The organism is Cellvibrio chitinivorans (assembly GCF_035117775.1).
Classification (GTDB): Bacteria; Pseudomonadota; Gammaproteobacteria; order Pseudomonadales; family Cellvibrionaceae; genus Cellvibrio; species Cellvibrio chitinivorans.
On sequence record NZ_JAYKKN010000004.1, the window covers coordinates 288358 to 403700 of the forward strand.

Here is a 115343-nt window from a genome sequence, read left to right on the forward strand (position 1 = left end):
TCTGCAACGCCTGCGTTTTCACCCGCATATTGCGTTATTTGGGATGCTGCATTGATTTGAATAGATGCCGATATCATTAACCTTCACCTTGCAATAGCTCGGTACGCATATAAGCCGAGCGGCCTTCGGCATGATCGATATGATTCAACAACAAAACCCGCAACTTTTCACAGGCCTCGCTGTAAGCGGGAATCACGCGCTGATAAAGTTGTTGCAACTGGTTTTTGACTTCTTGCAATTCAGGGCTAACCGTTTCCATTTGCGCCAGTGTTTGCAGACAGCCGCGAATACTCAGGTCTATTCCGCCCACGGCATCCCAATCCTGGGCTTTAAGAGCAGCGGCCAATTGCTGCCCCAAAGCACTCATTTCTGTGAGCAAACGACTATCCTGCACGCTTGGCATTAACACCATCCCAACCTTCGCGGATCACACCTAACAGCTGAACCACTTCATCCAAACCTTCCAGCGACAAACTCACACTCACATCGGACAAACGATAAATGCAGTAGTCGTACAAGCGTGATAAGCCCTGCACTACTTCGCCGCCGTTGTCATAGTCGAGCGCACCATTAAGCCCATTCAAAATGTTCATGCATTTTTCCAACGAACGGCCTTTTTCCTGAAAGCGCTTTGCTTCTATGTGGCCGCGTGTGCGTGCGAGTTCATCGAGCAAACCATCAAACAACACCAGCACCAATTCATAAGGCGATGCTGATGCTGCTTTTGCTTCCAGATCTACCGAGCGGTAGCTGTCATAACATTCATGTGAGAGATAGGGATCGTTCATTAAAACATTCCGTAAGTTTGTTCCATTGAATTCATGATTTGCATCATGTTGGTGTACTGCTTCAAATAGCGGTTGTAATAGTTGTCGTACTGCTTCTGGATATTGTCGAATTGGTCATCAACGCGGCCGATCATAGTGTTCAAACTTTCTTTGCGCGCTTTCATCAAGGCGTTAGGGCCAGTGGTATAAATCGCCACATTTTTTTCCAACGTATCGAGCAGTGCATTTTTTTCATTGAACAATTTATCGAGCGCTTCCGGGTTAGCGGCAATCGCTTTTTCAAAACGGGTTGCATCCAAAGTTAAATTGCCACTGCGGTCAGCGCTAATTCCCAAACTCATTAAATTGGTACCGCCAAATTCGGTACGCAATACTTTGTTCAACATGCTTTCAATTGAGCGAATACTTGAATCGCCAGCAAGTGCACCCCGCGTTGTACTTTCACTACCACTGCCAGTCAGGTTATCGAACGTGCTGAGCAAGGTATTAATCGCAGTAATAAAACTTTGCACATTGGCTTTGGTTGCCGCTTCATCGCGCCCGATAGTGACCGACAAAGGTGCTTCACCTGCCGTGTGCGTTTTAGTAAACGTCATGCTGACGCCGTCGATAATATCGGCGAAGGTATTGCTGTCATTGGTTAACAGCATGCCGGTCTCACCACCTAAACGCACTTGTGCATCTTTAGCAGCGCTGAGTTCAGTTGGATTATTTATCGCAGTATCAAACGCACCTGCGACAACACCAGTGGTAGATAAACTGATCGCATTACTCGCACCGGTTTTTTCACTGGCCAATACCAGCGACACATTGCCGCCACTGCGCACCAGCGTTGCATTTACACCGCTGTTATCACTCGCCGCATTAATCGCCGCCGCCAGTTCTGCAAGTGAATTACCCGCGGTGCCATCTGTGTCGATGCTGCTTAAATCGATGCTAAAACTATTGGCGCCCTGACCGATCACCAAATTGCCGCTGGTGGGAATATCGCCATCGGTCAAACCATTCAGCGCAACCTGATGCGCACTCGCCAACTGCTCAACAAAAAATTGGTAATTACCGGCAACAGCTTTGGTGTCCACAGTCGCACTGGCATAACCCGCAGTAGCAAAAGTAGCGGTATTGGTCAGCACACTTTTATCGACACCTTTCAGGTTTTTAATCGATGTACTAAACGTTTTGAGCGCAGTATCCAGTGAAGTCACTGCCTTCAACTGCGCCTCGTAATTCGCCTGGTTGCGATTCGCCTTGGTCAGCGCCGACTGCACCTCGTAACTGGCCAACTGGGTCGCCATCTGTTTGACGTAATCTGAATCTATCGCCATTGCAATTCTCCTCCCGAGGGGTTTAGCAACATAAATGCCAACACTTAACGCATTGATTTAAAAGGATTTAATAGAAAACAAAGATGAAAAAATACTTCCGCATTAGCAGGCGGAACCACAAAAGGGGAAAAGCCCTTTCCGCACAGACGGAGCCTTAGGAGTAAAAGGCGACGGAAAGGGGATATTGTTTAAGTAGGTGAGGGAAAATCGGCAGAAGATGCAGGCGCAACTAGAAACTTAACGCCTGAACAGCTAGAGTTGTACCAACTATTAACACAACCACTATTAAACATGAGTCTTAACTGACCGCAGGATGAATGTCATGCCCAGAACAACCAGCGTATCTATAGGCTCGCCACTGGACGAGTTTGTCGGAAAATTAATTGCATCAGGGCGCTACGGCTCAACCAGCGAAGTAGTGCGCTCTGCCCTTCGGTTACTTGAGCAACAAGAAAATCAATTAGCTGCACTTAAAAGCGCAATTGAAGCAGGTGAGCAAAGTGGTGAAAGCGATTTATCGCTCAGAGACATAGCCGCGCGCGTAAAACAACAGCACCATGTATAAACTTTCCAATCTTGCGGTAGAAGATTTCACCGCTATTTATGAATACACACTGCTAAATTTTGGCGCTATTCAAGCGGATTCTTACACAGAAGGTATGGAAACCTGTTTTCAACTACTGTCCACCAATCCACTAATGGACTACGAATACTCCGCCATTGCAACAGGCATTCGCCGCCATGACCATCAACGACATGCTATTTTTTACCGCCAGCGCATAAGTGATATTTTTATCATCCGCATACTCCACCAACAGATGGAGCCGATGAAGCATTTTTTTGACCTTGGTTAGTTAATATTTTCCAATACTATTCACCTTCAGCTTTGCTCTTCCATTTAGTTGCCAATCTTGCAGCAGCAAAAACACAAATTACAACCACAAGAAAATGCGGCAACATCAAAAATAAATTGCCTACTGGCGTAGGAGAACGGATAGATAGTAAAAATAGCTCTGCATAGGCAACAAGCGTTTCAGCGATAACAAAACCTGCAGCAATCCACTTCCAATTTAGCGATGAAAATTTCACTAAAATAAAAACCGCCGCGAATGACAACAAACCTATCCCGAACAAATTGACGATTACTAAATCCCACAAGAATAGGACTAATGCAGCAAGCGAATTTTGCAGCGCCCACTCAGCTAATCCTTTCGGCATTGCTATAGCAGCAGTAAACCCAATGGCGTAGGTTGCCACCATAAAAACAGCCACCCCGAGTATCGCGCCTGCAAGAACGCTTTTTATGTTAAGCACCATAAGCAATCACTTCCTTTGCATTTTTTAAAACTGATAACCAATAATTCCCCTGACACCTGACTCTTGGTCATCGTAAAAACGTGAATCCACATCGCGTTCACCTGAATAAACGCTAGCGCCAAATATCCATGATTTATTATGAAAGCCAGCAGTGTAGTAACTGTAATTAACCGCACCACCAATATACTCATCTTCCGATGAGTAACTCACTGTACCAACCGAAAAACCTAATGAGTGATGGCGGTTAACAATCTGCCGTTCGACACCCACTGAATAACCCACTTTCCCACCACCACTTTCGATATACCCCAACAACCCCAAGCTGCCATAAAACTTATAAAGGTCAGTATTAACTGAATACTTAACTCCCAACCAACCTCCATAGGGCTGCCCCAATCCCAACCCCCATTGAGAATCTGCAACGGCAGGAAAACTTGAGAGCATGACAAGAGCGGAAAGCAAAACACGTTTTTTCATGATAATCCTTGAAGTAGCAAATTGAATTCTTGTATCCGGTAACACCGAGCTGGGGAATATAAAGTGCAGAAAATAAAATAGGAAGCTACGCCCCGTCAAAATCATTATCAGAGGCTACACGGATGAAAAGGGAATCAGGAAAAACTAACTCAGTTAGTAATAACGCGCAGAATACACCGGCGACGATTGAGCACTGCCGATAATTTGATTGAGGATGTCGTTGTGCATGGCGAGTAATTTGCCGTTGCGCTCGTTAATGGTTTTGGTGTCTTGCACTAGTTGCTCAAGATCATCCCAATACTGAATTAACTGCGCGCGATTCGGCAGAGGGCAGCGCGATAAAAGATATTTCATCGCACCAGGTGTTGCCGCAGCCAAACCAAACGCGGCGAGAATTTTGCTGCGGCGTTCGGCGCGGGTGCGGATAAATTCTACCAGCACCGAAATTTGTTGATTAAGCACTTCAATTTGCGCGCTGTTGCGCACCAGCAGCTGCTCATACAGCGATTGCATCAACCGCTGTAAACCTGTGTAGTCGGCGCAATCCAGTTCTATATCGCGCCCGACAAGTTGTAACAGCTGCTCACTGCGGTTCATACATCAGTGCCACGGTGGTAAGCGAGGATACTGTGCGCGAGCACTTTTACATCGCTGCTTAAATCGCCATTGGCCAGCGCCTTTTTAATTTTAGCCACCTGTTCCAGATCGATTTCCGGCAATGCGCGCATAGCTTCTTGCAGCTGCTCCAAACGCGGCTCAGGTTTTGAGCCTGCAGCAGCGACTTTTTCGGTGCTTGCTGCAGCATTAGTTGCATCAGTTTTTGCGCTGCTTGCTTCGCTAGGAGCGCTGTAACCGGATTTGATGTTTCTGCTGATTTCCATAATGGAGTCCTGCACTGTGTTTGTTGCGGGTCATTTACCCAAAAATAACCCTGTTATTGCCTAAGAGCGACCGTCTTGTGCAATAACTTAAATTTTTTATCAAAATAAAATCCCTCCCCCCGCCTCCCTTTTTAAAAGGGAGGAGCTTACTCCCCCCTCTTTGAAAAAGAGGGGTTGGGGGAGATTTTTCTAATCAATTCCTCCCTTTGTAAAAGGGAGGCTGGGAGGGATTTCAATCAGCTAGCTTAGATTGCGCCACCAGCTTTGGCTGGCTAGGCCATCCTGAATCTTCTGCTCTTGCTGATTCAGCAGCTGCTGCCATTCACTCATCTTTGCATCCATCACATGGGCGACGATTTTTTCGCTGCGCATGGCATTCATCAGTTCCAACTGGATGCGCGCAAGGCTTTCCTCGGCCACGGCCAACTCCTTGCGCTGTAACTCCACCATTTTCAACAAAGTGCCTTTGTATTGCTGCTGATTGTCGCGCTGCAAAGGCGTGGTCATGGGCACGGTAAAACTGCACAGGCGCGTGAGACCGGTGATGTTATTGCGATAGCGCTGGCAGAGATTCTGCTGATAAGTCACTCGCCCGAGCATTTGCTGCACGCGCGTGGCGCGCAAACTAGCCAGACGTGCAAGGGTATTCAGCTGCTCTTTCATAGTCGCGATACCTGTTCTTTATGTGCGGCTCGATTAACGAATAAGCGAGCGCAATTCATTGATCGTCTGCACCAGTGGTGCGCCCTGACTAACTTCTTGCCGCAGGAAACGCTCAATCGCAGGAGCCAATTGCACTGACTGATCGGTTTTTTGATCCATGCCCGGCGTATAGCCGCCAAGCGGGATAAGTTCTTTGATTTTTTCGTAAGTGCTGTAGAACTCCTTCAACTGGCGCGCGGCCTGCTGATGGGGTTTGTCGGTCACTTGGGTCATACAGCGGCTGACTGAGGAGGCGATGTCAATTGCGGGATAATGACCAACATCGGCCAAGCGGCGCGATAAGACTATATGGCCATCCAGAATCGCGCGCGCGCAGTCCACAATCGGGTCCTGCTGATCATCGCCTTCGGCTAATACGGTGTAGAGCGCGCTCAAGCTGCCGCGCTCGCTTTCGCCATTGCCCGCGCTTTCCACCAGCTCCGGCAACATGCCAAACACCGAGGGCGGATAGCCTTTGGTAGCAGGTGGCTCACCCAATGCCAGCGCGATTTCACGCTGTGCCATAGCGTAGCGCGTGAGCGAATCCACCAGCAGTAAAACGTCTTTGCCTTGATCGCGAAAATAGGCGGCGATGCTGTGGCACAGCTCGGTCGCTTTCATACGCATCAGCGGCGATTCATTAGCTGGCGCGACCACAACGACGGCTTTGCGCAAGCCCTCTTCGCCCAGCGAGTGGAGAATAAATTCCTGCACTTCGCGCCCGCGTTCACCGATCAGCCCTACCACCACAACATCAGCGGTGGTCTGGCGAGTGATCATGCCCAGCAGCACACTTTTGCCTACGCCGCTACCGGCAAACAGGCCAACACGTTGACCTTTACCGAGCGTAAGCATGGAGTTGATGGCGCGCACCCCCACATCCAAGGGTGCAGATACGGGGCGGCGTTTAAGCGGGTTTACTTTGGGCAATTCCATCGGCAGCGGATCGCGCCCGCCGAGTTTGCCCAGGTCATCGAGCGGCTCGCCCAAGCCGTTGAGTACACGGCCAAGCCAGGAATCATCGATATGTAGACTAGTGTCGTCTTCGGCGGGAAATACGCGCGAACCCGCAGCTAAACCGAGCGGCTTTTTAAACGGCATCAAGTAGGTAGTGTCGCGATTAAACCCCACGACTTGTGCTTCCAACATACTGCCATCGCCCTGCTCGACAAAACAGCGCTGGCCGGTCATGCGGTTGCAACCGTGGCTTTCCAGCAACAGGCCAGACACGCGCACCAAACGGCCACTCACGCGCGCCAATTGAATGCGATCAAGCGAGCGCAAGGCTTCGTCGATTTTGAAATCGTCCAAGGCAGAGATGTTGGCGGGCGAGCTCATGCTTAACCCTCAGCCAGATGCATGTGTTCAGCGAGCGTATCGATACAGGCATCCAGACGCTGCTGGCAGCCTATATCCACCTCGGTTTGCGCGGTCACAATCCGGCATTCACCCAGCGCGAGTTTGTCATCGGCGACCAAACGCCAACTGGCAGCGCGGCCGGGCGCCAAGTCTTTAATACGGCTGTACTCTTCAGGATTGAGCTGGATATGCACATCGCTCTGCTCGGCCGGCATGGAAGCCAAGGCTTCTTCCGCCAAATTCAATAACTGGGTCGGGTGCAACGTGAGTTCACAGCGAATTACCTGCTGCGCAACCTTCTTCACCAGTTGCAGCAATTCACGGCGACGCTTGCGCTCAAAATCTTCCATAAACTCTTGCAGCTGCTTGCTGATCTCATCGAGTGGTTCGCTCGCGGCTTCAAACACTTGGCGGCCTTCTTCACGCCCCTCCTCGCGTCCACGTGCAATACCTTCATTGCGGCCTGCCGCATAACCTTCGCGCTGGCCTTCTTCCTGACCTTGCACCAAGCCCTGCTGGTAACCTTTTTCCGAGCCTTCCTGAAAACCATCGGCGATGGCGCGTTGCAGTGCAGCTGGGTCAGCATCCCAGTGATCGCCCGCCATGCTGTTTTGATTAAAACTGGCGCGCGGCGGGAAGCGATAAGGACGCCAACCCTTGCCTGCGCCTTTTAGAATTTTTGCCGTCATAGTCTGTTCCCCTTAACCCCTTATTCCACGGTCTGTTCACGGAACAGCTGTAGCTGGATTTCACCGTTGGCGGCCATATCGCGCACTATGCCCATAATTTCTTTGCGCACTTGCTCCACACGGCTCATAGGCACAGGGCCTTGGCGGCGATTGATGGATTCCATCTGCTGCGCCTGACGTTTAGGCATAGCAGCTTGAATCGCTTTACCCAGTGCTGGCTCGGCACCTTTAAGCGCCACCACCCACTCTTCCAGCGGGATTGCCTCCAGCAGCTGCGCCAACACCTCGGTGCTTTGGCGCGAGAGGATAAAGAAGTCGTACATCTCGTCTTCGATCTTGCCGACCAGATCTTTGTTGTGCGAACGCAACAGCTCGAACATCTGGTTACGGTCGCCTTTGTAGCGATTCATGATGTCCGCCGCCTGCTTGACGCCACGCACACGCGAGCCTTGGGTCGATAACACCGACAGGCTGCGGTCGATCAATTCTTCCAACTCGGCAATCACATCGCTGTTCACTTCATTCAAGTTGGCGATGCGATAGAGCAGCTCGTCCTGAGAGCCAGCAGGCATACATTCGAGCACTTCGCTCGCCATCGACGGCGGCAAAAAGGCGAGGAATACCGCCTGCATTTGCGCATGCTCTTTGGCGATAAGCGCAGCAAATTGCTTGGGGTCGATCCATTCCATTTTGGCCATCTTGGCGCGGATTTCTTCACCGTAGATGCTATCCAGCAAGTTGCGGGTGATGTCGCTGCCGAGCGCCTTGCCGAGCATGCTCGACAGATAACCGCGCGAGGCACCCTTGATGCTGCTCTGCTCTTTGTAGTCCTCAAAGAAGCGGCCAATGACATCGCTCACCATGGGCTGCTTCACATTGCTCAAGCGTGCCATTGCCTGACTGACGCTGACGATCTCCTCGCGCGAAAAATGGCGCAACACACCCGCCGAGGCGCTATCGCCCATGCTTAACAGGAGGATCGCCGCCTGCTCAATGGCGCTCATATTGCGCAGATTGGAGCGGGGTTGAATCCCATTCGCGGCAGCTGCGGCTGCATCAGTTGGCTGGATTGATGGTTCTTTCATTTCGGCCTATCCACTGTTTAAGGACTTCGGAAACACGTTCAGGGTCGTTTTTCGCCAGCATTTGCAGGTGTTCTACCTGCATTTCCAAGCCTGAGCCGGGTGCGGGCAAAGTGATTTCAGTCAGCGGGCTAAACTCGCCCAATACACGCGGAGCGGGCTGACCAAAGGTATGAGGTTCACTGCGCTCGGGTTGCGGTGATGGCAGAGTATCGGCGGGCATCAGAATCTGATTGTTGGAGCGGATCAGATCGCGCAGCGCCGGGCGCACCACCATAAAAATCAGCAGCAGACTGACCAGACCAAACAAACCCATCTTGGCCAAGTCGTAGACTTGCGTGCTCTCCCACCAAGGCAGCGGTGCCATTGGCTCGGGTGGCGCGGTAAACGGGAACACGCTCAGAGTGAGTAAATCGCCACGTTTTTCATCAAACCCCACCGCGCTTTTCACCATAGTTTCCAGCTCGGCGCGCGCTTCCGGTGTCCAACCACCTTCCGGCGCTGTCGCGGCATTAATCACCACCGCCACACTTTGGCGGCGCAGAGAGAAAGGTGCGTGTTTAACGTGAGTAACGGATTGGTCGTATTCCATCTGGCGATTGGATTCTTTTCGCAGCGAAGTGGCCGCTTTGTTTTCCGTAGCCGATTCCGCCGTTATTTCACCTTCGGCGCCATCCGCAGGTGGATTTTCCTGTTCGGCAGGCGGCACGGGGCGATTGCTTAAAGAGCCGGGAACGCCGAGCGCAAGTTGATCGAGCACACTTTCATCGCGCGTGATTTCGGAGCGCAGGCGTGGATTGTCGCCATAGGATTGCAAAGTCTCTTCGCGCTGACTGAAGTCAACATCGGCCGCCACGCTAATGCGGTAATTGCCCGCACCCAAGACCGGCGCCAGTACTTCTTCCACATTGCTGACAGCTTTGGTTTGGTAGTCGCTCACCAGATCCCAGCTTTGGCTGGGGCCAGCGGCTTCATTTAAACCCCGCGATAGCAACATGCCGTGCTGATCCACCACGCTCACATCCGTTGCCGCCAACTGCGGCACACTGCTGGAAACCAGATTCACAATCGCACTCACCTGCTCCGATTTGAGTTTGTAACCGGGTGCGACTTGCAACATCACCGAGGCTTTGGCCGGATCGCGTTTGCTCACCACAAAAGAGGAGTTTTCTTGCAGGGCAAGATGTACACGCGCCATCTCTACGCCTTTCATGGTCATGATGCTGCGTGCCAGCTCGCCCTCCATACTGCGTTTTAAGCGAACATCCTGCACAAACTGACTGGTGCCAAGCGGCTCCTCTTTATCAAACAATTCATAGCCAGCGGGCTTCTCTGCTTGAATGCCTTTGGCGCTTAACAGCATACGCGCGCGCGCCAATTGGTCTTCACGCACCAGCACCTGACCGGTTTGCGGGTGCAGGTTGTAGGCGATGGCTTCGGTGTCCAGCACCTGCATCACATCGGCCGCGGAATAGCTTTCGCCCGCGCCATATAAAGGGCGGAAGGAACCCTGATCGCGCCACAGATAAAACACCACACCCACCGCCACCAGCGCGGCTATACCGGCAAGAGCGATGAGCGAGTAGCGCGGTTCCCATTTTAGGCCGCCAGCGGAGAGTTTATTTTTTAACAGTTGAACCATGTTGATTACTCGTGGTTAGGCGCCCGATTACACCGGCATGCGCATCACTTCTTCAAAGGCACCGGTCACTTTATTGCGAACTTGCATCAGTGCAGAAAAGGCCACACTCGCCTTTTGGCTTTCTACCATTGCACCTACCAAGTCATCGCTAGCACCGGCATCGACTGCCGCCTGCATAGCGCTGGCTTTGTGCTGCTGACCATCCACCGCTTTGATCACATCGACAAAGGCGGCGCTCATGCTGCCACTGCTGTCGCTGGAATCCAGTGGATTGGCTGCTATCGCCGGGCCTTCGGCGACCTGTTTCATCTGGTCAATACGCCCCAGCAATTCCTGTTGAACTTGCACAATTGAACTCATGGTGTCGCTCCCGAGTGACAAAAATCTGATGAAAATTCGCGCTTAAAAAGTGATTTGCACACCCTGCTCGCGCATGGCGGTAAGGCGATAGCGCAGCGCGCGTGGGGTCATGCCTAGGCTTTCTGCGGCCTTGGTTTTGTGGCCACCAAAACGGCGAATGGTGTCGATCACATGCTGGTATTCAGCCCATTTGCCGCTGGCACGCAAGGCAGCCTTGCCGCTCATTTCGCCGTTCATTTCGCTATTAATCGGCGCATTTAGCTGCACAATTTCGCTAGTACCCGCACTTAAACCCAAATCCTGTGGCTGGATAAACAAGCCATTGCGCAGCACCAAGGCGCGTTGCAGCATATTTTCCAATTCACGCACATTGCCCGGCCAGTTGTGGGCGATAAGCGCATCGCACGCAGATTGAGTTAACAGATCATCGCGCTGTTCATGAGGCGCGTGTTTGCGGATCAGGCGCTGCGCCAGTGGCAGTACATCATCTTTACGCTCGCGCAGTGGGCTGATGTGCAGCGGCAGAACATCCAGACGGAACATCAAATCCGAACGGAAACGCCCCTCAGCCACTTCCACCTGCAAATCGCGGTTAGTCGCAGCGATGATGCGAACATTGAGCGGGATTTCTTTGTGGCCGCCCAAGCGCTCGACTTTCTGCTCTTGCAGCACACGCAGCAGCTTGGCTTGCAGGCCGAGTGGCAACTCACCGATTTCATCCAGCAGCAGAGTGCCGCCGTTGGCGAGTTCAAACTTGCCCGCTTGGGAGGCAGTAGCGCCGGTAAAAGCGCCCTTTTCATGACCGAATAACAAGGATTCAAGCATCTGCTCGGGAATCGCCGCGCAGTTGACTGCAATAAAAGGCGCATCCTCAGCATTAGCCGAGCGATGCGCAAAACGGTGAATGTAGCGCGCCATCATCTCTTTACCGGTTCCGGTTTCACCGGTAATCAGAATGGGCGCAGTCGCCATAGCCACGCGCTGCGCCATCGCCAACAGGCGGCGACCGGCGCGTGAGCGGGTGACAAAAATCTCTTCCGCTGCCAGCGCTGACTCCAGACGCTGCAACAACATATCTAATTGCGATGCACTAAAGGGCGCCAGCAAGTAATCCACACAGCCCATTTCCAAGAGTGCGGCGGCTTTTTCCTGATCGGCATATTCAACAACGGGGACGATACTCAGTTGTGGAGCATCGGCAATCAACGCACCTACGCGCGCAAACAAACCCGCACCGGGGAAACTGCTGACATACACAAACACCATACTGGCGCTGGCAATTAAAGAAGCACTCAACTCGCCAAAACCGGTGCAATGGATTAGCTGGCAACCATTAAGCTCCAGGCTCTCATTAAGAAGATGGCCGGTTGATTCGCCGGAAAAGTCATCCTGCGGGCGACCAATAATGATGACCTTACGCGCCGCACGGCGATTGCTCGCGGGCTGGCGGTCGGCAAACAAGCGCTCATCCGCAAAGCGGTCGCGACTCTGTACCGGGCTGAGCTTCATTGCTGCGTTTGTGGAGATCACCGTTAGTCACCCTTCCTATATATGCTTTAGGTTTTGGCTATGAATTTTTGCGATTCAATTAAGTTTTACGTATTTATGGTCGTCTTTCATTTTTATCTGGCCTGTTCATTTAAGAACCGACCGTGACGCAAGACCACAAAAACTGTGAACCACTTCATGTCCACGAACATTAACAACTCCCCCTCAAACCACTAAATCAATTGAGATCAAATAAGCTCAAACGGCCTGAAACCCGCTCAAAAACAGCTTTTGATATTTATTGATTTAATTTCCCGCCCAGCGCCCTCCTATACTCGCCCAAGTGACGGACATCACACTCCTTTGTTGATGCAGTTGTGGATAGTCCATTTCTCATACAACCCAAAAACCTTAAACACCATGACGCCGAATGCCATGAAGACCAGCGCAAAAGTGCTTCACAAGGTAGCGCCCGATCAGTTCGTTCGGTTAAAGCCGCACAAGCTGGGGCGCCACTATCACAAGATTCCGCAGTTCATCCACGAGATCTTTACCAAGCATCCGCGGGTGATTGGCGACTATTTTTTGCGCAACTACCGCATCAATCTGGAATTGATTCGGGTGCAGGTGCATGAACAGCGCAATCAGGATGCCGAGTGCATTTATCGCTCAGCGCTGGGCAAGGTCGGTTTTGCGATGGAGCGCAGTCTGCTGGGTGAAGTGTTGGAGTGTTACTACGGCGGCGTAGGTGTGCCCGGGCAAGACAACCCGCCGGTGAGCATTTCCGAACAGCGGATGCGCAGCCGTTTGGGCATTGATGTGGCGCAAATCTTCGCGCGTGCGCTGCTCGGCGGCGATACCTTTGGCGATCTGCAACCCTGGGAAAACGCCTACGAGGAAACCCAGTGGGAGTACATCGCTGAATTCCAGTACCACAGCCATATCACCAACAAGCAATCGTCCCTCTTTATATATCTGGATACCCAACTGGTAGATGAGCTGACCAGCCGCATGATTAATCCAGTGCCGGTCCCGACCTCTCTCAACCCAATCAACCAGATCATCCACCTGCCGGTAAAACTCGACTGCGTGATCGCCGCTATCCAAATGCCACTCTCACAAGTGTTGGCGTTACAAGTTGGCGACATAGTGATGATGCGTATGCGCGAGCGCTGCGATGTGGAAATCAATCAGGAAAAACTCTTTCGCGGCAGCGTGTTTGAAGACGATGGCGCCCTCTTTTTAACCTCTTTGGAGAGTGTAAAAACATCATGAACAACCAATTCATTGACAGCGATTTAGACAATCTGATGAATTCCGGCGAGCTCGGCCTGCCACCTATGCCGGAAGCTGCGCCCTTAAATACCGGTTTTGATGTGCCGCCTGCCCCGCAAGCACCGCAGCAGGACTTGAGCTTCTTCGGCAAGATTCCAGTGAATGTGACGCTGGAAGTTGCCTCAACTGAAATCCCGCTCAAAGAATTGATGGAAGTGGATACCAGCAGCGTGATCATGCTGGACAAGCTCGCGGGCGAAGCGCTCGACGTTAAGGTGAACGGCGCGTTCTTTGCCAAAGCCGAAGTCGTGGTGATGAACGGCAACTACGGCCTGCGCATTCTGGAACTGAGCGGCAACGGTCTGAACGGATTGGCACCATGATTCGCATCAGTCACATCATCAGCTTACTAGCGCTACTGCTGTTGCCATCGCTGTCGTGGGCGGCGGGCGGGGATCTCACCCTGCTCAATATCAACGACACCGAAAACGGTCGGGAGATGAGCGTCAAACTGCAAATTCTGGTGTTGATGACACTGCTGGGTTTGCTGCCTGCGATGTTGATGATGATGACCTGTTTCACCCGCTTTATTATCGTGCTGGCGATTTTCCGCCAAGCGATTGGTTTACAACAAAGCCCGCCTAACCCAGTTTTGATTGGCATCGCCCTGTGTTTGACCTTGTTGGTGATGCGCCCCGTAGGCAACGAAATTTACACCAAAGCCTATCAACCCTATGAAGCAGATCAAATCACTCTGCAACAGGGGCTGACCGAAGGCAAAAATATCCTCAGCCAATTTATGCTCGCGCAAACCAGCAGCAGCGCGCTCGATACCATGATCGAAATCGCTGGCGAGGAGCGCCCCAACGATTTAAAAGATCTGGATTTTTTAGTCCTGCTGCCCGCCTTTGTATTAAGCGAATTAAAAACCGCTTTTCAAATCGGCTTTATGATTTTTGTTCCCTTTTTGGTGATCGATTTAATTGTCGCCAGTGTCTTGATGGCAATGGGCATGATGATGCTCTCGCCCATGATGATCTCCCTGCCCTTTAAATTAATGGTGTTTGTATTAGTCGATGGCTGGACATTATTAGTCGGCACACTTACGACCAGCATACAACCCTTTTAGAGCCAGGTCGTTTTAGCGCGGCTATCCTCAGCAATCACTAACCTTCAGCCATCACTAACGACAACGAAAAAACATCACGAGTAAACAAACATGATGACGCCCGAAGCTGCTACCACCATTATCGCCAACGCGGTTTACATTACCGGCTTGGTGGTGTGCGTATTGATTGTGCCCAGTTTGATCGGCGGTTTGATCGTGAGTGTTTTTCAAGCGGCAACCCAAATTAACGAACAGATGCTGAGCTTTTTACCTCGTCTGCTAATTACGCTCGGCATGTTGTTATTTTCCGGCAATTGGATTCTGCAAACCCTGCGCGATTTGTTTATAGAAATTTTCCAGCAAGCGGGAACCATCATCGGTTAGCGCCGATAGCACTGCTATGAGCAACGCACCGCTGTTTGAACTCAGCCAATTACTGCGCGACGCGCAAGCTTATTGGTGGCCGTTTTGCCGTTTGCTTGCACTGCTGAGCATGGCACCGCTGTTTAATCACAAAAGTGTATCAACTCGCGTACGTGTGCTCCTCGCACTGGTATTAACACTCGCGCTGGGGAAAATATTGCCCGTCCCGCCAGCGATAGAACCGCTCTCGCTCAAAGGCGTTATGACTACCTTTGAGCAAATTATTTTTGGCGTAATATTGGGACTGATGCTGCAACTGGTTTTCACCATTTTTATGCTGGTGGGCGAGATTATCTCCGGCCAGATGGGTATGAGCATGGCGCGCTACAATGACCCAACTAATGGCGTTTCCTCTTCATCGATTGTTTACCAGCTGTATTTTATTTTGCTGGTGTTTTTATTTTTCTCCATCGATTGCCATTTATTAATTATCAGCGTTTTCTACCAGAGTTTTGTGCACTGGCCGGTGGGCGGCGGCTTGCATTATTTAGGGGTTGAAGCCTTTTTACGTGGCATTACCTGGATGTTTTCCGCCGCTGTATTAATCAGCTTGCCAATTGTATTTTGTATGTCGCTGGTGCAATTCAGTTTTGGTTTGCTCAACCGAATTTCACCGGCGATGAATTTATTTTCACTGGGTTTTCCTATCACTATTCTGGTGGGATTACTCTGTATTTACCTGACCCTACCCAATATGCCGCAAAGCTACCTGCATTTAACGCGAGAGCTGCTGGACACCATTGGCGTAGTGCTGCGCGGAGTCTAAAACATGGCCGACGACAGCAGCAGTCAGGATAAAACAGAAGAAGCCTCCGCCCATAAACTCAAAAAGAGTAAGGACGAAGGTCAGGTTGCGCGTTCCAAAGATTTGGCGACCACCATTTCATTACTTGCAACGCTGCTAGTACTGAAATACAGCATAGGGTTTTATTCCGAAACCCTGCGCGAGAGTTTTGCACTTTCCTATGTAAACTTTCACGAAACCAATATTCGCCTGACCGATATTCAACTGCTGCTCACGCACAATATTATTTTGTTTATTAAAGTGTTGTTGCCGTTACTGATCACGCCACTACTTGTTATCAGCTTGTCACTTATGCCCGGTGGCTGGGTATTTGCCAGCAAAAATTTTATGCCGCAGTTCAGCCGCATGAACCCGATTAAAGGTTTGGGCAAAATTGTCTCCGCCCAAAACTGGGCAGAGCTCGCCAAGTCTATACTCAAAGTCAGCGTGCTTCTGGGCGCAGCTTGGTGGTTAGTGATTGAAGCCAGCGCACATCTAATTGAATTGCAGCGTGGCGATCTGTCCGGTGCCATCGGCAGCGCTTTTGGTCTGTTGTTTAACACTACCCTTGCTCTGCTGGTGGTGTTTATTGTGTTTTCATTTATCGACATTCCGCTGCAACGTTTTTTCTTTTTGAAAAAAATGCGCATGAGTAAGCAAGAAGTAAAAGAAGAGCACAAAAATCAAGAAGGCCGCCCGGAAGTTAAAGCGCGCATCAAACAATTGCAGCGGCAAATGTTGCAGCGCCAAATCAATAAAGTCATCAAAGATGCTGATGTCGTTATCGTCAACCCCGAGCACTTTGCCGTCGCGCTTAAATACGACTTGAAAAAAGCCAAAGCGCCCTACGTGCTGGCAAAAGGTGTAGATGAAATGGCGCTCTACATTAAAAAACTCGCCGCCGGTCACAAGCTTGAAGTAGTCGAGCTGCCGCCACTTGCACGTGCGATTTACCACACCACACGCATCAACCAACAAATTCCCGCGCCGCTTTACACCGCAGTTGCACACGTACTGACGTACATTTTGCACCTGCGCGCCTATCGCCAAGGCCGCCGCAACAAACCTATTTTGCCTAGCAATCTTCCTATTCCCGCCAGCATGGCCAACAGGACTTAATCATGAATCCACTTCAACAATTCGGATCTACCTTCCGCAGTGGCCGCATTGGCATTCCGCTGCTGATATTGTCGATACTGGCAATGATTATTCTGCCGCTGCCACCGCTGCTGTTGGATATTTTATTTACTTTTAATATCGCCACCGCGATTCTGATTTTGCTCACCAGCGTATCGGCCAAAAGCCCGCTGGATTTTTCACTCTTCCCAACGATAATTTTGATTTCTACCTTGATGCGTTTGTGTTTGAACGTAGCCTCAACCCGCGTGGTGTTATTGGATGGTCACGAAGGTACAGATGCAGCCGGTAAAGTGATTGAAGCCTTTGGTGAAGTGGTTATCGGTGGCAACTTTATTGTGGGCATGGTGGTGTTCATGATTTTGATGATCGTGAACTTTATTGTTATCACCAAGGGCGGTGAACGTATTTCAGAGGTGACCGCGCGCTTTACCTTGGATGCATTGCCCGGCAAACAAATGGCAATCGATGCCGACTTAAACGCGGGTTTAATTACTCAGGAAGATGCAAAAAAACGCCGCCAACAAGTATCCAAAGAAGCCGACTTTTACGGCGCGATGGATGGTGCATCCAAATTTGTACGCGGCGATGCCATCGCCGGTATTTTGATTCTATTAATCAACCTGTTTGGTGGTTTTGCCATCGGCATGTTTATGTACGATTTGAGCGCGGGTCAGGCATTCCAACAATACGCCCTGCTTGCAATTGGTGATGGCTTGGTTGCACAAATTCCTGCGCTGCTACTCTCCACTGCTGCTGCAATTATCGTTACGCGCATTAATGAATCTTCGGAAATTACCGAGCAAGTTGGGCGTCAATTACTGGCATCACCCAGCACACTCTACACAGTGGCCGGAATTTTATTTTTACTCGGCGCAATTCCCGGCATGCCACATCTGGCATTTTTTACCTTTGCAGGATTGGTGGGATTTATCGCTTGGCGAATATCACAAAATCCGCAACCAGCGGATGCATTGGATGAAGCCGAAGCCATCACCAATGCAATGACGCAGGAGCAAAATCAAAACCTCGCGTGGGACGATATCCCCGCGGTGGAAACCCTTTCGATTTCACTCGGTTACAAATTGGTAGGATTGGTGAATCAGGCCGCCGGTGCACCACTCACCCAACGTGTGCGCGGCGTGCGCCAGACACTCTCGGAAAACCTCGGCTTTTTATTACCGGAAGTACACATCCGCGATAGCCTGCGTTTAAAAGCAGCGCAATATTTTATTTACATCAACGGCGAAAAAATTGACGGCGCTGAAATTCATGCTGACAGATTGATGGCCATTCCATCGCCCGAACTCTACGGCGAAGTCGATGGTATTTTGGGCACCGACCCGGCCTATCGCATGCCAGTAGTGTGGATTCTGCCCGCAGAAAAATCGCGCGCGTTAAATTTGGGTTATCAAGTAATTGATTGCGCGAGTGTCATCGCCACTCACTTAAATAAAGTGATTCGCACCAATTTGCCCGAAGTGTTTAAACACGATGATGTTGATCATTTGTTGCAACGTTTAAATCAGCAAGCGCCGAAGCTCGCCGATGCGTTAAAACATCAATTAACGCTCATGCAACAACATCGCGTGTATCGCCAATTGCTGCAAGAAGAAGTGTCGCTGCGCGATATCGTCAGCATCGCCACCGCGCTGGTAGAAAGCAGTGAAAGTACTAAAGACCCTGTCTTGCTCGCCGCCGATGTGCGCTTTGCCCTGCGCCGCAATATTGTCACCAGCATTGCCGGAGACCGCACCGAGCTTTCAGTTTTTGTACTGGATAATAATTTGGAGAATACGCTTCTCAGTGCCTTGAGCATCGCCAAACAAGCAGGCCCGGTGAGTTTGGATAATATTCCGGTAGAGCCGAATCTACTTAACCAATTACAAACCACTATGCCAGTGGTAAAAGAAAAACTGCGCAAAGAAGGTCATCCACCGATTCTCGCGGTAATGCCGCAACTGCGCCCGCTGCTCGCCCGCTATGCGCGCGTATTCAGCCCAGGGCTGCATGTATTATCGCAAAATGAAATTCCGGAAAAAGTCGGCGTGAATATTTTGGGGAGTTTGGGATAAGTTTTTCTATCGCTGCTGATCAATCCGTGGAGATCAATCTTTGGCGATCAATCCACATCATCAACTTCACCGCGCAGGATGCGCATTTTTTCCACCATCAAGGTAAATTCTGCCGATGGCTGCGCCAGTATAAAACCGGCTTCGAAATAGCCGGTTTTAATATTAGTGCCTGTCCACATACAGGTCAGGCTTAAATCAAACTGCAGAGTTTCCGTTTCATTGATACGCATGCGCATGCGAACCTTCACATCAGCGCCAACTTCGTATTCGGTATCACTCAATATTTTAAGGCCGTTCTCCGACACATCACCCACATAGCCAATCAGCGCACCTGTTTCAGGGTTGCTGACTTTTACACGAAAAATGGAGCGAAACTGCAAGCGGCTTTGGATACGCATAATTATTAGACTCAATGAAAAATGTGCCAGATCAGATAGGCGACACATTTTATTGATAACTTAAATCCTCAATTCAAATCCAAATTGGAAATATATGGATTCATAAAATATAGTTATTTGGCATATTTCTGTGGACGCTTGACCTGAGCATCCGCCGAAGACTACAGCTGGATTACTGGAGAAACGACGGAATGAGTGCTCATAGTGACATCCTTGAGTTAAAGAAACGTATTGCGACATCCATCATCGGCCAGCAAACGGTTATCGACCAGATGGTGCTGGGGTTACTGGCTAATGGCCATGTGCTGATGGAAAGCTTGCCCGGCCTTGCAAAAACCCGCGCGGTTAAAAGCCTCGCTAAAAATCTCGATGCGCAAATGCGCCGCATCCAATTCACTCCCGACCTACTCCCCTCCGACATTACCGGCACTGAAGTTCTGCATCAGGATAAGGGCGAGAATATCTTCCGTTTTGAGCCAGGCCCTTTGTTCGGCAACATTGTGCTCGCCGACGAAATCAACCGCGCCCCCGCCAAGGTACAAGCTGCTTTGTTAGAGGCGATGGAAGAGCGGCAAGTAACGGTTGCCGGTAAAACCCATGCGCTGCCACCTCTGTTTATGGTGATGGCGACGCAAAACCCGATTGAACAGGAAGGCACCTACCCGCTACCAGAAGCGCAAACCGACCGGTTTTTGCTGAAGATTTTGGTGGATTACCCGGATGCAGAAAGTGAATGCGGCGTTTTGGCGCTTGTTCGTGGTGAAGAAGCCAAGGCCGCTGCTGCGAGCCAATCCTCTACAACCCCTCCCACAACACATGCACCTTCAACACAAGCGCCCGACACTATCGCTCTGGATTCAGTATTCAGCGCGCGGCAGGAAATTAGCCAAATAAAAGTGGCCGATTCAGTCGCGCGTTACATCGTCGATATCATCAACGCTACTCGCTATCCCAAAAAGTACGATGACCAACTCGCCACTTGGGTGCAGCTTGGCTCCAGCCCGCGCGGTGGCATTGGCCTTGACCATGCAGCGCGTGCTCATGCGTGGCTTGCCGGACGCGATTTTGTCTCGCCCGACGATGTGCGCGCGGTGGTGCATCCGGTGCTGCGCCATAGGCTGATGCTGTCTTATGACGCCAATGCCGATGGCATTTCTGCCGATCAGGTGCTGGATAAGTTATTACAACTGGTCGCCGTTCCGGCCTGAGGTGAGCATGAGCTTCACTGTCCCGCCGGCCGATGGCAGCATTTTTGTCTCACTCAATCACTTGGTGCGTTTGGAGCATCGCGCGCAGGGTCTGAGTTTTTTGCCGCATCAATCGCGGCGCAGCGTTTTGGCGGGCAAACACAGCTCACGCATGCGTGGCCGCGGCCTCGATTTTGAAGAGATTCGCGCCTATGTTCCGGGTGATGATTTGCGCACGGTCGACTGGAAAGTCACCCTGCGCACCGGCCGCCCGCAAGTGCGCGCCTACACCGAAGAGCGCGACCGGCCGATGCTGGTGATTGTCGATCAGTCCATGTCGATGTATTTCGGCTCTATACGCGCGATGAAATCGGTCATCGCCGCTGAACTTGCCGCGCTAATTGCGTGGTCAGTTGTGGGCGCCAGCGACCGTATTGGCGCTATCGTTTTTGATGACACCAATATCACCCGCATGCGTCCGCAGCGCAGCCGCAACCATGTTCACGCTATTCTCGGCGCCATCGCCAAGGCCAACGCCACACTGCAAGCGGAAACTGACATCAGTATTAATCCGCATCAACTCGATAAGTCACTGGAAACCGCGCTGGCGCTTAACACCCATGACCATATGATCTGCGTGATCAGCGATTTTGCCGGAGCCAATGAACGCACCCGCCAGCTGTTGCGCGAACTGACCGCCAAAAATGATGTGATTGCGGCGATGGTTTTTGACCCTACTGCGCTGGATGTGAAATCCGGCGGGCATATAGTCGTGACCGGCGGCGACTTGCAAATTGAAATCGATATGGGCGAACACTCGCGGATGCGCAGCTCGCTCCACGAACATTTTCAGGAGCGTCAGGAAGCCATTCACGACATGCTAAAACGCAGCGGTGTACCACTGATGATGTTTGACACCGCGCGCGATAGCGCCGACCAGTTGCGGCAAATGCTCGGGCGCCCGCTCGCTGCACCTGACCACAACCGGCATCAACAACAGCGCGCGCAACTTGCATCCAGCGGAGGCAATCATGGCTGAGCTTGTTGACAGCACTGCACCCAGTCTGGACGCACTCAAAGAACTACCGCTCCCGCCGGTCGTCCCCTATACACCGCAAACTATCGGCTGGGTGATTCTTGCAGCAGTGGTGATTGTGCTTATCTGCTGGAACCTCTGGCGCAATTATCAGTATCGCCTTGCTAATCGCTACCGAGTGGAAGCTCTGGCCGAGCTGGATCAAATCGAACAGGCGCTTGGCTCCCACCCCTCTGCCGCCGCGCAGTTACCAACGCTGATAAAACGCGTCGCCCTAACTGCTGCACCGCGCGCCGACATAGCCGCACTTAGCGGTGATGCTTGGCTGCAATGGTTGGATGCGAGCCTGCCGCAAGCCGGGTTTCTGGATGCGCCAGGCAAACTGATTCCGGCCTTGGCTTACAGCAGCCCCGCCAATTCCCAAATAGCCAACCCCAAGGAACTGCACGCGCTACTGGCGCTCACTCGCCGCTGGATTAGGGAACATCATGTTTGAGTTTGAGTATATTTGGGCTTTCATTCTGCTGCCCTTACCGCTGCTGGTGTGGTGGTTGTTTCCGCCTCATCGCGAGCGCACCCAAGCCGTGCGCGTGCCTTTCTTTGAGCAGGCAGCGGAAGTTACCGGCATCAAACCGCAACAGGGCGCGGTGGAACATCGAGCCAATTGGGCGCAGCGTTTATTAGCGCCAATCTGCTGGATTTTATGCATTGCCGCCTTGGCGCGGCCGCAATGGGTGCAGCCGCCGGTCGAACATTTTGAAGCTGCACGGGACTTGCTGTTGGCGATTGATTTATCCCAGTCGATGGAAGCGCGCGATTACAACCTGAACGGCGAACAAGTTGATCGCCTCACCGCAGTCAAAAGCGTGGTGGATGATTTTATCCAGCGCCGCACTACTGACCGCATCGGTCTGATTGTGTTTGGCCAAGCTGCATTTCCGCAAGCGCCGCTCACACTGGACCATGAAACCGTGCGCCTGTTATTGGCCGAAACTCGCATCGGCATGGCGGGGCCACAAACCGCGATTGGCGATGCCATAGGCGTTGCTATCAAAATGACCGAACGTGCAAAAACACAGGAAAAGGTGCTGGTATTGCTGACCGATGGCAATGACACCGCCAGCCGTTTACCACCTGAACGCGCAGCGGAAATCGCCAAAGACAACCAGATCACCATTCACACCATTGGCATTGGCGATGTGAATGCCGAGGGCGAAAACAAAGTGGATTTGGATGCGCTGCAACAAATCGCCGCCGCCACTGGCGGGCGCAGTTTCCGCGCCGAAAACCAAAGCGAGCTGGAGCAGATTTACACCACTATCGATGGCATCACGCCCGATAAGGCAAAACATTTGGAATACCGCGCGCGCATCGATCTGTTTTGGGTTCCGCTCGCAGCCTATGCGTGCCTGCTCGCGTTTTATCACCTGATCGCCCTGCTCTTCGCTAGCTTACGGCGCTCCAAATCTGGAGCAGGAGCCGAGGCATCGCGCCCACATATGGATTCAGGGGGCAACTAAAATGGATATTTCTGCCTTTCACTTTTTGCGCCCTTGGTGGTTACTGCTGATTCCGCTGGCCATCGCATTGCAATGGCTGTGGCAGCATCAATCCAACCCCACGGCCAAATGGGGCAAGTTGATTGCACCACATTTATTAAATGCACTTTTGGTGGGTGAAAAGTCCAATTTTCGTATCAAACCCATTCATTTGATTTCGGTATCACTCATCCTCACTGGCATCGCCATCGCTGGCCCCAGCTGGAAAAAAGAGCAGCCGCCCTACTCGCAAAATAAAGCGCCGATGATTATCGCCATCGACCTTTCGCGCTCGATGGATGCGACTGATATTTCCCCTACCCGTTTGGAACGCGTTAAACAAAAAGTCAGCGACCTCGCCAAATTGCGCCCCGGTGCGCGAACTGGTTTGGTGGTCTACGCAGGCACAGCGCATATGGTTGTGCCGCCCTCGGAAGATCCGGAAATTTTGCAAATTTTTCTGGATGCACTCGCAACCGATTTAATGCCCGTCGCCGGTAAAAATGCAGCAGCGGCGTTGAAGGAAGCTGAAAACCTATTGGGCAAAGAAGATGCGCCCGGCACCGTATTATTTTTTACCGATGGTTTTGATAGCACACAGATTCCCGCCTTCCTCGCAACGTCAAAGCAAAACACTCAGCAGATTTTAATTTTGGCGGCCGGCACAGCCCAAGGCGGGCCACTGCGTAACCCCAATGGCGAAGTTGCTGTCGATGCCGACGGCAGACCAATCACCGGTAGCTTTGATAGTAAAAGTCTCAAACAAGTATCAAGCGAAGCGAACATCCCCCTCGCCAGCCTGACGCTGGATGACGACGATATGCACTGGGTACAAAATCGCGCGCAAACCCATATGCAGCAAATAGAAGCGCAAAACAAAGCGCTGCGCTGGAAAGAATCCGGTTACTGGTTGTGCATTCCTATCGCCCTGCTCGCCTCACTCTGGTTCCGTCGCGGCTGGGTGGTGCGCTGGTGCGTGGGCTGGATTTTTATCGCCAGCCTCGCGCTTCCAACGCCAGCGCAGGCAGCGACTTTCTCCAAACAAAGCCTGTCACTACAAAGCTTGATCGATTTATTTATGACGCCCGATCAGCAGGGTCGCTGGCATTTTGCACACGGCGATTATCTCAAGGCCGCAGAACATTTTAACGATCCACTCTGGAAAGGTTTGGCCTACAGCAATGGCGGAAAATATCAGGAAGCGCTGGGCGAATTTGCACGGCTGGATTCCGCGCGCGGCTATTTTGAAATGGGCAATTGTTATGCGCGCCTGCGCCATTATCCCGAAGCAGTTAAAGCGTTTAATCTCGCGCTAAAAACCCAACCGGATTTTCCAGAAGCAGAAGCCAATCGTGAGTTAGTAAAAGCACTTATTAAAAAGAAAAAAGATGACGAAACCGAAGAAGCTCCCGACCTTGACCCCGACGAAATCAAATTCGATAACAAAGAAAATAAAGGACAAGAAAAACAAATGGATGCCAAGCAATTACGCAAACAAAATGCAGAAATGTGGATGCGCAATTTAAAAACATCGCCCGCGGATTTTTTGCGCATGAAGTTCAGCCAACAAGCTGATGCAGCGCCAGTTGCAATGCCTCCGCAAGAGGAACCAATTCATCAAGAGCAAACGCCATGATGCCCGCATTCTTACGCTGTTTATTATTACTGGGCTTGTGCGTGGCCATCTCGGCTTGGGCGCAGGAACCCAAAGTTATCGCGCGTGCATCGCTGGAAAATGCTGAACCGGTTGTAGCTGGCCAACAAGTACGACTAACAGTCGATGCCCTCACCAACACCTTTTTTACCAATGCGCCCACATACCCTGCAGTTAAATTACCTAACGCAATCATGACGCTGTTGGATGAGCGCGCGTTATATCTAAATGAAAGCATCGACAACGAACAATGGTCAGGCGTTTCGCGCGCTTACATCATCACGCCAACGGGCGATGGCGATATCACCATACCGCCATTGGAATTAACGCTCTACCCCGGTCAAAGCGAAACGCCAATGACCGCTACCACCCAAGCTATCACCATTAAAGTGAAATCACTTCCACGCCCCGCTGGCACTGAAAAGTTGTTGGTATCGACCGAGGTAAAAATACAGCAAACGCTGGATAGAAAATTGGACGGGTTGAAAGTGGGCGATGCAATTACCCGCACCATTGAAATTCAGGCCGCTGGCGCACAAGGCATGCTGATTCCTCCAGTTAAATTCTCAAAAATTGCTGGCCTTGATGTATACCCAAAAACCGGAACCGTTGATGACAAGATAAAAGATCGAGCAGGTTTTGCTGGCGGCACCCGCACCGACGCCGCCACCTACGTTATTCAAACAACAGGAAATTACACGCTGCCCGAAATCACACTTGAATGGTGGAACCCTGCCAGCGGCAAATCTGAAAAAGTTTCTGCACCAGCAATAGAATTTAACGCTGCGGCCAACCCCAACAACGCAGAGTTTTCATTGCCGCAAGACACGGCTAGTAAGCTAACGCTGTTTTTAAATTGGCATTTCATCGGTTTAATCGCCAGCGCGGCGTTACTATTAGCGTCTGCCATTTATTTACTGTCACATTATTTACCGCGCCTGCTCGCATACTGGCACGCATGGAAAGCAGAGCAACAAGCGCGTTATGCTGCATCGGAATTGGCCGCGTTTAAACAGCTTGAACAAGCCATTGCAACAGGCGATGCCGCACAGATTTATTCAGCGCTATTGAATTGGGCTGAGCACCCGGAGAACCAACAAAGTCTGGATGATCTCTGCAACAAAAATCCCGAACTGGCTACGCAAATTAACTCCCTGCGCACTGCGCTTTTTGACACTGCAACACCAGCAAACCCGACTAACTGGGATGGCTCCAGTTTATTGCAAGCAGCAACTCAACTCCGACAACAGAAACATTCCCAATCTATATCAGGCACTCATCTACGGCCGCTAAATCCTATCTAGTGGTCGCCGCCTAAAAGCACCATCGGCAATCGTCACAGGAAACAAACCCAATAAAAAATGAATAATTTTCATTGAATAGTGAAAATATATCATTTTTATTCATGATTTCAGTCCGGTATAAATCTCACCCTATCGAAACTTAAGCTTTATCGCATTGATTAGGGTGACCAGACCATGAGCAACGAACTTACTTTTACACTTAAAAGCATTCGCTTTGATGAGAATTACGAGCCTTCCGGCAATACGCGCATCACTACCAACTTTGCCAACTTGGCGAGAGGCGAGCGCCGTCAGGAGAACCTGCGCAATACGTTAAAGATGATCGATAACCGCTTTAATGGCTTTGCGCATTGGGATAACACTAACAGCGACCGCTACTCGCTTGAGCTGGAAATTATTTCCGTCGATATCAATATCGAAGGTCATGGTCATACCTTTCCTTCATTTGAAATTTTGAAAACTTATATTCTTGATCGCAAAACCAATCAGCGTATTCAAGGCATTGTGGGGAATAATTTTTCTTCTTATGTGCGTGATTATGATTTCAGCGTGCGTCTGTTGGATCACAACAAAGGTAAGACTGGTTTTAGCGTACCGGAGAATTTTGGCGATCTGCACGGCAAGCTGTTTCAGTGTTTTGTGAATTCGGATACCTACAAAGAAAATTTCAACAAGCTCCCGGTTGTTTGCCTGAGTGTGTCGGATAACAAAGTTTATCAACGCACTGAAAATCAGCATCCAGTATTGGGCGTTGAATATCTGCCAAATGAATCATCGCTAACTGAGCAATATTTCAAAAAAATGGGCTTTGAGGTTCGCTATTTTCTGCCGCAAAACGCGGCGGCACCTTTGGCGTTTTATTTCTTTGGCGACTTGCTGAACGATTACACCAATCTTGAACTTATCAGCACCATCAGCACCATGGAGTCCTTCCAAAAAATTTATCGCCCGGAAATTTACAACGCGAATTCTGTTGCAGGTGCTTGCTATCAACCGCATTTGAAAAATCAGGATCACTCACTAACACGTATTGTTTATGACCGTGAAGAGCGTGGCCGCTTGGCAGTTCAGCAAGGAAAGTTTGCGGAGGAAAATTTCATCAAGCCACACTTGGCTGCGCTTGAGCAGTGGTCTTCCCGCTACGCGACCGAAACTTTAAAGACTTACGCTGCTTAAATTAACTCACTTTTATAAATCATTTAGAAAAATTATTTTTATGAAAAAATTATTACCGACTTCAACAGCTGGCAGCTTGCCTAAACCCTCTTGGCTCGCGCAGCCGGAAACACTCTGGTCACCGTGGAAATTGGAAGGTGATGAATTAATCGATGGAAAACAAGATGCGTTGCGCCTGTCACTGCAAGAACAAGAACATGCAGGTCTTGATATAGTCGGCGATGGCGAGCAATCGCGCCAACACTTTGTGACTACGTTTATCGAACACCTCGAAGGTGTTGATTTTGAAAACCGCGAAACTGTTCGAATTCGCGACCGCTACGATGCAAGCGTACCAACAGTAGTTAGTGCCGTTAGCCGTAAAAAACCAGTATTTGTTGAGGATGCAAAATTTTTACGTGCACAAACCAATCAACCAATTAAATGGGCTCTACCTGGGCCTATGACCATGATTGATACGCTTTCTGATAAACACTATAAAAGCCGTGAAAAACTCGCGTGGGAATTCGCGAAAATTCTCAACCAGGAAGCGAAAGAATTGGAAGCCGCGGGAGTGGATATTATCCAATTCGACGAACCTGCATTTAATGTGTTTTTTGACGAGGTGAATGACTGGGGCATCGCGACACTGGAAAAAGCCATCGAAGGGCTCAAGTGCCAAACCGCTGTACATATTTGTTACGGCTATGGCATCAAAGCCAATACCGAGTGGAAAAAAACTTTGGGTTCAGAGTGGCGCCAATACGAGCAAATCTTTCCGAAACTGCAAAAGTCCAATATCGATATGATCTCGCTGGAGTGTCACAACTCGCATGTTCCTATGGATCTGCTTGAGCTGATTCGCGGTAAAAAAGTGATGGTAGGTGCTATCGACGTAGCCAGTAACACCATCGAAACTCCAGAGGAAGTTGCCAATACTATTCGCAAAGCGCTTCAATTTGTGGATGCAGAAAATCTCTGCCCTTGCACCAACTGTGGCATGGCTCCTTTGCCTCGCCATATCGCTAGAGGCAAATTACAAGCCTTAACAGCGGGTGCAGAAATTGTTCGCAGAGAGCTACTGGGGAAATAAAGAGAGTTCTTGGGTAAACAAGCCGAATTTACAAATCGCTAATGCACAGCTCAGGAACAAAGTGAGGATTGAATCGATAGACTTTAAATTTTCACTTGGTTACACATGAAAAAAAATGGTAATTTTTAAGCATTCAATTAACTTTATTCATGTGATCAATCATGCTCGAACGAATCCATTTAGCAGTTGTACGCGAAGTTGATCGCCAAGGGTCACTCACTGCTGCCGCCGAAAAACTGCATCTCACCCAATCAGCGTTGAGCCACACGGTGAAAAAGCTGGAGCACAATTTGGGTACCGACATTTGGATTCGCGAAGGGCGCAGCTTGAAGCTGACCCAAGCGGGGCAATATTTACTGGCGGTTGCGAATCGCGTGCTGCCGCAGTTGGATCACGCGGAGGAGCGCATTCGCCAGTATGCACAGGGCGAACGCGGTGCATTGCGCATCGGAATGGAGTGCCATCCTTGCTATCAGTGGCTACTTAAACTGGTCTCGCCTTTTTTGTCGGCTTGGCCGGATGTAGAAGTCGATGTAAAACAGAAATTCCAATTCGGCGGCTTGGGCGCGCTCTTTGGTTATGAAATCGATTTGCTGGTAACGCCCGACCCGCTCTATAAACCGGGGCTGCACTATGAACCTGTGTTTGATTATGAGCAGGTATTGGTGGTGAATAGTGCGCATCGCTTGGCGAAAGCTAAATACATCGAGCCAGATGATTTAAGCAGCGAAGTATTGATTACCTATCCGGTAAGCATTGAGCGGCTGGATATTTTTAACCAGTTTTTATCACCCGCCGGCGTTAGCCCCAGGCGCCACAAACCCATCGAAACCACCGACATCATGATGCAAATGGTCGCCAGTGGCCGTGGTGTGGCTGCCCTGCCCCGGTGGCTGGTAGAAGAATATGCGAGCAAGCTCGATGTCATGCCAGTCAAACTCGGCAAACAGGGCATTCACAAAAATATTTATTTGGGCGCACGCGAACCTGATATGCAGATAGATTACCTACACGCGTTTTTCAATTTGGCTCGTCAATATCACGAGCCAAAAGCCTAACCTTAATACCACTCAAAACGCGACCCTTCCGGCAGACTGTGGGATAATGCCGCTACTCTCATTTTGGGCGGTAAACAGGCCACACAAAACAATTTATCTATATAGATCAAATACATAAAAGATTGATTCAATGAATGCTATAGAACCGACAGACCAACATACTCCCATGATGCATTGGTTTTATTTCCTTTAAATTCAAAAGCTTATAAAAAACATTAAGCCACGGCTACATTTAGACCTACAGAAATATCTTTGCAATGTTATGCACTACAAAGATATTTCAAGCGACGCCAAAACGAGAAGTCACACCACCAAAAGTTGGTTTACATACTCATACCACTTGAGCAGCTTTTAGTAGGACGATTTAAGTCCTCACACATTTCTTCAGCTTTATATCGTGACGCATATGGACCAGCAACAATGCGCCCCGATTCATCAGCAACCGCATAATGAATTATAAATTTAGGCTGACCAGGAAGGTGCTTTTCAGGATTATCCACAGAAACTTCAACAACCGTATATTCACTCATTAATTCACCTCTGCCATGAGCTAATTCACTTTTAAATAAGGTTTTAAACCAAGCAATTTATTACAACACTTTGACCACTTATTGTTTTGGCAGACAATTCTCATTGTTTTCTTGGCGACTAATTTCTGCCTGTACCTTAATCGCTGAAGAATAAGGAAAAGTTTGAGCGCCAAAGAGCAACGCAACGAATAAGAACATTAGCCCTGCACCAATATAAACTGCGACCTGAACGACACTAAGTGATTTAGTCAATATGGGCATCATAAGAAATGCCCATGAAACAAACAGAAAAAATATCCCCGCTGCTATGTTGTACCAATAGCTTAACTTGTCAAAGAATCCTAACTTCACCATTACGTTTCCATCAACAAATTTTACGGAACCTGAAGCTCTTCGAAAATGAAAGAATGGAAGACGGCCATTTGAATCTCTATGGATCTGAAAAAGCCGATCCCGATATTGCTTCTCTCCCGCAATATTTGTGATATATAGAAAATATTCTCGATGAAGCTCTTGGGAAATAAAATTTCGGAAATTCTCATCTAACAAATTGCAAGATAACGCCTCCTGCAAGCGCTTAATTTGCTTTTTCTTCCGACTTTCAAGGAAGTCAAAAATCTTAGATGCATTCATTACGAATGCAACAATCAGGAAAACCGCAAACCATAGAACATTTCCCGACTGTAAAACCTCAAATACTTTTCCTGCTATTTCGATCATATACAGCCACCCCAAACCTATTAACGGTTAGCTTTAGATAACAATTTATTAACTTCACTGAACCAACTTTTGCAATGCATGACACGCTGCTTATGCAGCTTATTGTTCAATATTTCCGCCTTCGTCAATCCAGACAATTGCTCCCAGTTATTCTCAATAACATAAGTTGCATTGTTGATTTGGGTACACTCCAAAATGAATAAGGACTTTGCTGGAAAACCAAAAACAAGATATCCCGAAAAACCAGCACGCCCTACCGCAACAAACTCTGGCTCAAACACATTAATAGACTCAAATCTTTTTTCTATAACAGCCTTATTTCCTTCCGGTAAATTGTTAATTACCGGCGAGATCAAAGTTTTAAGCTCCCCCCAAGGCTTTCTACCTTTAGGCAAAATATCCCAGTTAAGCTTTTTAATTGGCGAACTTATAATAGAATCAAGATTTTCATTTCTTAGCTCGCACATCCCAAATATTTCAAGAAATAGATTTACCGTATGCGTTATTAAACATTCATTTCCTGCATTGAAAATGACTTTAGATGCTGAAATCAATTTTCCACCTGAGGCGTCACCAACGATAGACAGCTCCACTGAAGGTGCCTCAACATAATCTCGTTGATATCGACTGTAGGGAATATCAACTATTTTCGACATTTCCTCATATTCATTACGCCCACAAAATTGCTTCCACTTCCATTCACCTTGGCGATAAACACGTTCTTTTGGCAAATCCTTTAGAGCAATATGTTTCCCTTGTGAATTAAATCGGGCAACCGAACCTTTAGCTGAGGGTAGCACTGTCTCACCAAAATCAAACATTGGACTGAAGCCACAATTAACGGCACTGACCAGATCAATGTGCTTTAGAGGCACACAAATAATCACCGGCTTATCATTAGCCAATCCCTTTGCATAACCACCTATCGATTTGATCCGCTTTTTATTAATCAGCATGCTTTACCTCACTCATATTGATGAAACTTGCAGCTACCCAAATGTTTTCCGTTTTTTCACTCGCATACTGCAATTCTGCAGAATGCGAGTGAAGCAAACCAATTACTTCTCCTTTCTCACCCCCTTGAACGGTGTTTTATTAGATGTTTTCACATCCATAAAACGACCAGTTTCAGCGTCACGCTTTACATAATGACCTGACGGAGTTTTAACTTGGGAGCGCCCTTTAACAGCGCCATTACGATGCCCATCACCCCTTGGCGGATTTGTTGCCATAAAAAATTCCTCTTAAATTATCGGTTTTAACCAGACCACATTGAAAATGAGCTTTTGCTCACAGAGATAATACTAATCACAATTTCTGATTAAAGCAAGCCGTTTATCGAGAAAGATTTAAGGCTTTATATATAAACTCTTTGCCTCCAGAGGGGGCAATTTCCTCTGACCGCATAACCAAACCATCTGAAACCAGCCTTTTAAGGCGTGTACTGGCATTTTGTACTGATATATCGAGAGCTTTGGCTACATTGGCAGTGGTGATTTGACCATGTTTGAACACCAGTAAAACTAGTTCTTTAGTCGATTCGTTAAGTGATGGGCCAATAAAAGTAACCTCCCCACCCTTCTTCAAAACCGCCAAGTTCTGCTCCTTAACCAGTGCACCGGCATGCCAATTGGCAATAAGGTCGGGATCATCAGGATTAAATCCGCTCAAAATAAACCAACGCTCCCCTCTCAAATGCCTAGCAAGTGAGATAACACTTTCCCTAGGAAATGATGAGTCAGTCGCAATAATGCCAACCATAGAAATTTCAAACACTTTCTGCTCAGGATGCCGATCCACATACGCCATCAACTCCTGATAGGTTTTTTTCCCCTGGACATTTCCAAAGGGATGATCTTTTCCATCCGTGTAGTCAATTAGGTTTATCATAGAACTTCTGCTTCATAGCGTTAATTTAAGCTGAATTGAATATATACTAATTAAGATAAAAATCAAAACAAACCTGAGTGCCTTCCAATATCGGTAAATCGAATTTGGGCTTTACTTCAAATAATTGGCTGTTTCGATAAACTAGCTTCAATTCCAATGTCTTCTGACGAATTGTTATATCGGCATTATATCGAGCCGCATAATCCTGACTCTGCTTTAATCCTAGCCCTCTCGTCTCACCATCAGGATCCGTACCAAATCGACTCAACTGACCATTCACAAAAACTTTTTGTAGCAAATATGCATCTGTTTCTTTTTTAGTGAAATCAAGTTTTTTGTAAAGCTCTGGATAGTGCTTGTTCAGCCGGGGCTTCAATGTTTCCAAAATTCCTAAACCGCTGTCAGAAACAACTACTTGAATGTGCTCTCGCGGATATTGGTAGCGTTGCATGGCAGCAAATCCCAAAATGGGAGAAGAACTATGATCCCGAACATTTCCAATTAGCTCGGAAAAAATAGTAAAAATAGGTGTCCGATATTCTTTAGCTGCGTGTTGCATAAATGCATTTGTGAGCGCCTTAGGGATTGCCTCATCCAGATCCTTTGGATCAATTGCGGCTATTTCCACCAAGTTTTCTGAATTCCCTTGGTATTGCTTGGCTCGCGATTCAGCGGGCCGTTTCGGTAATATAGAAACAGAGGGCAATAGGTGATCAAAAAAGCCCAGCCTATTCAAATAGTTTTTGGTTTTTCCACAGAGAGTGAAATCCAAAGTAATTTTTTTACCTCTATGAACACATTGGTTCGCCAAAGCAATAATTCGCGCCCCTGCAATGAGTAATATCTGGCAGTTCGCAGGAAAAATTATAAGGTACTCATCTGCATCATTTTCAAAAAAACAACCAGCATCACTTAAACCTTGCTCAAACAGCACAGCGCAAATCCACGAGTCAGATATAAATTCAAGTGTGTGTTTTTTATTTGGTAACGGATACCAACGAAATGATTCCTTGTCCTGATATAAGCCAGCACTATCCCGTGCAAGTAACGAATTGACCTCTTTCTTATCTACACCAAGAACCTTAGCTATCTCCCTACCTAATAAGCCTGGCTTGCTATTTACAATTTTAATTATTTTCTGCTTCATGCTTTTACTCAGAGTTCCATGACATAAATTTGCTCGGCTACCGATCTTCCTCATTACAAACTTTTAATATTCCAGAAGTTTTTTTATAGGTCAATTGGGTTAGTTTTCCAAACATCTTTCGCCAAAGCAATCAACAGTGCATGTCGTCTTTCAATTGATGTGGCATCCCAAATAGAAAAAGACTCGAGCTTTTCATTTATTCTGGAGATCGATGTATTTTGTCCAACAACTGTCAGCTCAACCAAACTACGGGTCAGATAGTTCCCGCACTTTTTGTACTCGTTTTGCTTAGTTGAGTAAAAATCATTGCCTGCAATTATGTTGATTGGCTTCTCTAGCAAAGTCAGGTTACCAAGTCGATTTTTGTAGTCCTCATAAACCAAATTGGGATTATCAGCTGCCCATGTTGCACGTAGTTCAGGTGATGGCGTGTTAGGCAAAATATGCTCTATTTCCAGTTTAGTAAACGGTTCTAAACTACCTGCCGTCTTGATTCCACTGAATGCCATATCCACATGTTGTGTTAACCGCGCAAGTAAATAGCGAGTGCGGTATTGCTGCATAGAGTACAGAGTGAAGCGTTTGAGCGCATCACCCAATTCTTGAGATTTACTCGCCATATTTTTTTCAAAGCGATCTGCAATAAACGCGTTTAGTTTTTCCTTCTGCTGCACTGGATCAATAATTTCTGCGATTGAACGCAATTCATCTGCCCATAGAGAAAAGCTACGCTCTAAATCCTTAGTGGGTGTTTTGGTGAAGATATAGTAAAATAGGAAACTCTCAAGCTGCGCCACAAAGTGATCGAACAATGGCTTGGGGAAGTTGGCAGCCGCCAACAATAGAACGTAATGCAAACTAAAGGCACCGCCCGCAAGCAATCTGAGATTGTCGATAGCAAGATTATGGTTTCCATCGTTGCCCCGGCCCTTCGCAAACGCCAAGTAGTGTTCAACACTTCTAATAACCTTACGTACGAATTCGAAAGGTTTATTGGTGTAATCACATAGCGCGGCGTTATCTTTAGCTATAAACCAATCGTAAATTTCGTCCTCACGGACTACTGCATCACCACGACTATTTTTAATGCTGTAATTAGCCATCAAGAAATAGCGCAAAAACCTCAGAGGTTTTTCTTTTGCCAACTCTAAAGGTTTAGTGATCTTCTTCCATTCATCCTTAAGCTGAGTAAACTGTGTTTGCTTAACCTGAGTAAATAACAGGTTCTTTAGCAAATCCATAGGGTTGAGGCCCACGCCACGCTCATTAATGGTTTCAAAGATTTTCAAAGCGCTACTAACATCTGTAGAAATTTGAATAAACGCGACATCATGAGCCAAATAAGCCCAATATTTTTTTAACTTTAACTCATTATCATAATTTTCCTTTAAATAACTAAATATCGTTCCATAAGCACCAATGAGATTTTCCAAGGAGCCAAAACTTGCAATACCGGATGCCTGTATACCTGCACGAACAGCCTGAGGATCAGCATCTAGCTCAACTAACTTAGCAATCGCCTCCCCTGCATTCTCGTATCGAGGCTCCAATTTCAAGCTGGATCTAACTTCACCAGCACGATCGACATATCTCGTGTATACAAGCCCATTAATCAATTCTCGATTTTCGGTATCTTTGAACAAATGCCGTAAAGCACAAAGCAGCAGATAAAACGTAGTTAGACGCTGTTGTCCATCTATTACATCGTAATGCCCACGCTGATCGGTCGGTGAAACTAAAATAGTTCCAATAAAATATTCTCGAGTTGAGCCTTCGTCGATCTGTTCATTAATATCTTCTAGAAGTTGATGAACTTCCTTATCTGTCCAGACATATTCACGCTGATAGTCTGGCACAATGTAAAAGCACTCACGAAAAGCTTCTTCAATACTGTATTTGTGGTTCTCCATTCTTGCCATTATTAAGCTCTCTTGTATTAAATAAACTCATGTAACTTAGCCATTGACCCAAGTACTAGCCACTAAAAATATGAGGTTTTATTGGAGAAAAGCTTCAAGCTCTAAATCTAAAGATTCAGTGATTGTAGTACCTGAATCGAAACTCTTTAAACTAAAACTGTTTCCAGAATTTTTTCTGTCGAGCGTAAATAACTCTTGTCGCCTTGTAGCTTTATTATAAAAAAGCGAAATGTAAGGGTATAAACAGATAAACTCGTCACCATAGCTAATGTAGACCTTACCTTTTGAAAGTGAAGCACTGGCCTCAAATTTTTTGCTTTCAAATGCAGGGTGATCCCCCTTTAGTAAACTTACTGTGTATATTGGTTTTCCAGACTTCAAATTCATGTCTATATCTTCAATAAGAATAAAGTTCCATTGTGTTAAAAATTCCACAGATGCCAACATGAAATTCAACGTATTTTTTTGAACAGCCCCTGCCTCCCGATACTCATAGCTATTGACGGGTCCCCGACCATGCTTAAAGTCATTAAGAATTTTTACAATTTTATCAGTTGTTGCGGAAGCAAAGTCTGACTCCTTTTTGCCCGCCCCTTTAAACCAGATAGAAGAAAAATCTGCGGCAAGAGGAGACGAATCTAATGTTCTGAGTAAGCTGCAACAGCTTTGAAATACAGTTCTCCAATGCCCTGGGGACATTCCTTTTTGCAGATTTTCAACATTAAAAGCAGCATTCAATTGATTTAGTGGCTCATTTATTTCGTCTACATGTTTTTTTACTAAACTCAAACCAACACTTGCCATAAACGAGAGAAAATGCTCCCCGTATTTCATTTGCCTATCATAAATTGCTGCATGTTCACGCTCTACGTAAATATTTCTATACGCATAAGCTAGAGGAAAAGGGTAAAGGTTTTTTATTTTGTATTGGATATCGTCTTTCTGCGCTAATGCAGATTCCAAGGCATGCGCTGTAAGTCTAATTTGATTAAAATTAACCGATAAATCAGCCTCGTTGGCACCACCAAAAATTGACACCCTTAACTGTGAAGCTTTTTCATATTCATTTTTAAGGGCTAATTCAATCTCATTCATCTCTTGAATTAATGCAATAATATTTGATTCTGGCACAGGAACTTTGATGGGCTTAATTTTCGCTAAAGATTGTGTTTGAACAACGGAATGATGGGATGCATTTGAGAAAGCACGTACTCCTTGCTCTGAATTAATAAATTGGGTAATAAACTCTATGAGCTTAGTATCAATTAACTTAAATCTAATGATGAACAGAGTGTCTGATACAGCAATGCCCTCCTCACCTGGCTTAACACAATAGGCGGCAGGTGAGTCACCTATACGTTGCAACAAAATATCATAGGCTTGCGTACGCTGAATCTGTTTTAAATACTTAGTAATATCTCTTTTTTCTAATGAATCAATATCAATACATTCGACTCTAACATCTCGCCCTTGGATTATTGGATCTTCTCCTATGGGAGTTTGCGCAAGACTAGAACCTCTTATTATTTCTGCAAGATCCGATAGAGGCTTCCATATTTTAGCAAGATTGAAATTCGTACCTTGTAGCTCATGGTCTAAATACTCATCAGGCACGAGATTAAAGTCATTTTCGATAATGGTCTGAATAGGTATGATTTTGGCTCGAATACCATCATTGGTAACTCTCGCTCGCTGCAAAATTTCATCAATTGATGGCTCATCAATTAAACGTCCGCCTCTCTTTATTTCTATGAAGCAATCGTCAGCATTAACAAATTTAATTTGATTATGGTTATCATTCGAATTTTCGAAAATTAATATTGCACACTTCAGGCTTGTGTGACGTAACAATTTCGAGGGTAAGCTTATAACTAACTTTAGTAGCTTTCGTTCAATCCAACTTTTCCTGACTAGTTTTGCATCTCCTTGATTAAATAATTGCCCCACATTTACCAAATATGCCGCTTTGCCTAAAGGCTTTAAGAGATTTAATCCTAGTTCAATGAAATTAAGTGAGACCTCATTGGTAAATCGATAATTGTAAAGCCCATCTCTATATCTATATGTCTCATCATTCTTTGACATTCGAGAGACAGGTGGATTGCATAAAATGACATCAAATTTCGATTTGAAATCACGATCTAGGATATCGAAAAAGTTTAAATTGAAAAGCAAGTGTTGATTTGCGTTAATTAATAAACTGTATAGAACAGCAATGAAATAAGAGTTTGTATTGATTTCTATACCTGTAAACTTTGGTATAGATTGACTCACATTCGTTAAAGCTTTCAGGAAGCTTCCGCTACCCATAGCAGGATCCAATACAACGTCAGACGGTTCTACTTTAAGCAATCTGACCATTGTCAGAGCCACACCGTCTGGTGTTGAATTAAGATCGAAACTACTTTGACTGGCAATCCAATAAAGGACACTAATTAAGTGGGTTTCGGTAACCCTCTCGTGCTGAACCTGGCAAACAAGCCGATGTAAAGCAGGATGTTCATAAAGTATGTCGAAAGCTTTAATATAATCGTAATTTATATTAGAAAAATCTCTGGTGAAATCATCAACTACTTTCCTAATGAAATCTCCTAGATAATGTTTTTGATCTGCATGGTTTAACCGAATATTTTTACCATGAAATGCCAGTATAGTAAGAAAAGCCCCAACAGCCGCATGATCAAAAGAAACACCCGTACTTCTAACAATATTTGCATAATCCCAAATGTAATTTTGCAGCATCAGCTCTTTGCTATTTTCCATAATATCAATCCTAATTTCTTATATGGCCTGCTCAACCAAGGCATCAGCCAGTGCGAGCTGGGTGGTTTGGGCGTTTTGGAGGTTGATTTTTAGGGTTTCGCAGAGAGCCATTAGCTCATCGACTTTGGCGACTATGCGGTGTTGTTCTTCTAAAGGAGGGATAACAATTGGAATTTCTTTTAATTTAGACGCCTTAACACCGGTTGCAGTCATGCCCGTTGCATTTTCTATTAATTGATTTTGAAATTGCGCAGACATAATTGCTATTCGAATAAATCTTGCTAAATCCGGTTCATGTAATTGAAAGCAAATGACACGCTGTGCAAGAGCAAATTTATCTTCGATATCAACAAGAGCAACATTTCCAAGTGGTGCCTCTGTTGTGAATAAAATGTCATTTAATCTTGGGTAGCCACGAGTCATCCAAACTTCATAATCACTTTCGGTAATATATTCAGCAGGATCACGATCAATGTACCCGAACCTTACATTCTTGGCCGTAATTAACGGAATACCAGATTCTACTTTTGTTGGTGTTTTTCCACGATAATCAATAAATTTTGCTAAATTTCCAAGTCTTGCAAACTCCCAACCGTGCGGCAATTGTATGTAGTGCTCACTTTCATCAATGCACTCTTCAGCAGTAGTCCTTAATCGCTCTTCGATCTCTAATCGATTTTTTTCGGCGGCGATTTTTTTGAGGAGTTCGCTGGCGGGTTCGTCGGTGGGGTTTTGTGGGAAGAGTTTACCCATTACGGCTAATTGCAGAATGGTTTGTTTGAGTTGGTCGATGCTGTGTTCGGTGGTGAATAAGGTATCGAAGTGGGTGGCTATGCGTTGCCAGTTATTTTGTAGTTCGGTGTGGTCGCTGCTGTTGGTTAAGGTGGCGAGCAGTGCTTCTACGAGCTGTGCGTGTGCGGCGATATTGTCGCTTTGGGTTTGCTCTAATTGATCGCAGAATGCCATAAGCTCATCGACTTTGGCGACTATGCGATGTTGTTCTGCGAGTGGGGGAAGTAGAAGTTCAACAACTCTTACTTTATCTGCATTCAAGTTTAAAACTACGGCTCCCGCAGCAGCCTTTTTAAAGGATCTAAAGATAAATGGTGACGAGAGCAGGTAGTATAGGAAATTTTTATCTAGCTCTTTTGGTGGACTAATTCTTAACCATCCGTCATGTATACAGCCTTCAATTTGGGTTATATACGGACGTCCAAAACTCATTGAGTTCGTTAATAAAAAATCCCCTGGATAAACCATTCTGGTTTTTACCAAACCCTCTTTCCTAATTTTTTCAGCGGTTGACGTAATATATTTTCCGCCAATATCTGAATCGCCAATTTTTATCCAATTGATTCCATCTGGGGCATTTGTTAAAAAGTCTTGTATTGGACGTGGTGAGCCTCCTCGCTCAATGGTACAAATATTCCCAAAACTTACCATCTCCCAACCAGCCGGCAAATCAAATGGTTCGTCATCTGAGTTAATAGAAACTGGCACGTCCTTTTTTATTGTCCCAGATTTTTCTGACTCGGCAATATCATGAGCAATTCGCTTTAGTAACTCGCTGGCCGGCTCATCATTAGCATCCTGCGGCACCAATTTTCCGCGCACTGCCAATTCCAAAATCAATTCACGCAGTTTTTTAATGCCGTACAAATCCAGCTTATTGCTACTGCCACGGCCTACTCCACTTCGGGTTTTGTGGGCAGCGGTCCAAATATCCAAATGTTGGGTAATAATTTGTTGTGCGCTCATTAGTTCTTACCTTCTAATGCTGCACTTAAAATGGATTTTAGTTGGTTGCGCAAGCCTTGAATGTGCGCTTGTTGCTGCGCATAGGTTTTCAACAATTCATCTGGATCATGACTGATTTGTTCGCCCACATGGGGGTTTTTAATGTCGAGGTTGTAGTTGCGGGCAATAATTTCCTCAAGGCTAACTTTCCATGCCTGCTCGTTCTCGACACGGTTTTTGCGCTTGGCTTTTACAGATTGCTTTTTGCCTTCGCCCCACCATTCTGCACAGGCAGAAAAGTCATCCAGCTTCATGGGTTTGGTTTTGTTGAAGGCTTTTACTCCGGCAGGCAGTGGAACCTCGTAATACCAAACCTCTTTTGTTGGCGTGCCTTTTTCAAAAAATAGAATATTGGTTTTAATGCCGGTGTAAGGCGCGAATACGGAATTGGGCAAGCGCACTACTGTGTGCAAGTTGCAGGTATCTAACAACAACTTTTTAATTTTGGTTTTTACTCCTTCACCAAAAAGCGTACCGTCTGGCAGAACTACAGCGGCGCGGCCATTTTCTTTGAGCACTTCAATAATTAACTGCAAAAACAAATCTGCTGTTTCGCGGGTTTGCATTTCGGCAGGGAAGTTCTTTTCTATGCCGTCTTCTTCTGTACCACCAAATGGCGGGTTGGTGATGATGACATCTTTTTGTTCGTCGTCATCCCAACTGGAAAGTGGTTTATTTAGGGTGTTTTCATGATTAATTTGTACTGGAACTTCTATGCCATGAAGTAACATATTAGTAGTGCAAAGTAAGTGCGGTAATTGCTTTTTCTCTACGCCGTGAATTTGTTGTTGCAATATGGCATGGTCTTCACCACCGTTTACGTAGTTGTTTTTAACATGGTCGAAGGCGCAACTTAAAAAGCCACCAGTGCCGCATGCAGGGTCGAAGATTGATTCACCGAGTTTTGGGTCGATCATCTCCACAATAAAACGAGTCACGGCTCGCGGGGTATAAAATTCACCGGCGTTACCAGCGCTTTGTAAATCTTTTAAAATTTGCTCGTATAAGTCACCAAATAAATGGCGCTCTTCTTTTTTGGTGAAGTCTATTTCGTTGAGCTTGTTAATCACCTGGCGCAGCAAGGTGCCGTTTTTCATGTAGTTAAAAGCATCGCTAAAGGCTTCTTTGGCTACAAAGCCGCGTGGGTTTGAGCGAATGGGGGCTGCCATATCTTTTAACTTGGGGAACAATTCCCAGTTAACAAAATTAAGTAACTCTTCGCCCGTTATGCCTTCTGGGTCTGCCGCCCAATTGCGCCAGAGGTATTTTTGTGGAATGGGCGCTTTGTAGGCATCCTCTTGTTCAAATTCCAGAATTTCTTCTTGGGCATCAAATATTTTTAAAAATAATAGCCATGAGAGTTGGCCTAGGCGTTGGGCATCGCCATCGACACCCGCATCTTTACGCATAATGTCTTGAATGGATTTAACTACGGATGATATGGACATATTACTTAGTAACTCTTATGTGAATACTCGCACAAAGCGGGTATGGATTTTTTTAGGCGCTGGCTTGCTCATTGCTGTAAAGCGCGGCTTCTAATTCGGTAATAGCTTGTTCGTATTCTTTTTTGCTACCGAAGGCATTTTTTACAATCTCTAATGGTGTGCCGAATTGATCCAGTGGTTTTACTTTTAACACGTTAATGGATTCAATTTCGGTTACACCTATATCGGCGTATTTATCTAAGAGTGCATTTAATACGTTTTGCGCGGCGGCAGAATACTTGGTGAAGTAATTTCGTTTTTTTACATTTTCAGCACGTTCGCGGCGCGTGAGTGCGGGCTGGTCAAAGGCAACGTGACAAATTAAATCGAAGGGGTCTAGGTCACGGCTTACATCTTCTTCTAAGGCTTGCCAAATAACGCCTTCGGCTTCCAACTCGTTAATGATGGCTTGTTTGCGTTCGCTGCATTGCCAGGTTTTTATAAAATCATTTAAGGAGGCGAATTGTTTTTTAATGGTGTTACGGGTGTAGTCTTTGAAAGATTCTGTGACCAGCTTGCCATCAGTATCGTAATACTGCACACGCTCGGCAATTTTGGTGACGGTAACGCCAGATACGCGGTATTTAACGTAGCGTTTGCCTTCTTCATCTTCGATTGGGCCATCGCCGAGCCCATTGTTTACATCATAAAGAGCTTGGGGTTCTTTGACTTCGTTACCGCTGTTGTCATCGAGTGCGGCTTCTGCCTCTGCTTGTTCTTCTTGCGCGCTGGCGAGTTCGTCATCGAAGGTTGAGTCTTCTAAGTCGATAACATCTTCTGCGGTCGTTACCATCACTTTTTCGGGAACGCCGTCAAAACTTGGGTCTGCAAATAATTCCGTGGCTTTTTTGAAATCTAAAATGGTGAACCAGAGTTTGTTGTAGCGATCATCAATACGTGTGCCACGGCCAATAATTTGTTTGAACTTGGTCATGGATTGAATATTTTGATCGAGCACGACAAGCTTGCAGGTTTTGGCATCCACACCCGTGGTCATTAATTCTGAAGTGGTGGCGATAACGGGGTATGCGCGCTTAGGATTGATGAAGTTATCTAACTGCGCTTTACCGAGTTCATCATCGCCGGTAATTTTCATTACGTACTTGTCGTTCTTTTGCATCTGCTCTGGGTTTAGGTTTACCAGTGCGCGGCGCATACGTTCGGCGTGGTCTATGTCGTTACAAAACACAATGGTTTTTGCCATTGGGTCGGTGCGTTTTAAATAGGCGGTAATGGTTTCGGCCACTAATTGCGTGCGCTCGTCAATCACCATTGTGCGATCAAAATCTTTTTGATTGTAAATGCGGTCTTCAATTAGCTCGCCGTTTTTATCGACTTGGTTTTTGGTGGGTCGCCAGCCTTGTAGGTCTACATCTAAATCAACACGCACCACTTTGTAGGGCGCGAGAAAGCCATCTTCAATACCCTCTTTAAGTGAGTAGGTATAAACGGGGTCGCCAAAGTAATCGGTATTGGAAACTTCATCGGTTTCTTTAGGTGTTGCGGTTAAACCAATTTGGGTGGCGCTGGTAAAGTATTCCAAAATTTCACGCCATGCGCTGTCTTCGGCGGCGCTACCACGGTGGCACTCATCGATAACAATTAAATCGAAAAAATCGCGACCAACTTGTTTGTAGGCTTTTTGAGATTCTTCTGGGCCGGTTAATGCTTGGTATAAGGCCAAGTGAATTTCATAGGCGGGGTCAATCTCGCGGCCAGTTACTTTGGTCATGGCTTGGCCGAAGGGCTGGAAATCATTTATGCGGGTTTGATCCACCAGAATATTGCGGTCGGCCAAAAACAAAATGCGTTTTTTCTGGCGAGACTTCCATAAGCGCCAAATAATTTGAAAGGCGGTGTAGGTTTTACCTGTACCGGTTGCCATAACCAACAAAGCGCGGTTTTGGCCTGAGGATACCGCCTCAATGGTTTTGTTAATGGCTTGTAATTGGTAATAGCGCGGGGCTTTGCCGCTGCCATCATCGTAATAGTCTTGGGTGATTACAGGCAATTGCGCTTGGGTGAAGCCCTTCCATACACAGAATTTTTGCCAAAGCTGTTCTGGTGTGGGGAATTCGCTGAGGGTGATTTCAGATTCAATCAAGCCGGTGCTGTTGGTTTTGTCATGGAAGATAAAACCATCGCCATTAGAGGCGAATACAAAAGGGACATCGAGCAAGCGGGCGTAATCTAACCCTTGTTGAATGCCTTTGCCGACTTCGTGCTTGTTGGCTTTGGCTTCAATCACCGCCAGCGGCAGGTTGGGTTTGTGGTAGAGGACGATATCGGCAGATTTAACGGTTTTACGAACACCCATGTTGCCGCGCACAATGACCTTTCCATCGCGCAGCTTCACTTCCTGACGCAGTTGGGTCATGGAATCCCAGCCTGCTTGGTCAATGGCTGGGAGTATGAACTTGGTGATTATGTCCGTTTCGGTTAAGTGCTTTTTGTCCATCAATTATTTTCCAACCTAACTGCGTTCGCGGTTACATACATACAATTCTATTTAGGTCGGCAATATAACATTCACCTCTAGAGATACAAACTACGTCACGTTACAAGAGAAAAGCGGTTACATTTTAATCAGCACAACATGCATTCAACCAACCGCCCGATACCAAAAAGACAACAATAGCCAAAAGCTATATAACAGAAAAGCCCAAATCTCTTGGCGAAATAGCATTTTGCTTCTGTCCTGAATGCTCACGAATCTGCTCTACCAACTTTGCTTTATCATCCGTAAAGACAATAGCTTGTTGTCTTGCCCTACTTATTGCGACATATAAAGCCTGTTGAGATGCAAGATTTCGGCGATAACTTTCAGCATGATATAAAACCCTATCGCAGGTTTTTCCTTGCGCCGCATGCACAGTTGTAATGTAATCATAATTCCAGTGCTGCGAGCGGCGGCTATTTAGGTCAATGATCCGTGTTGTACCGTCGACCAAAACCAATTCTGCCAATGCCTGACTGTGATCTATTTTTTTAACAAGCATTCTCGATCCATTGTGGAACCCAAGCCCCCTATCATTCACCGCCCATATCAGCTTATCTCCTACCGATAGCTCACTGGATGACGGACGAAATATCTGTGATTTTGCACCCCATACCGATGGGTTCAAGATGACTTCACGACCATCCACACTAACCAAATGGATTGTTCCTCTATTTGCATTCGTGCTCTTAACCTCCCAATAAGAGCCTTTGTCAATTTTATGTACCTTGTAATGACCCGAGAAATACACCAGATCTCCAACCTGATAATTTAATGGATCTTGAGCTGCGGCATGAGTGAGGTCTAGTCTCTCTAATCTGGCCACCCTAAGGCCATTGCTTGCAAGTTCCCCTGATAACTTCAGGCGCTCGCGAAGACATTGCGTTAATTGATCGCGCCCCTCTCGACTTGGATCAATCAATAACGTGGCTTCGCGCTCGCTGGCGTCTAACGCCATGTAGTAATCAACGATCTGGCGGTGTCTATCATCCGCTTTACCAGTCAATTCAATGACTGCACCACCACCGTTTTCAAGTGATCTAATTGCGTTAAAAACGTCACCATCAATTGACTGACAAACGGAATCCAATAGCATTGGATTTTCTTGCCTGACTATTTCGTCCATGACGTAGTTTCTAATCCCACTATCTTGTAACTGTTGGAATGCTGCCCCTGCCTCTACAGACCCCAACTGTTTTACATCACCAACAAGAACAACCCGTGCATTCTCAACGATTGCTTTTTCCAAAAGGCTCGACATATCTTTCGTAGCTACCAAGGACGCCTCATCCACCAACCATAGTTTATTAGTGGTAACTGAATTATCGGGTTGATATTTGAGTAGATGAGCGGCAAGAGTTTTGACAGATCCAATATTGGCACCGTCCGCCAATGATTCGCATGCAGATACCGAAGGTGCAATCCCCATGACGTCGTAGCCACGTGCCTTATATTCCTGAGCAATCGTTCTTAATATGGTTGAGGTTTTAGCAGTCCCTGCCGCACCTTGTATTGAAACAAACTGATCGGCGCTAGATAGCACTCCTCGTAGAACCGATTTATAGCCGGCAGACCAACCACCAAAACCATCCTCAATACTTTTAGCATCTGCATTGCGAATAATTCTAGCTATGTCGCTTGGAGAAAAAGCAGGCATGAACTTTCCATGCCCAGACTTCAATCTAGCAAGCATTGTCTCTTCTTGCTGGACGATTTGCGGAGTAGTAAACCCCTCCAGATTTTGCCAGCACTGATGCTGGGCAGAGTAACTTTTAACCGCCCTTGTACTGATTAAAAGTTTTTTCTCTTTTGCGTTGCCTACACCCGAATTTACAGCTGATCTACTGATTCCATATCCAACCGCTAATTTATTCAATTCTGATACTAGTGCATCTTCACTGAAAATCGCATCACGCTCGCTAAGCGAACTGATGACCTGTTTGACCAGGGCATCTAACTGCATTTCTCTTTCGATAGACCGGTGAAGCGACCAATTAGATGTGACTGTCTTGTCTTTTGATGTCTGTACGAAATTTTCAGCGCTAAAGCTATGCGATTGCGCAATATCCGTCCATTGCTGAAGCAATTGTTTCCTATCAACGTATTTTTTAGTGTTGCGGTCTTCATGTGCAAGTTTCTCTTTTATGGCTGACGAGGCATCCTCCCGGCTCAATCCCAGGTCTAACAATTTTTGATTTATTTGTTCTGTCCGCTGACTAAAAGAACGCAACAACTCTTCAGGTATGCCAGCTATTTCAAAATTTGCATCGCTGGTTCGCTCTAGCGAGTACCCCATTTCAACCAATGCCGCTGCTAGCGATTGGCGATAAACCAATCCTGCTTCTTTTTGTAATGCGTAAAAATGCCGACTCTCTAGGCTGCGCCATTGCCCATCCGTACGTAATGTTGCATTAACTACGACGGCATGAGTATGTAACTGAGGATCTAAACTGCGACTAGTATCATGTCGAAATTTGGCTACCAACAGATTACCCGTCGCAACCTGTTCACAATGGTCTTCACCTGAGACATCCCTCGTATGTAGTCGAGTATAGGCCGCTGATTTCTCTAAATACTCCAACGCCTCATTAACTGCCATTTCATGAGCAGCTATTACTCGATCATCACCACAAACTAATGCGGCAATAGATACAGATTTAGACGGTGAAAACTGCAAATCCCAACCTGATTTATGCTCACGCTCACCGTTGCGATGAACACCGATAATTGCACCGGCCACATCTCCATTCAGGTATCGGCAAAACCGCTCGGCATCAACACGCTGACCTGCAATACCTAATTTGTTAGCACCACCTCCCACCCACTCAGATGGGCAGGACTCATCAGACAGGTAATAATCAGCATGATCTCCCTGCTCAAAATAGGTAGCAGCATGTTCAGCCGATCGAATAGGAGCCAGAGTCATCATCTAAACTAAAAGCTTTTGTATCTATCGATCAATTTTGAAACACGCTCTCGTAACTCATCACCTGACAACTTTGAACCAGAGCACTGAGCCGCATCAGCAGCTAAAATTCGCGAGGCAGTAGCCGCATGCAATACAGCATCCAAATAAGCCTCTAATTTATCCAGCCGATTACAAAGCTGATCATTTTGCATAGTTAATGCTCTCTCGATAAGAACTCTAGCTGCCAGACTTTGGCTGAGACCACGTTGCGCCGCAAAGCTGTTTATATCTGAATGCATCTGTTTATCGCAGTGCAGTTGAACTCTATAGGAATGTAGTTTGCTCATGTTTGACTCGCCATTGAGTCACCTCACGCCCACCCGAATATCAAATTGAGTCACATACGAGTCAACACAAAAAAATGACCCGAGTCACCCACCCTTGAGATTTTTTGCTAGTGAATTTTAACTCCACGAGTGTGCGTGAGGTGTCCACAGTATTTATCGCAGAATTGCGATAAATACTGTGTGTTAAATTTGAACCACAGTTATACTGTGGGGTCGTTGACATTAGCAGTAGACTTAATTCCAACATGCTTTTCAGTTGCAGGTTGAATCTCATCTAACTGGCACTCAGCCAACCGGATTAACCGTAAGACCGCATCCTCCACGTGCTCATTAAATGGAAAAGAAACACCTGCTTTTTCTGCTCGCCGCTCAATATTTTCAAGCCTCAAAGCAATTTCAGAGGAAACCATAAAACTCATTTTCTGTTTTATTGATGCCGCTTTTGATTGAAATAAATGTTTAGCCATAGTGAACCTCCTTAAATTTCATCTAAAACAGATGACGCAAGTGGCTGAGCGTTATCCAAATTCAATTTAGAGGGCTTATGAATATCGCTGCCATTTATTGAATTTTGCTTTATTGTTAATGAGAGCCTATTTTTCAGCCTGATAAGCGGAATTCTCAATCGACCCCAACCAATGTCCGCGAATTTTATAAATCCAACAAGGTCTGGCAGAGATGAAATCTCGCTGGGTAAAACTGTCCGTTTTGTCTCTTGAAGTTTTTGTATGGATGAGCTGCCCTGTGAATTAGTAGTAGTTTGTTCCCGTACCGATTCTGCATCACCAATTGTTCGACTGAGATAATCAGACGTTTCAGGATCAGGCGTTCTCAAAATTACATTCAATCCAGCACTTCCGAGGATACTTAAGGCTTCATCCTTTCCATAGATACTGTAAAGTTGATGAATATTTTGAATGCCAAGCATGAGGCTCAAGCCATATTTTCTCCCTCTGGCTAATGCATCCATTAAAACATCAATTTTTCCATTAGCAGCAAGCTCATCCAATATCAGTCGAACATTTCTAGTGCTGCTTTCTGGTAACCCGAGCGCTGAACGTGCAAGAATTTCTATCCATGCAGCCCGCAATTGCGCTGTTGCTAATTTTGTGAGATCGTCATAAACAATCCACAACCACCCTCCACTCCTATGATTTTGAATCCAGCGCCGAAGGCTGAAGGCGTCCTCGCCGGCATCTGGATCAAGCAAATCTAAAAACGACAAATTCTGACTCAAAATGCTTTGCACATTGCCCAACATCCGTTCATTACCAGCTTCAAACAACCTCTGTGCAGATGTACCATGCACTAGCACTCTTAACTCATCCGTACTTGCAATTTTGATGTAATAGTTCAGCTCTCTATTAGTGCGCTGATTTGTTCTCCAACACTCAGACAAAAACACAGTTAGCAGCTCTCGTGCATAGCCATTCCATGTTCTGGCCTCACCAACACCCGAGGAAATAAGAGCGCTCGCCAAAGCTGCACACTCAATTAAATTTTCAATCTCTGAAAATGGAGACCACTGCTGACTCCCTTCTACATTAACTGATAAAATTTGATCTCCCCGCATGGCCAATTTCTTGCAAATCTCTCCTCCCACATCCATTGAAACGACACGATCTGACCGATGTCTAATTGAATGAAGGAAACCTAAAATTAACTGGGTTTTTCCTGATCCTGGCTCTCCAAATATCGCCATCGAACGATTTTCAAGTTTTGAGGGAAGATAATACTGCCCTAGCCCAGGTGCGATTTTTGCTCGACCGGCCGACCTAAGTTTCCTAACCATTTCCGATTCAGGTAACAACTCCGACCCTCGTAAAATACGAGATGGTGATCTCATCACAAATGAGAAAACCAAAATCACCCACGCAAAAATAGCCCCAGCAACAAAAGCACTCCAGCTGGCCATAACATCCGAGTTCTGTACCAAATAGGGATAATTTTTAGCTATCGTTCTAATAACATTTCTAAACCATTCAAAACCATATAACTCCCTAAAAAGCGCTGGTAAAAAAGAAAATCCAAAGCAGGTAACGATCAAAATAAGAACTAAAGCGATAGCTGAAAGCCATCTCTCTAGCCACCAAAGAATGATCAGTGGAATAAGCGCACCCAATGCGCACAAAATTTGAACGAAAAGTACAGATAAAATAAATTGTTCCATTATTAATTCCCCCCTCTATCCGAAAAATTTTTCTCAATCCATTCATTTACGGTAGATTCCGACCATCTCCGAATAGATGTTCCGGGAACAAATTTAGGGGGTGGAAAAACTCCAGATTGCTGCCATCGCCAAAGTGTGGTCGGTGATATACCTCCAAGTTTTTTACAGACATCGGATTGATTGAGTAACGTTTCATGCATTTTCTGCCCTCCTCTAGAGCGTTGAATAAAGTGCACAAACACATTACTGCTGCTAAAGTTCTGTTGCGCTACAGGAAGTTCCAAAAAAACGTACCGAGGTAATATTGTTTGAAAACTCGCCTTTGCTTAAGTAAAACCACCATTGCCTATTTCGAAGAGAGAAATATCCCCCTTCCAACCCGGAGATACCCTGAAGAGCTAATATTGTCATTGATAAATATTCGAGATCAGTTAAATCTATTGAAAAAGCAAAGGGTTTCTATTTGTCAAACCTCAGCCAAATGCAAAGGTAAATCCCCATCAGCCTGGACTTACCTTTTGGGACTTGAAATTACGGAGAGCAACCAAGAAACACTCAAAAAATTTGGCATACCAAACGATTTTGGATTATTTGTGAAGGAAAGGTGCGAAGGCAGCCTACGTAGAGCGCGAGATGAAATTAGAATGATATTAAGGAAGGTTGATGACTTAACATCTTTTGAAGATTTACATATAGCCCATGATTTCTTATATAACTTATTTTTAATGGTCGAACCTTCTATACGAAGAGACAATACAGAAGATAAAAAAAAGCCTATTGTTTTCTGTACTTTTTGCCACAGACCCACCACATCCAGCTACTGCAATATTCACACTAAAATAAAACCCTCAATGCGATTGATTGATAAAAATAAGAAAGACCAATACACCACCCTAAAGGAAATATTTAATCGTGCCTTAGATCACATACAAAAAGATCGATCTAAGATTCCATCAATGCATTTCCATTATGGTGAAAATGCGTGGTTTCTTGAGCCTATAGAGTTAAATGAAGTTACCACATCAAAACCAAAAATAAACACCGCAAAGATTGCTGATTATCTAATAAGATGGGCGCGCCATAATGATTTTCACGTAGCATTTAATAAACGCGTAAATAGAATAATGGAGCAATATAAAAAGGACGAGTGGGATGAAACCAATATTGAATGCATTCTGAAAATTATTGAATCATCTCAAAAGTATCCACACATGAGACATATCATAAAACCTCCCTCTATGCGATTCATAAAAAGCAAATGGCAACCAAATAATGTAGTAGAGATTCTTAAAGAAGTATTGGGTTATAACTACAATGAAACCATATCCCCCGAAGATTTCGCCCTATCTATCAAGCGGATATCCATGATGAATTTGATTGCTATATCATCCAAGAAAAAACATAAGTTGCATAAAAAAATACTGAACAAGAGCTATTACTATAAAGAATTTTTAGAGCAGTATTACTCGGTATCAGCTCAGACCTAAAAAGGCATTCACATTATGTGTACTAGATCAGACCTGAGCTGACAGTTACCGGTTTTTAAGAGTGCCTGTCAGTTTAGATTTGAGCTAAATTATTTTCAGCCTAAACCTTCTTGCCATCCAGCAAAGTTTCCAGTGGTGTGCGACCACAGCAAACCTTGCCTTGATGAGTTCGTTCATTGCTGTAGTATTTCATCCATTCGTCCAGATCCTTTTGCAATTCTTCCAGTGTTGCATAATTTTTTTTGCGAAACGTCACCTGATAAAACTCTTGTAGTATCGTTTTATGGAAGCGCTCACAGATGCCATTCGTTTGCGGCGACTGCGCTTTTGTTTTCGTGTGATCAATATCATTGATAGCGAGATACAGCTGATAATCGTGCTGATCCATTCGGCCGCAATATTCCGTACCACGATCAGTGAGAATTCTCAGCATAGGCAGTTGCTGTTGAGTAAAAAATGGCAGGACTTTATCGCTGAGAAGATCAGCTGACGTTATCGGTGTTTTGCTTGTATAGAGCTTGGCGAATGCCACTTTGCTATAGGTATCTACAAACGTTTGCTGATATATCCGGCCTACGCCTTTGAGATTTCCTATATAAAACGTATCTTGCGAACCAAGATAGCCAGGATGATGTGTTTCAATTTCACCGGAGGCTTCATCATCAATCTTCTTGCGTTCTAACGCGGCAATCTGGCTATCCGTAGTAGGATGCCTTCTTTGGCAACCTTCTCTTCCAACGCCTGCAATCGCTTTTTAAAACTCTCGACACCATGCCTCAACCAAATTGAGCAAACACCACTACCGGATATGAAAATACCTGTTTTGCGTAATTCATTGCGGGTTCGATGCTGACCATGTGCAGGCTGTTCAACGGCATAATCAAGAACAGCTTTCTCAATAGTAGGATCAATACGGTTTTTAAGATTGGGAGTGGACTTGCTTTGGCTTATCAGTGCATCCACTCCGCCTTCCTGAGCTAACTCTTGGTAACGATAGAAAGTGTCGCGAGAAAAGCCCATTACTTTGCAGGCTTTAGATACATTGCCAAGCTCTTCCGCCAAATTCAGCAGGCCAGCTTTGTGTTTTATGATTGGATTGTTAGTATGTAGCATGAGAGTTACCTTTGTGGTTTTGTTTTAGGATTCGCCCCCATATTCAAAACCGGTAACTCTCTTCTTTCAAGTTGAAGTGTCAGATCAGGTCGCGACTAGTACACGTTACTCAATATTCTCATATCTACATCAAATTGCACACTGCATTGAATTAGAGAACGGTTTATAAAACAATTTCTGCAATAACGCTTGCTATTTTAGCAGGTGTTTTTTGCTTATTTGGCATGTTAACTAATCAAATAAGTTATTTCCCTTTGCATATTGTAATAAGATCTTCTTGCATCTTAATGAGACGTTGCTTGTCTTCTGGATTTCCCATATCCAACTGAGATTTGAAACTATTCAAATAATTTTCACTATGAACCAAGCAACCATATGCTTTTGCGGCCGCAACTTTTGCTTCACCATCATGTTCGTAATAATTTTTCATTCCCTCCGTCAGATGCTGGGCGGCAACACCCGTAGAAAAAACCTTTCCTAAAGCTAATCCTGTATCTGCTTTTACGTTGGCATTTCCACCATTGGCTTCAGTTACTGTTTTAGTATTCGCATCAAAACTTCCGAACACAGAATACGCATCTTGTTTATTATTATCTAATCCGGCGATGTTAAAAGCATTTAGTAGCTTTGATGCATCAATACTATCAAAAGCTAATCTTGCAGAATTAAGATTTTTTTCTGCTACTTTAACCGCATCTTCAGCTGCGGTAACTTCTTTTGATTTTGTAAGACGCTCTAGCTTTATTTGTGCATCGTTGTCGCTATTAGTAGGTGGATTAATTTTATCAAATGCTTCCTTTGCTGCCACTGCCGCCTTAAACTTTATTTGCGCATCTGAAAGCGCTTTATTGGCTATATCCCTGCTTGCCCCTATACCTTTAAATTCTTCTAGATGTTTTTTGGCTTCTTTAATCTCATCGCTTTCGCTTCTTGAATCTTCCACCTTATTGTTTCCAGCTATGGTCAACAATTTATATATTTCATTAGTACAATTAACATTTGAATTGGCTTTCGTGTTTGAATTGGCTTCTGTATTGATTGTTGTGTCTGTTTTATCAGAAGAATCGACATCTCCATAATCAAAGTCGCACGACTTAGCGACAGCAACAGGAACATATGCTGCATCAACCTGCTTGTACCCAACATTTACTGAAAGACCAGGTTGTTCTGTAGCAGTTGCAGAAATGTCAATTCCCACAACAGATTTAGACGAATAAACAAGTGGAGCCTGCTCTAACGGCGCACACCCTGTAAATATGATTATGCAAATTAAGAGTGTTAAGTACCTTTCTGAAATAACCATGATTGCCCATCCTTTGATGCTATGCACAGTGAGTTGATTTCTGATGTGTTGTCTTTAAGCTGTTGCTTTATGCTATTTAGCTCATTAACTGTTTCCACCAAAATGAGCAGATTACATTTGGAAGGATCTGGAAATTTTGATACAAATTCACTTATATATCCTAGGCCCACTGAATTGTGGGTTTTAACCACTCCTATTGAGTTAGTCATTACAACTATAGGATTTTGGTTGTCCTTCTCAATCATTACATTTGCGAAACCAAATCGATATTTAATCGACGGTGTTGCTCCATTAACTTTTATAATTGTGCATCCATTAAATAAGAAGCAGCAAATTATAAAAATTACAGACGCTAGCCCCCATTTCCTATACACGGCTAATTTCCCCGCATTACTTTTATTATTTTTTATAGGATAACTATAAATGCCTGTCAATTACACGTAATTACACCGCGCTTAGCTTTAGTCTACTTACATTGCTACAGCTTCCTCAGTCAGTCCTAATCAGCTCTCTATACTCAGAATGCTGACCATCAACTGATTGCGTAACAACCTCAAAAGTGTCCGAGCATCTATAAAGTAGTCTCGTTAAGTTAGTTGAAAATGGGGTTGATGCGAGATCCAATATACATATTCACAAAAAGCAACTTTCTTCTTCCAAAGCGTAGTGTCAGATCAGGCCTGAGCTAGTGCACATTATGCACGCCAACCGCACATTGAGCCGCAAGATAGTATTTATATACATTGGCGCACACTCTACTTATATTGGTGTTCGTCAAGTCGATCAGCCCACTTTTGCAGCCAGACCTTACACTGATCCTCATATCGATGAAGATCATATGTTCCTTCTATTCCTTTTCTGGAATGCCCAAGTATGGCTTCAGCAACTTCACTTGGACATCCAATTCTAGACAATCCAGTTCTCACAGTTCGACGCAAATCATGTGGAGACCAATGCTCTATATCAAGCATTCTTTCACTGGTTCGTAGCTGCCAAGCTTGTTCAGTAATTGACTTTTGCTGGATCGGAAGACCCGTTTTTTGTGAGGGGAACAGATAGTCACCGGTAACCAATTTTAACTGCTTGAGAAAATCTACCGCTTGCATCGGTAGCTGTACGTATCGTTCCACGCCGGTTTTCGTGGCTTTCAAGTGCCAAGTAGCATTACTTAAATCAATATCACTCCATCTGGCATCGCAAATTTCACCAGTACGGCAACCAGTCCACAACGTAAACCTGAGAACATTTTTCTGGGTTGGAGTAAAAACTGACTTTGGAAGCCACTTAAAAAACTGAATCAGCTCAACATCTGATAACACTCGCTTACCTTTATTTGATGTTAATTTAACTCTTGCCTGTTTAAGACTTGATTTTGCCAGCAAAGCAGGATTAGCAAAGCTGTCATCAAAATAGCCAAGTCCGATGGCATACTCATAAGCTGATGACAGCTCCCTGAGAACATTCCCAGCTTGCACATTTGCCCCTCTTTTAACGATCTCCATTACCAAATTAACGATATCCTTTCGAGTTACCTGTTCTGCTGAGTGGTCACCCAGAACCCTCACAGCATCGCCATACAATGTCCTTCTAACTTCAGACTGCCCTTTTCTTTTTCGAGCACCGGCAATGGTCTTTCCGGAAATAACCCGATCCTCAATGTACTGCGTAAGATAAATATCGATAACAGCCTTCAACGTGAAGACTTCTAGCGTCTGCTGCTTAGACACAGCCACTTCGATTGCAGCATCGCGCTTCTCTGTAGCTGGACAGCGCCCCTCTTTTCTTCTCTGCTTTAACTCACGAAGCTGTACTCGTGCTTCAGCTAATGACATCGCAGGAAAGTGGCCAATGTGCACTTGGATTAACTTGCCAGTTTTTGGACTTGTGTAGCGGTAAAAAAATGATTTAGTCCCAGCATTACCGCATGCCACCCTCAAACCTCTGTTTTCTCCGACATCCGCCAAGTCCGAATCTCCGGGGCGCATAGATGCCAAACTGGCCGAGGAAAGTGCCTTTTTCGATTCACTCATTGACTAGCCTCACGAAGTTCATACACGTATCCTTAGATACCTTTTCTATTGTGAGTAGGTTATTTCTATAGGTTTTTAGCTTTCCTCGATGGGACACCATTAAACCTATGTAAATACCTACATTTAATTTTGCAAATGCATGAAATTCCATGCATTACATTGAAAACCAAAGAACACCAGAAACAATATACTTTCCATATAAATTATATACTTAGAGATAAATTTTTGCAGTATGGACAACATTAAAGAAGACCAACACACCCCTATGATGCAGCAGTACTTACGCATCAAAGCCCAGCATAAAGATGAAATCGTGTTTTATCGCATGGGGGATTTTTACGAGCTGTTTTTTGATGATGCCAAACGTGCATCGGAAATTCTGGATATCACCCTCACCGCGCGCGGAAAGTCCAATGGTGAGCCGATTCCGATGGCGGGAATTCCATTTCACTCTGCCGACGGCTACCTAGCCAAATTGGTAAAAGAAGGGATTTCCGTTGCTGTGTGCGAGCAGGTGGGCGACCCGGCGACCACCAAAGGACCGGTTGAGCGCAAGGTGATGCGCATAGTTACCCCCGGTACGGTAAGTGATGAAGCTCTGCTCGACTCGCGCCGCGACAATCTGCTCGTCGCAGTGCATCAAGCTGGTGAGACTTTTGGCATTGCCTCGCTGGATATGGCAAGCGGCCGCTTTTTGGTACTGGAAGTAGAAGGTTTGGAATCGGCGCTCGGTGAGTTGCAGCGTTTAAGTCCGGCAGAATTATTGATCAGCGACCACATCACCACTCCGGCGTTGGTGGAAAATCGCAAAGGTTTGCGTCGTCGCGGCCCATGGGAATTTGATTTGGAAACAGCCGAACGTTTATTGATCCAACAATTTGCCACCAAAGATTTGGCAGGATTTGGCTGCGACCACTTAAAAACTGCAATCTGCGCTGCTGGATGCTTGCTGAGTTACGCGCGTGAAACCCAGCGCACCGCCCTGCCCCATGTGCGCAGTCTTGCGCATGAAAATCGCGATGAAGCGGTGATTATGGACGCAGCTACACGCCGCAATTTGGAGTTGGATATCAACTTAACCGGCGGCGATGAGCACACCTTATTTTCCGTTCTGAATCGCGCCGCCACTAGCATGGGCAGCCGCTTGCTGCGCCGCTGGTTGAATCGCCCACTGCGCGATTTGGATTTATTAATTGGCCGGCAAGATGCTATCGCCGAGTTACAACACAACTACACGTTTGAAATTTTTAATGGAATTTTAAAACGTGTTGGTGATATGGAGCGCATTCTCGGCCGCCTCGCACTGCGTTCTGCGCGCCCGCGCGATTTATCGCGCTTGCTAATGTCGATTGGCACCTACCCTGAACTGCAAAATGAACTCGCGCAAAAAAAATCGTCGCAGTTAAAAAATCTTGCACAACAAATTTCAACCTTTCCTGAATTGGTGGATTTGTTATCGCGCGCGATTATTGAAAACCCACCAGTCGTAATTCGCGATGGTGGTGTAATCGCAGAAGGTTACGACGCTGAATTGGATGAGCTGCGCAATATCAGCACCAACGCCGGACAATATTTATTGGACTTGGAAGTTCGCGAGCGCGAACGCACTGGAATTCCAACGCTCAAGGTTGGGTACAATCGTGTGCATGGCTATTTTATTGAGTTAACGTCGGCACAATCAGAAAAAGCACCAGCAGATTATATTCGTCGCCAAACGCTAAAAAATGCCGAGCGTTACATCACACCAGAATTAAAAGAGTTTGAAGATAAAGCGCTCTCCGCACAGAGCCGCGCACTCGCCCGCGAAAAAGCACTCTATGAAGAATTGATTGATATTTTGAATGTGCATTTGATTCCGCTACAAGATTCTGCCGCAGCCGTTGCAGAGCTGGACGTACTCGCCACACTCGCCGAACGCGCCGATGCGCTCGGCTTCTGTAAGCCGGAATTATCATTGCGCGCCGGAATTAACATAGTTAGTGGACGCCATCCAGTTGTTGAACAAGTCACTAGCGCGCCCTTTGTGCCTAACGATCTGGAATTTAATCCGCAGCGTCACATGCTCATCATCACCGGCCCAAACATGGGCGGTAAGTCGACCTATATGCGTCAGGCTGCGCTGATTACTTTGCTCGCACATATCGGCAGTTTTGTACCTGCGCAAAAAGCGGCGATTGGAATTGTGGATCGCATTTTTACTCGCATTGGCTCTGCCGACGATTTAGCCGGCGGACGCTCGACCTTTATGGTGGAGATGACCGAGACCGCGAATATTTTGCATAACGCCACTGAGCGCAGTTTGGTTTTGATGGATGAAATCGGGCGCGGTACCAGTACATTTGATGGCCTTTCGCTCGCATGGGCTTGCGCAAAACATCTCGCAGAAAAAGTCCGCGCCTTCACGTTGTTTGCCACGCATTATTTTGAAATTACCACGCTGCCAGAAACGGTTCCCGGCATCACCAACGTGCATTTGAATGCAACTGAACACAAAGACAATATTGTGTTCCTGCATAAAGTGCAGGAAGGACCGGCAAGTAAAAGTTATGGTTTGCAAGTAGCCAAATTGGCAGGAATTCCTGCGCAAGTTTTGGCAGAAGCACAACAACAGTTGCTCTTGTTGGAAAATGGCGAACATCCGCATTCCATTAAATCGCACTCGTCCAATACAGCAGCAACGATTTCAACTCCAGTAGCCTCAGTAGCAGCAGCGCCTGAAACAGCCCCCTCAGAAATCCCAGCTGCGCCAGTTGAAATGCAAACCAGTGCGGCATCACCAGCACAATCAGGATTATTTGATACTTTGCCAAATCCTGCATTGGCGGCGCTGCATAAAATTAACCCAGATACTTTATCGCCACGCGAAGCGCTCGATCAGTTGTACAAACTAAAAGAACTTTACGCGCGCGGAAAATGATAGAAATTCATTGGCAATTTCAATATGAGTTATCACTGAAACTGTTAATGAAAAAGAACGATTCTCAGTTACGGTTTTTCGCAGCAATTTGATGCTTTTTCCATGCTGATTCACCGGAAAAAGCCTACCCAAACCAGGCTTTGCTGTTTAGAATGCGCGCTCTTGTGCGGAGCCACTCATGGGCGCACACTCTTTACTGAATTCTGTTATCTGTGGAGTCTCCTATGGCATTTGTAGTTGGGGAAAATTGCATTAAATGTAAGCACACTGACTGTGTGGAAGTCTGCCCGGTTGATTGCTTTTACGAAGGCCCCAATTTTTTGGTGATTCACCCGGACGAGTGTATCGATTGCGCCCTCTGCGAGCCTGAATGCCCTGTTGGTGCCATCTTCTCTGAAGACGAACTGCCAGAAGACCAAGCGGTATTTCTGGAATTGAACGCCGAGTTGGCGCAAGTCTGGCCAAACATTACTGAAATCAAAGATGCCCCTGCTGACCACGCTGAGTGGGATGGTGTTCCTGGCAAGCTTCAGTATCTTGAGCGTTAATTTACAGCTAGCCCCAAAAGCTCTTTAAAAACCGTGCACAGCACGGTTTTTTTTCGTCTTGGATTTGCGTTGGCTATTCAAAACGCTGTGCTACACTCAGTTGTGTTTCAGTTCGGTCAAACCCACAAGCGGTAGTTTTTTCGGCTGGTTTCAACGCCAAATAAATTTCATCGTTTTACTAACAAACTCAACAACCTAGATTAATAACTGAACATTAATAAAGAGGTATTTGCGATGGGGATTAACGATAAGCCTTACAGCGAAAAACGCGATTTCATCCGCATGAAAATCGGCGCACCCTTGAGTGCAAAATTGTCTGTCAATGAAGGAGTAATTGAAGGCTTATGTTTGGATTTAAGCGGTGGCGGGCTGCAAGTTGAGACCAAAACCCATATAGATGTAGGCACAGAGATGGAAGTGGAAGTTTCTTCTGACCACGGCCACAGCCCTACCCTGCGGGCACGTGCCAAGGTTGCGCGCTCAACAACCACTGATGCTGGCGACTACCTGCTGGGTTTGGAGATTCTGCAAATTCTGGCCTAAGCCCATACAAAAACGGCTACTTTGCAGTAGCCGTCTCATTCATTTTATTCCTCAAACTCTGCTTCAAAATCCGCGTCATCAAACTCTTCCGTACCGAATTCATCAGCTACTTCACCGTTATTGATCAGGAACTCACGTCGCTGTAGATAGACATCGCGAACAAATACATAGCGATCACCAGTGAGGTTTTTCTCCAAATCCAGCAACTCTGCGCGAGTATCCAACAAAGACAAGGCCCAGATCGTATATTCAGTGCGGTTGTGATCTACATAGTTAGTTGGATTGGTATAAAAATCCACCGGGCGACCAAATCCATCGCGCACTGTGGCAGGCCCCAATAAAGGCAATACCAGATAAGGCCCCTGTCCAACTCCCCAAACAGCCAATGTCTGACCGAAGTCTTCATCTTCATCGGCAGGCAGGTTCATGTACTTGGCCACATCGAACAGACCGCCAATACCCAAGGTAGTATTCACCAGCAAGCGGCCAGTATCGTGCGCCGCGCCTTTGATATCACCTTGCAGTACACCATTAATCACATTGGGTACTTCCTGAACGTTATCAAAGATATTGCTAACACCATCTTCCAACGGGTCTGGCATTACAAATTTGTAAACTTTAGCCAAGGGCTTGAGCGTCCAGCGATCCACTACATCGTTAAACTTAAACATGGCGCGGTTAAAACCCTGCCATGGGTCTGGATCTGCCGGAGCTTGTTCTGTTTGCGCCACAGCGGTATGAGCAGTGACGATACCGCTAAGCAGCAAGGTAATAAAAGGTTTACAAATGGATTTCATAAGATCTCAGATACGCCGACTTTGGCGTTTGGCTCTCCATAAACTTAATCAGCGCAAGATCCAATTAGGACAGGATCTCAATTAAGAAATAAGACACAGAAAAAAGCCACTTTAGCGAATCACCCTGCCTTGAACAACCCAAATTAGTGCAGCCCAGCCTATGTGATTACAAATGCCACATTCCTACCGTGATCACCAACCAACCAATTCGCTTTTTTTGTCACCAAAATAATCAATCACTGAAATATTACTGACATATTATCGAAACAAATCTTTCACGGTTTTGTCGTTTAAGCGTCACATTTGTCACCGAAGATAGCGCTCCATAACGCAAAGCAAGATCGCGTTCACGATTTCCTTACCCATCCTGTGAAACCGAGAAAGAGAGTAGCTCATGAAACTGAAAAATCTTTTTGCCTTGAATGTACTGGCTGCAACCTTGGCAGCGTGCGGCGGTGGCGACATCAACCTGAACCCAAGCAACACCGTTACTGACTCAAACAACAACACCACTAACAATCCTCCCGCAACCGGAGGAAGCAGTTCATCAGTAGCAACCAATCCTTGTGCTTCATACACTCTTAGCGGGCAAGCATTTCAAGGTGTTCTTAATGGTAACAACTGTACTTACGGTGTGACTTTCGCAAGCGATACCCGTCCAATCACCGTTGACCTGAACATCCCTGCTCTGCCAAACGGCGGCGTACATATTTTCCAAGACAGCCTGTTTATCGGCGAAGATTTCGACGCGGATGACATTCTTGCTGGCGAGAAAGTACCAGCTGCTGGCGAAGGCCCAATCCTGACTATTGAAGCTGGCGCTAAAATCGCTTTCAGCAACCCGGTTGATTACCTGCGCATCGCTCGCGGTTCACAAATCTATGCTGAAGGTACCAAAGAAGCACCTATCGTATTCAGCGCTACTAAAGACTTGGTTGAAAACGCAGCCACCTTGGGTGACCGCGGCTTGTGGGGCGGCCTGCAAATTTTAGGTCAAGGGATCACCAACAAGTGTACCGACCCACTGAACTGTCACATTCAGGCTGAAGGTCGCCCAGGCACTTACGGCGGCAATGACAATACCGAATCATCAGGCGTGCTGAAGTACGTTGTGGTGAAACACGCAGGTTACGAAGTAGTTGATGGCAACGAATTGAACGCTGTTACTTTCTTCGCTGTTGGTTCAGGCACTGAAGTTGAATATGTTCAGGTTTACACCACTCGCGATGACGGCTTTGAAATGTTCGGTGGCGCAGTTAACTTGAAACGCGTTGTAGCCGTAAACGTTGGCGATGACTCTTACGATTTTGCTGACGGCTATGTAGGTAACATCCAATTCGCACTGACCGTTGCTCCATCTGGTAGCGGCCGTTGTATCGAAGGCGACAACACTGGTGGTGGTCGTGCAGACAACACCACTCCAATGACTCACGCTCGCTTCTCTAACATGACCTGTATCACTTCAGGTATTAGCAAAGACCAAGGCACTTATCCGACCCCGAAAGATGACTCAGAAGGTCCTCTGTTCCGTGAAGGCACCCAATTTGAGATCTACAACTCAATCATGACCTCAAATACTGCTGACATGTCTTCTCACGAGTGCTTTGAAGTGGATGACACCGAAGGTCCATACACTATTGATGCAATTGAAGCAGGTATCTCTGTAGCCAAGAGCAACTTGATTGCCTGTAAAGAAGCAGTCAAAACCGGCAAGGTTGATCCGAGCAATGCTGGCTTCAATGCTAAAACCTGGTTCACCACTGCTGGCAATAACAACGTTGTGATTGACTCAACTGTAACCGGTGGCTTGCCAGCAAGCATCATCAAGGATCTGGCTACCAACCCAGTTGCTTACCTGACTCCAGCAGCCATGACTGACGGTAACAGTGCAGCAATCACCGTACCTGTTTTCGATGTAACCACTCTGTCTGAAGCACCATCTACCACCACTGCACCAGTTGCAGGCACCAACGACTTCTTCGAAGCAGTTGACTTCATCGGTGCGGTAAGTGAAGCAGATGACTGGGTATCTGGCTGGACTGTAGGTCTGTCTGCCGAGTAATTCAGGGCTCACCTCCCTAATCAGGGGCAACCGGGCCTTGTTGCTGGCAACGAAAAGAGGCGCCCCAGGGCGCCTCTCTTTTTAAGCCAAGATCAGTCAGACCACCGTATTCATAAGGTTTACATCATGCAAAAACTATCATTGAATCGACACAAATTATTTATCGCCATATCAGCTGCCTCCTTGTCATTAGTAGCACAAGGCTCCTTGGCGCAAGTAGAAAATGAACCAACTCCTGTACCAGCCCCCGTCATTGATGCACCGGTGATGGAAGAAATGCTGGTAACCGGACGCCAGCAAAGTGGCGCACAATCGCTGATCCAAGAGCGAATGGAAGACGCCTTCGCCGCCGAATTAATGGGTGCAGATCAAATCGCGCGCACTGGCGATACCAGCGTTGCCGCAGCATTGACTCGCGTAACCGGTGTAACCCTGAATCAAGGCAGATATGTTTATGTCCGCGGTTTGGGCGAGCGTTATGCCAGTGTGCAATTGAACGGCGCACAGGTTCCATCACCAGAATTAACGCGCAACGTATTGCCTTTGGACATCATCCCTTCGTCTATCGTAGATAGTTTGAAAGTCCAGAAAGCTTATTCACCCGACTTACCCGGTCACTTTGGTGGCGGTAACGTAGACATCAGAACCAAAAGCGTTCCCGATGAATTCGTATTTGATGTAACCATCGGTACCGGTACTAACACCAATAATGATGATGACACCCTGACCTATTCCGGCGGTGGCAAATCATCGGGCTTGCCCAAAGCAATCGATAACGCACTGGATACCTATCAAGGCCGCATCGATATTGACGGTATTCGCCGTATTTTGAGCACCGAAGTAAATAACAGCGTCACACCTGAACAGGCACAAGAATCTATTTTGATTAATCGCGATCTTGCTCTGTCTATTAATCGCGATATCGGCATCGAACGCGATAAACCATCCCTCGATCAAAATGGCTCAGTTGCTTTAGGTGACTCTTGGGATATAGGCGATGAATGGACGCTGGGCGGGATTGTTAACTGGTCGCAAAAAACCGAATGGCGCAACAAAGACCAAAAAACTCGCGGTATAGGTGCGCCTGATACGACTTTCGCAACCATCGAACGCAGTGTTGAAGATGTGAAAGAGCTGGCATCGGCAGGTATTGGCGTCAAGTTCCAGGACATGCATCAGATCGAAGCCAGCTACATGAAAATCAGCAATGAGACTGATGAAGCGGCTATCACCTATGGCCACAACGCCAACGATCAGCTTATTGATGGCGAACAAAAAGTTACCTATCAAACCCGCTTTCAAGATAGGGAATTGGAAGTAGCCCAAGCGCTGGGTAAACACAGCTTTGATCAACTGTCTAACAGCACGCGCGGTAATATTGATATCGACTGGTTTTACTCGGATTCGAGCGTAACCACCAATATTCCCGGCGCCTCAACCATTGGCGGTGATAACGTTGTAGACCCAGCAACCGGTGAAGTGCTTTCTACTCGCCTGTCTTCTGGCTCATCTGCACAGTTCGCCTACCTGAACCTGCAAGACGATGTACGCAGCTACGGTTGGAATGCCAAATTACCAATGACCTTTGACAACGCTGAATTAACCCTCAGCGGTGGTTACAGCTACAACGACAAATCGCGTGAATACTACGGTTACACCACGTTGATCCGATTGGGCACCACTGGCGATTACCTGATAGGCACCCCCGGCGATGTATTTACCGATGCCAACATCAACAATCTGAACAACCACTTTGAAACCACCATGAGCGAAGGCTTCGGTACCGAAAGCTACGTCGCAGGTCAAATGATCGATGCCTACTACGGTATGTTTGATGCCAACTTCAACGATGCATGGCGTTTTACCGCCGGTGCTCGCTATGAAGATTACCGCACCGCAACCCTGCCCGTAGACCTGCTGGATTACACCGGTATCACCATCCAACAGTTGATCGAAAATTTAGCCAAAGAAGACCAAACCTACGCAACTCAAGATGAACGTTGGTTACCTTCGGCAGCCCTTACCTTCTTTAACGACGGCTTTATGGGCAGCGAGTCATTCCAACTGCGCTTGAGTTACGCAAAAACTGTGATTCGCCCTGACCTGCGTGAATTATCCGATGTGGTTTATATCGACCCTGAGTTGAATATGCGTATTCAGGGTAGCCCCAACCTGGTGTTCTCCACACTGGACCACTACGACATTCGCGGTGAGTGGTACTTTGATGGCGGCAACAACCTGACTGCAACCCTGTTCTATAAAGACATCACTGACCCGATTGAGCAAAAACTCAACCCAGGTTCCGATGAAGATATCGTTATGGGCTTCTATAACGCTGAATCAGGTGAAGTTTACGGTTTGGAACTCGAAGGTTTGTTGAATCTGGATTACGGCTTCTTCCTCTCGGGTAACCTCACCCTGAGCGATTCAGAAATCGTATCGCCAGAAGGCCAGGGCTTTACCAACGCGACTCGTCAAATGACCGGCCAATCGCCTTATGTACTCAATATGCAATTGGGCTATGACTCGGATGATGGCAAGCACGGTGCCGCACTGAGCTATAACATCGCTGATGAAAAAGTGTATTTTGCCGCACTTGAAACCGGCCACGACGATGCATTTGAGCAACCATTCAGCTCGCTCGATTTCACCTACTCTTTCTACCCAACCGAACAGTTAACTTTTAAGGCAAAACTGCGCAATCTGTTGGATGAAGATCGTGAAATTACTCAAGTCAGCGAATCCGGTCAGAACGTAAGTATTTTGACCCAGGAAGTGGGCACCAGTATGAGCTTAGATATCAGCTACAGCTTCTAACAATAAGGATAGGGATTATCCGGCTCATAAAGCTCTATTAAATGCTTAACAAAGCCACCTGCGGGTGGCTTTTTTGTGAGCGAAAGGAAAATCCTCTACGCACCAAAAAAGAATAAATTGAAGAAGAGAATAGAAAATTGAAAACTTATGGAATAAAAATCGATAAATAACTAAAAATTTTTATGTTTTTTCTGTTTACATCAAAAACTGTCACAAACTATTCACATAAGTGTGTTAGGTCGAGTGCTAATCTAACAATGAAGTCGGAAGTCAACGACCCAATTGGGTGCAGATTGCCGTTTAATGATTCACGAGGAGCACACTATGACTACAACTATCCTAAAAAAAGCAATTCGCTCAGCAGTAATTTTAGCGGCAATTGCCCCTCTTGCGAGTTATGCCGCGGCTTATACACCCGCAAAATTCGGCAACGCCGAAACAGTGTTAAGCAAACAAGTAACCCTGCCCGCCTCTTTTGGTGAAGGTGTTAAAACTGTAGCGGTTTATTGCCAAGCCGACATTATGAGCACCGGCAATATCAACAATGTTGACTGCTATGAAAACAGCCCCTTGGTTTCCATGCAAAATGCCACTGAATCTGCATTGAAATCTGCAACCTTTGAACCTGCAACTATTGATGGCAAAGCGGTTCCAGTCAGAATGCAAATGCGCGTTGTATATTCACTCGGCGGAACTCAAGCGCCCATTGTTTTACTGCCCAACTTGGGAACTTTACAGTCTCAATACGGCACTCACTATTTCGCACCGCAAGAGCGTTTGGACACCAACGATTGGTATGCAAACTACAGCACTAAAGAACACGGCTCAGGAAAATTATTTTTCGCCGAAGGTAAAACCACGCGCGTAATGGCAAATGTCGAAGCGGATGGAAAAGTAGAAACCGTGAGTACAATTGAAGCAGCAATGCGCAAAAAAGCCGATGCCGAAAGCATTGAAAGCTCACTCAAAAAATCCAAGTTTATTCCTGGATTCGTAGAGAACAAACCAACTGCCATGCACTATATTGCGGTAGTTAACTACCAACAATAATGCGATCAGCAACTTGGTTAAACAAAAAGACCGCTTAATCGCGGTCTTTTTTTAGCTTATTTCAGGCAGGAAAACTCAATCACCAACAGAATTTTATTTTTCGCTCTTGGGCGATATTTTTCACCTTTCACGGCAAAACCATCCGGGCAAATTTCCATTGCATCAGGCAACAACTGCGCACGCGCATCTGACACGCGGGACCATTTAGTAACCTCAACCGATAATTCATGAACCGCACCAAACTGAGCAGCACCATTAACGGATTGCGCTTGCGTTGCCGCTGCAGCCCCACTAGCTGCAATCGTTGTAGTAGCAACCGCAGTTCCAGTTTCACTCTTATTCATTGCGTTGTGCAGATAACCGTTTAATCCTTCATTGCTGTAGTCACATTCTTTTTGATTAACGTTCATTGCGTCTGCTGCATCCACAGCAGGCACACATTCTTCCTCAGCAAAAACTGGCAGAGCAGCACTAAAAACCATTAAAAAAATTGCTAAATGTTTCATCAGTTTCTCCTATAACAGTATCAACATCAGTCAGCAGAACCCTAAAACAACAAAGGGTGCATGAGGCACCCTTTGTACTTTCAAACTAATTCAAAAAACGAATTAGAATTTGAAATCCATACCAATACCAGCGTACTTATCATCACGGTATCTGTCAGTTGTCGCCAGATCAGGCATACCATTTTCTACTTGAGTATAGTAGCCGTACAGAGTGGCACTCTTGGTCATCTTATAGTCCAAGCCCAAGCTCGCAGTTTTCCCGTCAACAAATCTAACGTCAGAATCGCCATATTGGGCTTTTAATGCCCACTTGTCAGTCATGTTCCACAATACAGATGCCAATACACCGTCTTCGTCAATCTCTACCAATTCGACAGCATTACCCTGATATTCAGCACTTGGTCCCTCGTAGCTTTCACCCAATACACCAAATTGGAAAGCACCCAAAGTCAAGCGAGCTACAGCGCGAATCAAATCCACACCGTCCAATCCAACGTCTTGATCAGTCGCGATCGCAGCATAAAACATCGGGCTGGTGTAGCTAAATGAGGCCGACACACCCTCGGAGCGTTCACATTCCACAGAGGTTAAAACATTACATGCAAGAGTTACGTTGTCACGCTCAGGGGTAGCATAAGCCACAGACGCAGAGAAGCCACCACCGAAGGAAGGGGTTACGTATTGAACGATGTTGCTGGCACGAACTTCACCTTTAAAAATACTGGTGAGATCGCCTTCCAGATCATTGAACAAATCCACTTTTTCTTGAGCTACTTTAGTTGGGGTGTCGAAGTGACCGCCCATAATCGTACCGGCACTGCCTTGTAAACCTAAAAAGATATTACGCTGGCCGAAAGTCTGGCTGCCGTTGGCGCCATCATCAACTTCGGTTTGATATTCAAACTGATAAATAATTTTCAGCTGGGAGTTTACTTCTTCACTTCCTTTGATACCGATGCGAGAAGCGTTGCTAACCAACTCAACTTTGCTGCCATCTGCCTGAAGACCGTTAGCTGCTGAAAGCTCAGCCTCGTCAGTACTTTGCAAAGCAACGTTAGCTTTACCGTAAACGACAACATCGGCAAATGCACCGACAGGTACGAGGGAAGCTAATGCCACGGCCAATAATGTTTTTTTCATGGAGTTGTCTCCTGGTTTTGTGTGTTTAATGTTCATTTCCTGAACAATAGGGAATCAGGTCTGTAAGAAAAAATGACACTTGCATTTCAAATGTGTTGCCATTGTGTGACTAGATGATTACAAAATTATGACAGGCACCCAAACAGCGGCGATGGATTATATAAAGAAAAAATCAGGCATTTTGTGATTAAGCGATGTTTTAGATCAAATTCCCTATTTTTTTGCACAATTTTTGCGGTTTTAGTAATCAAAACGACACCAATCGTCCGATAAACCTGATCTAAACGTACAAAACTCAACCAAAATGGCTAATTACTCCCAAACCATAAAGCTCTTTGATTAAGGTTTGTGCATCGCTTGTAGAAATACTCTTCGCACCTGTTTGCAGTTCAGTTGCGATCATTTCCACTACATCAATAAGACGTAAAGGACTGGCCTGTAGAAGGGATAAAAGCCGCTGGGTTAACAGGCTCACCTCCATAAAACAAACTTTATCGTCACGATTACGATAAACCAGCAAGTGTGTTTGCGATCCAAATTGCGGAAGAAAATGAGGGGAAATTTTATGAACGGGATATTGGTAGGATAAATTAGCCACCAAAGGTGACACGAAAGGTATTGCATTAAGCAACTCCAGCGGTAGAGTCCCTGCCTTCGGGATCTCATCTTCACTAACATCGAGTGCCAGCTCAATCCACTCGTAATGAGCAAGCTCCAGCAAGAATGCCGGATCACCTTCACGAAGCCCTCGCTCTTGCGCTAAATAATGCAAAAACTCTTCGCTGATTTCTAAAAAATAAGGTGTTTTGCATTCATGGTGATGAATAAAATCGCGCACCATGCTGTGCCATTTTGAATCATCCAGTATCGAACGCAGTACGGGAAAAACGGTAGCGATCAAACTTTCGATATTGTTGTAAACCAGCTCGCGATAAATCCCCATACGCCGATCTTCCATCCCATCCGGTGCCGGATATTCAGTCGGCGCGCGCATATGTCTGGCAAATGTCAATTGTGTTTCCTGAAAGGATTTCATTGACCCGGCTCCTGCATCGATGCAGAAAATTTGTGCTGGCGCTTTTTAATCTCATCCAACTCGGCCATCAATTCAGGTAGAGGGGGAATATTAAAATCGCGTTCAAGTAACGTCGGCTTTACACCAAATAATTCATAGCTTTTTTCCAGCAATTGCCACACAGATGCAATCACCGGTGTACCGTGCGTATCTACACGCAAATCCTCAGCTTCATGGTAATGCCCTGCGATATGAATATAGGCGGTTCGCTCTCCGGGTAAACTGGCGAGAAATTCATAGGGATCGTAACCATGATTAATGCTGTTGACGTAGATATTATTAACATCCAATAAAAGCGCACAGTCCGCCTTGTTAATCACAGCATTGATAAATTCGCTTTCACTCATCTCTTGTTGAGGCGCGCAATAGTAAGAGGAATTTTCTATCGCGATACGCTGGCCGAGAATATCCTGCGCACGTTGAATACGTTCAGCGACGTAATCGACAGCTTCTTCAGTGAAGGGGATTGGTAATAAATCGTAGAGCTGACCGGAATCGCTGCAATAACTTAAATGCTCGCTGTAATAGCGAATACCGTGTTCGCGCATCAACTTTTTTACAGCCAATAACAATTCAGTATTTAGTGGTGCGGGTGATCCAATGGAAAGAGACAGACCATGACAGACAAATGGAAATCGCTCGGTAAAAGCGCGAAACTTTTTACCTAAGCGACCACCCAGATTAATCCAATTTTCCGGCGCAACTTCCATAAAATGAATGTCGCTCGGTGTCGATTGTGAAAGGGTATCGAGAAGACTGCGGCGCAGACCAAGGCCTGCACCGCAGATATCAGCCGTATAATTTACAGCAGAAGAATCAACGCGCATTACTCAGCTTTTTTCTCTTCTTTTTTAGCACCACATTTGCCTTCACCACATTTACCTTCGCCATCAGCTTTTTTCTCAGCACCGCACTTACCCTCGCCACATTTGCCTTCACCGCACTTACCTTCACCGCATTTGTGTTCGCCTTCCGCTTTTTTCTCAGCACCGCATTTAGCTTCGCCGCACTTGTGCTCACCTTCAGATTTGGTAGCGCTATTATCCGCCAGGGTATAACCGGCATTCAGAGAGTTAGCCGTAAAGCTGGCATCCGCAGCTGATGCAATAGGAGCCAAGGTAGCCGATGCAACTACAGCAGCACCAAACAAGGCAGACATGGAAGAGATTTTGTTATTCATAATAAACTCCAGCAGATTATGTGTTAGTAACGGCTGTCAGGCCGAGTGAGAAATTAGCATAGGCAAAGAAACAGAGCTAGCGATTGCGTCATGCATGGGCATAGACTTAAGTACACTGACTTTGTTACACCACCTAAACACTTTTTAACCCTGCGCCTCCAACATCGCCAACTCCCATTGTTTATCCAAACGCTTATCCGATACCGGCACCTGGGTTTTTAAGGTCTGGGCAAATAGTGATATACGCAGTTCCTCAATCCACCAGCGGTAATCTTGCAGCGCACTGTTTTGCGCAAGACGATACTCACCCTCTTTCTCCAGATAATCAGACAAACGTTTCCAATGAGGTGCAATGTCTGCGAGCTGCAATTTATCTTTTTGTGCATTTAACGCGGCTTTCTCCAAGCGCTGCTGAATGCCACGCATGTATTTTGGATATTGTTGCAACCATTGCGCCGGCGTTTTATAAACTAGGCCGGGGTAAAAAAGCTGACTCAATTGCTGATTGATATCACTTATGGTGAAAGCCAACATAAGCATATTTTTTTGCTGCTTAAGCTGCTTTTTAATGTCTACCAATAACTTCAAACTGGTAACCAAGTGGTTCGCTAATTCTTGAGCATGGGCAATCAACTTATCTTTTATTGATAGAAGATTTTCATCAAATATCGTCTTGGTTCTCGGCAATTGTTGTTGGTCTGCGCAGGCAAGCTGTTTGATCGCCGCCATGATTAAATCATCAACCACCTGTTCGCGATTGCCAATTCCCGCAAGTGTCAGTGCGACCTCCTGACCTTTTAATAATTCTTTTTGCAAATATTTAACCGTTTGCCCAAGCGATAAATACATCAATCGTGTCAGGCCGCGTTGAGTGAGATCCAATGCCTGTAAAGGATTATCCAGCACTTGCAAAGCGACGCTGGAGTTTTTATCAACCAAAGCTGGATATGCGCGAATATTAATTCCACCGCGCGGCAACTGAATGGATTTTGGCAGCTCATCAAAATCCCAATTGGTAATGGAATCGCGCTCAATATCCGTCGCTGCCGATTGAATATTCTGCTGCACTCGCTCGCGATATTTGTCGCGCAACGAATTCAAGTCGCGGCTACTGGCGATAATTTTTCCTTTGTCATCCACCACATGAATATTAAATCGATAATAATCATCCACGTTGGTTTCCAACCAGGCTTCTTTGGGAATATCTACGCCGGTTAAACGTTTTAATTGCAAGCCCATTGCTTCTGACAGGGGTTTGTTATCGGGCGTAATGACTGCCAATAACTTATCCACTACGTCCGGCACAGGCACAAAATGTTTGCGCAGATTTTTGGGCAGCGATTTAATCAAGCCAATACATTTATCGCGCAACATTCCCGGCACCAACCATTCCAAACGCTGTTCGGGAACCTGATGCAACACACTCATGGGCACATGAATGCTCACACCATCAAATGCATGATTGGGCTCAAAGTGATAGCTAAGCGGAAACACCATGCCGCGCCATTCCAATTCGTTAGGAAATTGTGCGGCAGTAATATCGCCCGCACCGTGGCGCATCAAGGTTTCGCGCGTAATGTAGAGCAGTTGCGGATTGGTCTGCTCGGCTTTTTTGCGCCATGACTCAAACCCCGCAAGGTTGGTAATGTGCGAAGGAATTCGCTCATCATAAAATTCAAAAATAACCTGCTCATCCACCACAATATCGCGGCGGCGAGATTTTGCTTCCAGCTCCTCCAGCTCCAACAACAAATTTTGCTGATGAGTATAAAAATCCTTAAATCCCGCCTGCTGTTGCAAATGTTTACGTTTGGGATGCTGAGCGTATTGCCCTTCTACCAATGCAGCACGAATAAATACTTCGCGCGATTGCGCTTGGTCGATATGGCTATAGTTAACCGATTTTTTCTCAACAATCGTCAAACCATACAAAGTGATTTTTTCATAGGCCATCACCTGCCCCGCACGCGAATCGTAATGCGGTTCAAAATGTTGGCGTTTAATCAAATGCTCTGCTGCTGCAATTACCCACTCGGGTTCAATTTTGGCAACCGTGTAAGCAAAGAGTTTTGAAGTTTCAATCAGCTCCGCTGCCATAATCCATTTAGGCGTTTTTTTGGCGAGTGATGAACCAGGGAAAATCGAAAATTTGCGATTGCGCGCACCTAAGTATTCGCGCTCTTCGTGATTAAAACCTAAATTTCCCAGCAGACCGGTCAAGAGCGCTTTATGTACAGATTCGTAATTAGCTGGCTCAGAATTAACACGAATACCAAGGTCTTTTACTGCCACACACAGCTGGTGGTGAACATCGCGCCATTCGCGTAAGCGCAAGTAAGACAGAAATTCTTTTTTGCAGAGCTTGCGCAATTGGTTTTGCGTAAGCGCTTGGCGCTGGGTTTCAAAGTAATCCCAAAGATTGATAAAGCCTGCAAAATCCGTGTGTTCAGCCCAAAAACGGCGATGGCTTTGATCCACCGCTTGCTGTTTTTCCACTGGACGCTCACGTGGATCTTGCACAGATAGCGCACTGGAGATAATCAATAATTCGCGCACACAGGATTGCTCCTGTGCAGAAATCAACATACGTGCAAGGCGTGGATCAAGCGGCAACTTACTCAGCTGCTGACCCACTGGCGTCAACTGGTTTTTCGTATTTACCGCATGTAATTCTTCGAGCAATTTAAAACCATCGCTAATCAGGCGATGATCAGGCGCATCGATAAACGGGAATTTATGAATATCGCCCATGCGTAATTGCAGCATTTGCAAAATCACCGCTGCAAGGTTGGTACGCAGAATTTCGGCATCGGTAAATGCGGGGCGAGAATTAAAATCCTCTTCGCTATATAAACGAATACAAATACCTTCTGCGACACGACCGCAGCGACCTTTGCGCTGATTGGCACTGGCTTGGGATACAGGCTCAATTGGCAAGCGCTGTACTTTGGTTCGGTAGGAATAACGGCTAATGCGCGCAAAGCCAGGATCAATCACATAGCGAATACCCGGTACAGTAATCGACGTTTCAGCAACGTTAGTCGCGAGTACAATGCGGCGCCCTGTGTGTGGCGCAAATACTTTTTGTTGCTCGGCCAAACTCAAGCGCGCATAAAACGGCACTACCTCCATATGCGCAAATTGTGCTTTGCGTAATGCTTCTGCTGTTTCGCGAATTTCACGCTCACCGCTTAAAAACACCAGAATATCGCCACCGCGCACGCCGGAGCCGGTTTTTTCATTTAATTCAATTTCATGCACTGCATCGACAATCGCCGCATATTGATCTGGTTCAGCTTCACTATCATCGCTCGCTTCAAATTCATAAAGCGGGCGATACCAAACTTCTACCGGATAGGTGCGACCAGAGACTTCGATAATCGGCGCATTATTAAAATGCTGTGAAAAGCGTTCGAGGTCGATAGTCGCCGAGGTGATAATTAATTTTAAATCAGGGCGTTTTGGCAGCAGCTGTTTTAAATAACCGAGTAGAAAATCGATATTCAAACTGCGCTCATGCGCCTCATCGATAATAAGCGTGTCATACTTATTCAGGAAGGGATCATTCTGGATTTCGGCAAGCAAAATCCCGTCGGTCATCACTTTAATCAATGTGTTTTCATTGGACTGATCGCTAAAGCGAACCTGATAACCCACCTTCTCACCCAGTGTGGTTTTCAGTTCTTCCGCAATACGATTAGCGACCGTATTCGCCGCGATCCGACGTGGTTGCGTATGGCCAATTAATCCATTTACGCCGCGGCCGATACTCAGGCAAATCTTGGGAATCTGGGTGGTCTTACCCGAGCCGGTCTCGCCCGCTAATACCACTACTTGGTTAGCAGCAATAATCTTGGCTATTTCATCGCGTTTTTCACAGACAGGTAAATCCGGAAATTCAATCTGCTCAGGCACTAATAACTGACGGCGCACCACTTCAGCTTGTGACTTTGCCAACTGCGCTTGCCACTTCTCCAGCCCTTGCTCGAATGGCTTTTCAGCGCGCGCCAGCTTTTCCAGCTCACTCAACCGCCGCCCGAGCTTGTGCCTGTCCTGCCCCATGACATTGACGATTGACTGCTTATAACTTGACCAAATATTCGACATACCAACCCAGTAGCTTCAATAACGCCATCCTGAATTAATGGCGCAGGAAATAAAACCGGATGATACAGCGGAGCGATAGGTGGCACAAACACACCATCAGGATTCGGAATGGGCTATCAAATGGACTACAGATAACCGATATTTACATAAAAGCAGAGGCTGGGATAAGCAATAAGCGTTACAATTATTACCGATAATTACTCACAATAATGAGCAAAAAAACCAAATGCAAAACGACAATTTTCTTCCGCCATTGCATCCACAGTTTTCTTTTCGCGTTGATCACGTCGGCAATGAAAAGACACCCGTTTTAATCATCGATAATTTTTTACACCAAGCAGAAGCCTTACTCGGTTTCGCCGTAAAGTTTGGCGACTTTCATGATGGGACTGACTTTTATCCTGGCATTCAATCCAAGGTTCCAGAATTTTATAGTCAAGCACTGCAAACCTATTTACCTGAACTTATTTGCAACGCATTCAATATTACACGCGACCATATCAGTCACTCACAATCCATGTACTCAATGGTACTCACGCCGCCAGCAAAGTTAGCGCCGCCACAATCGCGCCCACATGTAGATACGATTCACAAACAAAAACTCGCGTGTGTGCACTACCTGTGCACACCAGAAAAAGGCGGGACTTCACTGTATCGCCACAAGGCGACAGGATTTGAAAGCCTATCGCCAGAGCGAATGGATGAATACGCAGACTATTTGGAGCAGGAAGCGAAAGATACGAACTGGCAAAAAAAGTATATTAATGGCTCCAACCAATATTACGAGGAAATCGGCCGCTATGAAGCAAACATCAACCGGTTAATTATGTATCCCGGCGATGTATTACACTCAGCGTCTATTCCTGAAAATTTTCAATTTCGCCCAAACCCAATCATTGGGCGCTTAACACTAAATAGTTTCATCTACTTAAAATAAAACTAATCCCACGTATCAGCTTTGCAAAAATATTCCAAGTAATCCTGATGCAATGGCAGCTTCTGCACAGTTTTAAATACTGTATTTCTCGTATCTTCCAAGAATTTTTTTAACTCCTGTTCTGACATCTCATTGGCTACGGCATGGTATCGCTCTGGAATAATCCCCTGCCCGACCATTACGTGTAGCCATGAAGGTTCTGCGAAAAGCTTATAGGGCGATTCCACAAAAAGCTTTCCGGTTTCTTTAAATAGACGAATACGATGTGCAAGTGTTTCGGGAATTGGCATATTTCTGCAATAGCGCCAAAAACCACTGTCATCCCGCTCAGTGAGATGGTAGTGCATGATGATGAAATCCCGTATGGATTCCACTTCTGTTTTCATCTGCGCATTGTATTCATCGATATCACAGTTACGAATTCCATCCAGCGGAAACATTTGAACCAAACGTGTGATAGCACGCTGAATTAAATGAATACTGGTCGATTCCAAAGGCTCAATGAATCCACTCGCCAAGCCCAAGGCCACACAGTTTTTATTCCAGTGTTTGAGTCGCTGCCCGGTTTTAAAACGAATTAATTTTGGCTCAGATGTTGTACGGCCTTCAATCTGTTCTAGTAAGGTTTTTTTAGCCTCATCATCTGAAATATATTGACTGCAATAAACCAGACCATTCCCTACCCGATGTTGCAGTGGAATCTGCCAACGCCAACCGGCGGCATGCGCAATAGATCGCGTATAAGGAACAGGTTCACGCACAGATTCGGTTTGCACCGCAAGCGCGGTATCGCACGGCAACCAATGCGACCAATCTTCAAACCCTGTATGCAATGCCTGCTCAATTAATAATGCGCGGAAACCGGTGCAATCGATAAAAAAGTCACCGCTAATTATGTCGCCCGATGCCAATTTAATTGCACTGACGTATTCGTCCTTATCAAGCAGCACTTCATCAACCTTACCTTCCACACGTACGGCACCAGCTTTTTCTGCAAGCTCGCGCAAAAATTTTGCGTAGCGCCCTGCATCTAAATGGTATGCATAAGTCATTGGGGAATTCGGCATATGCGCGAATTTATTCTGTAACGCAGCCTGATACTCTAATGAATAATCCCCTAAGGGATAATTCACTCCTAGCTCCAGCCCTCTGCGCCAAAAATGCTGGAAACTTGCAGCCCAGGTATCCTTCCCTGTGTTACCAAATGGATGAATATAGCTTTCGCCAATATTTTTCCAATTTTCAAATGAAATACCTAATTTGATGGTTCCTTTTACATAGGAAAGAAAATCCTGTTCATTAATTCCCAAATAGCGATTAAATAAAATTAGTGGAGGCACTGTAGCCTCCCCTACGCCAACAGTACCAATTTCCTCCGACTCAACCAACGTAACCTTGATGCTTTTGCCCAACAGTTTGGAGAATGCGGCAGCAGCCATCCACCCTGCGGTGCCGCCACCGACGATCACAAGGTTTCTAATATACTTATTGTTGTGGCTATTCATAAGGTCTATTTATTAAAGTCTATTTATTAAGGTCATAAGGCGGATGAGAAACACAGGTTAATTGGTCCGTTTTGTTAGCCAGCTATGCGTTCTTCAACACGGGCAATTAATTTGATCATGTTTGAGTGTGAAGCAAGCACCATGTAGATGTATTCAACAAACCCCTTGTTATGTAACTCAGCAATCGCCGCTCCACTGAGCGCAGCTAATTTTTCTTCATTGATGGTATACATACCTGCCAAGTTATTTTGCTCGCCATTCTTTAAGGTAATTTCCAGTGTAACAATCTCCAGGAGTTCATTTGCCAGCAACGCCTGAATGAATTGTTCATTTAGATCAGTGCCGTATTGAATGTATTCAAGCAAATCCACCATAGATTCCAAATAAGGTGAATAACCGCCGTGAGGCAAAAATACCGGTTCACCTTGGGTTTCGCTGATACGCGGACTATCCATATCAACATAAACCATGCGGCTCGCCTGCTCTCCTTCACCCGGTTTTGGAGGCTGAACACCAATCAGAAAAGGGCGTCGTTTAATAGAAGCGGGAATATACTGCGCATCCCACCCTTTATCGGACAAAAATAAATTTTCATTTTGACGCAGACCGGTTAAGGCAATAGGAATGAACTTTCCCGTCTCATTATTTTTTTGAAAAAAGATAGGGTATTCATTTTGAATAGCGCGAAATTCCTGCGGAAACGTCACTACCGACATATCGCTATCGCCATACCGCAAGCCATTCTCGCGGATTACACGCATATTTTTATGAGCGACATTATTGAGTAAAGCAAAATTAGGCATGGTATCTCCTGGATATAATTCGTTATTGGTATTGCGATTTAAAATTTAAATAGCTTGCAGCCCATACTGCTTTATTTTTTCTATCAATTCTCGATTAGGCTGAAGTAATTTTTTCAATTGCTGAACATGCTGCGCATTCTCCACAAAAATGTATTCTGCTTTTTTTCGTTTTTTAACCTGCATGATTTTTTGCAGATTGGATTCATCTGCCGCAGTGGTAACGGTTGTCGCTTTCATTCCATAATAAATATATTGATAACTTGCCGATGGGAACATCTCCTCGCGCAGAACTTCATCTTGCAGCCAAGGTGATTGCACCTTCCAAAGCGCCAATAGTTCTGCCAAATTTTCAGGGATGCTATTGGCAAGGCAGTTGTCGCGCCAGTATTCAGTATCTGTGCGCTTGGTTAGCACATAGTGCAATTTAAGAAAGTTAATGATCTGCACCCAATGGTGATTGAGAGTGTTATTAAAGCGCTTGGCGAGCGTATCCATTACCGTTCGATTCACCGGAAACTGTTCGGCAATCATCTTTGCCGAAGATTCGATCAATACTAATGCTGTTGCTTCCAGCGGCTCAATAAACCCCGCAGACAGACCAATCGCCACACAGTTTTTATGCCAGAAAGTTTTTCTGTGGCCGGGATTAAATGCAATTTTCCGCACTGCTAATTCTTCGGCCATTTTCTCCCCTACTGCGGGGGTTATGTAATTGCGCAGCTCGCGTTCAGCAATGTCATCGGTAGTGTAGCGACTGGAAAACACATGGCCAATTCCGCGGCGGGACTGCAAGCCGATATCCCAAATCCAACCCGCAGACTGAGCAGTTGAAAGTGTGTGTGATACAATGGCATCCGCACCTTCCGTATAGGGAATTTGTACTGCAAGTGCAGAGTCATTAAATAGCACCTGTTTTTGCGATACCAGTGGCACCCCGTAGTGCTTGCCCAGCAGCATGGATGACATACCGGTGCAATCGATAAAGAGATCGCCAGCAATGTCGCCCATGCGATCAGTTGCTACTGATTTGATATCACCATTTTCATGAGAATAAATTGTAGTTACCTTGGCGCTGATGTAATTCACGCCCAGCTTTTCAACACAATGCTTATGCAAAAACGCCGCAAATTTTCCTGCATCCAAGTGATAGCCATAGTTGAGTACAGCACTGAATTCGGGCGTGGTTATTTGTTTGGGCGCGCAACCTAATTCGCAAATAACGGCTTGTGGACAAACGGCATTGGCAAAGGGAATTTTGTCTTTAAAGGGCAACCAAAAAGGCGCGAGATTGATCTCGTGATATTTTGCTGGAACAGTAAAAGGGTGATAGTAATCATCCTCTTTGGATAAGCTGGTCCAACGCGAAAATTTTGAGCCTTGTTTAAAACTGGCATCGCACTCGCGGAAAAAATCCGCTTCTGATATCCCCATAGTTTGTAAGCTGGCTCGCATAGTTGGCCAAGTGCCCTCGCCTACACCAATGGGTGTGATATCGGGAGATTCAATCAGCGTGACCTGTACAAATTCGGGGCTTGAGGCAGCAATAATTCCAGCAGATAACCAACCTGCAGAACCTCCGCCGACAATAACAACTTGAGTGACTCGATCAGTCATATACAACCTGCCTGATTTTTAATAATTTTTATTCACGTGCAGTACTAGCAAGATAAAACAAGGGAACTTCTGAAAAATTAACTTGTTTGCTCTGGCGTCGTTAAATTTGCTCTCAAAATGCTCATTTATTTCAATAAACTCCACTTTTTCGAGCAAATTTGCCTAGCCAGAGCTGCACCGTAAACATTTTTCAGAGGTTCCTTGGCCTAGATTGTTAAAAAAGCCGCTGTTTCCAGCGGCTTTTCCCGTTTCATACAACTTTCAATAAACTCATATCGAATAAATTAGAAGCTGTAACGAACACCAACGTTGTAACGCGCACCGGTTTCGATGTAGTTAAACGTCATATCTTTGTGACGACCATATTGGCGAGTCGTTTCTTCAGTGATATTCAAACCTTCGAATGACACAGTCAGATTATCTGTGAAGTCGTAGCTTACGCTCGCGTCCAATTGACCATAGGCTTCAGTGTAGCGTGGGTTGCCACCGCCGCTAGCCAGGAAGTCATCGCGCCAGTTGTAGGCCAAACGAACTTGCCAGCCGTCTTTATCGTAGAAGCCGATAAAGTTAGCTGAATCACTCAAACCATAGATCGCAAACTGACTTGCTTTGGACAGATTGTCGTACTCAGTGTCGGAATCCACTTTGGTCGCGTTCGCTTGGAAACCGAAACCAGATTCACCGAAGGTGTGTTGTATTGCGAGTTCGATACCATCAATCGCTACATCTTCGTTGTTAATCGGGCGAGTTACTTCAAATGGCAGAATTGGATCTTCATCCAATGCATACACAAAACCAGTTGTCGCATCAGAGCTCTCAGGATAATTAGCAGTAATGTATTGGTTGATTGCCACCAGATCATTACCTACTGCCGCAACTGCCGCTTGCCATCTTGGACCGTTCACTGGCGTATGGAAGCCGCTGTCTTGAATCACTTGAGGAGCACTGCTGCCGATGAAATCAACAACGTCTTTCTTGAAGTAGCCGAGCGACACATAGCTGGAATCAGCGTAGTACCATTCAGCCGAAATATCGAAGTTGGTTGATTCCATTGGATTCAGATCAGGATCACCTGCCGAAGCAGAACCCATGCTGATACGCGGTGCGGTACCCCAAATAAAACCACCTTTCAGGTCATTGTAGTTGGGGCGAGCGATAGTTTTGCTGAACGACGCACGCGCTTTAACATCGTCGGTAATGGCGATATCAAAATCCACATTAGGTAAGGTTTTGGAGTAGCTACCTTTAGTGGTGCCATACTCAAAATCGTTAGTAGAGATCAATGAGTATTCGTTACCACTGTTCCAACGAATATAAGGTGTATAGGCAGATACGTTTGCCGTTGATTCAACTTCAGTAGATTCATGACGAACACCTACCGCCAAATTCGCTGGCATACCAGCGATTTCTGGTTTGAAACCAAACTGAACATAGGCGATATCCGAAGTTTCTACGGTTCTTTGCTCATCGAAACCATCGTTCGCCATTTTTGGATCACGCGAGGTGCAATAAGCTCTTGGGCAAGCACCAGTGTCCGAACCGTACAACTCAGCACCAATCGCCAGCAACTCATTCCAGTTACCGCGCACAAAGGTATTCTGGAAGTTAGGGTTTTTCACCGCGCTGTGGTCGAAGTAGTTAGATAGCTTATCGACAATCCAGTAAGACTGCGGAATATCGCCCACACCGTTTTCACCCTGCACACCACTCCAGCTACCTTGGTTTTGTTGCTGCAAACCGAGGAAGAAGTAGTCGTTGGTGATTTCATTGGTGCCTACACCGGCTTTGATGTTGTCGATAAAGCTGTCATCAAAGGTGTAAGTACCTTTCAATTGATATTCATCAACCGAAGAGTCTTGTTCCTGAATACGGAAGATGTTGTTGGTAAATTGCTGGATGGCAACATCTGGTATGGATGTAGTGCGACCATCTTCGTAACCCATACTCAGGATCGGGAACTCACCGGAGAAATCCATTGAAGGTCGGAAGTAATCGATAGTACCAATGTTGAATTGGTTGTTACCGCCCCATTTGCCGTTCGGGCCTGAGTAAGAATCTGAGTTGTGTGCATCCAACTCCAGCATCAAATTATCAGTTGCATCCCACTTAACATTAAAACCGGCCGATTTCAGGTCAGATTTGGTCAAGTTGTGTTTGATGATGCCGTTGATTTCGTGCCAGCCGGCATTTTCGGTGTAGCTCAGAGGATACGCAGGATTGGTGTCACTCCACTCGATATCAATATCGCTAGTGCGGGTAAACCAGAAACCGGTACCAAAGGTATTGGCTTCATTTTCCTGTTGAACGTAAAGGTAATCCGCAGTCACGGTCAGGGCTTCAACTGGTTGGTATTGCACAGTCAACTGACCGTTCAGACGCTTACGGTTTACTTCGTTAACGGTGTACATCACTTCCGATGGAATACCGTAGGTTCTGCCATCGCCCGGTTGGTTTTCTGCCGGGATATTCGCCCAGTCGCCGCCATCAGCAGCATGCACAAACCAGTCGCTGACGCTGGCGTTGCGATCGCCACTGTTGCGTTCCTGATAGCTGCCGGTCAAGGCGATACCGATAGTGTCATCGGCAAAAGTATTACTAAACAAACCAGAGATTTCTGGCGTCAGGTCATTTTTCAGAGCTGATGAATCGTCGTACACCGCTTTACCGGCAACAACAGCTTTCAGACCAGGGCTTTTCAATGGACGCGGGGTGACGATATTGATCAAAGCACCCATACCGCCGGATTGCAGATCGGCACGGCCACTTTTGTACACTTCTACACCAGAGATACCTTCAGACGCCAAATTGGCAAAGTCGAATGAACGACTGGTACCAAAAGACGACGCCGGCATTTGACGGTTATTCAGGGTTACCAGATTGTAGTCTCCAGCCAAACCGCGCACGGTTACCTTACTACCTTCACCGTTTACACGATCGATAGACACGCCGGGAATACGTTGCAGGGATTCTGCGAGGTTGGAGTCGGGCATTTTGCCGATATCTTCGGCAGAGATTGCATCAACCACACCTACCGCATCGCGCTTAACATCCATAGCGCGCTGCAAGGAGCCTTTAATACCGGTAACAACGACTTCTTCGACAGTGCCGTCTTGTGCCAGTACTGCACCGCTAAAGCCTGCCAACATCGATGTTGCAATGGCGCTAGCGATCACCTTCTTTTTAAAGTCGATTGGTTTTTTAGAGTTGATTGGGGTTTGCATGAACTTAATCCTCGAACCGTTTATTGTTATCGTAACTTGCTGTCGTGAGGGCGCCCGCCGATGGGAGCAACCCAAGCCAGTTACTCACTGGTCTTGCTTTGTTGTTGAGGGATCAAACTACGAGTTCTCCTGATCCCAGCTCATAATGCAGGTTCGTTAGAAGTCGGGCGTCCGAGTAACCTGACGCGTCACAACATGGGAAGTTCAGATAAACAAACTTTATCTGTATGCAAATAAATTTCTTATAAACCAACAACTTATAAAATCAGCATCGCGTCAAAACATATTCCGAGTGGCGTATATTTCTACCTATCCACTTATGTATTCAGGAGGGTTCTAGGAAAAAACACCTATTCATACGCGCAAGTTTTGATCAAATACCCAATACCCCAACCTGCACACGATTACATTCTGCGCAATAAAAAAGGGCCCTAAGGCCCTTTGGTGTACATCAGTTAATGCGTCTTTGATGTGCTGGATTATTCCAACAAGCTGCGCAACATCCATGCGGTTTTTTCATGAAGCTGGATACGTTGGGTCAGCAAGTCAGCAGTTGCTTCATCTTCGGCAGCTTCAGCCGTTGCGTACAAAGAACGCGCGGTACGCACCACAGCTTCTTGCCCCTCAACCAATAGTTTGATCATATCCTGTGCTTTAGGAATGCCCTCTTCCTCTTTAATACTGCTCAGCTCGGCGTATTGTTTGTAAGTTCCTGGCGCTGGAAAACCCAACGAGCGAATACGCTCTGCAATGTCATCAACCGCCAATGCCAGTTCTGTGTATTGCGTTTCAAACATCAGATGCAATGTTTGAAACATTGGTCCAGTGACATTCCAGTGAAAGTTATGAGTCTTCAAATAGAGGGTGTAAGTATCTGCCAGCAAATGGGACAAGCCCTTGGCAATCTCTTCACGATGTGATTTGGAAATTCCGATATCAATATTCATAGCGACTCCTTAATACCATTAATGAATTGATCAAACACGACTATAGATAGGGATAGGCTTCTTTGCCATTTGCTTATGGCTATGGTGGGGATTAAATCAGCGGGTTCAACCCTGCCGATATCCCATCAATAACCAATCGCGGCCACGCGCGCGGTAAATGTTATAAGTCGCGAGAATATCCTTAGGGCAATGATCGGGATTCAGAGTAAAACCCAAGGCCGAGTAAAAATCGTCCAAATGCTGCAAGGCGAAACAATAACAACCCTGCGGCGCCAAATCTGGCAATAAATAACGCATTAAACCCGTTGCCAAACCCTGCCCGCGCTTATCGCTCGCCACCAATAAATTACGCAACCAATAATGTCCGGACGATTGCGGTACTAAACGCACACTAGCGATAAAACCTTCATCTTTATGTACGATTGCATACACACGCTCATTTGCTGCACATTTCACCTTGTAGCCTTGAGCGCGATAAAACCGATCAACCAGCGGAAAACGTTCGGCATCAACGCGCTGAAATATTTCATGATCGCTGATGATATTTGGAGAAGTTTGACTCATGCAAAACTGATCTGGTTATTTTTTATCGCCACTGGATTCATCCATATTATCAAGCGGAAAAAGATTATCAGCCATCAAATCATCCGCCATGGTTGCCATAGAATCAGGCGTATCGTTCATGGGAATATGCGCCGAGTCATCATCGGATACGTCAATGGTTGTTTTGGGCGCGCTCTGTTTGGCATCACTGATAGGCTGACCTAATGTTTTTTCTATCTCAGTCAGTTCATCTTTATCGCCACCACCAACAATCAAGCGATAGGCAAAATATCCCAATAACAATACCAGTACGTTACCCACACCGATCCCAACATAAAGCCACAGATTACTTGCGGACTCTTCCGGTTCAATAGCCTTATCTTCTTGCTCTACCGCAGGGGCAAGCGTGTCAGTCGTGGTAGTGTGCGCAGGTGTATTTGTTAACACGGTGGCTTCATCTGGATAATAAAATTGATCGGCCTTGATTGTTTCACTTAACGGACTGCCATCCAAATACTGCCCTTCTACCTGCATGTTGATGTCATAACGCGCAGTTTGTGCCGGCGTAAATGCAAATTCCCAAAGCGTGTTTTCAATTACGTTCAATTGCTGCTCTTGGTGATTATCCAACGAATTGGCGACTTGTGCTGTGACACTGAGCGTGCGCACATCAACCAATTCCGCATTCGCGCTTAGCTTATACAAATGGCGCCGCTGCCCGCCCTCATCATCAAGCTGCTTTTCAACAGTAAACGCCGAAGCAGATACATTCAGATGATGCACAAACTCACGCTTAAACGTTTTGCCATCAATCATCAAAGTAAGATTGTACTCACCCGGTTTTTCTACTCCAGCCAGGGGCTGTGCAAACACACCTTTAGATGAAGGAGCATTTGGTATCTCAACTTCGATTGCGCTTTGTTCATTAGTGTTAGCGACAAATATTTTCCCGCTTAACAACGAAAGAAATTCCTTATTAGTAATCACTTGTGCGTTTTCTTGGAACGCATAAGCCAGATCTATCGTTTGATTCACACGGAAATTATTTTTGATTGGTTCCACAACGAGTTTTAAATCACTTACCACTGTTACACGGCTGCCATGTTCCATATCCGTTTTTATTTTCCATTGCCCTGCGACGGGTTTTTGCACAGTAATCAAATCGTATTTATCAGTGCGATACCAATTCACATTATTCGCAGGATCAGTGCCGCTGTAATCTTTACCATCGGGCGAGGTAATAGTCGTTGCGGGTACATCGGAACGGCGGAAAATTAACGCAGTAAACTCCTGAATACTGCCATCAACTAAAAATCCATTTTCATCCAAAGGCACTCGCTCGGCGGGAACAGCTTGATCAAAAATGCGCAGAAAGGTGCTCATCAACTCATCGGCAGTGTCGGCCACTTCAAAAATACCATCGGTGGCTAGCGACAGTTTTTGCATCAACTCTTGATCGGCATCCGCTGAAAGCGCGATGGTGTGAATGCGATAACCCGCTGCTTTCAAGCGCGGTAACACATCCGCCAGTATGCGTTTGCGTTCATTGAGATTGTCGATGGCTTCTTTGCTGACATCGACCACACCATCGGTTAACAAAATAATATTGCGGCGATATTCTTGCTCTGCAATTGCAGAATCTTCAGCCGCTTTTTCCAGTGCCGCGCCTATATTGGTAAACAAGCCAACCGAATTAATTGCGGTCGCTTTCTGCGCGGCCTGATTGCGCCATGCGGTGTCTACCTGTTTATGCGGCATTAACATATTGACGGACTGACCGAAAGTCCAAAGCCCGGCTTTGCTATTGTCCGGCAATAACCGCACGATCAAATCTACTGCGGGCTTGCGCAGATTTTCCGGATCAGTTTTTTTCATACTGCCAGAAATATCGATGATCACCCGCACATCGGCGGGTAAAGGAGCGGCGGGTTCATTTGCCTGAACCGAAGTGGCAAATAACAAGCAGATAATTGCAAAAGAAAATAAATGGCGCATGCAGGTTCCCATAAAAATTCTCTCAGCGCGGATGTTATTACGCGGTCTTTTTAGCGCTGATATCGCCATTAGTTATAGCAGTTCGGCGCCATTTCGCCATTTTGGATACAAGAACAAAACTCCCAAATACCCCCCCCAAAAACAAAAGCCAGCGCTATGGCTGACTTTTGTATCGGATATTTTTCATCAAGTTGCAGCTATCGAATCGCTCTTATCGGCTCTTCGTAAGGCAAGTTATTGTTACGTGGGCGCTCGTCGTACAACAACTCATCGCGCGCCTGCCGCTCTTCGCGCGACAATGAAGGCGAAGAGGTACGACGGGCGCTTTCGGCGTATTTGTCGTTGCGCTTATTGCGCGCAGATGACTTGCGTTCATGCTCCTGCGGCTCGATGTATTTGTGACCACGCGTCAACAACTGATAAATCAACGACAGCACTATGCCGCCAATCCAGAACCCCAGCATCAGTTTAACGACTGGTTTGATGGCGAGATAACCGCTCTCCAAATAACCAAATGCCAAGGTATAAACCGCAGGCGCCATAGTCATGGTTTCAGCATCAATCGCATAAGGCGTAAACAAAATCACCATTACAGTGATAACAAAAAAATGCGTAACCGCGCGCCCTGCACGGCGAAACAACAACCAGGTTGCAAGGCTGCAACCCACTGCGCCAACCAAATACAGCATCCAAGCGTATTGATAGTCAGTCATATTTTCCACAAGTAAGCCCTCTTTATTACCAGTCCGTTACCACTCAACTCTTAATTACCCCAACTAATTAACCCAACGCACCACATGGTCTTCCAAATCATCTGGGTCGACGCTGTTTTCATGCACTACCCGACCACGCACAGAAATTCCGGCAGTGTGGACAGAGTCAGGATCACCCGAAATTAGCGGGTGCCAATCGAACAGCGGAATACCCTCGGCAACGAGGCGATATGCACAAGTTTCCGGCAACCAGTAAGTCTCTTTTACCGATTCTGGCGACAATACCGCACAGGCCTCTACCAAGCGCTGACGATCAGTGTATTCCTGACAGCGGCAGGTGTCATGATCCAAATAACGACAGGCGACATCGGTGTAATAGACATCGCCCGTATCTTCATCTTCCAGTTTATGCAGGCAGCATTTGCCGCAGCCATCACAGAGGGATTCAAACTCCTCCGGCGACATCTGCTCCAGCGTTTTTGCCAGCCAAAAAACCTGTTGAGCCATATTACTGACCCGATAGTTTTGAATTAAGTAAACGCAGTTGCTCTGCCTCCGGGTCGCGTTGATTGCGCGGCGGCATTTGTAAATAGAAGCCCTTCTCTTCCAAACTTTCAGCTACTTTTTCAACACTGGCATGAGCCAGCTTTTTACCCGGTGTTAATAACAACACCATGGCCGGTTGCGGGCGGCCAAACATTTTCAGCAACTCTTCCGGCACGCGGCTTAAGCCTTCCTCTTTTTTCACGTAGAGGTACATGCCTTCTTCTTTTGAACTGCGGAAAATTTCGCAAATAATTTTCATCTAAATCACTTCACTCTTGCTGAGTTGCTGGGAGATCTAACTGGGTCTGTGCGATGCGCAACAAGCCTTCGCCGATTAAACCAAAACGCCAGCCCAACAACCGTTCTGGTAACTGATAAGTGCCGCCATGCATACCTGAACGCACTATAGCTTCGTAATCTTTTTTACGAATCAGAATCTCCGCCGGCAATTGCGCTTGCTCAGCAAATTCGCGCACATAGGTTTTGAGCGCTTTCATTAAGGGGCCTTCGCTCTGCGCCAACGGCGGATCGAGACGCGCAGGCCAAGTCGATTCATCTTGCGCGAGGGTTTGGCGCACTATATTCAAGATAGCATCTGTATCGTTTTTCAGCGTACGCGCGGGAATATCCGGCACCTTGGACAAGTGCACTACATCCTGAATTTTCTTACGCGCGATCTCCCACAGCGATGGCTCTTTTACCAAGCGATTGCGCGGAATGTCGCGCGCACGCGCTTCGGTTTCGCGCCAAATACACAGCTGCTTCAGAATCGCCAATTCTTGTGCGCGCAACTTCCAGGCAAAACCGACTTTTTGGTAAGCATCGCTGTAATCATCTACTTTGCGCGCATTGGTAACCAAATCCGCGCAGTCACTTTTCACCCACTCCAAACGTTCGCTGACTCTCAGGATTTGCAGCAATTTGCCGTACACAATCAGCATATGCGCTACATCGAGCGCCGCATAATTTAATTGCGCAACGCTGAGCGGACGCTGCAACCAATCGGAACGGGTTTCATCTTTAGGGATTTCAATCGTCAATAAGGCTTTCACCAATGACGAATAACCCAGACTAAAACCCAAACCTGCAAATGCGGCAGCGATTTGTGTATCAAACAAAGGCTCAGGCACCACACCTAACCAGCGCTGAAACACCTCCAAATCTTCCGAGCAGGAATGCAGCACTTTGGTTACGGCGGTGTTGAGCATCAAGTCGCGCAAAGGTGCGAGATTTTTTATCGCCAGCGGATCAATTAAGTAGCAGCCTTTGCCATCGCCAATTTGCAACAGGCCAGCAATTGGGTAAAACGTATCGCTGCGCATGAATTCCGTATCCACTGCAATGGCAGCTTGATTTCGCCATGCAGAGCACAACTTGGCTAATTGATCGTCCTGATCAATCCAGATAGGTTCACTTGGAATCAGCATTAAAATTACAAACTTCTACGAGAGGAAAAGGCATGAGCGAGAGTACCACCATCGATAAACTCCAGCTCACCACCGAGCGGAACACCGTGGGCAATACGCGACACAGTCACATTTAAATTTTTAGCGCGTTCACTGATGTAAAAAGCGGTCGCCTCACCCTCAACGGTGGGGTTAGTGGCCAGAATCACTTCGCTAATCGATTCTTGTTGCAGCAATTGAATCAGTTGATCGACACCAATATCTTCTGGCCCGATACCATCAATCGGCGACAGATGACCAAGTAATACAAAATATTTGCCCTGATAGGTGCCCGCCTGCTCGATGGCCAATACATCGCCCGGTGTTTCCACCACACACAGCAAACTGTTGTCGCGGCGAGTGTTAGCACAAATACCACAGTGAGTTTGCTCGGTAAGCGTGCGGCAGCGCTGACAGCGGCCAACACCGGCTACGGCTTTTTGCAAACTTTGCGCGAGACGCTCGGCACCAGCGCGGTCGCGCTCTAATAAATGCAGCGCCATCCGCTGGGCAGATTTTGGGCCGACGCCGGGCAAACATCGCAGCGAGGCCATAAGTTCATCGATAAGCGGACTAAACATGAATCAATTCTTTTGCGAAATTAAAATGGCATTTTGAAACCGGGTGGAACAACCATGCCAGCGGTCATTTTTTCCATTTGTTCACGGCTTTGTGTTTCGACTTTACGCACTGCATCGTTTACCGCAGCCGCAAGCAAATCTTCCAACATTTCTTTTTCTTCGCTCATCAGACTCGCGTCTATATTCACGCGTTTTACATCGTGACGGCCAGTCATCACAACCGTAACCAAACCCGCACCTGCTGCACCAGTCACTTCAGCTTTCGCTAAATCTTCCTGCATTTTTTGCATGTTGGCCTGCATTTCCTGGGCCTGTTTCATCAAATCGCCAAGACCTTTCATAGCATCCTCTTTAATCGACAAATAAGTTAATAAATGAAATAAGTGAAAAGTTAAATTGGTTGAATTGTGTCTTCACGCAGGGTCGCGCCAAATTGTGTGATTAACTGCTGCACAATCGGATCATTTTTGATTGCGCTTATCGCATCCTGCAAACGCTCTTCGCGCACGCGAATCGCCATCAATGCCGGCGTTTCAGCGGTGATCTCACCTAGCTGGATATGCGCACGCACTTGCTCAACAAAATAACTCGTGAGCAAATCCGACAAGCGTTTTTCATGGCTGACATCAAATAAAGTGCTGTTGGCTTTATCCAACACAAAATAAAAATCATTGCCCTGACGATTGATCAATTGGCAGTTGGCAACCGTGCTTTGCAATATGCCGGTCACGCCCAACCCCAAATAGATTTCCGTCCAATCGGCAGGGCCAGCTTGCACATAGGGAACCTTGCGCAAATTTTTAGGTGCCGCAGCTACAACCGGATCAGATATGCGCACAGGTGCTACAGCTGTCGGGACCTCAACATGGGTGGACGCCAGAATTTCCGCCACTGACATCGGCGGCTGAGCCGCCTCAGACTTTTTTGGCTCGTTCACCTCGGCAGCAGGCGCTTCGTAATAGGCTGGCGCTGGCTCGTAGTCATCATCCATTGGCGCATAGTCATCAGATATATGGCCTCCATCTTCATAGACTGGAGGCTCAGGCATGGCTGGCGCAGGAGCCTGTGTAGTTACTGGCGCGGGTGCAGGACTAGGAATCTGACTCGCTGGCGGGGCAGTTGCAGGAACAACAGGTGTGACCGGAACGGGAGCATTCACTACGGGTGCAGCAGCCATTGGAGCAGGTGCAGGTACAGGTGTTGATGCAGCTGTCGCTACAGGCGCTGCACTTTGTGCAATAGAGGCGACTGCTGGTTTTATCGGCGTTGATGATTGCGGCAGCGGCTGCGTTGGCACTTCCATAACACCTTGTGGCTTAAAAGCCAGCATGCGCAGCAGTACCATTTCAAATCCGGCGCGCGGGTCCGGTGCCAAAGGCAAGTCGCGGCGGCCTAACAACGCGGTTTGATAAAAGAGTTGCACATCTTCCGATGGCAATTGTTGTGCGAGCTGAATAATTCGCTCGCGATCGCCGTGACTGTTATCCACCGCTTCCGGCAAGGCTTGCGCAATCGCAATTCGGTGCAACACTGCCAGCATTTCCGCCAATGCACTCGCATAATCCGGCGCCTGCTCCGACATACGCTCAACTGCTGCCAGAACTGCGCGACCATCGAGCGATGCCAGTGCATTCACGATATCGTAAACCGCAGTCTGGTCGATGGTGCCGAGCATGGCACTGACTTCGCCTTCGGTAATCTTGCCCGAACCATAGGCGATGGCCTGATCAGTCAAGCTCATGGCATCACGCATACTGCCATCGGCAGCGCGCCCCAAATGCCAGAGCGCCGATTCTTCAAACGGCACCAGCTCTTCGTTCAACACGAATTTCAAATGTTGAACGATACGCTCGGGGTTCATGTTTTTGAGATTGAATTGCAAGCAGCGCGACAAGATCGTCATCGGCAGCTTTTGTGGGTCAGTTGTCGCCAGCAAAAACTTTACGTGCGGCGGAGGCTCTTCCAGGGTTTTCAGCAAAGCGTTGAAACTGCTGTTGGAAAGCATATGAACTTCGTCGATCAGGTAAACCTTGTAGCGACCGCGAGTCGGGGCGTACTGGACGTTTTCCAGCAGTTCGCGGGTATCTTCTACCTTGGTGCGCGAGGCCGCATCCACCTCGATCAGATCAACAAACCGACCTTCGGCGATTTCACGGCAGCTGGAACATTGGCCACAAGGTTCAGAGCTAACCCCGGTTTCACAGTTCAGACACTTAGCGAGAATCCGCGCGATGGTGGTCTTCCCTACCCCGCGAGTACCAGTGAATAAGTAAGCATGGTGCAAACGGTTGTGATCAAGCGCATTGATTAACGCCTGCAGGACATGCTCCTGCCCGACCATTTCACGGAAAATGCGCGGACGCCATTTACGCGCCAGAACTTGATAGCTCATGCCGATTGCTGCTCTCTATTCAATTGCTGCTCTCTATCAAAGAGGGAGGCGGTTCACTTAAAACAGGGCGCGATTATAGCGGCCAATGGCGCAAATAGACACCAACGCCCCTGCATCAAACTGCCGGGGCGTATCACTTGCGGTGTTATTAGGGTAATTCTTGTGGTAGTTGTTGAGACAATTCTTAATTAACTACCAGAGATCAAAAATTAAGGCGCCGGAACCTTTTTGGTCAGGGCAGATGCAGCAACTTTGCCTGCTCCTTTCATATCAACTTCACTGACATCTGAGCGCAGCAGTTTGCTTACCCCACCTTCCCACAGCAAATTACCGGATTTCACCGAACGCATACTCAAAGTTACTATGCCATGCTCCAGCATATCGCCGGTGCCTTCAGGATTTTCCCATCCAGTAAATGCGAGAGAACCGCGGTTATCGGTAGTCCAATGCGGTGAGTAATAGGTCTCACCAATATCTGGCTGGGTCGCAACCGAAATACGGTAGTCGAGCAGTATTTCTGCTTTGTCTGCAGCTAACACATAACCCTTTTTTGCCAGATCCGCTTCAGTTGCGCTACGGAAAGACGAGTCAAACTCTACCGCGCGTTGACCCGCTTTCGATGTCATTGGCGGAACTTCCCAACGGTAATATTTGAGCCCGGACAGCTCAGCAGCAACAGGTTGGATTTGGTGATATTTAATTGGTGTACAGCCAGCAACCAGAACAACAAAAGCAGCGGCAGCGATAAATTTGTAACGGGAAAACGAGAGAGATAAACGCATTGGATCAATTCCATTTCTACAGTTAGGTGAAACGGATTATAGACAATCGAAATCAATTGGCGACAACTAAATCGGCCAGATAAATTGAAACGGAAGGAATTAAGAGAAAGAAAAATTAGCGGAAGTTTGGGTGGCGACCTAACCAGCCACACCCCGGCACATAACTTACTGCTACCGTTGCTCCCTTCCGGGCCTGGCGGGGTTTACAGATCATTATTGCGAGGGGACCGGCTAGATCACCATAGCGGCTTGCAACAGCTAACTACTAGTAAAGCGGTAGCGGCCTACGCAAGAGGCGCGCATTATCATCACTTTACCCCCTCATTGCAAGGCGCAATTTTGTAAATAAAGCGCAAGCTAATGAGAGCAATCGCTTGTTATCTAAAGATTTTATTGCGCTGGCGCCCATTGCAATTTCTTTTTCTGCCCTTATCAACTAGGCTTCATGCAGCATCAAACATGACAGAACTACGACAACCCCCACATATTCAGGAGCATTTCGATGGCAACAGTCACCCTCAAAGGAAATCCATTCAACACCAACGGTAATCTGCCTGCAGTAGGCAGCCAGGCACCAGCTTTCAAACTGGTGAAAACTGATCTATCTGAAGTATCTGGAGCAGACCTCGCTGGCAAACGCGTTGTGCTGAACATTTTCCCAAGTGTTGATACTCCAACCTGCGCACAATCTGTTCGCACCTTCAACGCCCAAGCCAGCGCTTTGGATAACACCGTAGTGGTTTGCGCATCCCAAGACCTGCCATTTGCTCTGGCTCGTTTCTGCGGCGCTGAAGGTTTGGACAAGGTGATCCCAGCTTCTGCATTCCGTTCTGACTTTGCTTCCGACTACGGTGTAAAATTGGTTGATGGCCCACTGACCGGCTTAACTGCTCGCGCAGTAGTCGTACTGGGTACCGATGGCAAAGTGTTGCACACTGAACTGGTAAGCGAAGTGGCGCATGAACCTAATTACGATGCAGCCCTGAAAGCCTTAGCGTAATACCAACAGACGCAAAGTAACTCTCCCGCAACAAACCACTGCACCTTTTAAAAACTGCACCTTATGCAATTTGGACAACATGCTCAATTGATATAGGTGCAGTTTTTTCTAAATATTCCCATTACCCCATCCCTCACCAGCGCGATCAAGTCTGAAGAATGGCAATAACTTAAGCGACAAAGCCTCACTTTTTTCTTTAATTTTTAAAAGTTAAAAATTTAAAATAAATGTTATGAATTTATTTTAATTTCTAAATACTCTGAAAAACACGCTGATTTTTTATTTAGGCGCCTAACAACTAAAAAAGTGATGCCTATAATCAAGACCAAGCGGGTCAGATTTGAGGGGGGAACCATATAAAGAAACCCCAAAATGAAAGTCTCTCCCAACAGGAGAATCAGCGAATGTCACAACAGGAATATCATCAACAAAACACCCAACCCAGTTACGCAAAAGAGCTGTTAGATGCGGTTCCCGCAGGCATTATCGTTACACATCAGGACGGACGCATCAGCTATTTAAACGCCGAAGCTGAACGCTTATTCGGATACTCCCGCAACGAATTACTCGACCAATCAATTGATACTCTTCTTCCTGATCGTTTTAGTGGCCACCACTCAAAATTACGCCAAGGCTACATAGAGCAACCGTCTACTCGCTATATGGGAGCTGGGCGCGACCTCTACGGAAAACGAAAAGACAACAGCGAATTTCCTCTAGAGATTGGCTTGCGACCTTTGATCGCTGATGGTGAGCAATTTATTGTTGCCACTATTGTTAACATTACGCGTCGCAAACAATTAGAAGAGCGATTGGTAAAGGTAATAGAGGCTTCACCTTACGGCCAATTGCTTGTTGATGAAAGAGGCATTATCCAACTAATTAATCCGAGCTTACTAAACCTTTTTGGTTACACAAAAGAAGAATTATTAGGCGAGTCGATGGATATTCTCTTACCTGAACGCTACCGAAAAGGTCATGAAAAACTGCGCGCAGGCTATGTACAAAAGCCCAGCTTACGTGCAATGGGCTTAGGCCGAGATTTAACTGGCCGCCACAAAAGCGGGACTGAAATACCCATCGAAATAGGGTTAAGCCCTGTAGAAAGCGATGCAGGCAGCCTAACGCTAGCAGTTGTTACCGATATTTCAGAGCGCAAGCGGCTTGAACTCAATCTAAAACAAGCCAACGCACATCTGGAAGAATTCACCTACGTTGCATCACATGATTTGAAATCACCTCTACGCGGCATAAGTGATCTAGTGGAATGGATCAATGAAGATTTAGGAGAAAATTCAACAGAATCAATTCAAAAAAATATTGAGCGCATTCGTCTCCGCATTGGACGAATGGAGCGACTTATTGATGATCTTTTACTTTATGCGCGAGCGGGGAAAAAAGCGAAAGAGTCCACCGCAATTAATGTCGAAGCTTTAATTGCCGAGATTATTGACCTACATCCGATTCCAGCCCACTTCAAAATCCAACAAGAAATTCATATTAGTGAAATTAATGCAGCAAAAATTCCACTGGAGACCGTGCTACGAAATTTGTTTACCAATGCACTTAAACATCACACTGGCGTTGCCCCTTGTATCACTATAAGCGCAGAGGCGAGCGGCAGTTATTGCTTATTCAAAGTAATTGACAATGGCCCGGGAATTCCTGTCGCCGCTCAAGAGCGGGTGTTTCGGTTATTTCAAACTCTCAACAATAACTCATCTAGCGGTAGCGGCATTGGCCTCGCTTTGGCAAAACGCCTGACAGAAAGCCATGGCGGGCAAATTGAACTCATTAGTGACGCGGGCAGTAAAGGTTGTAGTTTTCACGTATGGTGGCCACGTTTTGCGAGGAAAGATATCGATGAATAATCCAGTTAAAGTCAACATATTAATAGTCGATGATGATGATGTTGCCGCAGAATCTGTAGTTCGCAGCTTGCGAAAACATGCTATGGACTTTCCAGTCACGCTAGCACGTGATGGCATTGAAGCACTGGAAATTTTACGAGCCACTCACAGTGAGTTACGCATTGAAAAACCCTACCTTATTTTACTTGACCTAAACATGCCGCGCATGAATGGTTTTGAATTCCTACAGGAAATCAGGAGCGACTCAAAACTGCAAGACGCTATTATTTTTATCCTAACCACATCAGATGCAGATTCGGACAAGTCCAGTGCGTATCACGAAAACATTGCTGGCTATATGGTCAAGTCTGCAGTAGGGCCACAATTTTCAAAACTGGCGACACTCTTGGATAATTATCGATCCACAATCAGCTTTCCACTTTAACTAAAAAATACGCAATGCGAGAGGGATTGCAATGTTGCAAACATCCGTGGCTGATAAAAATATCAGATTACTCCTTGTCGAAGACGATGATGTCGACATGGAAAAGATTGTGCGTTTATTGCACCAAACTACGCTTTCATTAACTATTTCGGAAGCAACTTCCGCGTCGCAAACACTTGAGCTAATCGACCAACATAGTTTTGATTGTGCGATTCTCGATTACCAACTAAAAGATGCTTACGGATCAGAATTAATAAAAAAAATACAAAATCATAAAAATGCACCCACACCAATCATAATGATTAGTGGCAATAGCGATGAGCGCATCATTGCTGACGTAATGCGCGATGGGGTATTCGATTACTTACCCAAGCGCCATATCAATATTGAAATGCTCATTAAAAGCTTGAATGCCAGTTTGGCCTGGGGCGAGTCGGAACGAGCCCTTAAAGAGAACCATATTCGCTTTAATCAACTGGCAGATGGGCTACCGCAACTGACTTGGACGTGCTTACCTGATGGCGAATGCGATTTTTTAAATCGTCGTTGGTGCGACTACACTGGCATCGCTGAAAAAGCGCAATTGGGCTTTCTTTGGTTGGATCAAGTTCATCCAGATGATCGCGCCAACCTGATCGAAGCTTGGAGAAAAGCCGTACACGCCGGAGAAGAAATGTACGCGGTTTTTCGCATTAGAAGATACGACGGCGAATACCGTTGGTTTGATACTCGTGCCACCCCCCAAAAAAATGAACACAATGAAATTGTTCGCTGGCTAGGTAGCAATACCGATATCACGGATATTGAAATTACACGACAGGCACTGGCCAACAGCGAACAATTATTTCATACCGCATTTGATTACGCGCCATTGGGTATGATGATGGTTGGCCTCAATGACACAATCATCCAAGCAAATCCCGCACTTTATAAATTGCTAAATTATCAAAAAAGCCAAACAATCGATTCACTTCCTCCCTTTTCCCAGCTCATCCATCCAGACGAAATTGGTAACAATGAATTTCAAATGGAAAAAATTCGTCGCAAGAACATTTCATTTACCCAATATGAAATGCATCTCCTGACAAAAGAAAAAAATCCGATCCCAGTGCTAATTAGCATGGCTTTTATCAGCAAGTTTGATGATGAACCCTGCTATCTTGTGCAAGTTTATGATCTATCAGAACGAAAACGCTACGAATCGCAACTTATAAAACTAGCTCACTACGACCCTCTCACCGGATTGGGGAATCGCAGTAAACTGCATGAAGAAATTGAATTTTTAATTCAAAAATCCCATCGCAATCACGACACATTTGCGGTGCTATTTGGCGATCTTGATCATTTTAAACAAATAAACGACGGGCTTGGCCATGAAGCTGGGGACCAACTTTTAAAAACCGTCGCACGCAGACTAAAAAAAGCCCTACGACGTGAAGATAGTATTTGTCGGCTAGGAGGCGATGAATTTGTAGTGCTTTTAAAAAATGCCACAAAATATGAAGACGTGGTGAGTGTTGCAGAGAAACTTATCACATCCATCAATCAGCCAGTTCGTCTCGGTAATCACAAAGTTCACGTTGGCATTAGCTTTGGCATTGCGCTCTACCCCACCGATGGCGAAAACAGTAAAACCTTGCTGCGCAATGCCGACAGCGCACTTTACGATGCAAAAGACAAAGGTCGTGGCCGCAGCCAGCTGTACCGAAAAGAATTAACCGAATACGTCAATAACCGACTGCGTCTGGATAACGATTTACGTAAAGCGATTACCAACCAGGAATTCGAGCTTTATTACCAGCCCATCATTGACTTGCATACCAACCAAATTGCTTCAGCTGAGGCTTTGTTGCGCTGGCATCATCCTGAACGGGGAATGGTTCCTCCGGATGAATTCATTCCCTATGCACAAGAGCATGGATTAATAGTTCCAATTGGAGAATGGGTTATTAAACAAGCATGTGCTCAGGCAGTTGAATGGCACCAAGCAGGCTTCCCCCTTAGCGTTAGTGTCAATGTATCGGTGCGACAATTTCAACAGGAAAATTTATTTGATTTGTTTTCATCAGCATTGGCTAAAACTGGTCTTCCTGCTAAAAAATTAATAATAGAGATTACCGAGCAAATGTTTCTTGAGAATACTGAAAAAAATCTGGAACAAATCAGCCAGCTTAAAGAGATGGGATTGCGTATATCGCTTGATGATTTTGGAGTTGGCTATTCCTCTCTGAGTTATATCGTGCGCTTTTCACCTCATTATTTAAAAATCGACAGATCATTTGTCAGCCGTATCGGCCAAGCCAAAGAACACGATGAAATGGTAAATGCGATTATCGGACTAAGCAAAATAATACCAATGAAAATTGTCGGCGAAGGAATAGAAGAACCACATCAACGGGATTATTTAATAAGTAAAGGATGCGACAAGGGTCAGGGATATTTATTTTCACGCCCACTGCCACAAGATAAGTTTTTAGCTTTTTTGCGCAGCAATAGCATCAATTAATTTGAACTAGAAAACATATCAGTTACCAATTCAGAAAACCCTTACCAATGCCATTCCATTGCGATGCTCGTCTCGCGGCCGCGATTGGGCGTACCGTAGGCGATTCCGTTACCCTGCGCGGGTGAAAAATAATCCTCATCCAACACATTTTTAATTTGCAGATTTAAACCAACGGCGGGTGTAAGTTGATAAGCCAGTTTGCTGTTGACCACCCAAAAATCATCGAGCGTATTACGCTCATTCACTCCCGCAATAGCGGTTGCGACGAGGGTTTGGGCCTCGCCCTGATATACCGCCGTCAGATTCCAATTCCATGCAGCGGCTTGGTAATTCAGCATGAGCGATGACAGCTGATCCGCCTCGCGAAAGGCTGAGTCGGGTAAATCGATAAAATGACTGTAGGTGATACGCGCCAGCCAGTGCGTGCCCAATTGCTGGCTCGCCTCCAGACTGACGCCGTTGCTGTGTTCGCTCTCGCCGTTGATGTAGGTACGCGTTGAACCTTGTAATCCGGCCAGAATCGGCTGATCGTAATCGCTGTAAAAACCGTTAAGACTCACACTGGTGTGCTGCCAAGTACCCATCCAGATTAAATCCCAGGTTTTCACAATTTCATGCACCAAGTCTGGATTGCCAACCAACCGGGTATTATTGATCAACCCCATTTCGGATAAGGTCGGCGCACGAAACGCTTCACCATATAACAGTTTGAGCGTTTGCGTATCTGTCAGTTGTTGCACCAAACCCAAACGTGGGCTGACATGATCGCCAATATCGTTATAGTTGTCGTAGCGTACCCCTAGCGTCAAACTGGTTTGGTCGCTCAGTTGCCGCAGGTATTGGCCATATACACCCAAAGATTCATGGGAACCTTCGCTGCCCAATGGGGTTTGATAATCGATACCAGAATAAGATGTGATTGGATAATCCCGAGCAATAAACTGTTGCAAGTCGTAATTGGATTTCAGAATGGCCTGCGTTTCAGTATCTTCGCGCAGCTCCAAACCGAACTGACTGCTGGCCAACTCATTGATCGTCCAATCATTGGACAGCGAGAGTAAATAGCTTTCGCTATTCAAGGTCGCATCCGCCAATACCGGCGCTTGGCTCGGCGGCTCGCTTAGTCCGTATAAATCACCCTCATCGGCTAGCTCAGCATGAATTAACTGCTCACCGCGACTGTAACTAAACGACAGTTTTGATTCGATATGCTCTCCCAAGCCAAAGCCCTGCTCCAGACTTATCTGACTAAAACCCAAACGGTTATCGTTAAAATTATTGTGTATACGCTCGACTGAATAAAAATCAGAGGCATCTGTGCGGTTGTAGGCAATGCGTATTTGCGTCTGTTTATAACGCAGCCCCAAATCCAGATTGATGGAGGAAAAAGGGTCGTGACTGAGCACTGGCTCAGAAGTAGAAATATCGCGCAATAAAAACTCCTGCCCTTCATCTTCATAGGCATGAGCAAAAAGTGAAGTTTCCCAGTCACCAGATTCTCTACCCCAGAGCAGATCAGTACTGCGGCGCGCATCAGAACCTACGGCTACGCTCATTTCAGCTTGTTTTTTACGGGTAATAATATTGATCACTCCAGTAAAAGCGCTGGAGCCATAGAGCGCAGAGCCGGGACCACTGATCACTTCGACTCGCTCAATTTGCGCAAGTGGAAACAGCGGGATAAGTACATCGCTGCCACCAGAGCGGGGATTGGTAAAGCGCCGCCCATCAACCATCAACAACACTTCATGTACTTGCGCAGCGTTGCGCCGGCCGCGTGCACTAAAACTGTAGTTGACTCCACTATCCGCCAAGCGATTGGTTTGATAATCCGGCACCAAGTTGAGCAGCTCGTATAAATAATCCATACCCAATGCGGCGATTTGTTCGTGGGTAAATACCGTCACCGCCGAGGGCACAGTTTTTAACGATTCGTCGCGCAGGGTTGAGCCGGTTACGGTCACTTGCAGTAACTGCTCCAGGTCCATATCCAGATACTCTTCTGCACTTGCCAGATTTGTTAAAGCAAACCCAGCCAGAAGGACTCGCGGCATAATCGTTAATGGCCTTGCGTTCATCAGCAATCTTTCCTTGCTTTTGTTTGTCGATTTTTTTCTTATCAAATACCACCCCACTGCTCTAACCATGTTTCAAATTGCGCAGAAGGCAAAGGTTTGGAGAAATAATATCCCTGCATCAGCTGACATCCTTGGCTGGTAAGCAGCGCATAGTCGTCGGCTGTCTCCACCCCTTCGGCGATAGTTTCCATCCCCAAAGACTCAGCCAAACGAATGATCGAATTCACAATAGCGAGCGATGCTTCATCGGATTGCATATCGCGCACAAATGATTGATCGATTTTGAGAATATTGGCGGGCAAACGGCGCAGATAATTAAGACAGGAAAAACCAGTACCAAAGTCATCGATGGCAATGCGATAACCCTGCGCGCGAAAGGCTTGCAATACTTGTATCGACATTTCCATATCATTCATCAACATGGATTCAGTCAACTCCAACTCAATCGAGCTGGGCGAAGTACCGGCTTGCGCCATCAAACTCTGCACCTCAGCCAAAAATCCAGCCTGATGAAATTGCAGCGCGGAAATATTTACGCTCACCACCAAATCGGTAAGCCCGGCTTGGTGCCAGCACTTGACTTGCCGCGCGGCCTCGGCGATTACCCAAGCACCGAGCGGAATAATCAAACCGATTTCTTCTGCGAGAGGAATAAAGTGATTAGGAGACACCAATCCGCGCTCAGGGTGACGCCAGCGCACCAAGGCTTCTGCGCCGTAAAGTTGTTTGCTGCCGGCGATAATCTGCGGCTGATAGTGCAACTCAAACTGCCCCTGCTCCAGCGCTGAGCGCAGGTCGTATTCCAACTTTAACCGGTCGAGCGTGCGCGCATTTAATACCGGTGTGTAGAACTGATAATTGTTGCGCCCTTTTTCCTTCGCTAGATACATAGCCGCATCGGCGTTTTTAATCAGCGTATTCGGATCTTCACCATCGTCCGGATAAACCGCAATGCCGATACTCGGGCTTATATGCAGCGGCATATCTTCCAACATGTAGGGGCGCAAAATTTCATCGCGCACTTTTATTGCCACTTCGGCCATGCTGCGCTCATCGCGAATACGCGCAAGCAATATTACAAATTCATCGCCACCTAAACGCGCGACTGTATCGTCGGTGCGCACGGCTTCGCTCAGGCGCGCCGCTGTCTCGCGCAAAATTAAATCGCCCGCCGCATGCCCCAGTGAATCGTTGATGTTTTTAAAACGGTCGAGGTCGATAAATAAAATGCCCGCTTTTTCACCGCGTCGTTTGGCAGTATTGATCGCCATTTCCAAACGATCATTAAGCAGTGCGCGATTGGGTAATTCAGTAAGGCTGTCGTGATGAGCGAGAAAATCGATACGCTCGCGCGATTTTTTGCGCTCGGAAATATCGCTGAAAATTGCGATGTAATTTTCCGGTTGTCCATCGGTATCCACTACCTGACTGATCGAATACCAAGTGGGAAACTTCTCGCCATTTTTGCGCTGGTTGATCAACTCACCTTCCCAGTGACCTTTTTCTTTTAACACATGGACGAGGTTGCGGAAAAAGCTGTGAGAATGCAGTTGGGTGCCTACTTTTATAGTATCCACCCCCACCACTTCTTCTTCGGTGAAGCCCATAATTTTTTCATAGGGTTTATTCACCAAAATAATACGCAGGTCGGCATCGGTAATCAGAATCGCTTCATTACTGCCTTCAAATACTTTTGCCCACAAACGCAACTCAGCTTCCTGCTTACTGGCGTCCCTCAAGGCTTGTTTCGCACGCAAAATAAATTGAATACGAAATGGCAAGGTGCCCCAGCTCACGGGCTTGGTGATGAAATCAGTCGCGCCGGATTCATAGGCTTGATGGATAGAGGCGATATCATCCAAGCCAGTCACCATCGCAATGGGCAGGTCGCGGCCATTGGGCAGTGCCAAAAGCTCGCGGCACAGGCTGTAGCCATCACCATCTGGCAAGAGCACATCGAGAAGGATGATATCGGGCGTCTGCTCCGCAAAATGGGCGCGCGCACTCGCACAATCGGCCGCTTCCATCACCCGATAACCCGCCTGCTCCAGCGTGATACTGGTGGTCAGGCGCGCCGCTTCGTCGTCCTCTACCACCAAGACCAGAGCACCCGCATTTAGGGCACCGCCTGTAGACCTTAACTCGCTCACGAGCCTTGCTCCCCTTGCTCAAGCTCAACCAGAGCCTGCAGTGATAATCCATAAAGCCGTTGAATAGTCTGTAGCTGCTGTCCCGCCTGTTCCAAACTACCCTGCCGCGCGCGCGCCTCGCAGTCGCGGCAAACTGCGGCCAACTCTGTCAGCCCCAAATTAGCCGCACTATTTTTTAAATTGTGCGCGGTTTTGTAGAGTAAATCGGCATTTTGCTGGGCGATAGCAGTTTCCATTTGCGCAAGCAGCGGCGGGCTGCCCGCGCGGAATAATTCAATCAGGCGCGGCAACAATCCCTCGCGCAATTCACGCAATTGGCGAATGATTTGCTGATCGATTTCCAACCCCTCGGCCGATGACAAGGATGGCAGTGGATTAGATGCAGCGGTTGATACTGCGCTAGCAGGTTCAGGTATAGCGATATCCGCAGGTGTATGGCGCTGGGGCAGCCAGCGCGCCAGCAATTGATGCAGCTGTTCCTGCGTGAAAGGTTTACTCAAATAATCGCTCATACCCCGCACCAGACAGTTTTCGCGGTCGCCACTGATCGCATTGGCCGTGAGGGCGATAATCGGCAAGGGCGGTATACCCAGCTTCGCTTCTCGCTTGCGAATACTGGCGGTAGCTTCAAAGCCATCCATAATCGGCATCTGGCAATCCATCAATACCAGATCAAAACTTTCCCGTTGCAACAGTTCCAGCGCTTCCTGTCCATTATTGGCGATGGTGGTTATCACCCCAATCCGCTGCAGCATGGCGCAGGCGACTTCCTGATTGACCATATTGTCCTCGGCCAGTAATACCCGCCCGTTTAGACGCACAGGCTTAACATCTGCGACGACTGAATCAATCACATGAAACTTGCGTGTTAAATCGCCTGCAATCACCTGAGCAATCAGGTTGTGCAACTCGGATTGACGCACCGGCTTCAGCAGCTGCGGCGCGCGTTCAGCGATCTCGAGGCGCGCCGCCAGACCGGCAGAACTAAGGATGATGATCGCCAAGCGGTTAAAACGTGCATCGGCAGCCAAGCGATCCATTAGTTGCCCTCCGTCCATGCCGGGCATACACCAGTCGGTCAGCATTAAATCAAATGGGGTCCCAACATCAGCCTGCTCCTGAAGCAAAGCCAGAGCCTCGGCGCCAGAGGCGGCCATCACCGGTTGCATCCCCCAGGATTTCAGCCAGTACTCCAGGATTTCGCGGTTGGTGGGATTATCGTCCACCACCAGCGTATGCAACTGACTAAAACCGGTAACCAGTTGGTAGTCACGCGGATCATTCACCTTTTGCAGTACAAGATTAAAGTGGAAGTAGCTGCCATTTTCAGCCTGACTCTGGACGCGAATTTCACCGCCCATCATCTGCGTCAAGCGCTGGGAAATTGTCAGCCCCAAACCCGTGCCGCCGTATTTACGCGCCATTGACGAGTCAGCTTGAGTAAAGGATTGAAACAGACGCAGCTGTTGCTCGCTGCTGATACCAATCCCCGTGTCACGCACGCCGAATTCCAGCTCGACTTTGCCGTCCCGCTCATCGAGCAGCTGCACATCAATCGTCACCTCGCCCGACTCGGTAAACTTGATCGCATTGCTCAGCAGATTGGTCAGCACCTGCCCCAGACGAGCCGAATCCCCGACCACCGATAAAGGTGGCAGCGGCGTCCTGCACAACAATTCCAACTCTTTGCCCTGCGCGATGGGCGCATAGCGCTCGGCAATATCCTCTACCAATAAATTAAGTTGGAAGGGGCGATGTTCCAGCTCCAACTTGCCTGCTTCGATTTTGGAGAAATCGAGGATGTCGTTGATGATCAGCAGTAAATCCTCACTGGAACGACGGGCAACGCGGGCAAAGCGTTTTTGTTTGGCATCCAGATCTGTATCCATTAACAAACCCGTCATACCCATGATGCCGTTCAAAGGCGTGCGGATTTCATGGCTCATCACCGCGAGGAAATCACTCTTGGCTTTGCTACCCGCTTCGGCTTGTTCACGCGCGGCCTGCAACTCACTGGTGCGTTCCAATACCCGCTGCTCCAGCGATTCCTGAGTGTGGCGCAACTCGCTGTCTTGCGCCTCAATGCGATCCAGCATGGCGTTAAAACGGCTGGTGAGCTGCCCTACTTCATCGCGTACAGCAGGCTCAGGCGCGCGCTCGTGATACAGCCCCTCACGCCCCACTTTTTGCGCCAGCTCGCTCAGGCTACCCAAGGGGCGCAAGACCGATGAAATCAGTACCCATGTGAGCAAACCGCACACCAGCAGCGCAATCAGTGCAATCACCAGCACCCACAGAATCTGGCCGTAAAATTGGGTGCGCAGCGGCTCAAGGGTGATATCCAACTCCAGCAACCCCAAGTCCTCGCCCTCCCAAAACACGACGGCGTTGATTTGCTCATCTTTGGTGAAGGATGCACTCTGCGCACTACGATATTCAGCCAGTAATTGTTGATCTTTCAAACGCAAACGCGCCGCCAACACCTTGGGTTCAACCCGCAAGGTAGCAAGGCTTTGTTTGGCAGCATCAGCATCGATAAACATACTCGGCGCAGCCAGATTGAGCGCAGTCGCCTCCGCCAAAATCTGCAACTGGCCATTAACCTGATGGCTGATGTAGTTGTACTGCTGCCAAGTGCTCGCCAAGGCCGCACCCAGTACTGCAATACTGGTCAGCAACATGGCCATAAGACTGATTTTGCGTGCTAGGGACGTTTTATTCATTGGCGCCCACCATCTGTTTTTGAGCCCTGATTTTTAGGCTTTTTGGCCAGCTTGCGCAGCTGGCTGCTCACTTTAACGCCAGCGTGATTAAGCGCCCGCTCGTTCATTACAAACTCGATACGGCTATCGATGGTGCGTAAGAGTGAGATGCCCACGCGGGCATCGTCAGGATGAGCCTCATCCATCACCAATAACACACCGGAAGGAAAAGGCTGAGGCAACTGGAAATCGGCTCCACTGGTGGGGACGTAAAGCAGCTGGCAACGGTTGATCTGCCCGGACAACTCAGTCACTAAATCTATGTAGATAATATTGATCGGGCGGGATTGCAGGGTTTTGCTGCCCAACTCAGTCAGTGATTGACGAGCGGCACCCTGGGCATTCAGGGCGCAGAGGGTAAACGCTGAATCGCCCTGGGTTGGCCATTCTATAAACTTGAGAAAGTTATAGACGAACGCCACCCGCAAGCTTGCTTCCGCTGCCTGAGCTGAAGCCAGTAACGCTTGAGCACCAAGAAGTGCCCCTACTCCCCAGCACAAGAGTATTCTGCTCGCTATTTTCACGCGCCCCACCGCCAAACGTGCCTCCTCGTTGCACTCTTTTTACACTTATTCGTACTTATTAATGTGCGTTTTACTCGTCATGCCGGCCGTTGACCAACACTGGGGTTGGTGCCGGGGCAAGCAGAATAAAATCAGTGCCTTGAGCATAGTTCAGACTTTGGTTAATAGCGAAAACGGATGTAATTTTATACGCCCAAATAATGATTTTTATGCCAGCAACATAAGATGGCAGATAAACACCTGCAACAACCTAAGTGGTATCATGCCCGCCCTTTCCACACCTAGCTCATGGCACTTTTATGTTGTTGTTTGTCGATAACCTCACCAACGTCGATTTCAGTTTCCTCGATCCGCAGCGTGGTCTGCTCGGCGAGACATGGCTGGCCAATGTGCGCTTAATTGGCGATCTGGATGAGCAAGGCATGGTGTGCGATTTCGGCACAGTCAAAAAAGTCCTGCGCCATTGGTTGGATACCGAGCTGGATCACCGTCTGGCGGTGCCGGTAAAGTCGCCCAACATCCGCATTGAAGAAGACGGCGACTTTTTGCAGATTCACTGGCAGTTCGGCAGCAACGGCGAATTCCTCAGCACCCGCTCCCCGCGTGATGCCATCGCCTTGGTCGATGCCGAAGTGCTCACCCAAGAGAGCATCGCCAGCTGGTGTATCACCCAACTTAAACAACACTTTCCAGATAGCGTTGCGCGCTTGGAATTGGATTTCAGCCTTGAAGCAATGGACGGCGCGGCTTTCTATCACTACAGCCACGGCCTTAAAAAACACAAAGGCAACTGCCAGCGCATCGCCCACGGCCATCGCTCTCGCATTGATATCTGGGCTAACGGTGTGAAATCGCCCGCACTGGAACAGCGCTGGGCAGATGAGTGGAAGGATATTTATATTGGAACGCGTGAAGATTTAACCGCGCAACCTGAACACGCGGGCACGGCTTACTACCAATTTAATTACGATGCCGAACAGGGGCCGTTTGAGATTATTCTGCCTCAACGCTGCTGCTACATGATCGATACCGATAGCACCGTCGAATTTATCGCCCACCATATTGCGCATAAAACCAGGCAGGAAAATCCGGATTCCAACATTCGCGTTAAAGCCTACGAAGGCATTAACAAGGGCGCGATTGTAGAGGCTTGATTAGACCTGAACAGATAACTAATCCGCCTTCAACAACATCACAAATGGCAATAGGGTTAAACCTGCGACAAACACAATGGCGATAGCCGATGCGATAAACCGGATCGGCTGTGCGCAAAAATGTTGCCACACACTGGGCACCTGCCCCGCTTCTACCAACTCAGCGTAGTTTTGCTGCTGACGCACCACCCGCTCCGCTTGATAGTTGCGAATCAACTCGCGCGCCTGCTCTTCCTGATTGCCATCGCTCAACCAGATTGCATCCAAACCCACGCGGAAAAAACCGGCATCTGTCTCGTAGTAGCGAATCTGATGTTCATCCAATAAGGCGCGAATATCAGCGGCTTCATCGGCGGGAACCTGTGCAAGTTTGAATAAGAGTCTGGCCATAATCGTCTATTGATCGCTATTCATTGAGATAAAAAGAAACGCGCGCAGCATAGCAGCATTGGCGCCCATTGCATCACGTGATACGCAGTGTCATCACCCCGCAGACATTTGGGGCTACACTCAGCAAACATGCCGCCGAAATGGAGTTAACTCATGAAAGTTGCTGTTTTTAGCACTAAACCCTACGACCAGCAGTGCCTGACCACGGCCAATGAAAACCTGCAACATCCCTTGGAACTGATATTTCACGAAGCCCAGTTGAATGAGCGAACCGCTCTGCTCGCCCAAGGCTGTAAGGCAGTTTGCTGCTTTGTTAATGATCATCTCAACGAAACCGTACTGCAACAACTGGCCGATATGAGCATAGGTTTGGTCGCCCTGCGCTGTGCGGGTTTTAATCAGGTGGATTTGGACGCGGCGAAAAAGCTCGGCATCAAAGTCGCGCGTGTAGCGGAATACTCGCCGCACGCCATCGCCGAACATGCGCTGGGGCTGATTTTGATGCTCAACCGCAACTTGCACCGCGCGTTTCACCGCGTGCGCGAAAACGATTATTCGCTCAACGGCCTGCTGGGGTTTGATCTGGTTGGTAAAACAGTGGGGGTAATCGGTACCGGAAAAATCGGCCAGACCTTTGCGCGCTTGATGCTGGGTTTGGGCTGCGAAGTTGTCGCCTTTGACACCAACCCCGACCCGGCCTTGGCCGCAGCCGGTGTGAGTTATATGGCGCTCGATGACCTCTGGCCCGCAGCAGATATTATCTCGCTCCACTGCCCGCTCAATACACACACTCATCATTTGATCAATGCATCTTCCATCGCGCAGATGAAACCGGGAGTGATGCTAATTAACACCAGCCGCGGCGGTTTGATCGATACCCGCGCAGTGATCGATGCGCTCAAAAACAACACTATCGGCTACCTCGGGTTGGATGTGTATGAAGAGGAAGGTGATCTGTTTTTTGAAAACAAATCCAACCAACTCCTGCAAGACGACATTTTCGCCCGCCTGCTCACCTTCCCTAATGTGGTGATTACCGGACATCAGGCGTTTTTTACCCGCGAAGCCCTAGCCACCATCGCACAAGTCACGCTGGATAACATCCGCCACTTTGACGCGGGCGAGTTCAGCAAGATGGTGTTAGTGAGCTGATACCTACGATCAGTCATCTCTGTTTAGAGATTAGACAATATTAAGCACCACAATGATTCAAGCGACAATTTTTTATTAACTTTTGTTATTTACTATCCAGCATCAGTTTAAGAAGGCCTGTTTTCGCCTATGCTCAGCCTGTTTGTGCTTTTGCTAGATCCAGCACAAACCAAACACTAACAAGTGTTTGATAGCAATTAACCATACTGAAAGGACGAGTTATGAACATGAAGAACACCGCACTGTTGGGCGGCTTGGCAGGTGTGATTGCACTTAGTGCATCGTCTGCACAGGCGGGGCGCGCCAACACTTACGAATTCACCCTGCAGGTTCCTTACGCCTACGAAGAGACCATCGACTTCAGCGGCGGAGCCAATATCAAAACCAACTCTGACGCCGGTTTTGGTTTCTCGGCGGGTTACAACTACTCTCACAATTTCAATCTGCGCGCGAACTTCAATTGGAACTCAACCAGCTATGAAGCCACACGCGTGATCGACGCTGCTGAGCCCACGGAAGAAACCTACGGCGGTGTGCTCGATTCTTTCTCTGCAACGCTCGCAGGGGACTACTACTTTGGCAACGGCGCACTGCAACCCTTTGTCAGTGGAAGCTTGGGCTGGTCAAACATCGACAGCAATGTCGCCAGTGGCCCGACCGAAGGTGTGTGCTGGTGGGATCCGTGGTGGGGTTACATCTGCGATTACTATCAACCCACCTACAACACCGACAGTTGGACTTACGGTGTAGGTGCAGGCTTGCGCTTTGATATCAGCGAGAACTTATTCCTGCGCGGCAGCTACAACGAACGCTGGATTGACCTTGACCATGCGAAAGGCAGCCCGTCGATTGGTACGCTCACCGTAGAATTCGGTTTTATGTATTAATCAAACTGCTCGCTTTCCAATGCTCCCGCCCGCTGCTTAATGGGCGGGAGTCGCGGGTTAAGCGCACAAACTCCCTCCCCCATTCTCCACCGCTGTGCGAACGGCGTTATCTACAAAAGTTTGCGATTTTTGCAAAAACACAGGCGCAACTTTTCCAAAAACCCAAGCGCAATTATCGCGGTCACTACATCAAAAATAGCGTGCTACTAGGAATTTGCCGCCTGCTTCAACAACTTGGCGCGATTTTTTCATCTATTCTTTTTACCAATAACGACTACATGGACATGGTGATAAGGGGAACCCATTGCTCGATTCTGCTGAAGTGCATTTTCGCTACGAAGACGCCAACCTGCATTTACTGGGTGATTGGCAATTGGGTCAATGCCCCGACGGCGAAAGTCTGATCAACGGGGCATCCGCCGACTGCAAACAAATTACGCTTATCACCGATGAATTGAATGAATGGGATTCCAGTCTCGCTATCGCCTTGCTGCAACTCGCGCGCTGGTGCGAACAGCAGCAGATCACGCTTGATTTCGCGCAAGCACCTGAAGCCCTACAAGAACTGCTAAACCTCGCGACCTCAATTCCCCCTTATCAAAACAATGAAGAGCATGCGCACAAACACTTCTTTATTCGTGTGTATGAATTCGCACGCACGCGTTGGAATAATTTTGCCCAAACCCTGACTTTTATTGGCGATATCGCCATCGCGCTCGGTCAATGGCTGCGCGGGGCTGCCAAAACACGCCGACAAGATATTGTGTTTTTTATCGACCAATCCGGCCCGCGCGCGCTGGCGATAGTAACGCTGATTGCGCTGTTGGTAGGAATGATCCTCGCCTATCTCGGCTCGGTGCAATTGCGCCAACTGGGCGCGGAGGTTTATGTCGCCGATCTCGTTGCAATTGGCATGGTACGCGAGATGGGTGCACTTATGACCGCAGTGATTATGGCTGGCCGCACCGGCGCCGCTTATGCCGCGCAACTGGGCACTATGCAAGTTAACGAAGAGATAGATGCACTCAAAACGATGGGCATTTCCACGGTTGAATTTTTGGTGCTGCCACGTTTGATTGCGTTGGTATTTATTATGCCGCTGATGTGTATTTACGCCGATGCGATTGGCATTTTCGGCGGAGCCTTGGTTGCAATGAATATGGATGTAAACCTGTTGCAATATGTGCTGCAAACGCGCGAGGCAGTAAGTTGGATAGATATTGCAGCCGGGCTAATCAAAAGTTTGGTGTTCGGGGTGCTAATTGCGGTGGCGGGTTGCCAAGCGGGACTCAACTGCGGCCGCAATTCCGATGCCGTGGGCATGGCAGCCACCAACGCCGTAGTGCGCTCGATTGTGTATCTGGTAGTGGCCGACGCGGCGTTTAATATTCTCTACGACAAACTTGGCATTTAATCGCAAACACTTTTCTAACCGCGGTACCTTTTAATCAAAAGCAAGGGAGTTGGGTGATGACAAGCAGTACACCTTTTATCAGCATTCGCGATCTCAGTATTGGTTATGGCAATCGGGTGGTGCAGGAAAATTTGAATTTCGATATTGATCGGAACGAGATTTTTTTTATTGTCGGCGGCAGTGGTTGCGGTAAAACCACACTGCTCAAACACATGATCGGCTTGCTGGTTCCAAGCAAAGGCGAGGTCTTGTACGAGGGTGTTAACTTCTATGAATCCGATCCAGAAACTCGTTTAGCGCTGCTGAAAAATTGGGGGATTACGTATCAATCCGGCGCGCTTTTTTCGAGCATGACGCTCGCTGAAAACGTCGCCCTGCCCTTGCAGTTGTATACCGATTTATCAGCGAAACAAATCGCCGAAACTGTCGAGTTTAAATTAGCGTTGGTCGGCCTTGGTGGCTACGAAGATTTTTACCCCGCCGAAATCAGCGGCGGCATGCACAAACGCGCTGGGCTTGCGCGCGCTATCGCGCTCGATCCACAGCTGCTGTTTTTTGATGAACCCTCTGCCGGGCTGGACCCGATCAGTTCACTGCGTTTGGATCAATTAATTGTGCAGGTGTGTAAATCACTCAACTCAACGGTGGTGATTGTGTCCCACGAGCTGCCAAGTATTTTATCCATCGGCACAAAATGCGTGGTGCTGGATGCGCAGGCTAAAACCATGTTGGATGTTGGCGACCCTAAAGAATTATTGCATCACAGTAAGCATGAAAAAGTACGTCACTTTTTAAGCCGCGCAGGCACTGCTAATGCCGAGTCACCAAATAAAGACTCACTAACGGAGGGAGCAACCACATAAATGGCTAATAACACGTCTTCTGGCAACAAAACGTCCGGCAACAAAATCTCCAGTAATAAAAGCTCCAACAATAAGTCCTTCACCATAGGCGCATTTATTGTCGGCGCCCTGCTAGTGGTATTTTTGGCGCTACTGTTTTTTTCAGGCGGAAAACTCTTTTCACAAAAAGAGCGAGTGATCATGTATTTCGATGGCTCGGTGCAAGGCTTACAAATCGGCGCGCCCGTTAAATTAAAAGGCGTAGTGCTGGGCGAAATTACCGATATTCAAATCAACTTTCAAAGCGATGATAAACCCGCACTCACCGCCGTCACTGCCGACCTTCGCTTACAGCGTATCAGCAGCCAAGGTGCTGACGTAAACAAAGAGTTTTTGATCGATGCCATCAAAAACGGTTTGCGCGCGCAATTAAATTACCAAAGTTTTCTGACCGGTTTGCTCTACGTGGAATTGGATTTTCACCCCGAGACATCACCACAGATTTATGACTTTCAAAATAACTTCTTGGAGCTACCTACCGTTGCAACTAATTTCGAGGAAATATCCAGAAGCCTGCAAGAAATTAATGTGAAAGATTTGGTGGACAACCTCGATAAACTGACTGCAGATATAAATGAATTAGTCGAAAGTGGCGCAGTGGTTGACACCATAACGAGCGTAAAAACCGCTGCCGATTCAATCAACTTTGCCGCGCGCAGTATCGCGGCAGACGCCAAAACTGCCAATGAACAACTCACCCTCACTACGCTTGAGCTGACCAAATTATTGCAGTCGTTAAATCAACAAATTCCGGGCATTAGCAACAACATCAACACCAGCCTTGTGGAATTGCAAAAGAGTTTGGAGAACATCAACAAAACCGCAGAGTCGCTTAATGGCACTGTGGCGGAAGATTCTCCGCTGATGTATCAACTCCAACAAACACTCAAAGAAGTAAGCCGCTCAGCCAATGCGCTGCGCGATTTCAGCACGACACTGGATGAACAACCCGAAGCCATTTGGCGCGGCCGATCAATTCCGGATGAGGAATAATTTATGATTTCACGCACGCTTATCATTGTGCTGGTATTGCTCATCAGCGCCTGCGCTAACTCACCGCGCAAACACTACTTTGCGCTGAGCGCCGCCATGCCGGAAACGAGCAGCGAATTGCAGACAGCGAGCATCCAGAAAGTCATTGGCGTTGGCCCCATTAAAATTCCGGAATATTTGCAAGCCTCGCGCATCAGCTATTGGAAAACCGCCCAGCAACTTTCACCCACCGACAATGGCTTTTGGGCTGAGCCTTTGGAGCTGGGGATTACCCGCGTACTGGCGCTGAACCTGCAAGCTGCACAACCAAACTGGCAGGTGATGCAATTCCCCTGGTTGCAGAGCCAAAAACCCGCATTAGTAGTGCGCGTGGATATTCAACGCTTGGATGCCTTTCCAAGCTATGCACTGCTGGAAGCGCGCGTAGATTTGGTGGATACCAACACCGGCAGTACCCGCAGCAAACTCATCCGCACGCGGGTAGATTCCTCGTCCGATTCCGCCAGCATCGCCAATGCTTTTAGTCAGCTGCTGCAACAGGCATCCAGCGCAATCGCGCCAGAGCTTTTGTGACAATTCGCTCTGTGATACCTGAGAGTGTGGCAACTAAGAACAAACAACAGGAAGTGTGAAAAATTGTTTTGATCCTTCGGGTTAATCCGGCGCAGCGGCTATGATGCGCGCCGGATTCATCACCAAAAGGTTTTCACAGTAGCCGCAGGCTTCTGAACACAATTATGAGCAGCACTCACACCACATCCGCCACCGGAATTCACACCACCCGCGCACCGCTTTCTACCCGTATCGCCTTTCTTATTACCGGCCTTGCTATGTCAGCTTGGGCACCGCTGATTCCCTACGCCAAGGCGCGGCTGGCGATTAGCGAATCCACTCTCGGTTTACTGATTTTGTGTTTTGGTATCGGCTCGCTGATCGCCATGCCGGTCACTGGCGGCTTGGTCGGCCGCTACGGCTGTCGGCGAATCATCACCTGCTCGCTGTTGCTGATGTGCGTGAGCCTGGTGTGCCTTGCCATATCCCCCGGCATTCCCGGCATGGCGCTCAATTTGTTGATTTTCGGGATGACACTGGGCGCGACCGATGTCGCCATGAACATGCAGGCAGTGGTGGTCGAGAAAGCGTCTGGCCGCAGCATGATGTCGGGCTTCCATGGTTTTTACAGTCTGGGCGGGATTTTCGGCGCAGTGATTATGAGCGCACTGCTTTGGCTGGGTTTATCGCCTTTCTATTCTCTGCTGCTACTGGCGGCCGCGCTCTTATTGATGCTGGGTTATTGCTCGCCCGATTTATTAGGTGCAGACACTACCAATAACGAGGAAGCTAGCGAAAAACAGCCCTTTTTTGTGATGCCGCACGGCAAGGTACTGTTAGTCGGCAGCCTGTGTTTTATCGCCTTTTTGGCAGAGGGCGCAGTGTTGGATTGGAGCGCCCTGTTCCTGACCAGCGTGCGCGCTATAGACCCGGTTTACGCCGGTTTAGGCTTCGCCTGCTTCTCCATCGCCATGACTATTGGCCGTTTCACCGGCGATAAAATCGTCAGCCACCTTGGTGGCACACCCGTAGTACTCGCAGGCGGAATCTGCGCCGCAGCAGGTTTGCTGCTGGTGGTGTTTGTTCCCTACAGCGCAGCCGCCTTTATTGGCTTTGCACTGGTAGGCGCTGGGGCATCCAACATAGTGCCGGTGTTATTTACCGCGGCGGGCAATCAGCAATCCATGCCCGTAGGCTTGGCGATAGCGTCAGTAGTGAGCATGGGCTACGCAGGCTTGTTGGCAGGCCCTGCCCTAATTGGCTTTGTCGCCGATGCCAGCAGCCTCGGCGTCGCCTTCACATTGGTCGCGGGCGGATTGCTGGCGCTCGCCTCCACAGCCAAGCGCGCGACTCAGGCTTAATTCATCAAAAACTCCAGCCATAAAAAAACGCGGCAGAATCGCTTCTGCCGCGTTTTTTATGGTCGTCATGTTGCTTAGCGTGAAAACACCACCGTCTTGGTGCCGTTGAGCAATACACGATGCTCCGCATGCCAGCGCACGGCGCGGTTGAGTACCACAGCTTCGGTGTCGCGCCCTATCTCTGCCATCTCGTCCGGCGAGTTTACGTGGGATACACGCTCAACCGACTGCTCGATAATCGGGCCTTCATCCAAATCAGCCGTTACAAAATGCGCAGTCGCGCCGATCAATTTTACACCGCGATCAAACGCCTGATGGTAAGGCTTGGCGCCTTTAAAGCCGGGCAAGAAGGAGTGATGGATATTGATCGCACGGCCATTGAGCTTATGACACAGGTCATCCGATAGAATCTGCATATAGCGCGCAAGCACCAAAAAATCCGCCTGCAAATCCTGCATCAACTGCCATAGCTGACCCTCTTGCTGCGGCTTGGTATCGGCAGTGATGGGCAGATAATGGAACGGCAATTCATACCATTCGGTGAGGTCGCGCATCACATTGTGGTTGGATACGACCCCAACTATATCGATTGGCAAAGATCCGTTTTTCCAGCTATTTAGCAGTGCATTCAGGCAGTGACCCCACTGGGATACGGCAATCAGTACTCGTGGCTTGGCATCGCTATCAAAAATATTCCAGTCCATCTGGTACTGCTCACCCAAGGGTTTGAACAGCGAGCGAATCTGGCCGAGGTTGTAGCCGGTGGGACACTCGAATACGGTGCGCATAAAGAAGCGATTGCTGTTTACATCTTCAAACTGGGAGGACTCTTTAATATTGAATCCCAAGGTGGCGAATAAGGTGGCCACCGCTGCTACCAACCCTTTTGAATCCTGGCAGCTAAAGGTCAACACAATTTCTTTTACCGCAGACATGGCATATTTCTCTACTTTTTCCGATTTGTCGGCATCCTACCTGTAGTTATAGCCCTAGGCAATTTTTGCAGCCGATGCG

Annotated in this window: 99 protein-coding genes, 1 other RNA gene and 1 pseudogene (1 of these 101 running past the window's edge); 38 read left to right on the forward strand and 63 right to left on the reverse strand. The window is 47.0% G+C overall.

The annotated features are described in order from the left end of the window. The 4 genes in view from SPL68_RS13210 to fliD are tightly spaced (each overlapping or abutting the next) and all read right to left on the reverse strand, a layout consistent with a single transcriptional unit that may run on beyond the window. Positions 1–77, reverse strand: the 5' end (the start) of a protein-coding gene (locus SPL68_RS13210) for a flagellar hook-length control protein FliK (RefSeq protein WP_323815637.1). The gene continues 1285 nt to the left of window position 1, outside the view; only the first 77 of its 1362 coding nucleotides appear in the window; the start codon lies at positions 75–77; its stop codon lies off the left edge, out of view. Further along, positions 77–403 carry a hypothetical protein gene (locus tag SPL68_RS13215; RefSeq protein WP_323815638.1) on the reverse strand — a complete coding sequence of 109 codons (327 nt, stop codon included), beginning with the start codon at positions 401–403 and terminating at the stop codon, positions 77–79. The genes SPL68_RS13210 and SPL68_RS13215 overlap by 1 nt, the downstream gene beginning before the upstream one ends. Then, positions 384–788 (reverse strand): flagellar export chaperone FliS, encoded by a 405-nt coding sequence (gene fliS, locus SPL68_RS13220; RefSeq protein WP_323815639.1) that lies wholly within the window; start codon positions 786–788, stop codon positions 384–386. Before fliS ends, SPL68_RS13215 begins: the two co-directional genes overlap by 20 nt. Beyond that, a complete protein-coding gene (gene fliD, locus SPL68_RS13225; protein ID WP_323815640.1) occupies positions 788–2113 on the reverse strand; it encodes a flagellar filament capping protein FliD in 1326 nt (441 codons plus the stop codon). The genes fliS and fliD overlap by 1 nt, the downstream gene beginning before the upstream one ends. Positions 2114–2435: 322 nt before the next feature. Between fliD and SPL68_RS13230 the strand changes: the two genes are divergently transcribed. Both SPL68_RS13230 and SPL68_RS13235 read left to right on the forward strand, forming a co-directional pair. After that, on the forward strand, positions 2436–2678 hold the full coding sequence (locus tag SPL68_RS13230) for a type II toxin-antitoxin system ParD family antitoxin (protein ID WP_323815641.1): 243 nt from the start codon (positions 2436–2438) through the stop codon (positions 2676–2678). Then, positions 2671–2967, forward strand: coding sequence for a type II toxin-antitoxin system RelE/ParE family toxin (locus SPL68_RS13235; protein WP_323815642.1), 297 nt, complete (start codon positions 2671–2673; stop codon positions 2965–2967). The genes SPL68_RS13230 and SPL68_RS13235 overlap by 8 nt, the downstream gene beginning before the upstream one ends. A gap of 16 nt (positions 2968–2983) precedes the next feature. On the opposite strand, the gene SPL68_RS13240 is transcribed toward SPL68_RS13235, so the two are convergent. The 11 genes from SPL68_RS13240 to SPL68_RS13290 form a co-directional block, all read right to left on the reverse strand. Next, complete coding sequence (locus SPL68_RS13240; protein ID WP_323815643.1) at positions 2984–3436, reverse strand: hypothetical protein; 453 nt, start codon at positions 3434–3436, stop codon at positions 2984–2986. An 18-nt stretch (positions 3437–3454) separates the two neighbouring features. Next, complete coding sequence (locus SPL68_RS13245) at positions 3455–3907, reverse strand: hypothetical protein (RefSeq protein ID WP_323815644.1); 453 nt, start codon at positions 3905–3907, stop codon at positions 3455–3457. A gap of 153 nt (positions 3908–4060) precedes the next feature. Further along, positions 4061–4504: a flagellar export chaperone FlgN gene (gene flgN, locus SPL68_RS13250; protein ID WP_323815645.1), complete on the reverse strand. Its 444-nt coding sequence runs from the start codon at positions 4502–4504 to the stop codon at positions 4061–4063. Further along, a complete protein-coding gene (gene flgM, locus SPL68_RS13255; protein WP_323815646.1) occupies positions 4501–4788 on the reverse strand; it encodes a flagellar biosynthesis anti-sigma factor FlgM in 288 nt (95 codons plus the stop codon). Before flgM ends, flgN begins: the two co-directional genes overlap by 4 nt. Positions 4789–5028: 240 nt before the next feature. Then, entirely contained in the window at positions 5029–5451 is a 423-nt protein-coding gene (locus SPL68_RS13260) for a flagellar export protein FliJ (RefSeq protein ID WP_323815647.1), read from the reverse strand. Between the two features lie 33 nt (positions 5452–5484). After that, positions 5485–6828 (reverse strand): flagellar protein export ATPase FliI, encoded by a 1344-nt coding sequence (fliI, locus tag SPL68_RS13265; RefSeq protein WP_323815648.1) that lies wholly within the window; start codon positions 6826–6828, stop codon positions 5485–5487. Positions 6829–6830: 2 nt separating this feature from the next. Next, positions 6831–7538, reverse strand: a complete 708-nt coding sequence (gene fliH, locus SPL68_RS13270; protein WP_323815649.1) for a flagellar assembly protein FliH — start codon at positions 7536–7538, stop codon at positions 6831–6833. A gap of 20 nt (positions 7539–7558) precedes the next feature. Continuing rightward, on the reverse strand, positions 7559–8623 hold the full coding sequence (locus tag SPL68_RS13275; RefSeq protein WP_323815650.1) for a FliG C-terminal domain-containing protein: 1065 nt from the start codon (positions 8621–8623) through the stop codon (positions 7559–7561). Then, complete coding sequence (gene fliF / locus SPL68_RS13280) at positions 8595–10262, reverse strand: flagellar basal-body MS-ring/collar protein FliF (protein ID WP_323815651.1); 1668 nt, start codon at positions 10260–10262, stop codon at positions 8595–8597. The genes SPL68_RS13275 and fliF overlap by 29 nt, the downstream gene beginning before the upstream one ends. Positions 10263–10289: 27 nt before the next feature. Next, positions 10290–10622 carry a flagellar hook-basal body complex protein FliE gene (locus SPL68_RS13285; protein WP_323815652.1) on the reverse strand — a complete coding sequence of 111 codons (333 nt, stop codon included), beginning with the start codon at positions 10620–10622 and terminating at the stop codon, positions 10290–10292. Between the two features lie 42 nt (positions 10623–10664). Next, positions 10665–12152, reverse strand: a complete 1488-nt coding sequence (locus SPL68_RS13290; RefSeq protein ID WP_323815653.1) for a sigma-54 interaction domain-containing protein — start codon at positions 12150–12152, stop codon at positions 10665–10667. A 393-nt stretch (positions 12153–12545) separates the two neighbouring features. Between SPL68_RS13290 and SPL68_RS13295 the strand changes: the two genes are divergently transcribed. From SPL68_RS13295 to flhA, 7 genes are all read left to right on the forward strand, one after another. Continuing rightward, on the forward strand, positions 12546–13385 hold the full coding sequence (locus tag SPL68_RS13295; protein WP_323815654.1) for a FliM/FliN family flagellar motor C-terminal domain-containing protein: 840 nt from the start codon (positions 12546–12548) through the stop codon (positions 13383–13385). Then, positions 13382–13768: a flagellar motor switch protein FliN gene (gene fliN, locus SPL68_RS13300; RefSeq protein ID WP_323815655.1), complete on the forward strand. Its 387-nt coding sequence runs from the start codon at positions 13382–13384 to the stop codon at positions 13766–13768. The genes SPL68_RS13295 and fliN overlap by 4 nt, the downstream gene beginning before the upstream one ends. After that, positions 13765–14514, forward strand: a complete 750-nt coding sequence (fliP, locus tag SPL68_RS13305; protein WP_323815656.1) for a flagellar type III secretion system pore protein FliP — start codon at positions 13765–13767, stop codon at positions 14512–14514. Before fliN ends, fliP begins: the two co-directional genes overlap by 4 nt. A gap of 90 nt (positions 14515–14604) precedes the next feature. Further along, positions 14605–14877 carry a flagellar biosynthetic protein FliQ gene (locus tag SPL68_RS13310; RefSeq protein WP_416377428.1) on the forward strand — a complete coding sequence of 91 codons (273 nt, stop codon included), beginning with the start codon at positions 14605–14607 and terminating at the stop codon, positions 14875–14877. A gap of 16 nt (positions 14878–14893) precedes the next feature. After that, positions 14894–15682 carry a flagellar biosynthetic protein FliR gene (gene fliR, locus SPL68_RS13315; protein ID WP_323815657.1) on the forward strand — a complete coding sequence of 263 codons (789 nt, stop codon included), beginning with the start codon at positions 14894–14896 and terminating at the stop codon, positions 15680–15682. 3 nt (positions 15683–15685) lie between these two features. Then, entirely contained in the window at positions 15686–16819 is a 1134-nt protein-coding gene (gene flhB / locus SPL68_RS13320; RefSeq protein WP_323815658.1) for a flagellar type III secretion system protein FlhB, read from the forward strand. A gap of 2 nt (positions 16820–16821) precedes the next feature. Further along, complete coding sequence (flhA, locus tag SPL68_RS13325) at positions 16822–18912, forward strand: flagellar biosynthesis protein FlhA (protein ID WP_323815659.1); 2091 nt, start codon at positions 16822–16824, stop codon at positions 18910–18912. A 47-nt stretch (positions 18913–18959) separates the two neighbouring features. Here the strand turns inward: flhA and SPL68_RS13330 are convergent, their stop codons facing one another. After that, a complete protein-coding gene (locus SPL68_RS13330; RefSeq protein WP_323815660.1) occupies positions 18960–19310 on the reverse strand; it encodes a PilZ domain-containing protein in 351 nt (116 codons plus the stop codon). Between the two features lie 191 nt (positions 19311–19501). Here SPL68_RS13330 and SPL68_RS13335 point away from each other — a divergent pair, with 191 nt between their 5' ends. The 9 genes from SPL68_RS13335 to SPL68_RS13375 all read left to right on the forward strand — a co-directional run bounded on the left by SPL68_RS13335 (position 19502) and on the right by SPL68_RS13375 (position 29335). Beyond that, on the forward strand, positions 19502–20518 hold the full coding sequence (locus SPL68_RS13335; RefSeq protein ID WP_323815661.1) for an AAA family ATPase: 1017 nt from the start codon (positions 19502–19504) through the stop codon (positions 20516–20518). A gap of 7 nt (positions 20519–20525) precedes the next feature. Continuing rightward, the gene (locus tag SPL68_RS13340; RefSeq protein ID WP_323815662.1) at positions 20526–21536 is read left to right on the forward strand and encodes a DUF58 domain-containing protein; all 1011 of its coding nucleotides are present in this window, start codon (positions 20526–20528) and stop codon (positions 21534–21536) included. After that, complete coding sequence (locus tag SPL68_RS13345) at positions 21529–22029, forward strand: DUF4381 domain-containing protein (protein WP_323815663.1); 501 nt, start codon at positions 21529–21531, stop codon at positions 22027–22029. Before SPL68_RS13340 ends, SPL68_RS13345 begins: the two co-directional genes overlap by 8 nt. Further along, the gene (locus tag SPL68_RS13350) at positions 22022–23053 is read left to right on the forward strand and encodes a vWA domain-containing protein (RefSeq protein WP_323815664.1); all 1032 of its coding nucleotides are present in this window, start codon (positions 22022–22024) and stop codon (positions 23051–23053) included. The genes SPL68_RS13345 and SPL68_RS13350 overlap by 8 nt, the downstream gene beginning before the upstream one ends. A gap of 1 nt (position 23054) precedes the next feature. Continuing rightward, positions 23055–24707 carry a VWA domain-containing protein gene (locus tag SPL68_RS13355; protein ID WP_323815665.1) on the forward strand — a complete coding sequence of 551 codons (1653 nt, stop codon included), beginning with the start codon at positions 23055–23057 and terminating at the stop codon, positions 24705–24707. Then, positions 24704–26029, forward strand: coding sequence for a BatD family protein (locus SPL68_RS13360; RefSeq protein ID WP_323815666.1), 1326 nt, complete (start codon positions 24704–24706; stop codon positions 26027–26029). Before SPL68_RS13355 ends, SPL68_RS13360 begins: the two co-directional genes overlap by 4 nt. 174 nt (positions 26030–26203) lie before the next feature. Continuing rightward, the gene (locus SPL68_RS13365) at positions 26204–27205 is read left to right on the forward strand and encodes a DUF1852 domain-containing protein (RefSeq protein WP_323815667.1); all 1002 of its coding nucleotides are present in this window, start codon (positions 26204–26206) and stop codon (positions 27203–27205) included. Positions 27206–27245: 40 nt separating this feature from the next. Continuing rightward, positions 27246–28277, forward strand: a complete 1032-nt coding sequence (locus tag SPL68_RS13370) for a methionine synthase (protein WP_323815668.1) — start codon at positions 27246–27248, stop codon at positions 28275–28277. A 161-nt stretch (positions 28278–28438) separates the two neighbouring features. Beyond that, positions 28439–29335: a LysR family transcriptional regulator gene (locus tag SPL68_RS13375; RefSeq protein WP_323815669.1), complete on the forward strand. Its 897-nt coding sequence runs from the start codon at positions 28439–28441 to the stop codon at positions 29333–29335. A 323-nt stretch (positions 29336–29658) separates the two neighbouring features. Here the strand turns inward: SPL68_RS13375 and SPL68_RS13380 are convergent, their stop codons facing one another. The 15 genes from SPL68_RS13380 to SPL68_RS13450 form a co-directional block, all read right to left on the reverse strand. Continuing rightward, a complete protein-coding gene (locus SPL68_RS13380; RefSeq protein WP_323815670.1) occupies positions 29659–29865 on the reverse strand; it encodes a hypothetical protein in 207 nt (68 codons plus the stop codon). A 78-nt stretch (positions 29866–29943) separates the two neighbouring features. Continuing rightward, complete coding sequence (locus tag SPL68_RS13385) at positions 29944–30585, reverse strand: hypothetical protein (RefSeq protein WP_323815671.1); 642 nt, start codon at positions 30583–30585, stop codon at positions 29944–29946. Positions 30586–30605: 20 nt separating this feature from the next. After that, positions 30606–31541 carry a hypothetical protein gene (locus SPL68_RS13390; RefSeq protein ID WP_323815672.1) on the reverse strand — a complete coding sequence of 312 codons (936 nt, stop codon included), beginning with the start codon at positions 31539–31541 and terminating at the stop codon, positions 30606–30608. A gap of 102 nt (positions 31542–31643) precedes the next feature. Then, positions 31644–31817 (reverse strand): hypothetical protein, encoded by a 174-nt coding sequence (locus SPL68_RS13395; protein ID WP_323815673.1) that lies wholly within the window; start codon positions 31815–31817, stop codon positions 31644–31646. 103 nt (positions 31818–31920) lie between these two features. Further along, positions 31921–32475, reverse strand: a complete 555-nt coding sequence (locus SPL68_RS13400) for a winged helix-turn-helix transcriptional regulator (protein WP_323815674.1) — start codon at positions 32473–32475, stop codon at positions 31921–31923. A 46-nt stretch (positions 32476–32521) separates the two neighbouring features. After that, entirely contained in the window at positions 32522–33622 is a 1101-nt protein-coding gene (locus SPL68_RS13405) for a hypothetical protein (protein ID WP_323815675.1), read from the reverse strand. Between the two features lie 83 nt (positions 33623–33705). Further along, a complete protein-coding gene (locus tag SPL68_RS13410; protein ID WP_323815676.1) occupies positions 33706–35541 on the reverse strand; it encodes a DUF262 domain-containing protein in 1836 nt (611 codons plus the stop codon). A gap of 78 nt (positions 35542–35619) precedes the next feature. Beyond that, complete coding sequence (locus SPL68_RS13415) at positions 35620–38304, reverse strand: N-6 DNA methylase (RefSeq protein WP_323815677.1); 2685 nt, start codon at positions 38302–38304, stop codon at positions 35620–35622. 18 nt (positions 38305–38322) lie between these two features. Further along, positions 38323–40062, reverse strand: coding sequence for a restriction endonuclease subunit S (locus SPL68_RS13420; protein ID WP_323815678.1), 1740 nt, complete (start codon positions 40060–40062; stop codon positions 38323–38325). After that, a complete protein-coding gene (locus SPL68_RS13425) occupies positions 40062–41549 on the reverse strand; it encodes an N-6 DNA methylase (protein WP_323815679.1) in 1488 nt (495 codons plus the stop codon). The genes SPL68_RS13420 and SPL68_RS13425 overlap by 1 nt, the downstream gene beginning before the upstream one ends. Positions 41550–41601: 52 nt before the next feature. Continuing rightward, entirely contained in the window at positions 41602–44046 is a 2445-nt protein-coding gene (hsdR, locus tag SPL68_RS13430) for an EcoAI/FtnUII family type I restriction enzme subunit R (protein ID WP_323815680.1), read from the reverse strand. A 187-nt stretch (positions 44047–44233) separates the two neighbouring features. Beyond that, positions 44234–47014 (reverse strand): MobF family relaxase, encoded by a 2781-nt coding sequence (gene mobF, locus SPL68_RS13435; protein ID WP_323815681.1) that lies wholly within the window; start codon positions 47012–47014, stop codon positions 44234–44236. Between the two features lie 5 nt (positions 47015–47019). Beyond that, a complete protein-coding gene (locus SPL68_RS13440; RefSeq protein ID WP_323815682.1) occupies positions 47020–47340 on the reverse strand; it encodes a hypothetical protein in 321 nt (106 codons plus the stop codon). A 200-nt stretch (positions 47341–47540) separates the two neighbouring features. Then, positions 47541–47807 carry a hypothetical protein gene (locus SPL68_RS13445; RefSeq protein WP_323815683.1) on the reverse strand — a complete coding sequence of 89 codons (267 nt, stop codon included), beginning with the start codon at positions 47805–47807 and terminating at the stop codon, positions 47541–47543. Between the two features lie 11 nt (positions 47808–47818). After that, positions 47819–49510 (reverse strand): type IV secretion system DNA-binding domain-containing protein, encoded by a 1692-nt coding sequence (locus tag SPL68_RS13450; RefSeq protein WP_323815684.1) that lies wholly within the window; start codon positions 49508–49510, stop codon positions 47819–47821. 308 nt (positions 49511–49818) lie between these two features. On the opposite strand from SPL68_RS13450, the gene SPL68_RS13455 reads away from it, so the two are divergent. Continuing rightward, the gene (locus tag SPL68_RS13455; protein WP_323815685.1) at positions 49819–50997 is read left to right on the forward strand and encodes a hypothetical protein; all 1179 of its coding nucleotides are present in this window, start codon (positions 49819–49821) and stop codon (positions 50995–50997) included. 100 nt (positions 50998–51097) lie between these two features. On the opposite strand, the pseudogene SPL68_RS13460 reads toward SPL68_RS13455, so the two are convergent. From SPL68_RS13460 to SPL68_RS13470, 3 genes and pseudogenes are all read right to left on the reverse strand, one after another. Then, a pseudogene (locus SPL68_RS13460) lies at positions 51098–52110 on the reverse strand (IS481 family transposase). A gap of 244 nt (positions 52111–52354) precedes the next feature. Beyond that, on the reverse strand, positions 52355–53413 hold the full coding sequence (locus tag SPL68_RS13465) for a hypothetical protein (protein ID WP_323815686.1): 1059 nt from the start codon (positions 53411–53413) through the stop codon (positions 52355–52357). 755 nt (positions 53414–54168) lie between these two features. Then, a complete protein-coding gene (locus SPL68_RS13470) occupies positions 54169–55443 on the reverse strand; it encodes a tyrosine-type recombinase/integrase (RefSeq protein ID WP_323815687.1) in 1275 nt (424 codons plus the stop codon). A 232-nt stretch (positions 55444–55675) separates the two neighbouring features. Here SPL68_RS13470 and mutS point away from each other — a divergent pair, with 232 nt between their 5' ends. From mutS to SPL68_RS13485, 3 genes are all read left to right on the forward strand, one after another. Continuing rightward, positions 55676–58360, forward strand: a complete 2685-nt coding sequence (gene mutS, locus SPL68_RS13475; protein ID WP_323815688.1) for a DNA mismatch repair protein MutS — start codon at positions 55676–55678, stop codon at positions 58358–58360. A 224-nt stretch (positions 58361–58584) separates the two neighbouring features. Beyond that, entirely contained in the window at positions 58585–58908 is a 324-nt protein-coding gene (fdxA, locus tag SPL68_RS13480) for a ferredoxin FdxA (protein WP_323815689.1), read from the forward strand. 234 nt (positions 58909–59142) lie between these two features. Continuing rightward, positions 59143–59451 (forward strand): PilZ domain-containing protein, encoded by a 309-nt coding sequence (locus SPL68_RS13485; protein ID WP_323815690.1) that lies wholly within the window; start codon positions 59143–59145, stop codon positions 59449–59451. A 44-nt stretch (positions 59452–59495) separates the two neighbouring features. Here the strand turns inward: SPL68_RS13485 and SPL68_RS13490 are convergent, their stop codons facing one another. Further along, a complete protein-coding gene (locus tag SPL68_RS13490) occupies positions 59496–60248 on the reverse strand; it encodes an MlaA family lipoprotein (protein ID WP_323815691.1) in 753 nt (250 codons plus the stop codon). Positions 60249–60642: 394 nt separating this feature from the next. Between SPL68_RS13490 and SPL68_RS13495 the strand changes: the two genes are divergently transcribed. The 3 genes from SPL68_RS13495 (at position 60643) to SPL68_RS13505 (ending at position 66177) form a co-directional block, all read left to right on the forward strand. Then, on the forward strand, positions 60643–62310 hold the full coding sequence (locus SPL68_RS13495) for a hypothetical protein (RefSeq protein WP_323815692.1): 1668 nt from the start codon (positions 60643–60645) through the stop codon (positions 62308–62310). A 126-nt stretch (positions 62311–62436) separates the two neighbouring features. Continuing rightward, positions 62437–65127 carry a TonB-dependent receptor domain-containing protein gene (locus SPL68_RS13500; RefSeq protein ID WP_323815693.1) on the forward strand — a complete coding sequence of 897 codons (2691 nt, stop codon included), beginning with the start codon at positions 62437–62439 and terminating at the stop codon, positions 65125–65127. 324 nt (positions 65128–65451) lie between these two features. Further along, entirely contained in the window at positions 65452–66177 is a 726-nt protein-coding gene (locus SPL68_RS13505) for an energy transducer TonB (RefSeq protein WP_323815694.1), read from the forward strand. Positions 66178–66233: 56 nt separating this feature from the next. On the opposite strand, the gene SPL68_RS13510 is transcribed toward SPL68_RS13505, so the two are convergent. The 6 genes from SPL68_RS13510 to hrpA form a co-directional block, all read right to left on the reverse strand. Beyond that, complete coding sequence (locus SPL68_RS13510) at positions 66234–66683, reverse strand: hypothetical protein (protein WP_323815695.1); 450 nt, start codon at positions 66681–66683, stop codon at positions 66234–66236. A gap of 102 nt (positions 66684–66785) precedes the next feature. After that, complete coding sequence (locus SPL68_RS13515) at positions 66786–67823, reverse strand: porin (protein WP_323815696.1); 1038 nt, start codon at positions 67821–67823, stop codon at positions 66786–66788. Between the two features lie 295 nt (positions 67824–68118). Next, positions 68119–68859, reverse strand: a complete 741-nt coding sequence (locus SPL68_RS13520) for an HvfC family RiPP maturation protein (protein ID WP_323815697.1) — start codon at positions 68857–68859, stop codon at positions 68119–68121. Then, positions 68856–69725: an HvfB family MNIO-type RiPP peptide maturase gene (locus tag SPL68_RS13525; protein WP_323815698.1), complete on the reverse strand. Its 870-nt coding sequence runs from the start codon at positions 69723–69725 to the stop codon at positions 68856–68858. The genes SPL68_RS13520 and SPL68_RS13525 overlap by 4 nt, the downstream gene beginning before the upstream one ends. Further along, positions 69725–70078 (reverse strand): HvfA family oxazolone/thioamide-modified RiPP metallophore, encoded by a 354-nt coding sequence (locus SPL68_RS13530; RefSeq protein WP_323815699.1) that lies wholly within the window; start codon positions 70076–70078, stop codon positions 69725–69727. The genes SPL68_RS13525 and SPL68_RS13530 overlap by 1 nt, the downstream gene beginning before the upstream one ends. A 144-nt stretch (positions 70079–70222) precedes the next feature. Continuing rightward, on the reverse strand, positions 70223–74185 hold the full coding sequence (gene hrpA / locus SPL68_RS13535; protein ID WP_323815700.1) for an ATP-dependent RNA helicase HrpA: 3963 nt from the start codon (positions 74183–74185) through the stop codon (positions 70223–70225). Between the two features lie 226 nt (positions 74186–74411). On the opposite strand from hrpA, the gene SPL68_RS13540 reads away from it, so the two are divergent. Next, on the forward strand, positions 74412–75122 hold the full coding sequence (locus SPL68_RS13540; RefSeq protein WP_323815701.1) for a DUF6445 family protein: 711 nt from the start codon (positions 74412–74414) through the stop codon (positions 75120–75122). Between the two features lie 2 nt (positions 75123–75124). On the opposite strand, the gene SPL68_RS13545 is transcribed toward SPL68_RS13540, so the two are convergent. The 16 genes from SPL68_RS13545 to ffs all read right to left on the reverse strand — a co-directional run bounded on the left by SPL68_RS13545 (position 75125) and on the right by ffs (position 92442). Beyond that, positions 75125–76627 carry a tryptophan halogenase family protein gene (locus SPL68_RS13545; RefSeq protein WP_323815702.1) on the reverse strand — a complete coding sequence of 501 codons (1503 nt, stop codon included), beginning with the start codon at positions 76625–76627 and terminating at the stop codon, positions 75125–75127. Positions 76628–76701: 74 nt separating this feature from the next. Then, positions 76702–77430, reverse strand: a complete 729-nt coding sequence (locus tag SPL68_RS13550) for a SapC family protein (RefSeq protein WP_323815703.1) — start codon at positions 77428–77430, stop codon at positions 76702–76704. Between the two features lie 45 nt (positions 77431–77475). After that, positions 77476–79044 (reverse strand): tryptophan halogenase family protein, encoded by a 1569-nt coding sequence (locus tag SPL68_RS13555; protein ID WP_323815704.1) that lies wholly within the window; start codon positions 79042–79044, stop codon positions 77476–77478. A 284-nt stretch (positions 79045–79328) separates the two neighbouring features. After that, positions 79329–82265, reverse strand: a complete 2937-nt coding sequence (locus SPL68_RS13560; RefSeq protein WP_323815705.1) for a TonB-dependent receptor — start codon at positions 82263–82265, stop codon at positions 79329–79331. Positions 82266–82744: 479 nt separating this feature from the next. After that, on the reverse strand, positions 82745–83212 hold the full coding sequence (locus SPL68_RS13565) for a Dps family protein (RefSeq protein ID WP_323815706.1): 468 nt from the start codon (positions 83210–83212) through the stop codon (positions 82745–82747). A gap of 105 nt (positions 83213–83317) precedes the next feature. Further along, positions 83318–83776: a GNAT family N-acetyltransferase gene (locus SPL68_RS13570; RefSeq protein WP_323815707.1), complete on the reverse strand. Its 459-nt coding sequence runs from the start codon at positions 83774–83776 to the stop codon at positions 83318–83320. 15 nt (positions 83777–83791) lie between these two features. Then, positions 83792–85750 carry a vWA domain-containing protein gene (locus tag SPL68_RS13575; protein WP_323815708.1) on the reverse strand — a complete coding sequence of 653 codons (1959 nt, stop codon included), beginning with the start codon at positions 85748–85750 and terminating at the stop codon, positions 83792–83794. Positions 85751–85947: 197 nt separating this feature from the next. After that, positions 85948–86463, reverse strand: coding sequence for a hypothetical protein (locus SPL68_RS13580; RefSeq protein WP_323815709.1), 516 nt, complete (start codon positions 86461–86463; stop codon positions 85948–85950). Positions 86464–86526: 63 nt separating this feature from the next. Next, positions 86527–86970 carry a YcgN family cysteine cluster protein gene (locus SPL68_RS13585; protein WP_323815710.1) on the reverse strand — a complete coding sequence of 148 codons (444 nt, stop codon included), beginning with the start codon at positions 86968–86970 and terminating at the stop codon, positions 86527–86529. Position 86971: 1 nt separating this feature from the next. Further along, entirely contained in the window at positions 86972–87268 is a 297-nt protein-coding gene (locus SPL68_RS13590; RefSeq protein WP_323815711.1) for a YcgL domain-containing protein, read from the reverse strand. Positions 87269–87278: 10 nt separating this feature from the next. Beyond that, a complete protein-coding gene (rnd, locus tag SPL68_RS13595) occupies positions 87279–88436 on the reverse strand; it encodes a ribonuclease D (protein ID WP_323815712.1) in 1158 nt (385 codons plus the stop codon). Between the two features lie 5 nt (positions 88437–88441). Further along, positions 88442–89035 (reverse strand): recombination mediator RecR, encoded by a 594-nt coding sequence (gene recR / locus SPL68_RS13600; RefSeq protein ID WP_323815713.1) that lies wholly within the window; start codon positions 89033–89035, stop codon positions 88442–88444. Positions 89036–89055: 20 nt separating this feature from the next. Then, positions 89056–89376 (reverse strand): YbaB/EbfC family nucleoid-associated protein, encoded by a 321-nt coding sequence (locus tag SPL68_RS13605; RefSeq protein ID WP_323815714.1) that lies wholly within the window; start codon positions 89374–89376, stop codon positions 89056–89058. 50 nt (positions 89377–89426) lie between these two features. Next, entirely contained in the window at positions 89427–91427 is a 2001-nt protein-coding gene (dnaX, locus tag SPL68_RS13610) for a DNA polymerase III subunit gamma/tau (RefSeq protein ID WP_323815715.1), read from the reverse strand. Between the two features lie 209 nt (positions 91428–91636). Beyond that, positions 91637–92209 carry a DUF4136 domain-containing protein gene (locus SPL68_RS13615; protein WP_323815716.1) on the reverse strand — a complete coding sequence of 191 codons (573 nt, stop codon included), beginning with the start codon at positions 92207–92209 and terminating at the stop codon, positions 91637–91639. Between the two features lie 137 nt (positions 92210–92346). Continuing rightward, positions 92347–92442: signal recognition particle sRNA small type (gene ffs, locus SPL68_RS13620), an RNA gene on the reverse strand. A 269-nt stretch (positions 92443–92711) separates the two neighbouring features. On the opposite strand from ffs, the gene tpx reads away from it, so the two are divergent. From tpx to SPL68_RS13640, 4 genes are all read left to right on the forward strand, one after another. Beyond that, the gene (gene tpx, locus SPL68_RS13625; protein ID WP_323815717.1) at positions 92712–93209 is read left to right on the forward strand and encodes a thiol peroxidase; all 498 of its coding nucleotides are present in this window, start codon (positions 92712–92714) and stop codon (positions 93207–93209) included. Between the two features lie 404 nt (positions 93210–93613). Then, positions 93614–95080: a sensor histidine kinase gene (locus SPL68_RS13630; protein WP_323815718.1), complete on the forward strand. Its 1467-nt coding sequence runs from the start codon at positions 93614–93616 to the stop codon at positions 95078–95080. Next, positions 95073–95504, forward strand: a complete 432-nt coding sequence (locus SPL68_RS13635) for a response regulator (protein WP_323815719.1) — start codon at positions 95073–95075, stop codon at positions 95502–95504. The genes SPL68_RS13630 and SPL68_RS13635 overlap by 8 nt, the downstream gene beginning before the upstream one ends. A gap of 31 nt (positions 95505–95535) precedes the next feature. Continuing rightward, positions 95536–98010, forward strand: coding sequence for a two-component system response regulator (locus SPL68_RS13640; protein ID WP_323815720.1), 2475 nt, complete (start codon positions 95536–95538; stop codon positions 98008–98010). 41 nt (positions 98011–98051) lie between these two features. On the opposite strand, the gene SPL68_RS13645 is transcribed toward SPL68_RS13640, so the two are convergent. Genes SPL68_RS13645 through SPL68_RS13660 form a run of 4 tightly spaced genes read right to left on the reverse strand, consistent with a single transcriptional unit; the run spans position 98052 to position 105524 of the window. Beyond that, on the reverse strand, positions 98052–100088 hold the full coding sequence (locus tag SPL68_RS13645; protein WP_323815721.1) for a TonB-dependent receptor plug domain-containing protein: 2037 nt from the start codon (positions 100086–100088) through the stop codon (positions 98052–98054). A gap of 41 nt (positions 100089–100129) precedes the next feature. Beyond that, positions 100130–102238 carry a putative bifunctional diguanylate cyclase/phosphodiesterase gene (locus tag SPL68_RS13650; protein ID WP_323815722.1) on the reverse strand — a complete coding sequence of 703 codons (2109 nt, stop codon included), beginning with the start codon at positions 102236–102238 and terminating at the stop codon, positions 100130–100132. Then, entirely contained in the window at positions 102235–104961 is a 2727-nt protein-coding gene (locus SPL68_RS13655) for a response regulator (protein ID WP_323815723.1), read from the reverse strand. The genes SPL68_RS13650 and SPL68_RS13655 overlap by 4 nt, the downstream gene beginning before the upstream one ends. Further along, the gene (locus tag SPL68_RS13660; protein WP_323815724.1) at positions 104958–105524 is read right to left on the reverse strand and encodes a YfiR family protein; all 567 of its coding nucleotides are present in this window, start codon (positions 105522–105524) and stop codon (positions 104958–104960) included. The genes SPL68_RS13655 and SPL68_RS13660 overlap by 4 nt, the downstream gene beginning before the upstream one ends. 299 nt (positions 105525–105823) lie before the next feature. Here SPL68_RS13660 and SPL68_RS13665 point away from each other — a divergent pair, with 299 nt between their 5' ends. Next, positions 105824–106678 carry a 6-carboxytetrahydropterin synthase gene (locus SPL68_RS13665; protein ID WP_323815725.1) on the forward strand — a complete coding sequence of 285 codons (855 nt, stop codon included), beginning with the start codon at positions 105824–105826 and terminating at the stop codon, positions 106676–106678. A gap of 18 nt (positions 106679–106696) precedes the next feature. Here SPL68_RS13665 and SPL68_RS13670 read toward each other — a convergent pair whose 3' ends face one another. Further along, the gene (locus SPL68_RS13670; protein ID WP_323815726.1) at positions 106697–107068 is read right to left on the reverse strand and encodes a DUF6164 family protein; all 372 of its coding nucleotides are present in this window, start codon (positions 107066–107068) and stop codon (positions 106697–106699) included. Between the two features lie 153 nt (positions 107069–107221). Here SPL68_RS13670 and SPL68_RS13675 point away from each other — a divergent pair, with 153 nt between their 5' ends. From SPL68_RS13675 to SPL68_RS13705, 7 genes are all read left to right on the forward strand, one after another. Next, positions 107222–108220, forward strand: a complete 999-nt coding sequence (locus SPL68_RS13675) for a 2-hydroxyacid dehydrogenase (protein ID WP_323815727.1) — start codon at positions 107222–107224, stop codon at positions 108218–108220. 221 nt (positions 108221–108441) lie between these two features. After that, positions 108442–109107 carry an outer membrane beta-barrel protein gene (locus SPL68_RS13680; protein WP_323815728.1) on the forward strand — a complete coding sequence of 222 codons (666 nt, stop codon included), beginning with the start codon at positions 108442–108444 and terminating at the stop codon, positions 109105–109107. Positions 109108–109411: 304 nt separating this feature from the next. Beyond that, entirely contained in the window at positions 109412–110521 is a 1110-nt protein-coding gene (locus SPL68_RS13685; RefSeq protein ID WP_323815729.1) for an MlaE family ABC transporter permease, read from the forward strand. 56 nt (positions 110522–110577) lie between these two features. After that, positions 110578–111384, forward strand: coding sequence for an ABC transporter ATP-binding protein (locus tag SPL68_RS13690; protein WP_323815730.1), 807 nt, complete (start codon positions 110578–110580; stop codon positions 111382–111384). Further along, positions 111385–112416, forward strand: a complete 1032-nt coding sequence (locus SPL68_RS13695) for an MlaD family protein (protein WP_323815731.1) — start codon at positions 111385–111387, stop codon at positions 112414–112416. Between the two features lie 3 nt (positions 112417–112419). Then, entirely contained in the window at positions 112420–112989 is a 570-nt protein-coding gene (locus SPL68_RS13700; RefSeq protein ID WP_323815732.1) for a PqiC family protein, read from the forward strand. Between the two features lie 164 nt (positions 112990–113153). After that, positions 113154–114329: an MFS transporter gene (locus tag SPL68_RS13705; protein WP_323815733.1), complete on the forward strand. Its 1176-nt coding sequence runs from the start codon at positions 113154–113156 to the stop codon at positions 114327–114329. Between the two features lie 74 nt (positions 114330–114403). Here the strand turns inward: SPL68_RS13705 and purU are convergent, their stop codons facing one another. After that, positions 114404–115264, reverse strand: coding sequence for a formyltetrahydrofolate deformylase (gene purU, locus SPL68_RS13710; RefSeq protein WP_323815734.1), 861 nt, complete (start codon positions 115262–115264; stop codon positions 114404–114406). Positions 115265–115343 lie beyond the last annotated feature (79 nt).

Excerpts from the sequence above, each read along its gene's own strand:
- SPL68_RS13215 (WP_323815638.1), bottom strand. The coding sequence starts at position 403 with ATGCCAAGCGTGCAGGATAGTCGTTTGCTCACAGAAATGAGTGCTTTG.
- fliS (WP_323815639.1), bottom strand. The coding sequence starts at position 788 with ATGAACGATCCCTATCTCTCACATGAATGTTATGACAGCTACCGCTCG.
- fliD (WP_323815640.1), bottom strand. The coding sequence starts at position 2,113 with ATGGCGATAGATTCAGATTACGTCAAACAGATGGCGACCCAGTTGGCC.
- SPL68_RS13230 (WP_323815641.1), top strand. The coding sequence starts at position 2,436 with ATGCCCAGAACAACCAGCGTATCTATAGGCTCGCCACTGGACGAGTTT.
- SPL68_RS13235 (WP_323815642.1), top strand. The coding sequence starts at position 2,671 with ATGTATAAACTTTCCAATCTTGCGGTAGAAGATTTCACCGCTATTTAT.
- SPL68_RS13245 (WP_323815644.1), bottom strand. The coding sequence starts at position 3,907 with ATGAAAAAACGTGTTTTGCTTTCCGCTCTTGTCATGCTCTCAAGTTTT.
- flgN (WP_323815645.1), bottom strand. The coding sequence starts at position 4,504 with ATGAACCGCAGTGAGCAGCTGTTACAACTTGTCGGGCGCGATATAGAA.
- flgM (WP_323815646.1), bottom strand. The coding sequence starts at position 4,788 with ATGGAAATCAGCAGAAACATCAAATCCGGTTACAGCGCTCCTAGCGAA.
- SPL68_RS13260 (WP_323815647.1), bottom strand. The coding sequence starts at position 5,451 with ATGAAAGAGCAGCTGAATACCCTTGCACGTCTGGCTAGTTTGCGCGCC.
- fliI (WP_323815648.1), bottom strand. The coding sequence starts at position 6,828 with ATGAGCTCGCCCGCCAACATCTCTGCCTTGGACGATTTCAAAATCGAC.
- fliH (WP_323815649.1), bottom strand. The coding sequence starts at position 7,538 with ATGACGGCAAAAATTCTAAAAGGCGCAGGCAAGGGTTGGCGTCCTTAT.
- SPL68_RS13275 (WP_323815650.1), bottom strand. The coding sequence starts at position 8,623 with ATGAAAGAACCATCAATCCAGCCAACTGATGCAGCCGCAGCTGCCGCG.
- fliF (WP_323815651.1), bottom strand. The coding sequence starts at position 10,262 with ATGGTTCAACTGTTAAAAAATAAACTCTCCGCTGGCGGCCTAAAATGG.
- SPL68_RS13285 (WP_323815652.1), bottom strand. The coding sequence starts at position 10,622 with ATGAGTTCAATTGTGCAAGTTCAACAGGAATTGCTGGGGCGTATTGAC.
- SPL68_RS13295 (WP_323815654.1), top strand. The coding sequence starts at position 12,546 with ATGAAGACCAGCGCAAAAGTGCTTCACAAGGTAGCGCCCGATCAGTTC.
- fliN (WP_323815655.1), top strand. The coding sequence starts at position 13,382 with ATGAACAACCAATTCATTGACAGCGATTTAGACAATCTGATGAATTCC.
- fliP (WP_323815656.1), top strand. The coding sequence starts at position 13,765 with ATGATTCGCATCAGTCACATCATCAGCTTACTAGCGCTACTGCTGTTG.
- SPL68_RS13310 (WP_416377428.1), top strand. The coding sequence starts at position 14,605 with ATGATGACGCCCGAAGCTGCTACCACCATTATCGCCAACGCGGTTTAC.
- fliR (WP_323815657.1), top strand. The coding sequence starts at position 14,894 with ATGAGCAACGCACCGCTGTTTGAACTCAGCCAATTACTGCGCGACGCG.
- flhB (WP_323815658.1), top strand. The coding sequence starts at position 15,686 with ATGGCCGACGACAGCAGCAGTCAGGATAAAACAGAAGAAGCCTCCGCC.
- flhA (WP_323815659.1), top strand. The coding sequence starts at position 16,822 with ATGAATCCACTTCAACAATTCGGATCTACCTTCCGCAGTGGCCGCATT.
- SPL68_RS13330 (WP_323815660.1), bottom strand. The coding sequence starts at position 19,310 with ATGCGTATCCAAAGCCGCTTGCAGTTTCGCTCCATTTTTCGTGTAAAA.
- SPL68_RS13335 (WP_323815661.1), top strand. The coding sequence starts at position 19,502 with ATGAGTGCTCATAGTGACATCCTTGAGTTAAAGAAACGTATTGCGACA.
- SPL68_RS13340 (WP_323815662.1), top strand. The coding sequence starts at position 20,526 with ATGAGCTTCACTGTCCCGCCGGCCGATGGCAGCATTTTTGTCTCACTC.
- SPL68_RS13345 (WP_323815663.1), top strand. The coding sequence starts at position 21,529 with ATGGCTGAGCTTGTTGACAGCACTGCACCCAGTCTGGACGCACTCAAA.
- SPL68_RS13350 (WP_323815664.1), top strand. The coding sequence starts at position 22,022 with ATGTTTGAGTTTGAGTATATTTGGGCTTTCATTCTGCTGCCCTTACCG.
- SPL68_RS13355 (WP_323815665.1), top strand. The coding sequence starts at position 23,055 with ATGGATATTTCTGCCTTTCACTTTTTGCGCCCTTGGTGGTTACTGCTG.
- SPL68_RS13360 (WP_323815666.1), top strand. The coding sequence starts at position 24,704 with ATGATGCCCGCATTCTTACGCTGTTTATTATTACTGGGCTTGTGCGTG.
- SPL68_RS13365 (WP_323815667.1), top strand. The coding sequence starts at position 26,204 with ATGAGCAACGAACTTACTTTTACACTTAAAAGCATTCGCTTTGATGAG.
- SPL68_RS13370 (WP_323815668.1), top strand. The coding sequence starts at position 27,246 with ATGAAAAAATTATTACCGACTTCAACAGCTGGCAGCTTGCCTAAACCC.
- SPL68_RS13375 (WP_323815669.1), top strand. The coding sequence starts at position 28,439 with ATGCTCGAACGAATCCATTTAGCAGTTGTACGCGAAGTTGATCGCCAA.
- SPL68_RS13380 (WP_323815670.1), bottom strand. The coding sequence starts at position 29,865 with ATGAGTGAATATACGGTTGTTGAAGTTTCTGTGGATAATCCTGAAAAG.
- SPL68_RS13385 (WP_323815671.1), bottom strand. The coding sequence starts at position 30,585 with ATGATCGAAATAGCAGGAAAAGTATTTGAGGTTTTACAGTCGGGAAAT.
- SPL68_RS13390 (WP_323815672.1), bottom strand. The coding sequence starts at position 31,541 with ATGCTGATTAATAAAAAGCGGATCAAATCGATAGGTGGTTATGCAAAG.
- SPL68_RS13395 (WP_323815673.1), bottom strand. The coding sequence starts at position 31,817 with ATGGCAACAAATCCGCCAAGGGGTGATGGGCATCGTAATGGCGCTGTT.
- SPL68_RS13400 (WP_323815674.1), bottom strand. The coding sequence starts at position 32,475 with ATGATAAACCTAATTGACTACACGGATGGAAAAGATCATCCCTTTGGA.
- SPL68_RS13405 (WP_323815675.1), bottom strand. The coding sequence starts at position 33,622 with ATGAAGCAGAAAATAATTAAAATTGTAAATAGCAAGCCAGGCTTATTA.
- SPL68_RS13410 (WP_323815676.1), bottom strand. The coding sequence starts at position 35,541 with ATGGCAAGAATGGAGAACCACAAATACAGTATTGAAGAAGCTTTTCGT.
- SPL68_RS13415 (WP_323815677.1), bottom strand. The coding sequence starts at position 38,304 with ATGGAAAATAGCAAAGAGCTGATGCTGCAAAATTACATTTGGGATTAT.
- SPL68_RS13420 (WP_323815678.1), bottom strand. The coding sequence starts at position 40,062 with ATGAGCGCACAACAAATTATTACCCAACATTTGGATATTTGGACCGCT.
- SPL68_RS13425 (WP_323815679.1), bottom strand. The coding sequence starts at position 41,549 with ATGTCCATATCATCCGTAGTTAAATCCATTCAAGACATTATGCGTAAA.
- hsdR (WP_323815680.1), bottom strand. The coding sequence starts at position 44,046 with ATGGACAAAAAGCACTTAACCGAAACGGACATAATCACCAAGTTCATA.
- mobF (WP_323815681.1), bottom strand. The coding sequence starts at position 47,014 with ATGATGACTCTGGCTCCTATTCGATCGGCTGAACATGCTGCTACCTAT.
- SPL68_RS13440 (WP_323815682.1), bottom strand. The coding sequence starts at position 47,340 with ATGAGCAAACTACATTCCTATAGAGTTCAACTGCACTGCGATAAACAG.
- SPL68_RS13445 (WP_323815683.1), bottom strand. The coding sequence starts at position 47,807 with ATGGCTAAACATTTATTTCAATCAAAAGCGGCATCAATAAAACAGAAA.
- SPL68_RS13450 (WP_323815684.1), bottom strand. The coding sequence starts at position 49,510 with ATGGAACAATTTATTTTATCTGTACTTTTCGTTCAAATTTTGTGCGCA.
- SPL68_RS13465 (WP_323815686.1), bottom strand. The coding sequence starts at position 53,413 with ATGGTTATTTCAGAAAGGTACTTAACACTCTTAATTTGCATAATCATA.
- SPL68_RS13470 (WP_323815687.1), bottom strand. The coding sequence starts at position 55,443 with ATGAGTGAATCGAAAAAGGCACTTTCCTCGGCCAGTTTGGCATCTATG.
- mutS (WP_323815688.1), top strand. The coding sequence starts at position 55,676 with ATGGACAACATTAAAGAAGACCAACACACCCCTATGATGCAGCAGTAC.
- fdxA (WP_323815689.1), top strand. The coding sequence starts at position 58,585 with ATGGCATTTGTAGTTGGGGAAAATTGCATTAAATGTAAGCACACTGAC.
- SPL68_RS13485 (WP_323815690.1), top strand. The coding sequence starts at position 59,143 with ATGGGGATTAACGATAAGCCTTACAGCGAAAAACGCGATTTCATCCGC.
- SPL68_RS13490 (WP_323815691.1), bottom strand. The coding sequence starts at position 60,248 with ATGAAATCCATTTGTAAACCTTTTATTACCTTGCTGCTTAGCGGTATC.
- SPL68_RS13495 (WP_323815692.1), top strand. The coding sequence starts at position 60,643 with ATGAAACTGAAAAATCTTTTTGCCTTGAATGTACTGGCTGCAACCTTG.
- SPL68_RS13500 (WP_323815693.1), top strand. The coding sequence starts at position 62,437 with ATGCAAAAACTATCATTGAATCGACACAAATTATTTATCGCCATATCA.
- SPL68_RS13505 (WP_323815694.1), top strand. The coding sequence starts at position 65,452 with ATGACTACAACTATCCTAAAAAAAGCAATTCGCTCAGCAGTAATTTTA.
- SPL68_RS13510 (WP_323815695.1), bottom strand. The coding sequence starts at position 66,683 with ATGAAACATTTAGCAATTTTTTTAATGGTTTTTAGTGCTGCTCTGCCA.
- SPL68_RS13515 (WP_323815696.1), bottom strand. The coding sequence starts at position 67,823 with ATGAAAAAAACATTATTGGCCGTGGCATTAGCTTCCCTCGTACCTGTC.
- SPL68_RS13520 (WP_323815697.1), bottom strand. The coding sequence starts at position 68,859 with ATGAAATCCTTTCAGGAAACACAATTGACATTTGCCAGACATATGCGC.
- SPL68_RS13525 (WP_323815698.1), bottom strand. The coding sequence starts at position 69,725 with ATGCGCGTTGATTCTTCTGCTGTAAATTATACGGCTGATATCTGCGGT.
- SPL68_RS13530 (WP_323815699.1), bottom strand. The coding sequence starts at position 70,078 with ATGAATAACAAAATCTCTTCCATGTCTGCCTTGTTTGGTGCTGCTGTA.
- hrpA (WP_323815700.1), bottom strand. The coding sequence starts at position 74,185 with ATGTCGAATATTTGGTCAAGTTATAAGCAGTCAATCGTCAATGTCATG.
- SPL68_RS13540 (WP_323815701.1), top strand. The coding sequence starts at position 74,412 with ATGCAAAACGACAATTTTCTTCCGCCATTGCATCCACAGTTTTCTTTT.
- SPL68_RS13545 (WP_323815702.1), bottom strand. The coding sequence starts at position 76,627 with ATGAATAGCCACAACAATAAGTATATTAGAAACCTTGTGATCGTCGGT.
- SPL68_RS13550 (WP_323815703.1), bottom strand. The coding sequence starts at position 77,430 with ATGCCTAATTTTGCTTTACTCAATAATGTCGCTCATAAAAATATGCGT.
- SPL68_RS13555 (WP_323815704.1), bottom strand. The coding sequence starts at position 79,044 with ATGACTGATCGAGTCACTCAAGTTGTTATTGTCGGCGGAGGTTCTGCA.
- SPL68_RS13560 (WP_323815705.1), bottom strand. The coding sequence starts at position 82,265 with ATGCAAACCCCAATCAACTCTAAAAAACCAATCGACTTTAAAAAGAAG.
- SPL68_RS13565 (WP_323815706.1), bottom strand. The coding sequence starts at position 83,212 with ATGAATATTGATATCGGAATTTCCAAATCACATCGTGAAGAGATTGCC.
- SPL68_RS13570 (WP_323815707.1), bottom strand. The coding sequence starts at position 83,776 with ATGAGTCAAACTTCTCCAAATATCATCAGCGATCATGAAATATTTCAG.
- SPL68_RS13575 (WP_323815708.1), bottom strand. The coding sequence starts at position 85,750 with ATGCGCCATTTATTTTCTTTTGCAATTATCTGCTTGTTATTTGCCACT.
- SPL68_RS13580 (WP_323815709.1), bottom strand. The coding sequence starts at position 86,463 with ATGACTGACTATCAATACGCTTGGATGCTGTATTTGGTTGGCGCAGTG.
- SPL68_RS13585 (WP_323815710.1), bottom strand. The coding sequence starts at position 86,970 with ATGGCTCAACAGGTTTTTTGGCTGGCAAAAACGCTGGAGCAGATGTCG.
- SPL68_RS13590 (WP_323815711.1), bottom strand. The coding sequence starts at position 87,268 with ATGAAAATTATTTGCGAAATTTTCCGCAGTTCAAAAGAAGAAGGCATG.
- rnd (WP_323815712.1), bottom strand. The coding sequence starts at position 88,436 with ATGCTGATTCCAAGTGAACCTATCTGGATTGATCAGGACGATCAATTA.
- recR (WP_323815713.1), bottom strand. The coding sequence starts at position 89,035 with ATGTTTAGTCCGCTTATCGATGAACTTATGGCCTCGCTGCGATGTTTG.
- SPL68_RS13605 (WP_323815714.1), bottom strand. The coding sequence starts at position 89,376 with ATGAAAGGTCTTGGCGATTTGATGAAACAGGCCCAGGAAATGCAGGCC.
- dnaX (WP_323815715.1), bottom strand. The coding sequence starts at position 91,427 with ATGAGCTATCAAGTTCTGGCGCGTAAATGGCGTCCGCGCATTTTCCGT.
- SPL68_RS13615 (WP_323815716.1), bottom strand. The coding sequence starts at position 92,209 with ATGCGTTTATCTCTCTCGTTTTCCCGTTACAAATTTATCGCTGCCGCT.
- tpx (WP_323815717.1), top strand. The coding sequence starts at position 92,712 with ATGGCAACAGTCACCCTCAAAGGAAATCCATTCAACACCAACGGTAAT.
- SPL68_RS13630 (WP_323815718.1), top strand. The coding sequence starts at position 93,614 with ATGTCACAACAGGAATATCATCAACAAAACACCCAACCCAGTTACGCA.
- SPL68_RS13635 (WP_323815719.1), top strand. The coding sequence starts at position 95,073 with ATGAATAATCCAGTTAAAGTCAACATATTAATAGTCGATGATGATGAT.
- SPL68_RS13640 (WP_323815720.1), top strand. The coding sequence starts at position 95,536 with ATGTTGCAAACATCCGTGGCTGATAAAAATATCAGATTACTCCTTGTC.
- SPL68_RS13645 (WP_323815721.1), bottom strand. The coding sequence starts at position 100,088 with ATGAACGCAAGGCCATTAACGATTATGCCGCGAGTCCTTCTGGCTGGG.
- SPL68_RS13655 (WP_323815723.1), bottom strand. The coding sequence starts at position 104,961 with ATGAATAAAACGTCCCTAGCACGCAAAATCAGTCTTATGGCCATGTTG.
- SPL68_RS13665 (WP_323815725.1), top strand. The coding sequence starts at position 105,824 with ATGTTGTTGTTTGTCGATAACCTCACCAACGTCGATTTCAGTTTCCTC.
- SPL68_RS13670 (WP_323815726.1), bottom strand. The coding sequence starts at position 107,068 with ATGGCCAGACTCTTATTCAAACTTGCACAGGTTCCCGCCGATGAAGCC.
- SPL68_RS13675 (WP_323815727.1), top strand. The coding sequence starts at position 107,222 with ATGAAAGTTGCTGTTTTTAGCACTAAACCCTACGACCAGCAGTGCCTG.
- SPL68_RS13680 (WP_323815728.1), top strand. The coding sequence starts at position 108,442 with ATGAACATGAAGAACACCGCACTGTTGGGCGGCTTGGCAGGTGTGATT.
- SPL68_RS13690 (WP_323815730.1), top strand. The coding sequence starts at position 110,578 with ATGACAAGCAGTACACCTTTTATCAGCATTCGCGATCTCAGTATTGGT.
- SPL68_RS13695 (WP_323815731.1), top strand. The coding sequence starts at position 111,385 with ATGGCTAATAACACGTCTTCTGGCAACAAAACGTCCGGCAACAAAATC.
- SPL68_RS13700 (WP_323815732.1), top strand. The coding sequence starts at position 112,420 with ATGATTTCACGCACGCTTATCATTGTGCTGGTATTGCTCATCAGCGCC.
- SPL68_RS13705 (WP_323815733.1), top strand. The coding sequence starts at position 113,154 with ATGAGCAGCACTCACACCACATCCGCCACCGGAATTCACACCACCCGC.
- purU (WP_323815734.1), bottom strand. The coding sequence starts at position 115,264 with ATGTCTGCGGTAAAAGAAATTGTGTTGACCTTTAGCTGCCAGGATTCA.